Origin of the sequence: Methylobacterium sp. WL64 (genome assembly GCF_008039945.1) — a bacterium.
Classification (GTDB): domain Bacteria; phylum Pseudomonadota; class Alphaproteobacteria; order Rhizobiales; family Beijerinckiaceae; genus Methylobacterium.
The window spans coordinates 1-112,426 of the sequence record NZ_VRVA01000001.1 but is presented as its reverse complement, the minus strand read 5'-3'; the positions used below and the strand labels follow the sequence as shown (position 1 = coordinate 112,426).

At 68.8% G+C, this 112,426-nt stretch carries 107 protein-coding genes (1 of these 107 cut by a window edge); 64 read left to right on the top strand and 43 right to left on the bottom strand.

Features of this window, described 5'->3' with window-relative positions:
* Positions 1-94: the final stretch of a DUF1236 domain-containing protein gene (locus FV242_RS00520; RefSeq protein WP_147937552.1), read on the top strand. Its footprint begins 743 nt before the window's first position; only the last 94 of its 837 coding nucleotides appear in the window; its start codon lies beyond the left edge, outside the window; its stop codon occupies positions 92-94.
* A gap of 347 nt (positions 95-441) precedes the next feature.
* Positions 442-2,442 carry a methyl-accepting chemotaxis protein gene (locus FV242_RS00515; RefSeq protein ID WP_246692548.1) on the top strand — a complete coding sequence of 667 codons (2,001 nt, stop codon included), beginning with the start codon at positions 442-444 and terminating at the stop codon, positions 2,440-2,442.
* A 21-nt stretch (positions 2,443-2,463) separates the two neighbouring features.
* Here the strand turns inward: FV242_RS00515 and hrcA are convergent, their stop codons facing one another.
* Positions 2,464-3,519, bottom strand: a complete 1,056-nt coding sequence (hrcA, locus tag FV242_RS00510; protein ID WP_147906967.1) for a heat-inducible transcriptional repressor HrcA — start codon at positions 3,517-3,519, stop codon at positions 2,464-2,466.
* 166 nt (positions 3,520-3,685) lie between these two features.
* Between hrcA and rph the strand changes: the two genes are divergently transcribed.
* Genes rph through hemW form a run of 3 tightly spaced genes read left to right on the top strand, consistent with a single transcriptional unit; the run spans position 3,686 to position 6,239 of the window.
* The gene (rph, locus tag FV242_RS00505) at positions 3,686-4,399 is read left to right on the top strand and encodes a ribonuclease PH (protein WP_147906955.1); all 714 of its coding nucleotides are present in this window, start codon (positions 3,686-3,688) and stop codon (positions 4,397-4,399) included.
* Positions 4,396-5,025 (top strand): RdgB/HAM1 family non-canonical purine NTP pyrophosphatase, encoded by a 630-nt coding sequence (gene rdgB, locus FV242_RS00500; RefSeq protein WP_147906954.1) that lies wholly within the window; start codon positions 4,396-4,398, stop codon positions 5,023-5,025. The genes rph and rdgB overlap by 4 nt, the downstream gene beginning before the upstream one ends.
* A gap of 38 nt (positions 5,026-5,063) precedes the next feature.
* A complete protein-coding gene (gene hemW / locus FV242_RS00495) occupies positions 5,064-6,239 on the top strand; it encodes a radical SAM family heme chaperone HemW (RefSeq protein ID WP_187278297.1) in 1,176 nt (391 codons plus the stop codon).
* A 12-nt stretch (positions 6,240-6,251) separates the two neighbouring features.
* Here the strand turns inward: hemW and FV242_RS00490 are convergent, their stop codons facing one another.
* Entirely contained in the window at positions 6,252-7,538 is a 1,287-nt protein-coding gene (locus FV242_RS00490) for a penicillin-binding protein activator (protein ID WP_187278296.1), read from the bottom strand.
* 133 nt (positions 7,539-7,671) lie between these two features.
* On the opposite strand from FV242_RS00490, the gene rsmI reads away from it, so the two are divergent.
* Both rsmI and FV242_RS00480 read left to right on the top strand, forming a co-directional pair.
* Positions 7,672-8,658, top strand: coding sequence for a 16S rRNA (cytidine(1402)-2'-O)-methyltransferase (rsmI, locus tag FV242_RS00485; protein WP_147906953.1), 987 nt, complete (start codon positions 7,672-7,674; stop codon positions 8,656-8,658).
* Positions 8,655-9,044 carry a YraN family protein gene (locus FV242_RS00480; RefSeq protein ID WP_147937551.1) on the top strand — a complete coding sequence of 130 codons (390 nt, stop codon included), beginning with the start codon at positions 8,655-8,657 and terminating at the stop codon, positions 9,042-9,044. The genes rsmI and FV242_RS00480 overlap by 4 nt, the downstream gene beginning before the upstream one ends.
* Before the next feature lie 72 nt (positions 9,045-9,116).
* Here FV242_RS00480 and FV242_RS00475 read toward each other — a convergent pair whose 3' ends face one another.
* The 3 genes from FV242_RS00475 to FV242_RS00465 all read right to left on the bottom strand — a co-directional run bounded on the left by FV242_RS00475 (position 9,117) and on the right by FV242_RS00465 (position 11,865).
* Positions 9,117-9,506 (bottom strand): response regulator, encoded by a 390-nt coding sequence (locus FV242_RS00475; RefSeq protein ID WP_147906951.1) that lies wholly within the window; start codon positions 9,504-9,506, stop codon positions 9,117-9,119.
* 269 nt (positions 9,507-9,775) lie between these two features.
* On the bottom strand, positions 9,776-10,879 hold the full coding sequence (locus tag FV242_RS00470) for a L,D-transpeptidase (protein ID WP_187193368.1): 1,104 nt from the start codon (positions 10,877-10,879) through the stop codon (positions 9,776-9,778).
* Between the two features lie 89 nt (positions 10,880-10,968).
* Positions 10,969-11,865: an extensin family protein gene (locus FV242_RS00465; protein WP_147937550.1), complete on the bottom strand. Its 897-nt coding sequence runs from the start codon at positions 11,863-11,865 to the stop codon at positions 10,969-10,971.
* Between the two features lie 184 nt (positions 11,866-12,049).
* Between FV242_RS00465 and FV242_RS00460 the strand changes: the two genes are divergently transcribed.
* Both FV242_RS00460 and FV242_RS00455 read left to right on the top strand, forming a co-directional pair.
* Positions 12,050-14,125 carry a M3 family metallopeptidase gene (locus FV242_RS00460; protein ID WP_147937549.1) on the top strand — a complete coding sequence of 692 codons (2,076 nt, stop codon included), beginning with the start codon at positions 12,050-12,052 and terminating at the stop codon, positions 14,123-14,125.
* An 84-nt stretch (positions 14,126-14,209) separates the two neighbouring features.
* On the top strand, positions 14,210-15,106 hold the full coding sequence (locus tag FV242_RS00455) for a hypothetical protein (protein ID WP_147937548.1): 897 nt from the start codon (positions 14,210-14,212) through the stop codon (positions 15,104-15,106).
* 22 nt (positions 15,107-15,128) lie between these two features.
* On the opposite strand, the gene FV242_RS00450 is transcribed toward FV242_RS00455, so the two are convergent.
* Positions 15,129-15,347, bottom strand: coding sequence for a hypothetical protein (locus FV242_RS00450; protein ID WP_147937547.1), 219 nt, complete (start codon positions 15,345-15,347; stop codon positions 15,129-15,131).
* 219 nt (positions 15,348-15,566) lie between these two features.
* Positions 15,567-15,959, bottom strand: coding sequence for a DUF2267 domain-containing protein (locus FV242_RS00445; RefSeq protein WP_147854372.1), 393 nt, complete (start codon positions 15,957-15,959; stop codon positions 15,567-15,569).
* A gap of 312 nt (positions 15,960-16,271) precedes the next feature.
* On the opposite strand from FV242_RS00445, the gene FV242_RS00440 reads away from it, so the two are divergent.
* The 10 genes from FV242_RS00440 to FV242_RS00395 all read left to right on the top strand — a co-directional run bounded on the left by FV242_RS00440 (position 16,272) and on the right by FV242_RS00395 (position 28,222).
* On the top strand, positions 16,272-16,871 hold the full coding sequence (locus FV242_RS00440) for a cysteine hydrolase family protein (protein ID WP_147937546.1): 600 nt from the start codon (positions 16,272-16,274) through the stop codon (positions 16,869-16,871).
* 186 nt (positions 16,872-17,057) lie between these two features.
* Entirely contained in the window at positions 17,058-18,788 is a 1,731-nt protein-coding gene (gene poxB, locus FV242_RS00435) for a ubiquinone-dependent pyruvate dehydrogenase (RefSeq protein WP_147937545.1), read from the top strand.
* Positions 18,789-18,854: 66 nt separating this feature from the next.
* On the top strand, positions 18,855-19,598 hold the full coding sequence (locus FV242_RS00430; RefSeq protein ID WP_147906944.1) for a (Fe-S)-binding protein: 744 nt from the start codon (positions 18,855-18,857) through the stop codon (positions 19,596-19,598).
* Positions 19,595-21,208: a lactate utilization protein B gene (locus FV242_RS00425; protein WP_147937544.1), complete on the top strand. Its 1,614-nt coding sequence runs from the start codon at positions 19,595-19,597 to the stop codon at positions 21,206-21,208. The genes FV242_RS00430 and FV242_RS00425 overlap by 4 nt, the downstream gene beginning before the upstream one ends.
* On the top strand, positions 21,205-21,813 hold the full coding sequence (locus tag FV242_RS00420; RefSeq protein ID WP_147937543.1) for an LUD domain-containing protein: 609 nt from the start codon (positions 21,205-21,207) through the stop codon (positions 21,811-21,813). The genes FV242_RS00425 and FV242_RS00420 overlap by 4 nt, the downstream gene beginning before the upstream one ends.
* Before the next feature lie 70 nt (positions 21,814-21,883).
* A complete protein-coding gene (locus FV242_RS00415; protein ID WP_147937542.1) occupies positions 21,884-22,744 on the top strand; it encodes a transglutaminase family protein in 861 nt (286 codons plus the stop codon).
* Positions 22,745-22,809: 65 nt separating this feature from the next.
* Complete coding sequence (locus FV242_RS00410; protein WP_147937541.1) at positions 22,810-24,189, top strand: ethanolamine ammonia-lyase subunit EutB; 1,380 nt, start codon at positions 22,810-22,812, stop codon at positions 24,187-24,189.
* Positions 24,186-24,971 carry an ethanolamine ammonia-lyase subunit EutC gene (gene eutC / locus FV242_RS00405; RefSeq protein ID WP_147937540.1) on the top strand — a complete coding sequence of 262 codons (786 nt, stop codon included), beginning with the start codon at positions 24,186-24,188 and terminating at the stop codon, positions 24,969-24,971. Before FV242_RS00410 ends, eutC begins: the two co-directional genes overlap by 4 nt.
* Before the next feature lie 631 nt (positions 24,972-25,602).
* Positions 25,603-27,333, top strand: a complete 1,731-nt coding sequence (gene ilvD, locus FV242_RS00400; protein ID WP_147906938.1) for a dihydroxy-acid dehydratase — start codon at positions 25,603-25,605, stop codon at positions 27,331-27,333.
* Positions 27,320-28,222: a tetratricopeptide repeat protein gene (locus tag FV242_RS00395; protein ID WP_147906937.1), complete on the top strand. Its 903-nt coding sequence runs from the start codon at positions 27,320-27,322 to the stop codon at positions 28,220-28,222. The genes ilvD and FV242_RS00395 overlap by 14 nt, the downstream gene beginning before the upstream one ends.
* Positions 28,223-28,253: 31 nt before the next feature.
* Here FV242_RS00395 and FV242_RS00390 read toward each other — a convergent pair whose 3' ends face one another.
* The 3 genes from FV242_RS00390 to FV242_RS00380 all read right to left on the bottom strand — a co-directional run bounded on the left by FV242_RS00390 (position 28,254) and on the right by FV242_RS00380 (position 30,243).
* On the bottom strand, positions 28,254-28,877 hold the full coding sequence (locus FV242_RS00390) for a glutathione S-transferase family protein (protein WP_147937539.1): 624 nt from the start codon (positions 28,875-28,877) through the stop codon (positions 28,254-28,256).
* Between the two features lie 124 nt (positions 28,878-29,001).
* Complete coding sequence (locus tag FV242_RS00385; protein ID WP_147937538.1) at positions 29,002-29,625, bottom strand: glutathione S-transferase family protein; 624 nt, start codon at positions 29,623-29,625, stop codon at positions 29,002-29,004.
* A 111-nt stretch (positions 29,626-29,736) separates the two neighbouring features.
* On the bottom strand, positions 29,737-30,243 hold the full coding sequence (locus FV242_RS00380; protein ID WP_147937537.1) for a peptide deformylase: 507 nt from the start codon (positions 30,241-30,243) through the stop codon (positions 29,737-29,739).
* 174 nt (positions 30,244-30,417) lie between these two features.
* Here FV242_RS00380 and FV242_RS00375 point away from each other — a divergent pair, with 174 nt between their 5' ends.
* Positions 30,418-31,032 (top strand): NIPSNAP family protein, encoded by a 615-nt coding sequence (locus FV242_RS00375; RefSeq protein ID WP_147937536.1) that lies wholly within the window; start codon positions 30,418-30,420, stop codon positions 31,030-31,032.
* 71 nt (positions 31,033-31,103) lie between these two features.
* On the opposite strand, the gene xth is transcribed toward FV242_RS00375, so the two are convergent.
* On the bottom strand, positions 31,104-31,898 hold the full coding sequence (xth, locus tag FV242_RS00370) for an exodeoxyribonuclease III (protein WP_147906932.1): 795 nt from the start codon (positions 31,896-31,898) through the stop codon (positions 31,104-31,106).
* 140 nt (positions 31,899-32,038) lie between these two features.
* Between xth and FV242_RS00365 the strand changes: the two genes are divergently transcribed.
* The 3 genes from FV242_RS00365 (at position 32,039) to glpX (ending at position 35,263) form a co-directional block, all read left to right on the top strand.
* Entirely contained in the window at positions 32,039-32,719 is a 681-nt protein-coding gene (locus FV242_RS00365; protein WP_187278295.1) for a ceramidase domain-containing protein, read from the top strand.
* Between the two features lie 98 nt (positions 32,720-32,817).
* Positions 32,818-34,134 (top strand): homoserine dehydrogenase, encoded by a 1,317-nt coding sequence (locus FV242_RS00360; RefSeq protein WP_147906930.1) that lies wholly within the window; start codon positions 32,818-32,820, stop codon positions 34,132-34,134.
* A 145-nt stretch (positions 34,135-34,279) separates the two neighbouring features.
* Complete coding sequence (gene glpX / locus FV242_RS00355; RefSeq protein ID WP_147906929.1) at positions 34,280-35,263, top strand: class II fructose-bisphosphatase; 984 nt, start codon at positions 34,280-34,282, stop codon at positions 35,261-35,263.
* Positions 35,264-35,287: 24 nt separating this feature from the next.
* On the opposite strand, the gene FV242_RS00350 is transcribed toward glpX, so the two are convergent.
* Positions 35,288-36,232: a L,D-transpeptidase gene (locus tag FV242_RS00350; protein ID WP_147906928.1), complete on the bottom strand. Its 945-nt coding sequence runs from the start codon at positions 36,230-36,232 to the stop codon at positions 35,288-35,290.
* Positions 36,233-36,591: 359 nt separating this feature from the next.
* Here FV242_RS00350 and FV242_RS00345 point away from each other — a divergent pair, with 359 nt between their 5' ends.
* The 5 genes from FV242_RS00345 (at position 36,592) to FV242_RS00325 (ending at position 42,131) form a co-directional block, all read left to right on the top strand.
* On the top strand, positions 36,592-36,801 hold the full coding sequence (locus tag FV242_RS00345; protein ID WP_246692547.1) for a hypothetical protein: 210 nt from the start codon (positions 36,592-36,594) through the stop codon (positions 36,799-36,801).
* Positions 36,802-37,305: 504 nt separating this feature from the next.
* The gene (locus FV242_RS00340; RefSeq protein ID WP_147906926.1) at positions 37,306-38,550 is read left to right on the top strand and encodes a NarK/NasA family nitrate transporter; all 1,245 of its coding nucleotides are present in this window, start codon (positions 37,306-37,308) and stop codon (positions 38,548-38,550) included.
* Between the two features lie 221 nt (positions 38,551-38,771).
* Positions 38,772-40,064, top strand: a complete 1,293-nt coding sequence (locus FV242_RS00335; protein ID WP_147937533.1) for an MFS transporter — start codon at positions 38,772-38,774, stop codon at positions 40,062-40,064.
* A gap of 7 nt (positions 40,065-40,071) precedes the next feature.
* Positions 40,072-41,292 carry a CaiB/BaiF CoA-transferase family protein gene (locus FV242_RS00330; protein WP_147937532.1) on the top strand — a complete coding sequence of 407 codons (1,221 nt, stop codon included), beginning with the start codon at positions 40,072-40,074 and terminating at the stop codon, positions 41,290-41,292.
* Between the two features lie 26 nt (positions 41,293-41,318).
* Positions 41,319-42,131: an enoyl-CoA hydratase/isomerase family protein gene (locus FV242_RS00325; RefSeq protein ID WP_147937531.1), complete on the top strand. Its 813-nt coding sequence runs from the start codon at positions 41,319-41,321 to the stop codon at positions 42,129-42,131.
* A 9-nt stretch (positions 42,132-42,140) separates the two neighbouring features.
* Here the strand turns inward: FV242_RS00325 and FV242_RS00320 are convergent, their stop codons facing one another.
* Entirely contained in the window at positions 42,141-42,608 is a 468-nt protein-coding gene (locus tag FV242_RS00320; protein ID WP_147937530.1) for a YbaK/EbsC family protein, read from the bottom strand.
* A gap of 281 nt (positions 42,609-42,889) precedes the next feature.
* Between FV242_RS00320 and FV242_RS00315 the strand changes: the two genes are divergently transcribed.
* Entirely contained in the window at positions 42,890-43,102 is a 213-nt protein-coding gene (locus tag FV242_RS00315) for a hypothetical protein (protein WP_147937529.1), read from the top strand.
* A 59-nt stretch (positions 43,103-43,161) separates the two neighbouring features.
* Entirely contained in the window at positions 43,162-43,293 is a 132-nt protein-coding gene (locus tag FV242_RS36015; protein ID WP_281406478.1) for a hypothetical protein, read from the top strand.
* Between the two features lie 449 nt (positions 43,294-43,742).
* Here FV242_RS36015 and FV242_RS00310 read toward each other — a convergent pair whose 3' ends face one another.
* The 4 genes from FV242_RS00310 to dctP form a co-directional block, all read right to left on the bottom strand.
* Entirely contained in the window at positions 43,743-44,006 is a 264-nt protein-coding gene (locus tag FV242_RS00310; protein ID WP_147906920.1) for a hypothetical protein, read from the bottom strand.
* 75 nt (positions 44,007-44,081) lie between these two features.
* On the bottom strand, positions 44,082-45,434 hold the full coding sequence (locus FV242_RS00305; protein ID WP_147906919.1) for a TRAP transporter large permease: 1,353 nt from the start codon (positions 45,432-45,434) through the stop codon (positions 44,082-44,084).
* Entirely contained in the window at positions 45,434-46,123 is a 690-nt protein-coding gene (locus tag FV242_RS00300; protein WP_147937528.1) for a TRAP transporter small permease, read from the bottom strand. Before FV242_RS00300 ends, FV242_RS00305 begins: the two co-directional genes overlap by 1 nt.
* Positions 46,120-47,142 (bottom strand): TRAP transporter substrate-binding protein DctP, encoded by a 1,023-nt coding sequence (dctP, locus tag FV242_RS00295; protein WP_147937527.1) that lies wholly within the window; start codon positions 47,140-47,142, stop codon positions 46,120-46,122. Before dctP ends, FV242_RS00300 begins: the two co-directional genes overlap by 4 nt.
* A gap of 195 nt (positions 47,143-47,337) precedes the next feature.
* On the opposite strand from dctP, the gene FV242_RS00290 reads away from it, so the two are divergent.
* Together FV242_RS00290 and FV242_RS00285 are read left to right on the top strand one after the other, a co-directional pair.
* Positions 47,338-47,991 (top strand): GntR family transcriptional regulator, encoded by a 654-nt coding sequence (locus tag FV242_RS00290; RefSeq protein ID WP_147906916.1) that lies wholly within the window; start codon positions 47,338-47,340, stop codon positions 47,989-47,991.
* A gap of 116 nt (positions 47,992-48,107) precedes the next feature.
* Complete coding sequence (locus FV242_RS00285; RefSeq protein WP_147906915.1) at positions 48,108-49,049, top strand: class I SAM-dependent methyltransferase; 942 nt, start codon at positions 48,108-48,110, stop codon at positions 49,047-49,049.
* Here the strand turns inward: FV242_RS00285 and FV242_RS00280 are convergent.
* Together FV242_RS00280 and FV242_RS00275 are read right to left on the bottom strand one after the other, a co-directional pair.
* On the bottom strand, positions 49,025-49,705 hold the full coding sequence (locus FV242_RS00280) for a GntR family transcriptional regulator (protein ID WP_147896562.1): 681 nt from the start codon (positions 49,703-49,705) through the stop codon (positions 49,025-49,027). The genes FV242_RS00285 and FV242_RS00280 overlap by 25 nt on opposite strands.
* A gap of 59 nt (positions 49,706-49,764) precedes the next feature.
* Complete coding sequence (locus FV242_RS00275) at positions 49,765-52,665, bottom strand: FAD-binding and (Fe-S)-binding domain-containing protein (RefSeq protein WP_246692546.1); 2,901 nt, start codon at positions 52,663-52,665, stop codon at positions 49,765-49,767.
* 330 nt (positions 52,666-52,995) lie between these two features.
* Here FV242_RS00275 and FV242_RS36010 point away from each other — a divergent pair, with 330 nt between their 5' ends.
* Positions 52,996-53,124: a hypothetical protein gene (locus FV242_RS36010; protein ID WP_281407020.1), complete on the top strand. Its 129-nt coding sequence runs from the start codon at positions 52,996-52,998 to the stop codon at positions 53,122-53,124.
* Positions 53,125-53,126: 2 nt separating this feature from the next.
* Here FV242_RS36010 and FV242_RS00270 read toward each other — a convergent pair whose 3' ends face one another.
* From FV242_RS00270 to FV242_RS00255, 4 genes are all read right to left on the bottom strand, one after another.
* Positions 53,127-54,932, bottom strand: coding sequence for an IlvD/Edd family dehydratase (locus tag FV242_RS00270; protein ID WP_147906912.1), 1,806 nt, complete (start codon positions 54,930-54,932; stop codon positions 53,127-53,129).
* Positions 54,933-54,942: 10 nt separating this feature from the next.
* Complete coding sequence (locus FV242_RS00265) at positions 54,943-55,677, bottom strand: SDR family oxidoreductase (protein ID WP_147937525.1); 735 nt, start codon at positions 55,675-55,677, stop codon at positions 54,943-54,945.
* Positions 55,678-55,768: 91 nt separating this feature from the next.
* A complete protein-coding gene (locus FV242_RS00260) occupies positions 55,769-56,536 on the bottom strand; it encodes an SDR family oxidoreductase (protein ID WP_147937524.1) in 768 nt (255 codons plus the stop codon).
* Between the two features lie 73 nt (positions 56,537-56,609).
* Entirely contained in the window at positions 56,610-57,311 is a 702-nt protein-coding gene (locus FV242_RS00255) for a GntR family transcriptional regulator (protein ID WP_147937523.1), read from the bottom strand.
* A 119-nt stretch (positions 57,312-57,430) separates the two neighbouring features.
* Here FV242_RS00255 and FV242_RS00250 point away from each other — a divergent pair, with 119 nt between their 5' ends.
* From FV242_RS00250 to FV242_RS00230, 5 genes are read left to right on the top strand one after another with little or no spacing between them, the layout of a single operon-like run.
* Positions 57,431-58,690 carry an ABC transporter substrate-binding protein gene (locus tag FV242_RS00250; protein ID WP_147937522.1) on the top strand — a complete coding sequence of 420 codons (1,260 nt, stop codon included), beginning with the start codon at positions 57,431-57,433 and terminating at the stop codon, positions 58,688-58,690.
* A 7-nt stretch (positions 58,691-58,697) separates the two neighbouring features.
* A complete protein-coding gene (locus FV242_RS00245) occupies positions 58,698-59,573 on the top strand; it encodes a branched-chain amino acid ABC transporter permease (protein WP_147853605.1) in 876 nt (291 codons plus the stop codon).
* A gap of 14 nt (positions 59,574-59,587) precedes the next feature.
* Positions 59,588-62,146 (top strand): branched-chain amino acid ABC transporter ATP-binding protein/permease, encoded by a 2,559-nt coding sequence (locus FV242_RS00240; RefSeq protein WP_147937521.1) that lies wholly within the window; start codon positions 59,588-59,590, stop codon positions 62,144-62,146.
* Positions 62,143-63,066 carry a 3-hydroxyacyl-CoA dehydrogenase gene (locus FV242_RS00235; RefSeq protein ID WP_147937520.1) on the top strand — a complete coding sequence of 308 codons (924 nt, stop codon included), beginning with the start codon at positions 62,143-62,145 and terminating at the stop codon, positions 63,064-63,066. Before FV242_RS00240 ends, FV242_RS00235 begins: the two co-directional genes overlap by 4 nt.
* 2 nt (positions 63,067-63,068) lie before the next feature.
* Positions 63,069-63,998: a 3-keto-5-aminohexanoate cleavage protein gene (locus tag FV242_RS00230; RefSeq protein WP_147906905.1), complete on the top strand. Its 930-nt coding sequence runs from the start codon at positions 63,069-63,071 to the stop codon at positions 63,996-63,998.
* Positions 63,999-64,037: 39 nt separating this feature from the next.
* On the opposite strand, the gene FV242_RS00225 is transcribed toward FV242_RS00230, so the two are convergent.
* Genes FV242_RS00225 through FV242_RS00215 form a run of 3 tightly spaced genes read right to left on the bottom strand, consistent with a single transcriptional unit; the run spans position 64,038 to position 66,962 of the window.
* Positions 64,038-64,325, bottom strand: coding sequence for a DUF167 family protein (locus FV242_RS00225; protein WP_147906904.1), 288 nt, complete (start codon positions 64,323-64,325; stop codon positions 64,038-64,040).
* Between the two features lie 13 nt (positions 64,326-64,338).
* On the bottom strand, positions 64,339-65,709 hold the full coding sequence (locus FV242_RS00220; protein ID WP_147906903.1) for an FAD-binding oxidoreductase: 1,371 nt from the start codon (positions 65,707-65,709) through the stop codon (positions 64,339-64,341).
* Between the two features lie 59 nt (positions 65,710-65,768).
* Positions 65,769-66,962, bottom strand: coding sequence for a fumarylacetoacetate hydrolase family protein (locus FV242_RS00215; RefSeq protein WP_147937519.1), 1,194 nt, complete (start codon positions 66,960-66,962; stop codon positions 65,769-65,771).
* Between the two features lie 361 nt (positions 66,963-67,323).
* Between FV242_RS00215 and FV242_RS00210 the strand changes: the two genes are divergently transcribed.
* The 7 genes from FV242_RS00210 (at position 67,324) to FV242_RS00180 (ending at position 74,996) form a co-directional block, all read left to right on the top strand.
* A complete protein-coding gene (locus tag FV242_RS00210; protein ID WP_147937518.1) occupies positions 67,324-68,385 on the top strand; it encodes an ABC transporter ATP-binding protein in 1,062 nt (353 codons plus the stop codon).
* Between the two features lie 80 nt (positions 68,386-68,465).
* Positions 68,466-69,776 (top strand): ABC transporter substrate-binding protein, encoded by a 1,311-nt coding sequence (locus tag FV242_RS00205; RefSeq protein ID WP_147906900.1) that lies wholly within the window; start codon positions 68,466-68,468, stop codon positions 69,774-69,776.
* A 52-nt stretch (positions 69,777-69,828) separates the two neighbouring features.
* Positions 69,829-70,785 (top strand): carbohydrate ABC transporter permease, encoded by a 957-nt coding sequence (locus FV242_RS00200; protein WP_147906899.1) that lies wholly within the window; start codon positions 69,829-69,831, stop codon positions 70,783-70,785.
* Between the two features lie 89 nt (positions 70,786-70,874).
* A complete protein-coding gene (locus tag FV242_RS00195; protein ID WP_246692423.1) occupies positions 70,875-71,720 on the top strand; it encodes a carbohydrate ABC transporter permease in 846 nt (281 codons plus the stop codon).
* A 128-nt stretch (positions 71,721-71,848) separates the two neighbouring features.
* Positions 71,849-73,468, top strand: coding sequence for a dihydroxyacetone kinase subunit DhaK (locus tag FV242_RS00190; RefSeq protein ID WP_147937516.1), 1,620 nt, complete (start codon positions 71,849-71,851; stop codon positions 73,466-73,468).
* Positions 73,469-73,506: 38 nt separating this feature from the next.
* Complete coding sequence (locus FV242_RS00185; RefSeq protein ID WP_147937639.1) at positions 73,507-74,055, top strand: NADPH-dependent FMN reductase; 549 nt, start codon at positions 73,507-73,509, stop codon at positions 74,053-74,055.
* On the top strand, positions 74,040-74,996 hold the full coding sequence (locus tag FV242_RS00180; RefSeq protein ID WP_187278294.1) for a D-2-hydroxyacid dehydrogenase family protein: 957 nt from the start codon (positions 74,040-74,042) through the stop codon (positions 74,994-74,996). The genes FV242_RS00185 and FV242_RS00180 overlap by 16 nt, the downstream gene beginning before the upstream one ends.
* Before the next feature lie 2 nt (positions 74,997-74,998).
* Here the strand turns inward: FV242_RS00180 and FV242_RS00175 are convergent, their stop codons facing one another.
* Genes FV242_RS00175 through FV242_RS00160 form a run of 4 tightly spaced genes read right to left on the bottom strand, consistent with a single transcriptional unit; the run spans position 74,999 to position 79,048 of the window.
* Complete coding sequence (locus FV242_RS00175; RefSeq protein WP_187278293.1) at positions 74,999-76,102, bottom strand: ABC transporter permease; 1,104 nt, start codon at positions 76,100-76,102, stop codon at positions 74,999-75,001.
* Positions 76,099-77,022, bottom strand: a complete 924-nt coding sequence (locus FV242_RS00170) for an ABC transporter permease (RefSeq protein ID WP_147937515.1) — start codon at positions 77,020-77,022, stop codon at positions 76,099-76,101. The genes FV242_RS00175 and FV242_RS00170 overlap by 4 nt, the downstream gene beginning before the upstream one ends.
* The gene (locus tag FV242_RS00165) at positions 77,019-78,608 is read right to left on the bottom strand and encodes a peptide ABC transporter substrate-binding protein (RefSeq protein ID WP_147906895.1); all 1,590 of its coding nucleotides are present in this window, start codon (positions 78,606-78,608) and stop codon (positions 77,019-77,021) included. Before FV242_RS00165 ends, FV242_RS00170 begins: the two co-directional genes overlap by 4 nt.
* A 2-nt stretch (positions 78,609-78,610) precedes the next feature.
* Positions 78,611-79,048, bottom strand: a complete 438-nt coding sequence (locus tag FV242_RS00160; protein WP_147906894.1) for a heme-binding protein — start codon at positions 79,046-79,048, stop codon at positions 78,611-78,613.
* A 211-nt stretch (positions 79,049-79,259) separates the two neighbouring features.
* Here FV242_RS00160 and FV242_RS00155 point away from each other — a divergent pair, with 211 nt between their 5' ends.
* Positions 79,260-80,228 (top strand): hypothetical protein, encoded by a 969-nt coding sequence (locus FV242_RS00155; protein ID WP_246692545.1) that lies wholly within the window; start codon positions 79,260-79,262, stop codon positions 80,226-80,228.
* 56 nt (positions 80,229-80,284) lie between these two features.
* Here FV242_RS00155 and FV242_RS00150 read toward each other — a convergent pair whose 3' ends face one another.
* Both FV242_RS00150 and FV242_RS00145 read right to left on the bottom strand, forming a co-directional pair.
* Positions 80,285-81,319: an alpha/beta fold hydrolase gene (locus FV242_RS00150; RefSeq protein ID WP_147937514.1), complete on the bottom strand. Its 1,035-nt coding sequence runs from the start codon at positions 81,317-81,319 to the stop codon at positions 80,285-80,287.
* 74 nt (positions 81,320-81,393) lie between these two features.
* Positions 81,394-82,458 (bottom strand): WcbI family polysaccharide biosynthesis putative acetyltransferase, encoded by a 1,065-nt coding sequence (locus FV242_RS00145; RefSeq protein WP_147937513.1) that lies wholly within the window; start codon positions 82,456-82,458, stop codon positions 81,394-81,396.
* A 194-nt stretch (positions 82,459-82,652) separates the two neighbouring features.
* On the opposite strand from FV242_RS00145, the gene FV242_RS00140 reads away from it, so the two are divergent.
* The 3 genes from FV242_RS00140 (at position 82,653) to FV242_RS36250 (ending at position 85,779) form a co-directional block, all read left to right on the top strand.
* Positions 82,653-83,984, top strand: a complete 1,332-nt coding sequence (locus FV242_RS00140) for an MFS transporter (protein ID WP_147937512.1) — start codon at positions 82,653-82,655, stop codon at positions 83,982-83,984.
* Between the two features lie 740 nt (positions 83,985-84,724).
* Complete coding sequence (locus FV242_RS00135) at positions 84,725-85,345, top strand: hypothetical protein (protein WP_147937511.1); 621 nt, start codon at positions 84,725-84,727, stop codon at positions 85,343-85,345.
* Between the two features lie 254 nt (positions 85,346-85,599).
* Positions 85,600-85,779, top strand: a complete 180-nt coding sequence (locus FV242_RS36250) for a hypothetical protein (protein WP_187278292.1) — start codon at positions 85,600-85,602, stop codon at positions 85,777-85,779.
* 245 nt (positions 85,780-86,024) lie between these two features.
* On the opposite strand, the gene FV242_RS00125 is transcribed toward FV242_RS36250, so the two are convergent.
* Positions 86,025-87,890: an ABC-F family ATP-binding cassette domain-containing protein gene (locus FV242_RS00125; protein WP_147937510.1), complete on the bottom strand. Its 1,866-nt coding sequence runs from the start codon at positions 87,888-87,890 to the stop codon at positions 86,025-86,027.
* A 319-nt stretch (positions 87,891-88,209) separates the two neighbouring features.
* Between FV242_RS00125 and FV242_RS00120 the strand changes: the two genes are divergently transcribed.
* Positions 88,210-89,277, top strand: coding sequence for an HD-GYP domain-containing protein (locus FV242_RS00120; protein WP_147937509.1), 1,068 nt, complete (start codon positions 88,210-88,212; stop codon positions 89,275-89,277).
* Positions 89,278-89,286: 9 nt separating this feature from the next.
* Here the strand turns inward: FV242_RS00120 and lpxC are convergent, their stop codons facing one another.
* Positions 89,287-90,198, bottom strand: coding sequence for a UDP-3-O-acyl-N-acetylglucosamine deacetylase (gene lpxC / locus FV242_RS00115; RefSeq protein ID WP_147937508.1), 912 nt, complete (start codon positions 90,196-90,198; stop codon positions 89,287-89,289).
* Positions 90,199-90,444: 246 nt separating this feature from the next.
* Between lpxC and FV242_RS00110 the strand changes: the two genes are divergently transcribed.
* The 5 genes from FV242_RS00110 (at position 90,445) to FV242_RS00090 (ending at position 94,289) form a co-directional block, all read left to right on the top strand.
* Positions 90,445-91,131 (top strand): Crp/Fnr family transcriptional regulator, encoded by a 687-nt coding sequence (locus tag FV242_RS00110; RefSeq protein ID WP_147857045.1) that lies wholly within the window; start codon positions 90,445-90,447, stop codon positions 91,129-91,131.
* 4 nt (positions 91,132-91,135) lie between these two features.
* On the top strand, positions 91,136-92,191 hold the full coding sequence (locus tag FV242_RS00105; RefSeq protein WP_147937507.1) for an ABC transporter ATP-binding protein: 1,056 nt from the start codon (positions 91,136-91,138) through the stop codon (positions 92,189-92,191).
* Positions 92,192-92,243: 52 nt separating this feature from the next.
* A complete protein-coding gene (locus FV242_RS00100; RefSeq protein ID WP_147937506.1) occupies positions 92,244-93,161 on the top strand; it encodes an ABC transporter permease in 918 nt (305 codons plus the stop codon).
* Positions 93,158-93,931, top strand: coding sequence for an ABC transporter permease (locus FV242_RS00095; RefSeq protein ID WP_147906884.1), 774 nt, complete (start codon positions 93,158-93,160; stop codon positions 93,929-93,931). Before FV242_RS00100 ends, FV242_RS00095 begins: the two co-directional genes overlap by 4 nt.
* Positions 93,932-94,064: 133 nt before the next feature.
* Complete coding sequence (locus tag FV242_RS00090) at positions 94,065-94,289, top strand: hypothetical protein (protein WP_147906883.1); 225 nt, start codon at positions 94,065-94,067, stop codon at positions 94,287-94,289.
* Positions 94,290-94,309: 20 nt separating this feature from the next.
* Here FV242_RS00090 and ureG read toward each other — a convergent pair whose 3' ends face one another.
* From ureG to FV242_RS00055, 7 genes are all read right to left on the bottom strand, one after another.
* Positions 94,310-94,927, bottom strand: coding sequence for an urease accessory protein UreG (gene ureG, locus FV242_RS00085; protein ID WP_147906882.1), 618 nt, complete (start codon positions 94,925-94,927; stop codon positions 94,310-94,312).
* A 9-nt stretch (positions 94,928-94,936) separates the two neighbouring features.
* Positions 94,937-95,626 (bottom strand): urease accessory protein UreF, encoded by a 690-nt coding sequence (locus FV242_RS00080; protein ID WP_147937635.1) that lies wholly within the window; start codon positions 95,624-95,626, stop codon positions 94,937-94,939.
* Entirely contained in the window at positions 95,613-96,149 is a 537-nt protein-coding gene (locus tag FV242_RS00075; RefSeq protein ID WP_147906881.1) for an urease accessory protein UreE, read from the bottom strand. Before FV242_RS00075 ends, FV242_RS00080 begins: the two co-directional genes overlap by 14 nt.
* A gap of 34 nt (positions 96,150-96,183) precedes the next feature.
* A complete protein-coding gene (locus tag FV242_RS00070; RefSeq protein ID WP_147906880.1) occupies positions 96,184-96,663 on the bottom strand; it encodes a DUF29 domain-containing protein in 480 nt (159 codons plus the stop codon).
* Positions 96,664-96,696: 33 nt separating this feature from the next.
* On the bottom strand, positions 96,697-98,424 hold the full coding sequence (gene ureC / locus FV242_RS00065) for an urease subunit alpha (RefSeq protein ID WP_147937505.1): 1,728 nt from the start codon (positions 98,422-98,424) through the stop codon (positions 96,697-96,699).
* A gap of 2 nt (positions 98,425-98,426) precedes the next feature.
* The gene (locus FV242_RS00060) at positions 98,427-99,047 is read right to left on the bottom strand and encodes an urease subunit gamma (RefSeq protein WP_147937504.1); all 621 of its coding nucleotides are present in this window, start codon (positions 99,045-99,047) and stop codon (positions 98,427-98,429) included.
* Positions 99,048-99,117: 70 nt separating this feature from the next.
* Positions 99,118-100,131, bottom strand: a complete 1,014-nt coding sequence (locus FV242_RS00055; RefSeq protein ID WP_147906878.1) for a LysR family transcriptional regulator — start codon at positions 100,129-100,131, stop codon at positions 99,118-99,120.
* A gap of 97 nt (positions 100,132-100,228) precedes the next feature.
* On the opposite strand from FV242_RS00055, the gene FV242_RS36245 reads away from it, so the two are divergent.
* From FV242_RS36245 to FV242_RS00040, 3 genes are read left to right on the top strand one after another with little or no spacing between them, the layout of a single operon-like run.
* A complete protein-coding gene (locus tag FV242_RS36245; protein WP_147937503.1) occupies positions 100,229-101,479 on the top strand; it encodes a GNAT family N-acetyltransferase in 1,251 nt (416 codons plus the stop codon).
* The gene (locus FV242_RS00045; protein ID WP_147937502.1) at positions 101,476-102,087 is read left to right on the top strand and encodes a cysteine hydrolase; all 612 of its coding nucleotides are present in this window, start codon (positions 101,476-101,478) and stop codon (positions 102,085-102,087) included. The genes FV242_RS36245 and FV242_RS00045 overlap by 4 nt, the downstream gene beginning before the upstream one ends.
* Positions 102,084-102,302, top strand: a complete 219-nt coding sequence (locus FV242_RS00040) for a hypothetical protein (protein ID WP_147906875.1) — start codon at positions 102,084-102,086, stop codon at positions 102,300-102,302. The genes FV242_RS00045 and FV242_RS00040 overlap by 4 nt, the downstream gene beginning before the upstream one ends.
* Positions 102,303-102,306: 4 nt before the next feature.
* On the opposite strand, the gene FV242_RS34250 is transcribed toward FV242_RS00040, so the two are convergent.
* Both FV242_RS34250 and FV242_RS00035 read right to left on the bottom strand, forming a co-directional pair.
* Positions 102,307-102,480: a hypothetical protein gene (locus tag FV242_RS34250; RefSeq protein ID WP_187278291.1), complete on the bottom strand. Its 174-nt coding sequence runs from the start codon at positions 102,478-102,480 to the stop codon at positions 102,307-102,309.
* 446 nt (positions 102,481-102,926) lie between these two features.
* The gene (locus FV242_RS00035) at positions 102,927-103,226 is read right to left on the bottom strand and encodes an HOOK family protein (RefSeq protein WP_246692544.1); all 300 of its coding nucleotides are present in this window, start codon (positions 103,224-103,226) and stop codon (positions 102,927-102,929) included.
* Positions 103,227-103,499: 273 nt separating this feature from the next.
* Here FV242_RS00035 and FV242_RS00030 point away from each other — a divergent pair, with 273 nt between their 5' ends.
* The 6 genes from FV242_RS00030 to FV242_RS00005 all read left to right on the top strand — a co-directional run bounded on the left by FV242_RS00030 (position 103,500) and on the right by FV242_RS00005 (position 112,250).
* The gene (locus tag FV242_RS00030; protein ID WP_147906874.1) at positions 103,500-104,699 is read left to right on the top strand and encodes an efflux RND transporter periplasmic adaptor subunit; all 1,200 of its coding nucleotides are present in this window, start codon (positions 103,500-103,502) and stop codon (positions 104,697-104,699) included.
* A 49-nt stretch (positions 104,700-104,748) separates the two neighbouring features.
* Positions 104,749-107,907, top strand: coding sequence for an efflux RND transporter permease subunit (locus FV242_RS00025; protein WP_147937501.1), 3,159 nt, complete (start codon positions 104,749-104,751; stop codon positions 107,905-107,907).
* 141 nt (positions 107,908-108,048) lie between these two features.
* Complete coding sequence (locus FV242_RS00020) at positions 108,049-109,185, top strand: CaiB/BaiF CoA-transferase family protein (protein ID WP_147937500.1); 1,137 nt, start codon at positions 108,049-108,051, stop codon at positions 109,183-109,185.
* 326 nt (positions 109,186-109,511) lie between these two features.
* On the top strand, positions 109,512-110,261 hold the full coding sequence (locus FV242_RS00015; protein ID WP_147937499.1) for an SDR family oxidoreductase: 750 nt from the start codon (positions 109,512-109,514) through the stop codon (positions 110,259-110,261).
* 8 nt (positions 110,262-110,269) lie between these two features.
* The gene (locus tag FV242_RS00010) at positions 110,270-111,418 is read left to right on the top strand and encodes an acyl-CoA dehydrogenase family protein (protein ID WP_147937498.1); all 1,149 of its coding nucleotides are present in this window, start codon (positions 110,270-110,272) and stop codon (positions 111,416-111,418) included.
* Position 111,419: 1 nt separating this feature from the next.
* Positions 111,420-112,250, top strand: a complete 831-nt coding sequence (locus tag FV242_RS00005) for a MaoC family dehydratase N-terminal domain-containing protein (RefSeq protein WP_147937497.1) — start codon at positions 111,420-111,422, stop codon at positions 112,248-112,250.
* Positions 112,251-112,426 lie beyond the last annotated feature (176 nt).

Here is a 112,426-nt window from a genome sequence, read left to right as displayed (position 1 = left end):
GGAATACGAGGGCTATGACTTCATCCTGGTGCGCGACGACATCGTGATCATCGATCCCGATACTTATGAGATCGTCGACGTGATCCCTGCATGATGTGCGGGATGGTCGCTTCGCCCCGCGCGCAAGCATGACCGACAAACACCTGCTCCGCCGGGGGCACGGATCCCGGCGGGCAGCATTTTGATGAGAGATTCAAGAAAGCCCTGACACTCACTTCGATGCGCAGCAAGAGATTGCAAGATGATCGAAAGCTGTGAAGAATAGCGAAGCGGTCGGCACGGTTGATGCTTCTGAACCAGCAGCTGAGACGCTTCGATGAAGATCGATCGTTCAGTGTCCGCGGACAGCATTCCAGTGATCGACAACAATTATCGGTGTCGATTTACGGGTGCAGGTCCTGCGGGGGTGATCGATCGATTAGCGGCTGACGAGGGCAGGGCATGTCGGGACAGGAATTCAACGCGGTCGGACCTGCGCGCGGCTGGCGACCGCGCCTTGGAGTCTCCGGCCGCGCCATGCTCCTGATCCTGAGCGTGGTCTGTGCCGCCTTCGGCGCAAGTTCTGCCTATCTCTACGCCACGCAATCCTCCGCCCTACGGGCTAACCTCAACGCAAACATGGCGAGCCTGAGCGTCGCATCGGCGCGGAGTGTCGGAAACTGGTTGCGCGGCAAGCTCGACGTGACACAGCTCATGGCGCAGCAGATCGCGCTTGCCGGAATCGGGCCGGAGGCGAACGACGTCCTCGGTCTGCCGATGGCGCGCAACCTCTTCTTCAGTGCGTATATCGGCCGTCCGGACGGCTTTTACACAATGGTGCCCAAGTCCGAGCTGCCCTCCGGCTACGACCCGCGTGAGCGTCCCTGGTACAAGGATGCCTTGGCGGCGGGGCAAGCTGTCTTGACCGAGCCCTATATCGACGCCGGAACCAACGCCGTCACGATCACTGCGGCGGGGCCAGTCTTCGGCAAGAACCGGGCGGTCCTCGGCGTGATCGGAGGCGACTTCGACAGCGCCGCCCTGACCCGGATGATCGCCGAGGTCGGCGCGGGCGGCAAAAGCTACGCATATTTGGTGTCGCGCGGTGGAACGGTGCTGGCCCATCCGCGCGCGGAGCTGATCGGCAAACCGCTGTCGGACTTGATCGCGGGGCCGCCGCCGAAGATCGGCGGCGACCTTGCCGAGACCCAGGAGGGCGGCCGGGCGACCTTCACCGCCTTCGCCCGCGTCCCGAACCTGCCGCCATCGCTCGACTGGTACATCGCGCTCTCGGTCGACAGCGCCGAGGCGCTGGCTTCGACCACGCTGTTGGCGAAGGAGCTGGCGGTGGCCACCCTTCTGGTCCTGCTCGTGGTCGGCCTCGTCGTTGGCCGGCTGATGACGCTCACCGTCTCGCGTCCGCTCAATCGCTTGGTTGGCGTCCTGCAGCGCATGAGCCAGGGCGCGCTCGATACCGAGATCGCCGAGGCTCGGCGCGGCGACGAGATCGGCCTGGTCGGCCAAGCGGTCGAGGGCATCAAGGCTTTGGTGGCGCAGCGGGCGCGCGACCAGGCCGAGGTGAAGCGCGGGGCGGACGAGGCCGCCGAATCCGAGCGCAGGCGCGCGATGAATGCGCTGGCCGATGGCTTCGAGCAGGCCGTCGGGGCGATCGTCGGCATGGTCTCGTCCTCGGCCACCGAGCTTGAGGCCACGGCCCAGACCCTGACGGCGAGCGCGACCCAGGCTGCGGCGCAATCGACCAGCGTCGCGGCCGCCGCCGAGGAGGCGGCCACCAACGTCCGCACGGTCGCGGCCGCAGCGGAGCAACTCGGCACCAGCGTCCGGGAGATTGCCGGGCAGGTGGAGGGCTCGACCACCCTGGCGCAAGCGGCGGTCGGCGAGGCGGACCAGACCGGCCATCTGGTGCAGGACCTGGCCCAGGCGGTCTCGAAGATCGGCGACGCGGTCGGGCTGATCTCCAGCATCGCGGCCCAGACCAATCTCCTCGCCCTGAACGCGACGATCGAGGCCGCGCGCGCGGGCGAGGCCGGACGGGGCTTCGCCGTCGTTGCGTCCGAGGTGAAGGAACTGGCTGCCCAGACCGGACGCGTCACCGAAGAGATCACCGGCCTGATCGGTCGGATCCAAGGATCGACCGACCACGCCACGCAGGCGATCGGCGGGATCATGACGCGCATCCGCGACATCAACCGCGTCACAGGCGCGGTAGCGGCCGCGGTGGAGCAGCAGGGCACGGCGACCCAGGAGATCGTGCGCAACGTCAGCCAGGCGGCGAGCGGGACAGACGAGGTCACCACGAACATCACCGGCGTCGCCGCGGCCTCGGAGCAGACCGGCACGGCCGCCCATCAGGTGCTCGACGCGGCCTCCGCGCTCTCGCGGCAATCGGCGCAGCTGTCTCGCGAGGTTGCAGACTTCCTGCACACCGTCCGGGCCGCTTGAGCGCGGCCCGACGGGCGGCTGTCAGCGGCTGCCGTCGAGCAGCTTCGAGACCACCCGGGCGGTGTAATCGACCATCGGGACGATACGGGCGTAGTTCAGCCGCGTGGGCCCGATCACGCCGACGACGCCGACGATCTTCTGCGACCCGTCGCGGAACGGCGCGGCGATCAGCGACGAGCCCGAGAGCGAGAACAGCTTGTTCTCCGAGCCGATGAAGATCCGCACGCCCTCGCCGCCCTCGGCACGGGCCAGGAGGTCGATGACGTCCTTCTGGGTCTCGAGATCGTTGAACAGCAGGCGGATGCGCTCGAGGTCCTCGACGGCGCGCAGGTCGTCGAGCAGGTTCGCTTGACCGCGCACGATCAGTTGCCGGGCTTCGCTCGGGCCCACCGGCGTCGCGAGGCCTGCATCGACCAAGCGCTCGGTCAGCGCGTCCAACTCGCGCTTCATTGCCTTGCGGCCAGCCTCGATCTCGGCGCGCAGCGTGCCGAGGGTGCGGCCCTGCAGCCGGGCATTGAGGAAGTTCGTGGCCTCCTGGAGCGCGCCGGCTGGCAGACCCGGCGGCAGGTCGACCAGCCGGTTCTCCACCGAGCCGTCGTCGGAGACCAGCACCACGAGGGCGCGGGCCGGATCGAGGCGGACGAACTCGATGTGCTTGAGGTGGACGTTCGCCTTCGTGGTCAGAACCACGCCGGCGCCGCGCGAGATGCCCGACAGCATGGTCGAGGCTGCGGCCAGCGCCGAATCGAAGGTGTGGCCAGAGGCGGCGGCGCGCATCTCCGCCTCGATCCGGGTCTGCTCCTCCTGGCCGACATCGCCGAGTTCGAGCATGGCATCCACGAAGAACCGCAGCCCGAGCTCGGTCGGCAGCCGGCCGGCCGAGGTGTGCGGCGCGAAGATCAGGCCGGAATGCTCCAGGTCCGCCATGACGTTGCGGATCGAGGCCGGCGACAGCGCCATCGGGAGGATGCGCGCCAGGTTGCGCGACCCCACCGGCTCGCCGGTCGTGAGATAGCTCTCGACGATCTGCCGGAAGATCTCGCGGGCGCGCTCGTTGAGGGCGGCGAGCGCCTGCATCGAGGGGTCTTGCGGAAAGAGGCTGTTGGAATCGGTCACGCGGTCATCCTGTCGTGCGATCATGTCCGCCCGGTGTCCAGGGATCAATCCGTACGGCGATGCTTGCCCGCGCAGGCTCCGCGGCCTAAGAGCCCGGCCCTCACACTCTCATCAGAAAGGGCCCGCGATGAGGCCTTCGAAGCGCGCCGCCGACGAGCTGCGGCCGGTCACCCTGGAGCGCGCGGTCTCGCGCTACGCCGAGGGCTCCTGCCTGGTCAGCTTCGGCAACACCCGCGTGCTCTGCACCGCCTCCCTCGAAGAGCGCGGTCCCCCGTGGCTGCGCGGCTCCGGCAAGGGCTGGGTCACCGCCGAGTATGCGATGCTGCCGCGCGCGACGCATGACCGGACCCGGCGCGAGATCAATTCGGGCAAGCCCTCGGGCCGCACGCAGGAGATCCAGCGGCTTATCGGCCGGTCGCTCCGCGCGGTCACCAACCTGCCCGCAATGGGAGAGCGCCAGATCACCGTCGATTGCGACGTGATCCAGGCCGATGGCGGCACCCGTACCGCGGCGATCACCGGTGCCTGGGTGGCGCTCTACGATTGCTTCGCCTGGATGCGCACCCGCTCGATCATCTCGGTGGACCCGCTGCGCGACCACGTCGCGGCCGTGTCTTGCGGCCTGTACAAGGGCACACCGGTGCTCGACCTCGACTACGCCGAGGATTCGGCGGCCGAGACCGACGCGAACTTCGTGCTGACCGGCAAGGGCGGCATCGTCGAGGTGCAGGGCACCGCCGAGATGGAGCCGTTCTCCGAGGCCCAGCTCCTCGAATTGCTGCGGCTGGCCCGCGCCGGCACCGACCGGCTGGTGGCGCTCCAGAAGGAGACGATCGCGTGAGCCGCAGGCTGACCGGCAAGGTGGTGATCGCCACCCACAACGCGGGCAAGCTCACCGAGATGCGCGAGCTGCTGGCACCGTTCGGGATCGAGGCGGTCTCGGCCGGCGAGCTGGGGCTGCCCGAGCCTGACGAGACCGGCACGATGTTCTCCGAGAACGCCGCCATCAAGGCGCATGCCGCCGCCAAGGCGACCGGACTGCCCGCCTTCGCGGACGATTCCGGCCTCTGCGTCGATGCGCTGGACGGCGCGCCGGGCATCTTCTCCGCGCGCTGGGCCGGTCCGACCAAGGACTTTTCCGGCGCGATGGCACGCATCGTCTCGGAGCTGGAACAGCGCGACGCGAGCGACCGGACGGCGCATTTCGTCTCCGCGCTCGTGCTCGCCTGGCCGGACGGCCATACCGAGCTTTTCGAGGGCCGTGTGTTCGGCACGCTCGTTCCGCCGCGGGGCGATGCCGGCTTCGGCTACGATCCGATCTTCCAGCCGGACGGCCATGCCCGGACCTTCGGCGAGATGAGCGCCGAGGAGAAGCACGGTGTCGATTGGCAGAAGGGGGAGGGGCTGTCGCACCGCGCCCGGGCCTTCGTGTTGTTGAGCCGCGCCTGCCTGGCGCCGGCGGCCTGATTGCCAAACCGCGCTGGCACGCGCACATCCCGGCGATCATGACTTCGACCGGCCCGGACCATCCGACCCGCGACGCGGGCTTCGGCATCTACCTGCACTGGCCCTTCTGCGCCGCGAAGTGCCCATATTGCGACTTCAACAGCCACGTCCGGCATGCGGGCGTGGATCAGGCGCGCTACCTCGACGCCTTCCGGGCGGAGATCGCCCACAGCGCCGCCCGTACCCCGGGCCGCACCGTCACCAGCATCTTCCTCGGCGGCGGTACGCCGTCGCTGATGGATCCCGGGACGGTGGCAGGCCTTCTCGACGCGGTGGCGGCGCACTGGGCGATGGCCTCGGATATCGAAATCACCCTGGAGGCCAACCCGTCGAGCGTCGAGGCCAGCCGCTTCCGCGGCTACCGGACCGCCGGGGTGAACCGGGTGTCGCTCGGCGTGCAGGCGCTGGACGACGCGTCGTTGAAGAAGCTCGGGCGGCTGCACAACGCCGAGGACGCCTTCGCGGCGATCGGCATCGCGCAGGCGGTGTTCGACCGGACCTCGTTCGACCTGATCTACGCACGCCCCGACCAGACCCCCGCCCTGTGGCGGGCCGAGCTGAACGAGGCGCTCACCCGCGCCGCCGAACACCTGTCGCTCTACCAGCTCACCATCGAGCCGGGCACGCCGTTCCACGGCCTCGCCGCCGCCGGCAAGCTGGTGACGCCCGACGACGAGGTGGGCCGGATCCTCTACGACGTGACCCAGGAGGTCTGCGGGCAGGCGGGCCTGCCGTCCTACGAGATCTCCAACCATGCCCGGCCGGGCGCGGAATCCCGCCACAACCTGCTCTACTGGCGCTACGGCGAATATGCCGGCATCGGGCCGGGGGCCCATGGGCGCCTTGTCACGCCGGCCGGGCGGATCGGCACCGTCACCGAACGCAACCCGGAAGCGTGGCTCGCCCGCGTCGAGCGCGACGCCCACGGGATCGTCGAGACCGAGACCCTGGCGGCGGCAGACCAGGCCGACGAGTTCCTCGTGATGGGCCTGCGGCTGACTGAGGGGATCGATCCCGAGCGCTACGCCGCCCTGAAGGGCCGGCCGCTCAACAGCAACCGGATCGGCATGCTGGTCGGCGACGGCCTGCTCCATCGCCTGCCGGGCGGCCGAATCGCTGCCACGCCCCGCGGTGCGCCGGTGCTCAACGCCCTGGTGGCCGAACTCGCGGCCTGACGGGCTCGATCATCAAGTCCCGGGCTTGGCTAGGACGCGCGGTGCCGGGCTGACCACGGTCGCGGCGTTGTTGCGGATCTCGTAGACCGCCAGCGCCCGATCGCTGAGCCCCTCTGGCCGAAACCGGAAGGTGCCGTCCGTTCCAGAGAAGCCGGAGGCGTTGGTCAGCGTCGTCTCGGCGAATCGTTGCGATCCGTATTGCCGGTTCAGCGCCGCCGACAGCATCACGGCGTCGTACGCGAGGGAGGCGACCCGCGGCGGCACGGCACCGAACCGGGCCTGGTAGCGACCGCTGAAACTAGAGAAGCCGCTTCGGTCGGGCGAGGCGAACCGCCCGCCCTGGAGCGCGGGCAGCGCGTAGAGCGACGGCTCGTTCCAAAGTGCCGTGCCGACCGGCCTGACCCGGGCCGGGTTGTAGCCGGCCTTAGTCAGCGCCGCCGCCACCGCCGGCATCGCCTCTGCGGTATCCGGGATGAACAGCGTATCGGCCGTCGCGCCGGCCCCCGTGATGACGCGCGCCAGCCGCTCCACCGCCGGCCCGGGGGCCCCCGACGGATAGCGTTCGACCGCCGCGACCCGCGCCCCCTTGCGGGCGACCGCCTCACGGAACTCGGCCTCGACGGCGTTGCCGTAGGCGGTCTCCGGGATCAAAGCCGCGAAGGAGCGCCGGCCGTCGGCGACCGACTCGTCGACGATCCGGTCGACCTCGGGCTGCGGCAGGAAGCTGAGAAGATAGATCCCCCGGGCGGCCACGGAGGCATCCGTCGAGAACCCGATCACCGGTTTGCCGGCGGCCCGGGCGGGTACGGCGGCGGCCTGGACGTTGGCGGCGAAAACGGGACCGAGCACGATGTCGGCGCCCTCCTTCAGGGCCTCCTGAGTCGCCTCCCTGGCGCCGTCCGAACTGCCGCGGTCGTCCTCGATCAGGATCGTCAGGTCCGGTTGCTGGGCCTCGTCGAAGGCGAGCTGCGCGGCGTTGCGCATGGCCGTCCCGACGGCCACTCCAGTGCCGGTCAAAGGCAGGACCAGCGCGACCTTCACGGTTCCCGAGCCGATACGGTTGCCGCCAGCCGCCGCCGGGGTGAGGGGGGCAGCGTTCTGGTCCGCCGCGACCGATGGGGCACCGCCCTGCGGCACGTCGGCCGGCGGCGACAGTTCGGCCCGGGGCTGCCCGCCGCGCCGGGCCGCGCGTCCGTCCCCGAATCCGCCGACGCAGCCACCCAGCGCCAAGGCACTGAGTGCAACGGTCAGGGCGGTGACCCGCACGAGACGGTTCCGCCCACACTTCGGACGCGCCATGGCGGTCTCCTTCGGGCAGGTTCGAACAACCTGACCGGGCATTTTTCAAATGTAAACGCGCCGAGACCGACTTGCCCCCGGACTCGACGTGCAGCCGCGACGCGGGGCCGGCACTGTGGCAAGATCACCCGCGATGAACCGTCGATTCGATGCCCCGGGGCCAGCGATCTCAACCAAACCCACTTCCACACCCCCGTCCCAGAGGCCCGGTGCGGACCGCCCGCGGAACACCACGTTCACGGCCTTCGGCCTCGCCAGCGAGACGGAGCCGTTGGCGCCGGGTCTGCACATTGTGGCGACGCCGATCGGCAACCTGCGCGACATCACCATCCGGGCGCTCGCGACCCTGGCGGCGGCCGACGCCGTGCTGGCCGAGGATACGAGGGTGACCCGGACGCTCTTGGCGCATTACGGGATCACGACCCCGTTGCTCGCCTATCACGAGCACTCGAACGAGGCCGTGCGCGACCGGATGGTGGCCCGGCTCCGGGCCGGCGAGGCCCTGGCCCTGGTCTCGGATGCCGGGACGCCGCTCGTGTCGGATCCCGGATACAAGCTCGTACAGGCGGCGATCGAGGCCGAGGTCGCGATCACGCCCGTGCCCGGGCCCTCCGCGGTCATGACTGCGCTGGTGGCCGCGGGCCTGCCCACCGACCGGTTCTTCTTCGAAGGGTTCCTGCCCCAGAAGGCCGGGGCCCGGCGCAACCGCCTCGAAGCCCTGATCCAGGTCCCGGGCACGCTGGTCCTGTTCGAGTCGCCGCATCGCCTGCCGGAGATGCTGGCCGACGCCGCATCCGTGCTCGGCGCCGACCGTCCTGCCGCGGTGACCCGGGAACTGACCAAGTTCTACGAGACGATCCGCCGGGACACGCTGGGCTCGTTGAGCGAGCGGTTCGGCCAGGAGGGCGCGCCGAAGGGCGAGATCGTCGTGATCATCGGCGCGGCGACGGCGCCGGAGCGCACGGCCGAGGGTGACGCCGCCCTGGACGAGCTGATCCGCACCGCCCTTGAGCGGCACTCGATCAAGGACGCAGCGAGCCTCGTCGCGGACGAGACCGGGCAACCACGCCGCGCCATCTATACCCGGGCGCTGGCGCTGGCCCGGGACAGCCAGGACTGAGACGAGCTGTGCCGGATCGCATCCTGCAGCGCCGCGCCGCCTATCTGCGCGGGCACCGGGCCGAGTGGCTGGCGATGGCGGCGTTGCTGGCCAAAGGCTACTGGCCGATCGGCCGACGGGTCAGCTTCGCCGGGGGCGAGATCGACCTGATCGTCCGGCGTCCAAGCACCATCGTGTTCGTGGAGGTCAAAGCTCGGTCCCGGCTGGACGATGCCCGAACGGCGATCGACGCCGCGAAGCGTCGGCGCTTCTCCCGCGCGGTGCGGGCGTGGGTCGGCCGCAATCCCTGGTGCGCTGGGATGACGCTTCGGGCCGACGCCGTGTTCGTCGGCGACGGCGCGTGGCCAGTGCACGTGCCGAGCGTCTTCACCATCGAAGGGTTGTGAGGCAGTCGGCTTTTCGGGTCCAATCATCGGGCGCCGAAACGCGGCAGGCCAATGACCGGACGATTCGACCGGTCAGCCGCGGGCGGCCCGGATCGCGCTGATCAGCGTCCGCTTGAGGTCGGCCTGACTGAAGGGCTTCTGCACCACGGGCCTGTCGCGGAATGGCTCGCGGATGCCGGCACCACCGTAGCCCGTGGAGAACACCAGGGGCAGGTCGCGCTGCACGATCGCTTCGGCCACCGGGTAAATCGGTTCGCCGGCCACGTTCACGTCGAGAATCGCGATCTCGAACGTTTCCTGAGCGGCCATTTCGAGGGCGGTCGACAGGCGTGCGGCAGGGCCGACCACGGCGCAGCCGAAGTCGAGCAGCATGTCCTCGAGCAGCATCGAGATCGCAGCCTCGTCTTCGACGACGAGGACGCGGACGCCGTTCAGGACGTCATCGTTGGGGTCAGCAGTCACGCCGGGCCGTCTTCCCTTCGATCGCCCCCGTCGCCGGGGATCTTGCCGTGCGGTTGGTATCGCCTCGCGAGCCGCAGGAGCAGCGCTTGGAAGCGCCGAGGCAGCGCGCCGGACGGTCCGCGAGACCACCCGTGGCGTCGCCTGGAATACCGGACGTGTCAAGCGTTCGCGGGTCGTTCCGGCATCAATGGTGGCCGCGATGTTAACTCACGATACATTTTTGTCGCCCTCCGGCACGGCCGGCCTTGGAGGGCAATTCGCAAGTCGCATCAATCGTCCTTGAACACGACCTTCGCGCCCCGGGAGACGTGCGCCGCGAGGTCGCGGGCGTTCCAGTTGGTGAGTCGGATGCACCCGTGGGACTCGGTCTTCCCGACCTTCTCGGGCTCGGGCGTCCCGTGGATGCCGTAGCTCGGGATCGCGAGGTCAATCCAGACGAGGCCGACCGGATTGTTCGGTCCCGGCTTGATCGAGAACTTACGGTTCGTCTTGACGCCCTTGAACGCGTATTTCGGATTGTAAGTGTAGTCCGGGTCGAACGCGACGCCCTTGACCTTGGTCTCGCCGCTGGGCGCAGGCTTCTCGGAACTCCCGATGGAAGCCGGGTAGAAGGCCAAAAGCTTGCCGTCCGCCCCGAAGGCGCGCACGTCGCGGCTCGTCTTGTCCACCTCGATCCGGTCGACCTTCGGCTCGTGCGGCAAGTCTTTCGCCTTCGGCTTGTCGGTACCCATCGGCTCGACAGCCGCCACCGTGAGCGATGTGCCGGCCTTGTCGAGCGGCTTGTCCGGATTGAGCGCGCTGACGAGGTCGCGGCTCATATGGAAGCGCTCGGCCAGCATCTCCCGCGGATTGGTGTAGCCCAGTTCCTCGAGGTCAGCCTGCGCCTCCATCTTCGGCGGGATTTTCTCGACGTAGGGCCCCGAGGCATCCGCATCGGTGACCGCGTAGTCGGACACCACCGGCTTGTCGCTCGTGGCCTGAAGCTTGTCCCAGAGTTCCCGCGTCATGTCCTGGGTCGCGGGTAGGCCCTGCGCCGCCGCGAAGGCCGAAAGGGCATGCTGGTAGTTCTCGCCCTTCAAGCCGTCGATGGCGCCTGGATAGAACCGGGCCCGATCCAGAAGCACTTGCGCCTTGACGATCAGCGGGTCGGGCTTGGCATCGGATGTCTTTCCGGCGCGCGCCTTCTTGTTGGCCGTCCTGGATTTGTCCGACTTCTCGTCCGGCTTGTCGGCATTGGGCGACTTGAAGGTGGCGCCGTTGATCGCCTCCGCTGTCAGCGCGGGCGCCTTGTCGGACGGGGCAGCGTGACCCGGCGCGGCGACGCCGATTGCCAGCAGAGCCGCGCAAACCGGCAGCGAAGGTCTCCGCATCATCGACGTCATATTCCCCGGGAGCGGACACGCTCCGGTCGCACAAGCTTCGAGGGTGCGGGAACGTTCCGCGCCGAACCGAAACCACTCCATTACTCGCACAGCCGGTGGCCGGCATTGCGCTCGCGCTCGTCGAAGTGGAAGTGGTTGGCGTGGGCCGCGTTGGTGCCGGGGCCCAGAACGGTGCGGAAGAACCCGCAGGCTTTCCCGCGGACGGAGGCCAGGAAGTCCGCCTCCTCGGACCCCGCCGGCATCGCCTTGACCGGGATGCTCGCGCGACCCGCGAAGGCGAAGCCCATCACGTCCACGGCGGCCGAGAAGGCGTGATCGCTGAGTTTGGCGTCGACATCGTGGTTCTGTCCCCGGCAGACATAGGTGCCGCCGAGTTCGAGCCCGGTGAGCGGATGCTTGAGCGTGCGGTCGGCCGCGACCTGAACTTCCGTCGCCCAGCGCGCGAAGGATTCCGCGACCTGGCATGTCAGCGTCGCCCCCCCCGGCAGCGCGATGCCATCGGCGAGCTTGGTCACCTTCAAGGGTAGCGGTGCGGTGCACTGGCCCTCGGCGATGGGCGGCAGCGGTTCGAACTCCACGCCGAGGCGCTTGAGCCGCACCCGGCAGGCGGTGTCGTCCGGCGGCGCGACCTTGAGGGCCAGCGCCGCCTCGCCGGACAGTTCCGGCGGTCGCTCCGGCGGTGTCGGCGGCGGTGTCGGGATCTCGGGCTTCTGAGGCTCCGCGGCGGCGTCCTTCGGCGGCGTCAGCTCGGCAGGACGGGCCGGTGGCGTCGGCTTTGCGGCCTCGGGTGTCGACGCGGATTTCTGCTCCGCCGGCTGTGCGGGCTTCAGCGCGTCCGGCCGTTCCGGCGGGAGCGGCGGCGGAACCGGGAGTGTGGCGGGCGCCTCGGCCGCCGCACCGGGGAGGGCAGCGGGCGCCCACAAGCCCAGCGCGAGGACGCCGCGCGCCAGAAGAGTCGTCGGTCGGAGGAGCGGCATGGGACCTCGAAGCGTGGGCGTGGGACGGGAGGAAACGAACGGAACCGCATTCGGATCGATCCGACCCTGTTGACGGGGCCGCCTATCGGGCCTCTGTCTTCCGGGACGCGGCCGCGAACCCCATCTTGCGGCCTGACGGGGCGGACCGAAGGCATGGTCCGTCCGACGCACCACCGAGGACCGAATGGCGGACGTAGCTGATGCCGGGCTTCCGAGCCTGCCGCAGGACAATCCCTTCCGCGACGCGCAGTGGAGCACGCCCTATGGGTTGCCGCCGTTCGAGCGCATCCAGGCTGCGCATTACATGCCGGCCTTCGATGCCGCGCTCGCCGCCCACGATGCCGAGATCCAGGGCATCGCGGCCGACACGGCGCCCGCCACCTTCGCCAACACCGTCGCGGCGATGGAGCGGGCCGGCCAGGCCCTCGAGCGGGTCGCCGGCGTCTTCTACAACCTGACCGGCAGCCACACGAACACGGACCTGCAGGCGATCGAGCGGGCGATCGGCCCGAAGCTCGCCCGGCACGGCAGCGCCATCTATCTCAACCCGCAGCTCTGGGCCCGCATCTCGGCGGTCGACGCCGAGGCGGAGGGGCTCGGGCCGGAGGAGCGCCGGGTGCTCGAGCGCTACCGTATCCGCTTCCGTCGCGCCGGCGCCGAACTCGGACCGGACGATAAGGCACGCATCGCCGAGATCGCCGCCCGGATGTCGGAACTCGGCACCCAGTTCAGCCAGAACCTGCTCGCCGACGAGAGCAGCTTCACCCTGCCGCTCTCCAGCGAGGACGACCTGGCCGGCCTGCCGCCGTTCCTGCGCGCCGCCGCCGAAAGCGCGGCCCGGGAGCGCGGGCTGGATGGTCACGTCATCACCCTCTCGCGCTCGCTGATAGAGCCGTTCCTGGTGTTCTCCACCCGTCGCGACCTACGCGAAAAGGCCTACGCGGCCTGGACCCGGCGCGGCGAGAATGGCGGCGCCACCGACAACCGCGCCATCATCGTGGAGATGGTGGGCTTGCGCGCCGAGCACGCCCGACTGCTCGGCTTCGACAGCTTCGCGCATTTCAAGCTCGACGACACGATGGCGGCGAGCCCCGACGCCGCCATGGAGCTGCTGCGCGATGTCTGGGCGCCGGCCCGGGCGCGGGCGGGCGACGAGCGCGAGCGGCTTCAGGCGATCGTCCGGCAGGAGGGCCACAATTTCGCGCTCCAGGCGCACGATTGGCGCCACTACACCGAGAAGCTGAGGCGGGCCGAGCACGACCTCGATGAGAGCGAGGTGAAGGCCTACCTGCCCCTCGACCGGATGATCCAGGCAGCCTTCGATACGGCGTCGCGGTTGTTCGGGTTGACCTTCGAGGCGTTGTCCGACGTGCCGCGCTATCATCCGGATGTGCGGGTGTGGCGGGTCGGCAACCCGGACGGGTCCGAGGTCGGGTTGTTCTTGGGCGATTACTTCGCCCGGTCCTCCAAGCGCTCCGGCGCCTGGATGAGCGCGTTCCGCTCTCAGGAGCGCCTGAACGGCACCGTCACGCCGGTGATCGTCAACGTAATGAACTTCGCCAAGGCGCCCGCCGGCGAGAGCGCGCTCCTGTCCTTCGACGACGCCCGCACGCTGTTCCACGAGTTCGGCCACGCCCTGCACGGGCTCCTGTCGGATGTGACCTACCCGCTGCTCTCCGGGACGTCTGTGTCGCGCGACTTCGTTGAATTGCCGTCGCAGCTCTACGAGCATTGGCTGGAGCAGCCCGAGGTGCTCAAGGCCCATGCCCGGCACCACCGCACCGGCGAGCCGATGCCCGACGCACTGTTGCGCAAGCTCCTGGCGGCACGCACCTTCAACCAGGGTTTCGCGACCATCGAGTATACCGCCTCGGCGATCGTCGACATGACGCTCCACCTCTCGGCGGGGGGCGAATCCGGCCTCGACGTGCCGGCCTTCGAAGCGGATGCCCTGCAGCGGATCGGCATGCCGGCCGAGATCAGCATGCGGCATCGGACGCCGCACTTCGCTCACATCTTCTCGGGGGATGGCTACGCGGCCGGATACTACAGCTATCTCTGGTCCGAGGTGCTGGATGCCGACGCCTTCGATGCCTTCAAGGAGGCCGGCGACATCTTCGACCCGGAGACGGCAAAGCGGCTGCGGACTTTCGTGTACGGCGCCGGCAACCTGCGCGACCCGCGAGACGCCTACACAGCCTTCCGTGGCCGGATGCCGAGCATCGCGCCGCTCCTGAAAAAGCGCGGGCTCGCGGCCTGACGCGGAGGCGGCCGGTAAGGGTTTCGTAAACAAACGTCCTTAACGAACGCTTGCAGGCGGACCTTGCAGACGGAGTTGGGGGCAATGACGAAGATCGAAGCCAAGCCGGCCCTCTCTCCCGACGAACTGCTGAAGGCCGTCGTGGCGGGTAAAACGAATCCGAAGCCGGAGCCCGTCTCCGCACCTGCGGCGGTGCGATTCGCGATGCCGGCCCTGGCTGGTCCAGAGGTCCGGCGCTACGCGATCGCGGGCACTGCCCTGGCGCTCGGGCTGATCCTCGGCTTCGCCGCGCGCCCCGGCGCCAGCGGCGCGCCGAGCGACGCCGTCCTGGCGCTGAGCACGACCGTCGATGCCGGTCGGACCGAAACCGCCCGACTCGGCGCCGACATCGCCCAGCTCCATCAGGTGCTCGCCGACCTGCGCGCCGCCACCGACATGGCCCGCAAGGAAGCCGGCAGCCGCAGCAGCGCCCTGGGCGAGCGCCTGGCGCAGCTCGATAAGAATTTGAACACCAAGTCCGCAGCGCTGAGCGAGCGTATCGAGCAGGGGGAGCGCGACCAGAGCGGACGGATGACCAATCTCGCCGCGCAACTGGAGCGCCGCGCGTCCTTCGCAGCGTCGGCCGTCAAGTCCGAGCCGACACAGACCGGGAGCCTCGCTGAGACCCGCGCGGCCGACGCGAAGGTCGCCGAGGCGAAGGCTATCGATGCCAAGAACGCGGAGGCCAAAGGCTCGGAGACCAAGGGTTCGGAGGCCAAGCCGAAATCCGTCGCGGCCGAAAAACCCGCGGTGATCGACGGCTGGGCTGTGCGCGACGTCTACGACGGGGCGGCGATCCTGGAAAACAAGCGCCGCCGCATCGTCGAAGTCGGGCCTGGAGACATGCTGCCGGGGATCGGCCGGGTCGAGGGTGTCGAGCGCCGTGGTCGGGAGTGGGTCGTGGTGACCCGTCAGGGTCTCGTTACGCCCCAGCCCTGGTAATCCCTCTGCAAACCAAGATTCGTCAGCGCCCCTGGAAGGTCGCCGAGGCGAGTTCGTCGCTGGTGCCGGGGAAGCGTGGCTCGATCGTCAACGGATCGGCGAGGGCGGAGGCACGCTCGACCCGGCGGCGTCCATGGCGTAGGGCGCGGGTCTGAGCGGCGCGGGTCGGATGCAGGATCGCCGCGAGCAGCGCATGGCCCTCGAAGGCGGCATCCAGATTCTTGGCGTCGAAGACGGGCATGGCCGGCCTACCTGAGTGCGATCCGGTCACGCGCCGAAGGCGATGGTCCGAATTGCATCCCGAATAACGGGGATCGCGTGAACGGGTTCCGCCAAGCTCTGACGGCGAAACCACTTTTTTACGATCGTTCAGGACTGGCGCGAAAACGGTGCGGCGGCGCACGTGCCGCGGCCGAAAAACGGGTCCCGGAGGGTTTGGGCCGCCCCGGGACCGAGGACGTCAGACGAACTGGTTGAGGCCCGGGATCGAACCGATGATCGGTCCCATGGCGTCCTCGCCGACCTTCTCACGGCCGAAAGCGAACAGCTCCTGGCCGAGCGGCTGCATCTGGCCCATGGGCACACCGGCGCCCATCAACTTCTGGCCGAGCGCCATGACGCCGCCGCCACCCATCATGCCGCCGAGCATGCCCATCAGGCCGCCACCGCCGCTCTCGCCGGCATTCGACTCGGCCACGAGAGCTTCGGAACCGGGGAGCGCGGCCATGAGCTGGCCCACCTCGGATTCCGGCCCTTCCTTCTGCAGGAAGGCCAGGATGTGCCCGATGGCCGTCTGCGCGGTCGCGGCGTCGAGCCCGGTGCGGGCGGTAACGCGGGCGAGCAATTCTTCCATGACGCTGATCTCTTCGACGCTGATCTCTTAGGAACGTTTCCAGACGTCCTTCGACTCTGAAGCGGCGGAAATCAAGCGCGGCTCCCGACTTCGCTGGGAAACACCGGCCCGGACGACGCCTGGAACATCCGGACGCCCCGAAGAGTCAGCGCAGGCGCCGACGCGGCCTTGCGACTCAGGGCGAGGCGTGGCCTCGTCGACGGCGAAACAAGTGGGATCAGCGTTGATCCACGGAAGGTCCGCCGCCGCACCAGCCGTTGCCCGATTGGGTTCACACCGGCGGATCGATCACGGGCGCATCGGGAGACACGGGTGAGCGATCTCAAGACCCTACGCGGCCTCTCCGGCCTGAGCCCCGAGCCGGCCAGCCTGAAGAGGGCCGCACTCGTCCTCATCGACATCCAGAATACGTACCGCGAGGGCGTGATGCGCCTGTCCGGCGTCGAGCCGGCGGTCGCGGAGGCCGCGATCCTTCTCAAACGAGCCCGGGAATCCGGCGTGCCGGTCTTCCACATCCAGCACAATGCCGGCCCCGGCTCGCCTTACGACATCGCCGCGGAGATCGGGCAGATCTCGCAGGAGGTCGCGCCGCAGGACGGGGAGGCCGTGATCACCAAGGCCTTTCCGAGTTCGTTCGTAGGCACGGATCTCGAGGATCGGCTCAAGCGGGCAGGCGTCACCGACCTCATCCTGGCCGGCTTCATGACCCACATGTGCGTGAACTCGACGGCGCGCTCGGCCTTCAACCTCGGCTTCCATCCCACCGTAGTCGCCTCGGCGACCGCGACGCGCGATTTGCCGGCGCCCGACGGCTCGGTGGTGCCGGCGGCCCAGCTACAGGCCGCGAGCCTCGCGGGCCTCGGCGACCTGTTCGCCGTGATCGCCCGCGACGTGGACGCAGTCCGCCCCTGATCGTTCGACGGGGACAGTAATTTCTGCGAAACCCGGGCGCGAACATTCGGGGTTAGACTCCGAAATCTCCGGTTCTGCCGTCTTGACTGCTGCATCGGACATGTGTGCGATGCAGCACGGGGCCGAGAGCGGCGGAACATCACCGCTGGCCGCACAGTTCGGCTCCGAAAATGCGGAGCTTGAACCATGCGCATCGAGAACGTCGCCGATCTGATCGCCGAGACCCTTCAGGAGGCCGGAGTCGCGCGTATCTACGGCGTTGTGGGCGACAGCCTGAACGGGATCACGGAGGCGCTGCGCGCGCGCGGAAAGATCGACTGGATCCACACCCGCCACGAGGAGGCGGCGGCCTTTGCGGCAAGCGCGGAGGCGCAGGTCACCGGCAAGCTCGCCGTATGCGCGGGTTCGTGCGGCCCCGGCAACCTGCACCTGATCAACGGGCTCTACGACGCGCACCGGAGCCGGACTCCGGTCCTGGCGATCGCCGCGCAGATCCCGTCCGCTGAGATCGGCTCGGGGTACTTTCAGGAGACCCGCCCGACCGCGCTGTTCCGCGAATGCAGCCATTACTGCGAGTTGGTGTCCGCCCCGTCGCAGATGCCGTTCGTGCTCGAGAACGCGATCCGCGCCGCCGTGGGAGAGGGGGGCGTCGCCGTCATCGTCATCCCGGGCGACGTCGCGCTGCGCGATGCGCCCAAGCGCGCGTTGGCCACTCGGGCCGGGCTGATCCCGGCAAAGCCTGTTGTCCGTCCGGCCGATGCCGAACTCGATACGCTGGCGGCCATGCTCAACGCCGGCAAGCGCGTGACGCTGCTGTGCGGACGCGGCTGCGCCGGCGCCCATTCCGATCTGCTTCAGCTTGCCGAGGCGCTCAAGAGTCCAATCGTGCACGCGCTCGGCGGCAAGGAGTTCGTCGCGTTCGACAACCCCTACGATGTCGGCATGACCGGATTGATCGGGTTCTCGTCCGGCTACGCCGCCATGATGGCGTGCGACACCCTGCTGATGCTGGGCACGGGGTTCCCCTACAAGCAATTCTACCCGCAGGACGCGAAGGTCGCCCAGGTCGATCTGCGCCCCGCCGAACTCGGCCGCCGCTGCCGCATCGAGCACGGCCTCGTCGGCGATGTCGGCGCGACGATCCGGGCGCTGCTGCCGCGCCTGAAGCCGAAGGCCGACCGGTCGTTCCTGGATTCCAGCCTGACGCACTACGCCAAGGCCCGCGCGGGCCTCGACGATCTCGCCACCGGGAAGCCGGGCGGCCCGCTCCATCCGCAATATCTCGCGAAGACGATCAGCGAGGCGGCCGCGGACGACGCGATCTTCACCGCCGATGTCGGCACCCCGACGATCTGGGCGGCACGCTACCTGGAGATGAACGGCAAACGGCGCCTGCTCGGCTCCTGGGTTCACGGCTCGATGGCCAACGCCCTGTCCCAGGGGATCGGCGCACAAGCCGCGGAGCCGAACCGGCAGGTGATCGCGCTTTGCGGCGACGGCGGTTTCGCCATGCTGATGGGCGACTTCCTAACCCTGCGTCAGCACCGCCTGCCCCTGAAGGTCGTGGTGTTCAACAACGGCACCCTCGGCTTCGTGGAGCTGGAGATGAAGGCGGCGGGCTATCTCGAGACCGGCGTCGCGCTCGACAATCCGGACTTCGCCGCGATGTCGCGGGCCGCCGGCATCTTCGCCCTGCGGGTCGAGGACCCAGCCGAGCTGCCCGGCGCCATGCGCGAGTTCCTGGCCTTCGACGGCCCCTCGTTGCTCGATGTGCGCACCGCCCGCAACGAGCTCTCGATGCCGCCCAAGATCGACGGGCAGCAGATGAAGGGCTTCAGCCTCTACGTGCTGCGGGCCGTGATGGATGGGCGCGGTGACGCAGTTCTCGACCTCGCCAAAACCAACCTCATCCGATAGACCTCTCTCTGAATTCTAGACCCGTTCCAGTCCAGTGGAGCGGGCGATCCAGGGAGAATCCGGACCATGCGGGTCGGCCTGTTCGTGCCGTGCTACGTCGACGCTTTCGAGCCGGAAGTCGGGATCGCCACGCTGGAATTGCTGGAGCGGGTCGGTTGCACGGTGGAATACCCGTTCGACCAGACCTGTTGCGGCCAGCCGATGGCCAACACCGGCTGCCACGCGGAGGCCGCCGCCACCGAGGCCCTGTTCGTCAAGAACTTCTCGGATTTCGACTACGTGGTGGCGCCCTCGGGCTCCTGCGTGCACCAGGTCCGCGAGCACCTGACCGCGATCCCGCAGACGGACGAGGTCAAGAAGGTCCGGGCCAGCACCTACGAGCTCGTCGAGTTTCTGCACGACGTGCTGAAGATCGAGGCTCTGCCCTGGGCGGAGTTCCCGCACAAGGTCGCCTATCACGGCAATTGCAATGCGCTACGCGGCATCCACCATGCCCGACCGTCCGAGATCGTGAAACCGTACTTCTCGAAGCCCCTCGACCTGCTTCGCCTCGTCAAGGGCGTCGAGCTGGTCGATCTCGCCCGGCCGGACGAGTGCTGCGGCTTCGGCGGCACCTTCTCGGTGTTCGAGCCGGCTGTCTCGGCCAAGATGGGCTACGACAAGGTCGCCGACCAGAATCGGGCCGGGGCCGCATATGTTGTCTCGGCCGATTCCTCGTGCCTGATGCATCAGAAGGGCTGTGCCGAACGCCTCGGCCTGCCGCTCCGCTACATCCACATCGCGCAAGTGCTGAACGGAGCCGCCGCATGAGCGTCGAGGATCTGAACCCGCGCGCCCACGATGGTCTCATCCACCCGGAAGTCCGCGCTGCCGACGACGAGAGCGAGCGCGGCCAGGATGGCGGCCGCCTCCAGCACGCCGAGGCCGCGACGAAGCCGATCCGCGCGCCGCAGACCCGCGAGCCGCAGCCCCGCGGCGCGAAAATCCGCGGCGACCGCCCGATCGATCAGGGCGAGGCCGCCGAGCGCTTCCTCGCCGCGCCGCTCCACCAGGCCGCCCACGACGAGCGCCTGTGGGACCTGCGCAAGAAACGCGATACCTCGGCGCACGGCATCCCGGAATGGGAGGAGCTGCGGGAGCTCGCCTCCGCCCTCAAGGCGCACACGCTCACCCATCTCGACCAGTATCTCGAGCAGTTCGAGGCCGCCGCGAAGGCCAACGGCGTGCAGGTCCACTGGGCCGCGGACGGCGCCGACCACAACCGCATCGTCTTGGAGATCCTGCGCAGCCGCGGCGCCAAGACCCTCGTGAAGTCCAAGTCGATGCTCACCGAGGAATGCGGCTTCCGCCACCACATGGCCGCCAACGGCATCGAAATCATCGAGACCGATCTCGGCGAGCGCATCCAGCAGCTCGACAACGAGGAGCCGAGCCACATCGTGGCGCCCGCGGTCCACAAGACCCGGATGGACGTGGCCGAAGTCTTCGCCAAGACGCTGGGCACGGATCCGGACAACGACGACGCCCATTACCTCGCCGAAAGCCAGCGCGAGACGACCCGGCCCTACATTCTGAAGGCCGATGCCGGCATGACCGGCTGCAACTTCGCCATCGCGGAGACCGGCACCGTCGTCACCTGCACCAACGAGGGCAATGCCGACTTGTCCGGCAACGTCCCGCCGCTGCAGATCCACTCGATCGGCATCGAGAAGATCATCCCCAAGGTCGAGCATCTCGGGGTGTTCATCCGGCTGCTGTCGCGCTCGGCGCTCGGCTCGCCGATCACCCAGTACACTTCGCATTTCCGCGGACCCCGCAAGGGCACCGAGATGCACATGGTGCTGGTCGATAACGGCCGCTCGGCCCGGCTCGGGCTGGAGGAGTTCTGGACCTCGCTGAAGTGCATCCGCTGCGGTGCCTGCATGAACACCTGTCCGGTCTACCGGCGTTCGGGCGGCCTCTCCTACGGGGCGACCTATTCGGGCCCGATCGGGTTGATCATCGACCCGACCTTCAACAAGCGGAAATACTCGACCCTGCCGTTCTCCTCGACGATGAACGGCTCCTGCACCAACGTCTGCCCGGTCAAGATCAACATCCACGAGCAGATCTTCGCTTGGCGCAAGGTCATGGTCGAGGAGCATCACATCCCGGCGCTCAAGCAGGGAATGATGAAGGCCGCGGGTGCGGTCCTGTCTCGGCCCGCCGCCTATCGGGCGGCGATCGGCGCCGCGGATTCGGCGCTGAAGGTGCTGCCGCGCTTCGCCGTCTACAACCCGCTCAACACCTGGGGGAAGAAGCGCGAGATGCCGGATGCGCCGCGCCAGACCTTCCACGCCTGGTACAAGCAGAACCGGATGCAGAAGGCGGTCAAAAACACCGCTGCCAAGGAGACCGCTGCGAAGGACACGGCCCGATGAGCGCGCGCGCGGACATCTTGGCGGCACTTAAGGCGAACCGTCCGGCGGGCGATTATCCGCTGCCGAACGTGCCGACCTTCGCGCCGCTGGTCGGGGACGACCTGATCGAGGAGTTCGGCGAGCGGCTGAAGCGCATGGGCGGCCGGATCGAGGACGGCCGCACCGGCGACCCACTGATGGGCGTGCGCGAGCGGTTGGCGGATTCGAAGGTGATCGCCTCCGCGGTCCCGGAGATCGACGGCAACCGCGACCTACGGGCGGTACGCTACCCACAGGAGGTCGAGGACGTCGATGTGGCGGTGGTGCGCGCCGTGTTCGGCATCGCCGAGACTGGGTCGGTGCTGTTCACGGAGGGCGAGCTGATCGTGAACGCCGTCGCCTACCTGGCCCAGCACCTGATCGTGCTGCTCGATCCCGCCGACATCCTCCCCAACGTTCAGGCGGCCTACAAGCGACCGGAATTCGGCCGCTCCGCCTACGCGGTGCTGCATACGGGACCTTCGGCCACCGCCGACATCGAGGGCGTGCTGATCCACGGCGCGCAGGGCGTGCGCTCGCTCACCGTCCTGTTGCTGCCGCGCGCCGCAGAAAGATCGATCTCCTGAGCCGGAACCGCCGATAAGGCGCGCACCTTGCTTGGACAGCGATCATCTCGTCGCCCGGCAAGGAGATCCGATGCGCTATACCCTCGGCTGCAGCCTGTCCTATAATATTCTCTCGGACACGACTTTCATCTTCAATTTGGAGGTGGCCAAGCTGAGGAGCGTCGAGATCCTCAGCGAGAGCCTCGTGCTGACGCCGAACCTGAAGCGCGACCTCTACACCACCCCCGACCTGCTGAACCGCTATCTCGGCGTCAACGTGCCCATGGGTCAGTTCGCGCTGGAGTATAATGCGGAGGTGGACCTGACTGTCCATCGAGCCGACCCGGCGACCATCAACGAGACCCCGGTCGGCGAACTGCCGCTCGACATCCTACCGTTCCTACTGCCGAGCCGGTTCGTCTCCTCCGATCGGCTGACGCCCTACGCGCAGGCCGAGTTCGGCGCGCTGCCCAAGGGCCACAGCCGGGTCAACGAGATCTGCAACTGGATCCACGACCACATCACCTACCAGCCCGGCACGAGCGACGGCGAGACCACGGCGGACGAGTCGCTCCTGAAGCGGGCCGGCGTCTGCCGCGACTTCGCGCATATCGGAACGGCGTTCTGCCGGGCACTCGGGATCCCGGCCCGGTTCGTGAGCTGCTACGCGCACGGTCTCGTGCCGAGCGACTTCCACGCGGTGTTCGAAGCCTATCTCGACGGGCGCTGGTGGCTGTTCGACGCGACCCGTCAGGCGGATCTCGATGGGCTGGTGCGCATCGGCGTCGGGCGTGACGCCGCCGAGATCGCCTTCTCGACGCCGTTCGGCAACATGCAGCCGGTCAACCAACAGGTCCGGATCCAGCGCACGGACGGGCAGGGCAGCCCGATGCCGCGCACGGTCGATGCCATCTCCACCGAGGTCCCCGCACCGAATGCCGGTGCGGCCTGACCGGACAGCCGTATCGGATCACGCTATCCTGTGATCCTCGGAAAGCAAGGACGGGGGAAAACCGCATGGCCTACCGCCACGTCGTCGGCCCGCGCACCCACGTCTTCGCCGACCTCGCCACACTGATGGCCAAGGCGACGCCGATCCGCTCCGGCGACCGGCTCGCCGGGGTCGCGGCCGAATCGGCCGAGGAGAACGCGGCGGCGCGCTGGTGCCTCGCGGAGGTGCCGCTGGCCGAGATCCTGGCCCGCCCGCTGATCCCGTACGAGAAGGACGACGTCACCCGGCTGATCCTGGATACGCACGATGCCGCCGCCTTCCGGGAGATAGCCCACCTCACGGTCGGCGATTTCCGCGAGTTCCTGCTGACCGCCACCCCGGAGGTGCTGACCCGGATCGCACCGGGCGCAACGCCCGAGATCGCCGCTGCAGTCTCGAAGATCATGCGCAACCAGGACCTGATCTCGGTGGCGCGCAAGGCCCGGGTGGTCACCCGGTTCCGCAACACGATCGGGCTGCCGGGCACGCTGGCGGTGCGGCTGCAGCCCAATCATCCCACAGACGATCCGAAGGGGATCACCGCGGCGATCCTCGACGGGCTCACCCTCGGCTGCGGCGACGCCGTGATCGGCATCAACCCGGCCTCGGATTCGGTCCAGGCGCTCGGTGACCTGCTCCACCTCCTTGACGGGGTGATCCAGAAGCACGCCATCCCGACCCAGGCCTGCGTGCTCACCCACGTCACCACGACGCTCGCCGCCATGGAGCGCGGCTTGCCGGTCGACCTCGTGTTCCAGTCGATCGCCGGGACCGAGAAGGCCAATGCCGGCTTCGGAGTGACGCTCGCCCTGCTGAAGGAGGCTCATGAGGCCGCGCTCGCGCTCAAGCGCGGCCCGCTCGGCGACAACTGCATGTATTTCGAGACCGGGCAGGGCTCCGCGCTCTCGGCCGATGCCCATCACGGCATCGACCAGCAGACCCTGGAGGCCCGGGCCTACGCGGTCGCCCGGCCGTTCCGGCCGCTCCTGGTGAACACCGTCGTGGGCTTCATCGGGCCGGAATACCTCTACGACGGAAAGGAGATCATCCGGGCGGGGCTGGAGGATCATTTCTGCGGCAAGCTGATGGGCGTGCCGCTGGGCGTGGACGTCTGCTACACCAATCACGCCGAGGCCGATCAGGACGATATGGACACGCTGCTGACGCTGCTCGGCGCGGCCGGCTGCACCTACATCATGGGCGTCCCGGGGGCCGACGACGTGATGCTCAACTACCAATCCACGTCGTTCCACGATTCCCTCTACTTGCGCGAGGTGCTGGGATTGAAGCGCGCCCCCGAATTCGAGGCCTGGCTGCACGGCATCGGGCTGACCGACGGGGCCGGCGCCCTGCTGCCGGGATCGGGCGCGCCCCTCCTCACCGCCGCGCCGGACCTCGCCGCGTGAGCGACCTGCGGGAGATCTGGTCCAGACTCGCCGGCCTGACGCCGGCCCGGATCGGGCTCGGACGCGCAGGCAGCGGCCTGCCGACCCGGGAGGTGCTGCGCTTCGGCCTCGATCATGCCCAGGCCCGGGATGCCGTCCACGCGCCGATGGATGCTGAGGCCCTGGCCGCATCCATCACGGAACTCGGCTTCTCGATCATCCCGGTCGCGTCCCAGGCCCCTGACCGGGCGACCTACCTGCGCCGCCCGGATCTCGGGCGGCGGCTAGACCCGAACGACTTGCCGAAGCTCGAGGCCGTGGCCGATGCCGCCGATCTCGCCGTGGTGGTGGCCGATGGGCTCTCGGCCCGGGCCGTGCACGAGAATGCGGCGCCGTTGCTGATGGCGTTCACGCCCCTTGCGAAGAATGCCGCGTGGCGCCTCGCGCCCGTGGTGATCGCCCGGCAAGCGCGCGTGGCGCTCGGCGACGCTGTCGGCCAAGCCCTGAAGGCTCGGGCGGTGGTGATGCTGATCGGCGAGCGGCCAGGCCTGTCCTCCCCCGACAGTCTCGGCATCTACCTGACGCTCGATCCCAAAATCGGCCGCTCGGACGCGGAGCGCAACTGCATTTCGAATGTGCGGGCCGCCGGCCTGACCCATGAGCGCGCCGCGTTCAAGCTGCACTGGCTGCTCGCGCGTGCGCTGACCCTCGGCCTCAGCGGTGTGAACCTGAAGGACGAGAGCGACCACGCTTTGGAATCCGCTCCCTCGGCCGCCGCCCTGCCGGAGCCTGGCCGAAGCTGAACGGAAGCGCGTGTTTCGTGCCCGGCGCCGAACGAGTGTCGGATCAGTCACGCGGAGAGCAGTTCATAGCCCACGCCTGCGGTCTGTAGATTGTCATCGACATCCGATCCATCACCCACCGTCATCCCGGGGCCGCGAAGCGGAGCCCGGGATCCAGAAACGCAATCAGTTCAGTGCCTTGTGCGATCGGCGCCTCTGAATCCCGGGCTCGCCTGCGGCGCCCCGGAATGACGGCGGCGTGTTCTGAGCGGCAAGGCTCCGACGATACCGCTCGTCTATGAGCTTCAGAACCCGTGTCGATTGAGCCTAATCTGCCGGGTCGGGTGGCCGAGGGATTATCCTTAACCTTATCTCGTGCCGGCAATCGACCCCAAGCGTGGCTGTGGCGGGGTCGCAACACCGTAAAACGAACCCGGGTCCGCCCCGAGACCTGCCCGCAAACGCCGCGATCCCGCCATAGTCCGGGCCCACCTCACCCTCCGCGGTAAACGGCAAGTTCGACAACGATTTACCGTTTCGAAACGAGGTTTTCCCGAGCACGCGGACGGCCCATCCGGCGCATCGCGAACGGCGACGCGCCGCGGCTTCCTGCACCCTCGGGACTGGCGGCGCGAAGGCTTGGTTCGGGTTGATGGACACGCGGTTGAACGACAAGTCGAAGCTGCCCAGCCGTCACGTTACGGAAGGGCCGGATCGGGCCCCGCATCGCTCCTATCTCTATGCGATGGGACTGACCCGGGAGCAGATCCACCAGCCGCTGGTGGGTGTCGCCTCCTGCTGGAACGAGGCAGCCCCCTGTAACATCTCGCTGATGCGCCAGGCGCAGGCAGTGAAGAAGGGCGTCGCGGCGGCTCACGGCACCCCGCGTGAATTCTGCACCATCACGGTCACGGACGGCATCGCCATGGGCCATGGCGGCATGCGCGCCTCGCTGCCGTCCCGCGAGGTCATCGCCGACTCGGTCGAGCTGACCATGCGCGGCCACGCCTACGATGCCCTGGTCGGCCTCGCCGGCTGCGACAAGTCGCTGCCCGGCATGATGATGGCGATGGTCCGCCTCAACGTGCCGTCGATCTTCATCTACGGCGGGTCGATCCTGCCCGGCTCGTTCCGTGGCAAGCCCGTCACCGTGCAGGACCTGTTCGAGGCTGTGGGCAAGGTCGCGGTCGGCGACATGAGCCTGGAGGACCTCGACGAGTTGGAGCAGGTCGCCTGCCCGTCGGCCGGCGCCTGCGGCGCGCAGTTCACCGCCAACACCATGGCGACCGTCTCCGAGGCAATCGGCCTGGCGCTGCCCTATTCGGCCGGCGCCCCGGCGCCCTACGAGATCCGGGACAAGTTCTGCGCCACCGCCGGCGAGAAGGTGATGGAGCTGCTGGCCAAGCAGATCCGCCCGCGCGACATCGTTACCCGCAAGGCGCTTGAGAACGCCGCCACCGTGGTCGCCGCCTCCGGTGGATCGACCAACGCGGCCCTGCACCTGCCGGCGATCGCGCATGAATGCGGCATCGAATTCACGCTGTTCGACGTCGCCGAGATCTTCCGGCGCACGCCCTACATCGCCGACCTCAAGCCCGGCGGGCGCTACGTCGCCAAGGATATGTTCGAGGTCGGCGGCATCCCGCTGCTGATGAAGACCCTGCTCGACCACGGCTTCATGCACGGCGACTGCCTGACGGTCACCGGCCGCACCATCGCGGAGAACATGGACCGGGTGACCTGGAACCCCGACCAGGACGTGGTCTATCCGGCCAACCGCCCGATCACCCCGACCGGCGGCGTCGTCGGCCTCAAGGGCAACCTCGCCCCCGAGGGCGCGATCGTGAAGGTCGCTGGCATGCCGGCCGAGAAACAGGTCTTCACCGGCCCGGCACGGGTGTTCGACGGCGAGGAGGCCTGTTTCGAGGCGGTGCAGTCGCGCACCTACAAGGAAGGCGATGTCCTCGTCATCCGCTACGAGGGTCCGCGTGGCGGCCCCGGCATGCGCGAGATGCTGTCCACCACGGCGGCCCTCTACGGCCAGGGCATGGGCGACAAGGTCGCGCTGATCACGGACGGGCGCTTCTCCGGCGCGACCCGCGGCTTCTGCGTCGGCCATGTCGGCCCCGAGGCGGCGGTCGGTGGGCCGATCGGCCTGATCCGCGACGGCGACATCATCACCCTCGACGCGATCCAGGGCACGCTCAACGTCGCGTTGTCGGACGCGGAGTTCGCCGAGCGCCGCAAGGCCTGGGCGCCGCGGACCAACTCGGCGACCTCCGGGTATCTGTGGAAATACGCGCAGGGCGTCGGCCCGGCGCTGTACGGCGCCGTCACCCATCCGGGCGGCGCCAAGGAGCTGGAGAGCTATGCGGACGTCTAGGACTGACCTCAGCCGGCGCAGGGCGCCGGCCGGGGCCGATCCCGGTCGGTCCCGCCTGATCGCCAGGATCGCGGCGTCGGCCGGCGTCCTGATCCTGCTCGCCCTGCCCACGGATGCGCCGCGCGCGCTCGATGCCAGCGTCCGCGCGCCGGTCCAGGTGCCCGTGGCGGACAAGAGCTACCGGTCGGCCAAGGACGCGCTGCGGGCCGGGGTGCGCGAGTACAATGCCGGCGACAAGCAGGGCGCCGCCCGCGCCCTCGAATACGCCGCCGGGCAGGGCCATGCACTGGCCCTTTGGAAGCTCGGCCGGATGTACGCCGAGGGCGACGGCGTGCCCCATGACGACCTGAAGGCGTTCGAGTTCTTCTCCCGGATCGCCGACGCCAGCACCGACGACGGTCCCGATCCGCAGAACTCGGCGGTCACCGGCAGTGCGTTCACGGCGCTCGGCACCTACTTTCTCGAGGGGATCAAGGGCACTTACGTGCGTCCGAACCCCGAGCGCGCCTACGACATGTTCAACTACGCGGCGTCGTATTACGGCGAGCCGAACGCGCAGTACAACCTGGCCCGGCTCTACCTCGACGGCACCGGGGTCGAGGCCGATCCCCGGCAGGCCGCTCGCTGGTTCAATCTCGCGGCCGAGAAGGGGCACCACCCGGCGCAGGCTCTGCTCGGCGACATGCTGATGAACGGGTTGGGCGGCGTGCCGGTCCAGCGCGTGAAAGGCCTGATGTGGCTATCGCTCGCCCGCGAGGGCGCGGAGGGCCGCAAGGACGCTTGGATTGTCGCGCTTTACGACAAGAACTGGGCGGCCGCCAACGAGGACGACCGAGCCGAGGCGCAGAGCCAGCTCCAGACCGTCGGCTCGATCCGACGGCGGCATTAGAGCCCTGCTCTGACGCCGCCGCCGACTTGCCTCAGCCCTTCTTGGCGTCCTGCGCGGTCTTGAACGACGGACGTGCCAGGGTCTCGGCGATATAGGCCGCAAGCTTGGGCCAGCGGCCGGCGTCGATCTGCGCCTCGGCCACGTGGAAATTGTAGAAACCCGTGGCGATCGAGATGTCGGCGATGCTGAAGGCGTCACCCACGAGGTAGGGGCCCGAGATCTGCCGCTCCAGATAATCGAACAGCGGCGGCAGATCCGCGTCGAGCGCCTTCGTGACGGCGGCGCCGTCGGTGGGCTTGCCCATCATGTTGGGCTTCAGGATCCGCTCGACGAACGGCACGATCAGCTTTCCGAACAGCTCGGTATCGCCGAACTTGTCGAACCAGACCGCGCGGCCGAGGGCCTGTGGGTCGGAGGGCACCAGGGCCGGGGTCGGGTGCTTGCGCTCGAGATACCAGAGGATCGCCGAGGAATCCGCGAGCTTGAACCCGCCATCCTCGATCGCCGGGATCTTCCCCAGCGGGCTCGCCGCCCGGAAATCCGAATCGGGCGCGTGGAACATCACCGGCCTGTGCTCGTAGGGCACGTTCTTCTCGGTGAGCGAGACCAGGACCTTGCGGACGTAGGGCGAGTAGCCGGTACCGTAGACGATCATTACAACTCCATCGGGGACGCGACGGCCGGATATCGATCCGCCTGCCCCTGCATGGCAGATAGGGCCGATCGCCGGTGCGCCGACCGCGTCACGGTCACCGCTCCGTGATCGCGGCCCTGTCGCCTCACCAAGCCGGCGCGGTAATCGCCGTCACGAAGGACGGCCGGTCGAGCGTCAGCGCGACCCAGCCGGCGAGCTTCGGCCAGCGACTGGAATCCACCTGAACCTTGGCGAGCCGGAGATTGTGGAACGGCGCCGCGACCGCGATGTCGGCAATCCCGAAGCTGCCGCCCACCAGGAACGGCCCAATGATCTGCGATTCGAGGTAGTCGAACAGGGGCGGCAGATCCGTGTCGAGCGCCTGCTGCGCCAGCGCGTCGCCACCTGGGATTTTGAGCACCCGGGGCTTCAGGAAGCGCTCCGTGAACACGACAGAGAGTTTCCGATCCAGCTCGACTTCGCCGAACTTGTCGAACCAGCGGGCGCGGGCAGCCCCTTGCGCATCGGCCGGGATCAGCGCGGGCTGCGGGGTGAGGCGCTCGAGATAATCGAGGATCGCGCTCGAATCGGCCAGCCGAAAGCCGTCATGCTCGATCGCCGGGATCTTGCCGATCGGGCTCGCCGCCCGGAATGCGGCATCGTCCGATTGTGGCGCCACCGGCCGGTGCTGATAGCGGATACCCTTCTCGACCAATGCCACCAGGACTTTTCGCACGAAGGGCGAGAGGCTGCTGCCGTAGACGATCATGGTTGAATCCCCCGATGAACCGGCATCGCTCTTGAGCCGTTGCCGGCAGCGATGCAATCGGTGGCGATGTCATCGTTTCACGTCGACCAATTCGTCGTGTTCCACTCACGATCATCTTGATCTCGAGGCGTTCGAATTCTCAAACCGTTTGATGAGACGATCCCGTTTCAAACGAGATAGGCGGTCGATCCAGAATATACCGTCGAGTTGATCGATCTCATGCTGGATCACGGCGGCCGAAAAGCCGTCCGTCTCCTCCTCGTGGGCGGCGCCGTCGAGGTCGCGGTAGCTGAAGCGGATCCGGCTCGGCCTTGTGATGCGCTCGCGCACGCCGGGCATGCTGACGCTGCCCTCTTCATGCGGCGCGGTCTCCGGGGAGGCCCAGAGGATCACCGGGTTGACGTAGATGCGCAGATCCTCGTCCGGCGACGTACGGACCACCACGATCCGCGCGAGGATGCCGATATGCGGTGCCGTCAGGCCCATGGCGCTCACGGCGGAAAGCGTGTCCGCCACGTCGTCGGCCACGGCTTTCGTTTCGGGTCCGAACGCATCGATCGGTTGTGCCGGCAGTGAGAGTTTCGGGTCGGGGAACAGGACGAGAGGGCGGGCCGGCATGGTCGGTTGGTTCACCTGAAGCGATGCGAAATGCGTGCGGCTTGCATGGAAGGCGGGCGGCGCGGGTGGTCGTCGAGGGGCGATTAGGACCCGATCAGCCACGGATGCAAATGCGCTGGCGTGAAACCGAACCGCTCGCGCGCGCTTTGGACCTACCGATCCGTCGAGGCCGCCATGCTGTACGAACTTGCGACGCTCTCCTGCCCGTTGCTGGCGCTCGGCGAGGCTGGCGACGGCGTCCGGGCCTGGGTTGAGGACGGTGACGCGAAGGGACAGGTGATCGGCTGCTGGCGCACGGAGTTCGGCACGCTGGGGCGGATCATCGTGTTGCGCGGGTTCGAGGCGCCGGAAGACATGACGGCCGAGCGTCGGCGCGCCCTTCTCAGTGTCAACCCGTTTCATGCGGGACGCGTGGTGACCGCGCTGGAGATGGACAGCTACGCGCCGTTCCCCTTCCTACCGCCGATCCGCACCGGATATCGGGGTGGGGTCTATGAAGTCCGGACCTACCGCCTCAAGCCCGGCGGCCTGCCGGCAACGCTCGCGGGCTGGGAGGCGGCGATCGAGCCGGCCCGTCCGTATACCGAGCATCTCGTCGTGAACCTCTACGCCCTCGATGGCGCTCCGCGCATCACGCATATCTGGGCCTTCGCCAGCCTGGAGGAGCGGGCCGCATTGCGCGCCAACGCCTACGGCGCGGGTGTCTGGCCGCCGAAGGGCGGTCCCGGTCAGATCGCCGAAGCGACCTCGACGATCGCGCTGCCGCAGGGAGTCTCGCCGTTGAGCTGAGCCCGCAGTCTCGCAGGTTCGCGGCGCCATCGCGACCGGATGGCACGAAGGCCCGTCCCTGCGGGGGGCTTTCAGCCAGCCGTCAGCTCCACCGTCACCGGTACGTGATCGGACGGCTTGTCCAGGCCGCGCAGGTGCTTCTGCACGGCGGCCGAGACCAGACGGTCGGCGGCCTGCGGCGACAGCAGGAGGTGGTCGATGCGGATGCCGGCGTTCCGCTGCCAGCAGCCCGCCTGGTAGTCCCAGAAGGTGAAGAGCCCGTCGCGCGGATCGCAGGCGCGCAGGCCGTCGGTGTAGCCCTCGGCCAGGACGGCGCGGAACGCCGCCCGCGTTGCGGGGAGGAACAGCGCGTCGGAGCGCCACGCTTCCGGGTCGGCCGCGTCGGCGGGTTCCGGGATGACGTTGTAGTCGCCCGCGAGCACCACGGCGGTCTCGTCCTCCATGAGGGCGCGCGCGTGGATCCGCAGCCGTTCCATGAAGCCGAGCTTGTAGGGGTATTTCGGGCTGTCGACCGGATTGCCGTTCGGCAGGTAGATCGAGGCGACCCGCACCGGTCTGGTCTCGGCGCCGGAGATCAGCGCCTCGATGTAGCGCGATTGCTCATCGGATTCGTCGCCCGGAAGTCCGCGCCGGATCTCGCTTATCTCGAGCGGCGCCCGAACCAGCAGCGCCACGCCGTTATAGGCCTTCTGGCCCAGCGTCTCGACCGCGTACCCGGCACCCTCGACTTCGGCACGCGGGAACGCCTCGTCCTGACATTTCAGCTCCTGCAGGCAGACCACGTCGGGCTTCGCCTCGTCGAGGAAGCCGAGCAGATGCGGCAGCCTCTGCTTGATCGAGTTGACGTTCCAGGTCGTGATCCGCATCGCCTCGCTTCCCGGTCGCCGTCTGGAGCGCTCGCCGCCAAAGTTGGTCCCGGAGCGGCTGAAGCGTCATCCGCGCTTCGCGCCGCGCTGACAAGGCCATGGCGGCGCAAGATCGGGGCGATATAGACGCCAGGATGACGATGGGGTGGTTCGAGCCGGTCATGGCTTACTGCGAGCGGACCGGGCCGGAGGTCTGGGCCGAGCCGGTCAACGCGGCGTCGAACGCCGCCTTCCTGCTGGCCGCCGCGGCCGCGGCGCGCCGGGCCCGCGCCGCGCGGCCGCCGGACCGCGCGTGCCTGGGACTGGCTGGGCTGATCGCCGTCATCGGATGCGGATCGTTCCTGTTCCACACCCTGGCGGTGACCTGGGCGATGTATGCCGACATCATCCCGATCACGCTGTTCATCGTCGCCTACCTGGCGCTGGCGCTCCATCGCATCCTGCGGCTGCCGCGCATCCGGGTGGAGGCGGCGACTGCGGGCTTCGTCCTGTTCAGCTTCACCCTTGTCCCCACCCTCGACGGGCTGAGCGGGTCCGACATCTCCGCCCTGACCAACGGATCGATCGACTATGTTGCCGCGGCGCTCGCCCTGTTCACCGTGGCGGCGCTCGATCGGCCGGAGCACCGCTTCGTCGGCACCGGCCGGCGGCTCACGGAGATCGGCGTGCTGTTCCTGGTCTCGCTGACCGCCCGCACCCTCGACCGATCCGTCTGCGCGGCGCTGCCGACCGGCACGCACGCCCTCTGGAACGTACTCAATGCCGTCGTCCTCTACGCCCTGGTCGTCACGGCGGTCCGGCACCGCGACGCGGTCGAATGAGGGCGCGGGCGGTTTTGTTGCGGGCCGGACGGAATTCTTGCACAGATGCGCCGCATCGGTGACCCGGCTCATCGCGAGTCCCGTGCACGGAAGGAATCATGACAGTGAGCTACCGCATCGGCGTCGCCGGGCTCGGCACCGTCGGCGCGTCCGTCGTCCGGATGATCGCCCGCCGCCATGACACCTTGACCGCCTCCGGCCTCGACATCCGCGTCGCCGCTGTGTCGTCCCGTGACCGGACCCGCGACCGTGGCCTCGACCTGGCCGGCGTGACCTGGTTCGACGATCCGGTGGCGCTCGCCCGCTCCGGCGAGATCGACTGCGTGGTCGAGCTGATCGGTGGCGCCGAGGGGCCTGCCAAGGCCGTGGTCGAGGCGGCGCTGCAGGCCGGCAAGACCGTGGTGACCGCCAACAAGGCTCTGCTCGCCCGACACGGCGCGGCGCTGGCGGCGCTCGCCGAGACGAACGGCGTCGCGCTCGCCTACGAAGCCGCGGTAGCCGGCGGTATCCCGGTGATCAAGACCCTCCGCGAGGGCCTGCCCGGCAACGCCGTGGCGCGCGTCTACGGGATCCTCAACGGCACCTGCAACTACATCCTCAGCCGCATGGAGCGCGAGGGCCTGACTTTCGAGGCCTGTCTCAAGGACGCGCAGGCGCTGGGCTACGCCGAGGCGGACCCGACCTTCGACGTCGAGGGCTTCGATACCGCCCACAAGCTCGCGATCCTGACGAGCCTCGCCTACGGCACCGTCATCGACGCGGACGGCGTGTCGGTGGAGGGCATCTCTCGGGTGCAGCCCCTCGACCTGCGCATGGCCGACGAGCTCGGCTACCGGATCAAGTTGCTCGGCGTCGCCCAGGCTTCCGAGGCCGGGATCGAGCAGCGCGTCCACCCAACCATGGTCCCCAAATCTTCCGCGATCGCCCAGGTGATGGGCGTGACCAACGCGGTCACGATCGACGCCGACGCGGTCGGTGAGCTGACGCTGATCGGCCCGGGCGCCGGCGGCGAGGCGACGGCCTCCGCAGTGGTCGCCGACATCGCCGACGTGGCGCGCGGCATCGTCCGCCCGACCTTCGGGGTGCCGGCGGCGTCGATGCGCGCCAGCGAGCGGGTCGAGATGCAGCGGCACGAGGGCGGCTATTACATCCGGCTGACCGTACACGATCGCCCCGGCGTCGCCGCCGGCGTGGCCCAGCGGATGGCCGAGCGGGAGATCTCCCTGGAGAGCATCCTGCAGCGCCGCACCGAGAGCGCCGGGACGGATCCCCGCGGGCGTTCGGGCCGGCCGGTGCCGCTGGTGCTGATCACCTACGCGGCCACCGAGGGCAACATCCGCGATGCACTCGACGCGATCGGCGCCGACGGCCTGCTGGCCGAGCCGCCGCAGGTTATCCGCATCGAGCGTGAATAAGAGTGCACAAAGACTCGGCATATGCCGCAATGTTGATGCAAGATAGGTGATACTTTCGCGGCGCGCGTAGGCTGACAGGCGTTGGTCGACGACGATCAAACCGGGATCCGACTTCAAGATCGGACCCGGACAGAGGCAGGAAGCGATGGCCGTGGCCCCCAAGTCCGAACCGCGTGGCGTTCCGCGCACGCTCGCCCTCGAACTCGCCCGCGTCACGGAGCGTGCCGCCATCGCGGCGGCCCGGCTGCGGGGCAAGGGCGACGAGAAGGCCGCCGATCAAGCCGCTGTCGACGCGATGCGGGCGGAGCTCAACAGCCTGCCGATCCGCGGGACGGTGGTGATCGGTGAAGGCGAGCGTGACCAGGCTCCGATGCTGTTCATCGGCGAGCAGCTCGGCCAGGGGGAGGGACCCGAGGTCGACATCGCGGTCGATCCCCTCGAGGGCACGACCCTCTGCGCCAAGGACATGCCGGGTGCGATCGCCGTGATGGCCATGGCCGAGCGCGGCTCGCTGCTGGCCGCCCCCGACGTCTACATGCAGAAGATCGCCATCGGCCCCGGATACCGGCCCGGTCTGGTCGATCTCGACGCCAGCCCCGCCGACAACATCGCGGCGCTGGCCCGGGCCAAGGGCGTCGATCCCGATCAGATCACCGCGCTGATCCTCGACCGCCCCCGGCATGCGGGCTTGATCGCGGAAGTCCGCGCCGCGGGCGCCGCGGTGCGGCTGATCTCGGACGGCGACATCGCCGGCATCATCTTCACGGCGAGCCCGGGCGAGACCGGCATCGACATCTATCTCGGCACCGGTGCCGCCCCCGAGGGGGTGCTGGCGGCTGCAGCCATGCGGTGCATCGGCGGCCAGATGCAGGGACGGCTGATCCTGGACACGGCCGAGCGCCGCCGCCGCGCTGCCGAGATGGGCATCGACGACCTCAACCGAAAATACGATCTGGTGGATCTCGCCAGCGGCGACGTGATCGTGGCCGCCACAGGCGTGACCGACGGCGCGCTGCTCCGCGGCGTCCGCTTCCGGCCCGACCGGATCCAGACCGAGACGGTGGTCTACCGCTCGGAGGCCGGCACGGTCCGGCGGATCCTGGGGGAGCACCGCCGCACCCTGGCCTGACGCTGCCCCCCAAATCCGAAAAAATCAGTTCAGGACGACGACCTTCGAGCCGACGTTGACCCGGCTGAACAGGTCGATCGCGTCCTGGTTGATCATCCGGATGCAGCCCGAGGACACGCTCTTGCCGATCGAGAACGGCTCGAGGGTGCCGTGGATGCGGAACAGCGTGTCTTTGTTGCCCTGCCAGAGATACATGGCGCGCGCGCCCAGCGGGTTGCGCAGGCCGCCCGCGACGCCGAGGCCGCTCTGCAGCTTGTCGACCTCGCTGGCGAGCTTCGGGCTGCGGGCGATCATCTCCTTGGGCGGGTACCAATCCGGCCAGGCCTGCTTGGAATTGACCGTGGCGGTGCCGGACCACGAGAAGCCCTGCTTGCCGACGCCGACGCCGTAGCGGCGGGCGCGTCCGCCCTGCTCGACCAGGGTAAGTTGGTGGGCCCGCGGGTCCACGATGATCGTGCCCGGCTCGTAGGGGCCGTTATAGGCGATCTCCTGCCGGAGGTAGGCCGGGTTCATCTTCTTGTAGTTGAAGGCCTGGACCGGGAATACGTCGTCCGGGATCGGCCCATACGCCTTGGCGTAGTCGATCGGACCGTCGTCGGGCGCGCGCAGCACGGCCTTCGCCTTCGCCGCCTCGATCGGGGAGAGACCCTCGGCCGGTGGCGTTCCGGCGGCGCGCCGGGGCGGCGCGGTCGGATCGTCGAAATCCGGAGCGTAGACCGGGGCCGCCTGCGGCGCCGGGGCGGCCTGAGGAGCCGGGCGGACCACCGGCGGGCGGCCGGTATAGGGCAGGTAGCGGTCGCCGCGGCGGACGTAGAACGCGCCGTTCTGGTCCTGATAGAGCTGTCCGTCGTCGCCGAACCCATCGATCCCGGATTCGGCGACCGGGCCGCGACCTTGGGCTTGGGCAGTCGAGGCGAGCGCGAGGACGGTGAAGCCGGCCAGGAACAGGCGGCGGAACGGGGCGGACATGGCGCGGTTTTCCCTGGATGGCGCGGCGTCACCGGGAGCGTGCGGCGGCGCGCGATCGAGCAGGCCAGCACGAATACAAAGCCAAGCTCATTCCAGGCCTTAGCAAAGATCCTGCGGCATCGCCAAGTTGCATGCGTCCTCACCGGGTGAAGTCTGCTGTCGCCGCGTGTACTTCTCCGCACTTGTGTTGCGTTCCTGCCTCAACCGCCTGCCCCTCCGTTCACCCTGATGCAGGAACGGGCGGGACGAATCCGGTTCCGAGCGGCACCGGCCTTGCGCCGGTCAGCAACCTCCGGTTGATGCCAGCCACCGGCATTTTCGTCGGGCGAAGGGTCTTGGTCGTGCACGCGCGTGTTTTGGTGAGCGCTACAATTCTGATTGCGGCCCTGGTTGTCGGACCGAGCGCGCAGGCCCGCCGGGCCGCGACGGCGGAGCCGACCAAGGTCGCCGAGCCGGCCGGGACCTGGACGTCGGGGACCCAGCCCGAGCGCGAGTGCGGCCGCGCCCGTCGCAAGTTTTGGGTGCCCCAGGAGGGCTGGATCGTCCGTACCGTCGTTTCGTGCCGTTGAGGGGGCACCGCTGAGGCGCGCAGTTTCGCGGATCGCCCGATTCCGGGGCAGGGTTGCCCGGATCGACGCCAATGCTGCCGCCGGCCGAGATCGGGTTTTTTTAGGTCGGATGCGTTGCCGGACGGTCGTGACAGCACGCAAAGTCTCGTTCGCGCATAGCGCCCCACGCCACCTCATCCCGGGTGACGTGGGGCCAGCTGCGTCTCGCCTGTCAGTGCAAGCGCGGCGAAGCAACCGAGGAAAACACCCCGGTCCGGGATCGCGCTGGTGAGCTTCGCTGCGGTTTGAACGACGGCGTGGGCCGATTGAAGGCCGTACTGGCCAGAGCGATCTCAAGAACCCTATGGCGCCCCCTAAAAATTTGGCACGCATGCTGCATTGCCGAAGCGCCGCGCCCTGCTGCGGCGGCGGAGCAACGACGCTCCAAACAGCGGACGGTGCGAGTCCGGATCCCCGGCATGAGCGACCGCGTAGCGGTTCGCCTCACTTAGACGAGCACCAGCTATGGCCAGCTTCAAGACGGCGATGAAGTCGGGTCACCCCCCGACACTGTTTGCGGCGTTCCTCTACTTCGATTTCTGCTTCGCCATCTGGGTCCTGAACGGCGCCATGGGCCCGTTCATCACCGAGACCTACAAGCTGACGCCGGCCCAGACCGGGTTCATGATCTCGCTCCCGATCTTGGCCGGCGCGCTGATGCGCTTCCCACTCGGAATCCTCGCCCAGTATATCGGCCGGAAGAACGCTGCGATCACGGAGATGACCGTGATCATGATGGCGATGGCCTACGGCTTCTTCGCAGTCTCCTCGTACAACGATGTGCTCGCCATGGGCGTGCTGCTCGGCATCGCGGGCGCCTCCTTCGGCGTGGCTCTGTCCCTCGGCTCGGGCTGGTTCCCGCCTGAGCACAAGGGCTTGGCGATGGGCATCGCGGGGGCCGGCAATTCCGGAACCGTGCTGGCCGTGCTGTTCGCCCCGCCGCTGGCGCAGGCCTACGGCTGGCAGACCACTTACGCCTTCGCGGGCGTGGTGATGCTGATCCCGCTCGCGGTCATGATCGTGTTCGCCAAGGAGCCGCCGGATACCGCGCACCAGTCGTTCAAGGAGCACGTCTCCTGCTTGTTCACCAAGGACGGCTGGGCGTTCTCGCTGATCTACGTGATCACCTTCGGGGGCTTCGTCGGCCTGTCGAACTTCCTGCCGACCTTCTTCTACGAGCAGTTCTCGGTGACTAAGGTGGAGGCCGGCCGCCTGACCATGCTGGCGGCCTTCATGGGCTCGGGCATCCGGATCGTCGGCGGGTATTACGCCGACCGGATGGGCGGGATCGCGGTCCTGTCGGTGGTGCTGCTCGCGGCGATCGCGACCTTCCTGTCGCTGATGGCGACGCCCTCGCTCGCCGTGACCACGCTGCTGTTCATGCTCTGCTTCGCGGCGCTCGGTGCCGGCAACGGCGCCCTGTTCCAGCTCGTGCCCCTGCGCTGGCCGGCCAACACCGCCGTCGCAGGCTCGATGATTGGCGAGGTCGGGGCGCTCGGCGGCGCGATCCTGCCGAACGTCATGGGCCTCTCGAAGCAGTACACCGGCTCATTCTCGCTCGGCTTCGTCGGCTACGCGGTGTTCACGACCGCGGTGCTCGGATGCCTGATGCTGTGGCAGCGCAAGTGGGTCGGTAGCTGGGTCGGTCCGCGCGGCAAGGCGCTGGGCGGCGAGGCGGAGACCGGTCAGCTCCAGCCAGCGACGGTTTGACGGAACCGACACGATCCAGACCCGCAAACGTCCAACGGGAGCCGCAAGGCTCCCGTTTTTCGTTCGAGGCGCTCAAATTGAATTCGTGCTGGGTCCCCTCGACGCATGGTTGCCTTCCGGTGCAAGAGGCGTTTGAATAACGAATACCAAAATGCGCACGTCCCTCCGGACGGGGCGCGAGGCGACCGCGAAACGCGGCGTTTCCGAGGGAGGAATGGTCGATGTTGAAGCGCGTCAGCGCCACCAACGCCGTGCTCGGCCTGCTCTGCGTGATGTATTTCATCACGTATCTGGACCGCGTGAACATCGCGACCGCCGGCGCCGAGATCATCCGCGAATTCGGCATGTCGAAGACCGACTTCGGTCTGATCCTGTCGGCCTTCGCCTACCCGTACGCGATCTTCCAGGTGATCGGCGGCTCCGTCGGCGATAAGTTCGGGGCGCGGCGCACGCTGCTGGTCTGCGGTCTGGTCTGGGCCTCGGCCACGATCCTGACCGGTTTGGTCGGCGGCATCGTCAGCCTATTCCTGGCCCGCGTACTGCTCGGCTTCGGTGAGGGCGCGACCTTCCCGACCGCAACCCGGGCCATGCAGAACTGGACCGCGCCGGGCCGGCGCGGCTTCGCGCAGGGCATCACCCACGCCTTCGCTCGGCTCGGCAACGCCGTGGCGCCGCCGATCGTGGCGTTCCTGATGTACCATTTCGGATGGCGCACCAGCTTCGTGATCCTGGGCGGGGTCAGCTTCGTATGGGTGGTAATCTGGTACCTGTATTTCCGAGACGATCCGTCCGATCACCCGAAGATCACCGCCGATGAACTCGACGCGCTGCCGCCGCCGCGCAAGGTCGGCGCGAAGCAATCGGTGCCGTGGGGACCGCTTGCCCGGCGCATGCTGCCGGTGACGATCACGTATTTCTGCTACGGCTGGACCCTGTGGTTGTTCCTCGGCTGGCTTCCGAGCTTCTTCAAAGAGAATTACGGCCTTGACCTGAAGAACTCGGCCCTGTTCGCGTCGGGGGTCTTCTTCGCCGGCGTCGTCGGCGATACGGTCGGCGGCATGCTGAGCGACTCGATCCTCCATCGCACCGGCAACGTGAAGCTCGCGCGCCTGTCGGTGATCGTGGTCGGCTTCCTCGGCGCGGCCGCGAGCCTGGCGGGCGTGTTCCTCACCCGCGACCTGACCCTGGTGGCGCTGCTGCTGTCCTCCGGCTTCTTCTTCGCCGAGCTGGTGATCGGCCCGATCTGGTCGGTGCCGATGGACATCGCGCCGAAATATGCCGGCACCGCCAGCGGGCTGATGAACACCGGGTCGGCCATTGCGGCGATCGTCTCACCGATCGTGTTCGGGCTCATCGTCGACCTGACCGGGAGCTGGACATTACCGTTCGTCGGCTCGGTCGGTCTCTGCCTGCTTGGAGCGGCCCTCGCCTTCACGATGCATCCCGAGCGCGAGTTCGTGGACCCCGTCACCGGGCCGGTGGGTCCCGTGGCGCCCGCGCCGGCCGGGGAGTAGCGCCGCGATGGTGGAGACGACCGGACGGTCCGGGCCGCTCGCCGGCATGCGGGTGATCGAGCTGGCTCACATCATGGCCGGCCCGGTCTGCGGCCTGATGCTCGCCGACATGGGCGCGGAGGTCATCAAGGTCGAGAAGATGGACGGCGACGACACCCGCCGCACCGTCCCCCCGGCGCTCGAGGGCGAGAGCGCCGCCTACATGATGATGAACCGCGGCAAGCGCGGGCTGAGCCTCGATCTCAAGAACCCGGACGGATTGGACGTGCTGCGCCGGCTGCTCGGGACGGCCGACGCGCTGATCGAGAATTACCGCGGCGGCACCATGGAGCGCCTCGGCATTGGCTACGACACCCTGCGGCAGGAGTTTCCCGCACTGGTCTACTGCTCGCTCTCGGGCTTCGGCCGCACTGGACCCTATGCCGACCGCGCCGGGTTCGACTTGGTCGCGCAAGGGATGAGCGGTCTGATGTCGGTGACCGGGGAGGGCCCCGGCCGGCCGCCGATGAAATGCGGACCGCCGGTGACCGACATCACCGCCGGGATCCTGGCCGCCATGGGCGTGCTCGCGGCCTATGTGCACCGGCTGAAGACCGGACGGGGCCAAGCGGTCGACACCTCGCTGTTCGAGGCCGGGATCACCCACACTTACTGGCAGTCGGCCATCGCCATGGCCACCGGGATCGCCCCGGGGCCGATGGGCTCGGCCCATCCGCTGAACGCCCCCTACGAGGCGTTCGCGACCGCCGACGGATGGATCACCATCGGGGCGGCCAACCAGACCAACTGGCTGCGGATGCTCAAGGCGATCGACGCCGAGGCCCTGGCCGAGGATCCGCGCTTCGCCCTCAACCGCGACCGCATGGCCAACCGCCACGAACTCGCCGCCACCCTGGCGCCGATCTTTTCCGCGGAGACGTCGGAGGTCTGGCTCGGACGCCTCGAAGCCGGGGGCGTCCCGGCGGGGCCGGTGCTCGACGTCAACGCCATGCACCGGGACCCGCAGACGCTCGCCCGCGAGATGGTGGTGGAGGTCGAGCACAGCCGGGTCGGCCGCATGAAGACGCTCGGTCTGCCGGTGAAGTTTTCCGACACGCCCGGTCGGGTCCACGGACCTGCGCCGTTGCTCGGCGAGCATTCCCGAGCGATCCTGGGCGAGGCGGGCTACACCGCCGCCGAGATCGACGGCCTGATCGACAGGGGCGTGGTCCGCGAGACCGCGGCCTGAATCCTCCCCGACCCGGAGACGCAGCGATGAGTGCCACGCCCGCCACCGACGAGCTGCTGTTCACCACCGACGCGGCCGGGATCGCCCGGATCGTCCTCAATCGGCCGCAGGCGCGAAACGCGCTGACCTTCGCGATGTACCAGGGGCTGATCACCTGTTGCGATGCGATCGCCGCCGATCCGGCCGTGAAGGCGCTGATCATCACCGGTGCCGGCGACAAGGCCTTCGCGGCCGGCACCGACATCGCCCAGTTCCGCAGCTTCGAGACCGCCGAGGACGCGCTGGGCTACGAGCGCTTCATGGACCGGGTGCTCGGCGCCCTGGAACGGCTGCGGGTGCCGACCATCGCGGCGATCGCCGGCGCCTGCACGGGCGGCGGCGCCGCCATAGCGGCGGCCTGTGACCTGCGGATCGCCACACGCGACGCCCGATTCGGCTTCCCCATCGCCCGGACCCTCGGCAACTGCCTCAGCCAGGGTAATCTCAAGCGGCTCTCGGGGCTGATCGGTCCGGCGCGGGTGAAGGACATCATCTTCACCGCACGCCTCGTGGGCGCCGAGGAGGCGCTGTCCATCGGCCTCGTCGGCGAGGTGGTGGACGACCGCGCGGCGCTGACCGACCGCGTCGACGCCCTGGCACAGCTGCTCGCCGGCCACGCGCCGCTCACCATGCAGGCCACCAAGGAAGGCCTGCGCCGCCTCGCCGAGGAGGAGCCGACCGCCGATGGCGCGCCGCATCCCGGCGATGACCTGATCCTGCTGTGCTACATGAGCCAGGATTTTCGGGAGGGCATGGAGGCGTTCCTGGGCAAGCGCACGCCGGAATGGAGTGGCCGTTGAGCCCTTCGCTCACCCGGGCTCCTGGCAGACATCGACCCAGACGGCCCCGGTCAATTCGCCCATGCGGCCGGGGGTGATGCGCACGGCGCTGTTCGTGCTGCCGGCCGCCGGGACGACCTCGTCGAAGGCCCGGAGCGAGACGTCGCAATAGACCGGCAGCGGCGCGGCCAGCCCGAACGGGCAGACCCCGCCGACCGGGTGGCCCGTGAGCGCTTCGACCTCGCCGAGATCGAGCATCCGGACCTTGCCACCGAACACGGCCTTCGCCTTCCTGTTGTCGAGGCGCGCGTCGCCGCGGGTCACCACCAAGGCGACCTGATCGCCGATGCGGATCGAGAGCGTCTTGGCGATCTGAGCCGGGGCGACCCCGTGGCCGGCGGCGGCTTCCGCCACGGTCGCAGTGCGGGTGGACAGCTCGATGACCGCGATGTCGGGCGCCTTGTTGGCGAAGAACGCGCGGACCGTCTCAAGACTCATGAAGGTGTCCTTCGGGTAACGCAGGCCGTGGCGAGGACGGCCGATAGATCAGCGAAGCATCCGGAACACCCGCGTCGCCGTTCATAGAGGATGCGGGCGTGGCGGGGAAAGCGCTGCAGTTTGACCTGCAGCCAACTCCGCGCTGAATCGGGATGCGCCGCCGCGAAGCGACTATCTTTTGCGGCGGTTTGGGCGCAGGCTCATTGCATTACCGGAAGAGCGGCAACAGGCTCCGGTGACTGAGGACGGCATGTCCCCGCCTGTGATCGGCGGACGAAGACATGGCAAACCTCCTCGTATTCCCGGCCACCCCGTCCGGCGCGCCGACGACCTACCAGGCCTACCGGTTCTCCCCGAATGGCAGCGTCCGTTCGACCGTCCCGGTGGACGCCCTGGATGACGACGCGGCCGAGCGCCACGCCACCACCCTGCTAGACGGTCACCGCATCGAGCTCTGGGCCCGCGGGCGCTTCATCGCGCATGTCAAACCGTAGGCCATCGCTGCCGCGACCGCGCCGTCACGTCACCCGCCTCGAACCGAAGGATCGACAGCATGGCCTCCGAGAAGCAGCGTAGCAATCGTGAGACGAAGAAGCCCAAGAAGGCGGTGCCGAAGATGAATGCGGCGGCCCCGTCGCAGAAGAACCCCGTCTCGGCGGCCGTTAAGAAGTCCGAGGGACGCTGAATTCAGGCGGATCGGTTCGCGCGTGTCGGCATTGTACAACGCGCGATGCCGGCAGCGTTGCCAGACTTCAAAACCACGTCTGGCGAGATCGGATTTCGAGAGTTTTTAACCGACCGTGCACCGCGTTTCGGTGCGGTCGCCCACGGGCTTGCGCACCGGAAACCAGTGCGGGATCCCTCATCCCGAACAACGCTACGTCCTAAAACTCGGCCTCTTTGGGCCGCCACGCGCGGCCTTCTCCGTGCGGGCGAGGGGACCCGCGTTCCATCCCGCCCCCGTATTGCCCGGCCCGAGCGGCGGATCCGCCTGCGCGCACGGGAGAAGAGCCCCACCACGCTCTTTGGCTCATCCCCCCGAATCTTACGCGCTCTTAGCGGGAAGTCCTTCAGGATGACCTGAGCGGGCCGGCACAGCCTCCTCGAACACGCTCGGGACCCGCCGCCCCGCCTTCACCCCTTCAACGGTCGTGCCTGCAGGATCGCCGCCCGCACGAAGGGCCGCTTCAACTGCGTGCCGACATTGGCGCGCCCGACGAATTCCTGGGCACCGGGATGGCTGCGCACCGCCTTGACGAGGTTCAGCCGGTGGCCGCTGCGGAACCGGTAGGGCTCGCCCACCGCCCCGGCGAGGAACGCCTCGACGCTGGCGTCGATCTCGTCCTCGGCGATCACGTTCGCCGTGTGCAGCATCTGGATGGTCTGAAGGTCGGTCATCTCGAATAGATAGGGCAGCGGCGCCGGTCACACAGCGAAGGTTACCGGCACCGCCGTTTGTTGGGAAGTCCGGCGCTACCGCGTCGTCGCGAGGAGCAGGTCCGGCAGCCACATGGCGATCCCCGGCACCAGGCACAGGATCAGGATCGCCACCGCCATCAGGATCACGAAGGGCAGGGTGCCCCAGATGATGTCCGAGAGCGGGATGTCGGGGGCGATGTTCTTGATGACGAAGATGTTGAGGCCCACCGGCGGGTGGATCAGCCCCATCTCCATGGTGATGGTCATCACCACTCCGAACCACACCAGGTCGAAGCCCGCGGCCTTGAGGGGCGGCAGGATGATCGGGGCGGTCATCAGGATGATCGAGACCGGCGGCAGGAAGAAGCCGAGCACGATCACTAGGCCGAGGATCGTCACCAGCAGCACCCAGGGCGAGAGCTGCATCGCCACGATCGCGGCCGCGGCCGATTGCGACAGGTGCAGGTAGCTCATCACGTAGGCGTAGAGCAGCGACATGCCGATGATCAGCATCAGCATGGTCGATTCCCGCAACGTCGCGATCAGGATCGGGCTGACGTCCCGGAACCGCCACACGCCGTAGATCGCGGCGATCAGTCCGAGCGCCAGCAGGCCGCCGAGACCGGCCGTCTCCGAGGGCGTGGCGTAGCCGCCGTAGAGCGCCACCATCACGCCGGTGAGCAGGACCACGAACGGCAGCACCCGCGGCAACGTCGAGAAGCGCTGGGCCATGCTGTATTGTTCGTCGGCCAGGATCGGCGAGGCCGGTCCGCCGCGCTCCAGCACCGCCTTGGCGGCGGTGAATTCCGACCGGAACCGGTACATCGCCCAAGTGGCGAACAGGGCGACCAGCAACAGCCCCGGTCCGATCCCGGCCAGGAACAGGCGCCCAAGGGATTGCTCCGAGGCGACCGCGTACAGGATCATGGTGATCGAGGGCGGCAGCAGGATCCCGAGGGTCCCGCCGGCCGCGATGATCCCGGCGGCGAAGCCCGGCGAGTACCCGCGCTTGCGCATCTCCGGAATGCCGGCGGAGCCGATCGCCGAGCAGGTCGCCGGGCTCGAGCCCGCCATGGCGGCGAACAACGCGCAGGCGAAGACGTTGGCGATGCCGAGGCCGCCGGGGATGCGATGCATCCAGGCATGCATCGCCGAATAGAGGTCCTGGCCCGCCCGGGACCGCCCGATCGCCGCGCCCTTCAGGATGAACAGCGGGATCGACAGCAGGGTGATCGAGGCCATCTCCTCGTAGACGTTCTGCGCGACCGTATCGAGGGAGGCGCTCGGCATGAACGCGACCATGAAGGCCAGCGCCACAGCGCCGAGCGCGAACGCGATGGGGATGCCCGACAGCATCGCCCCGAGGGTGGCTCCCGCATACAGGAAGCCGATCGCCGCCGTGCTCATCACTTGACCCTCGCGTCGACCGTCCGGCCCATCGGATCGGGCCCCTGCGGGGTGACCGCGGGCGCGTCGCGCATATCCTTGTTGACGTCGGCGCCGATGCCGATCTTCGGCTTGGCCCAGCCCGCCGCCCGCGGCCCGTAGAGCAGAGCCTCGGCGATCTGCAGGACGAATTGCAGGCACAGCAGGCTCATGCCGGCGGCCATCAGCGTGTAGGGGATCCAGAGCGGGGGCCCCCAGGTCGATTGCGAGGTCTGGCCGTCGATCCAGGCCTCGTGGTCGAGGGACCAGCTCTTCCAGGCGAAGAACAGGCAGAACATCAGGCTGATCACGTCTACCAGCAGCAGCCGGACCCGGTTGACCGCCGGCGGCAGCAGCCCGGTCAGCGCCTCGATCGCGACGTGACCGCGCTTGGCCTGGACCCCGGCGGCGGAGAAGAAGGTCGCCCCGACGATCAGGAAGACCGCCATCTCGTCCTGCCAGTCGGTGGGCTCCTTCAGGAGGTAGCGGACAACGACGCTGTGGCTCAGCACTAGGCAGGCGCCAACGAGGCAGAGGCCGCCGAGGCCGAGGATCACGCGGTTGATGCCGCGCAGCGCCCGGTCGAACAGGCCGAGCAGGCCGGGAAGGCGCGGCTCCTCTGCGCCCTTGCCGTCCGGGATCGCGGTGGCGGCGTCGAAGCCGTGGCTCACGCGACCTGCTCCGCCAGCTTCAGCAACTCCGCGCAGCTCGCGTTGCGGCCGGCATAGTCCTTCCAGGCGGTCTCCCGGGCGAGTTCGCGCCACTGGCTCAGCGACTGCTCGTCGAGCTGCGAGACCTTGGCGCCGGCCTTGGAGAAGATCGCCTCCACCCGGGTGTCATCCTCCTTCGCGCCGGCCTGCCCGAAGGATTCGAGCTCGGCACCGACAGCCATGATCAGGTCCTGCTGGTCCTTCGGCAGGCCGGAGAACACCGTCTTGGACATCATGATCGGCTCGAGCATGAACCAGTAGGAGCGCTCACGGCCCGAGGTCAGCGCCTTCGCGAGCTCCTCCAGGCGGAACGAGATCAGGCTGGTGGACGAGGTGATCACCGCGTCACAGGCCCCGGTCTGCATCGCAGCGTAGGATTCGTTCGACGGGATCGACAGGGTGGCGGCACCGGCCTGCTTCATCATCAGGTCCATCTCGCGGGAGCCGCCGCGGACCTTCATGCCCTTGGCGTCGGCCGGCGCGATCAGCCCCCGCTCGCGGCTGGCGACACCGCCGGCCTGCCAGACCCAGGAGACCAGCACGATCCCCTTGGACTCCAGCAGCTCTGTGAGCTTGCGGCCCACCGGCGCCGACTTCCATGCCAGAGCCTGCGCGTAGGAGGTCACGAGCGCCGGCATCAGGCCGATGTTCAGCTCCGCGATCTCGCCGCCCGCGTAGGGGCTCGGGTAGAGCGACATGTCGAGCGCGCCCTTGCGCATGGCGCCGAACTGGGCGTTCGTCTTCATCAGCGAGGAGCCCGGATAGACCTGAACCTCCAGCGCGCCCTTCGAGCGCTCGCCGACCGCCTGGGCGAATTTCCGGCACATCCGGTCCCGGAAATCGCCCTCGTCGATGGTCCCGCCCGGGAACTGGTGGGACAGCTTCAGGACGGTCGCGGCTTGCGCGGCGCCGAGGCCGAATCTCAGGATGGCGGGCGCCGCGAGGGCGGCTGCAACCAGCGAACGACGTGTTGGCGTCATGGCGTTCTCCCGCACCGCACACTTGGCGGCATCAATTTTGTGCGTCGCAATACTAATATGCTGCGCTTGTATGCACGAAAGACGCTCTTGTATATTTTGTCAACACTGAAGCATATGTGACTGGCGGAACGTCGGCCGGTGTTTCAGGAAGCCGAGGCAGGCAGCGTCCATGGTCGGCGCAGAGGGACCGGAGGGATGAGTCACGCCCAGCGCCTGAGGCAGCGGATCGAGGACGAGATCGTCTCGGGCGATCTCGCGCTCGGGTCGCGCCTCGATGAGAACCAGCTGGCTTTGCGCTTCGGCGTCTCGCGCACGCCGATCCGGGAGGCGTTGCTGCAACTGGCGGCGACCGGCCTGGTCCAGGCCAAGCCGCGGCGGGGCGCCATCGTGAGCGCGCCGGAGCCATATCTCCTGCTTGCGATGTTCGAGGCCATGGCGGAGATCGAGGCGGCCTGCGGCCGTCTCGCCGCCCGGCGCCTGGTCCCCGAGGATTCGGAGGCCCTGCAGGCGGCGCTCGCCGGCTGCAAGGCAGCGATGGCCCAGGAAGATACCGAGAGCTACTACGCCGAGAATTACGTGTTCCATACGGTGGTCTACCGGGCGAGCCGCAACGCCTTCCTGGCCGAGCAGGCCCTATCGCTGCACCGTCGGCTTGCGCCCTACCGCAGGTTGCAACTACGGGTCCGGCAGCGGCTTCCGCAATCGTTGGCCGAGCATGAGGGGATCGTGGCCGCGATCATGGCCGGCGACGAAGTCGCGGCGGCCGAAGCCCTGCGCAGCCACGTCATCGTCCAGGGCGACCGCTTCACAGATCTGTTGGCCGGACTCCGGACGCCGAGCGCCGCCTGAGCGTGCCGGGTGGACAGCTTAACCGTAAACCCCGGCGAGGATTGCTTAGCTTGCCGATCCGACTCGACTAGAAGTTGAGCTATCGGCATGTTCGTCCCGAGAAATCGGGGAAGGTCATGCTGAAGGACATCGTGAGAAGCGCCGGGCGCCGGGCCGGACTCGACATCTTCCGGGCAAGCACCGAGCCGTTCCGCTGGAGCCATACGGTCCACGATTACCACCCGGTGGTGCCGTCCTCCCGCTGGACGCCCGGAAGCGCGCCACACGGCCAGCTCCGATCGGTCCTGGCCCGGGAGAGCGCAGCCTACGACGCGTTCCTGACGGCATTGGAAGCGCAGGCCGACCTGCTCCACAGCGTCCCCCACGATCCCGCCATCGGCGATCCGGCGACGCCGCACTGGAACAACACCTGGTTCACGGCCCTCGACGCGGCCGCCCTGATGACGATGCTCGCCTGGAAGCGACCGGCCCGCTACCTCGAGATCGGGTCCGGCTGCTCCACGTGCTTTGCCCGCTACACGATCGATGCGCTGACATTGCCGACCGCGATCACCTCGATCGACCCGATGCCCCGCCGCGAGATCGATGCGCTCTGCGACACGACGCTTCGCACGCCCCTCGAAGGCTGCGACCTCCGGATCTTCGAAGAGTTGCGCGCCGGGGACATCGTTTTCTTCGACGGATCACACAGATCCTTCGCCAATTCCGACGTGACGGTGTTCTTCTTCGAAGTCATGCCCCGGCTCGCCCCGGGCGTGATCGTGCAGATCCACGACATCTTCATCCCGGACGACTACCCGGCCGCGTGGAACTGCCGACTGTACAACGAGCAGTACCTGCTCGCCGCCATGCTGATGTGCGGGGCGCCGCCGTTCCGGGTGACCGCCCCGGTGATGTATCTCTGCCAGGATCCGGCGACGAGCGCCCGGGTGGAGGCGGTCTTCGCCGCCCGCGGGCCGGGGCCCGGCATCCCGTTCCTCTATCCCAACGATTCCCGCACCCCGGGCGCCTCGTTCTGGTTCGAGATGACGGCTCAGTCGACCTCGACCACCCCGTAATTGGCTGCGATCACGGACTTTTTCCCGCGGATGTGCTCGCGCATCAGGGTCGCGAGGGCGGTGCCGTCCCGGGCGCGCAGCAACGCGATCATGCGCTCGTGCTCCGACACCGCCCGGGCCCACTGGTCCGGGGTCTGCCGGGCGGAGTAGCGCGATCGCTGGATCCGGCCGGACAGGCTCTCGTAGATGTTGGCGAGGACGGTGTTGCGGCTCGCCGCCATGATGCCTTCGTGGATCTGCCGATTGCGGCTGAAATATCCAGCCTCGTCACCCGCCTTCCAGGCCGCCACCATCGCTTCGTGGTCGGCCTCGATCGCGTCGATCTCGGAATCCGAGATCGTCCGGCAGGCGAGATCGCCCGCAGTGGCTTCGAGCCCGGCGATCACCTCCATCATCTCCTCGAGTTCGGTCTCTGAGATGCTGGCGACGCGCGCCCCGCGGTTGGGGAGGAGTTCGAGCAAGCCCTCGGTCGCGAGGATCTTGATCGCCTCCCGCAGGGGCGTGCGCGAGATCCCGAAACGCTCCGTCAGTTCGCCTTCGTTGATCCGCGCCTTCGGCTCCATCTCTCCGGAGCGGATCAGTTCGCGCATCCGGTCCGCCACCTCGTCGTGAAGATAGCGGCGGCTGATCCCGATGCCGGGGTCGATCTTGTTCATGGGCCCACGGTGCACGCACGGTCAAAGCAACCTATGTGCATGTGTAGGTGCCCGGCAATTCAGTGTCGAGGCGGCGGGGCATGCACGAGCGCGTCATCGAGGAGGCGGGCCACGTGTTCCGCGCGCAGGCCGAGGCCGTCGTGGATCTGGTGACGGCAGCTCGTTCCATCGGCCACCACGATGTCGCCGGGCCCGGCCGCGCGCAGGGCGGGGAAGAGGGACAGCTCGGCCATCGCGAAGGAGGTCTCGATCGTCTCGGCACCGTAGCCGAACGCCCCGGCCATCCCGCAGCAGCTCGATTCGATGACCCGGACATCGAGGCCGGGCACGCTTCGCAGCACCGTTTCCACCGAGCCCATCACGCCGAAAGATTTCTGGTGACAATGCCCGTGCAGGTGCGCGATGCGGCCCCCCTGGTCGGCAAGCGGCAGCGTGATCCGCCCGGCCGCCAAGTCTCCGGCCAACAGCTCCTCGAAGAGGAACGATTGCCGGGCCAACAGAGCGGCCTGGTCTCCCGGCAGCAACGCGGAAAACTCGTCCCGGAAGGTCAGCAGGCAGGACGGCTCCAGGCCGACCACGCGGGCGCCGGCCTGGATAAACGGCAGGAGCGTGTCCAGGGTCCGGCGTGCCTCGGCGCGGGCGCGGTCGGTCTGGCCGGAGGCGAGCCAGGTCCGACCGCAGCAGAGCGGGCGCCGCCCCCGGGTCGGATAGACCCGGTGGAGCCGGTATCCCGCCACCCGGAGCACCCGCTCGGCCGCCTCCAGGTTCTCCCGCTCGAAGGCGCGGTTGAAGGTGTCGCCGAACAGGATGATGTCGCGGAAATCGCCCGTCACGTCGCCGGGATGCGCCGCCTCGCCCTGCTCGCTCCAGGGGCGCCGCCAGCGCGGCAGCGACCGCTTGGCCGAGAGACCGACCATCCGCTCCGAGAGGGCCGCCAGCGCCGGGTGCCGATCGCGCAGGTTGAGAAGCGGTGCGAGCTTGGCGGCGATCCCGGCATAATGCGGCATCAGGCCGATCAGCCGGTCGCGCAGGGGCAGCCCGTGTCGGGCGTGGTAGTGGTGCAGGAACTCCACTTTCATCTTGGCCATGTCGACCCCGGTCGGGCATTCCCGCCGGCAGGCCTTGCAGGAGACGCACAGGTCGAGGGTGCGCTTCATCGCCTTGCTGGTGAAGGCGTCGGGCCCGAGCTGACCCGAGATGGCGAGGCGCAGGGAATTGGCCCGGCCGCGGGTGAGGTGCTCCTCCTCGCGGGTCGCCCGGTAGGACGGGCACATCGCCCCACCGGCAAGCTTCCGGCAGGTGCCGTTGTTGTTGCACATCTCGACCGCCGAGCCGAAGCCGCCCCAGTCCGACCAGTCGAGGGCGGGCTTCACGGGCTCGGTCACAGCGTAGTCGGGCTTGAACCGGAACAGGCTCCGGTCGTCCATGCTCAGCGGCCGGACGATCTTGCCGGGATTGAGCCGGTTCTCGGGGTCGAACGCGTCCTTCACCGTCTCGAACGCGCCGGTCAGGACCGGTCCGAACAGCGGCGCGATGTATTCCGAGCGTGAGATGCCGTCGCCGTGCTCGCCGGAATAGGAACCCTTGTACCGGCGCACCAGGTCGGAGGTCTCCTCCGCGATGGCGCGCATGCGCGTCACGTCGCCCCCGTCCTTCATGTCCAGGATCGGTCGGACATGGAGGCAGCCTACGGAGGCGTGGGCATACCAGGTGCCGCGGGTACCGTGCTTGGTGAACACCGCGGTGACCGCATCGGTGTAGTCGGCGAGGTGCTCCAGCGGCACCGCGCAATCCTCGATGAACGAGACCGGCTTCGCGTCGCCCTTCATCGACATAATGATGTTGAGGCAGGCCTCGCGCACCTCCCACACGGAGCGCTGGCGCGCCGGCTCCAGGATCTCCACGACGGCATCGGCATGGCCATGGTCGGCCATGCAGGCGTCCAGGCGCTTCAGGTCGCGCTTCAGGGCAGCGAGGTCGTCCCCGGCGAACTCCGCGAGCAGCAGGCAGTTCGGCTTGCCGCGGGTGATGTCAGCCAGCGTCGCGCGGAACAGCGGGATGTCGGCGCCGAGCACCAGCACGTTGTTGTCGACCAACTCGACCGCCACCGGATCGAGCGCCACGATGTGCTGGGTCGTCTCCATGGCGGCCCGGAACGACGGAAAGTGGCAGACGCCCATCACCCGGTGCGCGGGCAGGCGCGACAGCTTGAGGGTGACCGAGGTCGTCGCGGCGAGCGTCCCTTCCGAGCCGACCAGCAGATGCGCGAGGTTCGGGCGCGGCTCGATCAGCGCGTCGAGGTTGTATCCGCCCACACGCCGCTGGACCTTCGGATAGCGGGCTTCAATCTCGTCGCGATGGCTCTCGGCCAGCGCGCGCATGCGCCCCGCCAAGGCTTCCGCGTGGCTGGCGCCCGTGACACCGGTGGCCGCGTTGCCGGTGAGGCCGAAGCCGAACGCCTCGCCGCCGAGAAGCAGGGCGTCGATCGCCAGGACGTTGTCGCTCATCTTGCCGTAGCGCAGCGAGCGGGCGCCGCAGGAGTTGTTGCCGGCCATGCCGCCGATGGTGCAGCGGGTCGCCGTCGAGGGCTCCACCGGGAAGAACCAGCCGTCCGCCTTCACGCGGGTGTTGAGCCGCTCCAGCACCATGCCGGGTTCGACGGTGATCGTGCCGGCCTCGGGGTCGTAGGCGCGGACGCCGTTGAAGTGGCGCGAGCAATCGACGACGAGGCCGGAGCCGATCGGCTGCCCGTTCTGAGAGGTGCCGCCGCCCCGCAGGATCACCGGGGCGCCGTGATCGGCGGCGATCCGCAGCGTCGCAGCGATATCCGCGGCCGAGCGCGGCAGCACCACGCCGGCGGGCATGATCTGGTAGATCGACGCGTCGGTGCTGTAGCGGCCGCGGGTGAACGCATCGAACCGCGCTTCGCCCTGAAGTTGCTCGGCGAGTTTGCGCGCCATTCCGCCATCCAGGCGTGCCGCCGCCCGCGGCGATGCCGCAGTTCGAGCCTTGGCTTGCGTCACGGCCGATCCCTCCCGAAGGCGCGTCCCCGCCCATGGAGCGATCGTATTCAAAATTCACGAGAGAGGGAACGGCTGGTTGAGGGAGAGGCCTTTAGGCACACCCTGCCGATATCGCTGTCTACGGATCGATTGGATGCCCCGGCATCCACCGCGTCACCTCGGGGCCGCTTGGCGGAGCCCTGGGTCCATAACCACCAACGGCGCAGCAACTTGCACGGTTGGTGTTTCTGGATTCCGGGCTCGCCTGCGGCGCCCCGGAATGACATTGTGAATATTCGTTTCGACGGAGCGGAAAAGATCTACGAGAACACAGTTTTAATTAAACGCCTCGTCCCGCGTACCGCCGCCCCTTTTTTGCGTATCAAGCCGTCATCGCTCGATCTTGGCGGCAAGTGACGTCAATGGTTATCCCGCGGGACGCCCGACGCCTGCGCCACCTTCTGGAACTTCACGGCACCCTTCAGCACCATGCCTTCGTCGAGCTGCGCCACCTGGTCGCGGTAGATCTCTTGCCAGGGCGTTTGCGTCGCCGGGAACGGGAAACCGCCCCGGGACGCCAGGTCGGCGCGGCGGCGGGCGAGTTCCTCGGCCGGGAGCAGGATGTCGGCCCGGCGCGTGTTGAGGTCGATGCGGACCCGGTCGCCGGATTGCAGCAGCGCCAGGCCGCCGCCCACCGCCGCCTCGGGCGAGGCGTTGAGGATCGCGGGCGTTCCCGAGGTTCCGGATTGGCGGCCGTCGCCGATACAGGGGAGGGAGGTCACGCCGCGGCGGATCAGTTCCCCCGGCGGCTGCATGTTCACCACCTCGGCGGCGCCGGGATATCCCACCGGACCGGCGCCGCGCATGATCAGGACGGTGTTCTCGTCGATCCCGAGCGACGGGTCGTCGATGCGGTGGTGATAATCCTCCGGCCCGTCGAACACGACGACGGGGCCCTCGAACGCCATCGGGTCCTCGGGGTTGCGCAGGTAGCGGGCGGCGAATTCCTCCGAGATCACGCAGGTCTTCATGATCGCGGAATCGAACAGGCTGCCCTTGAGGTTGAGGAAGCCCGCCCGCTCCATCAGCGGTGTCGCGTAGGCCCGGATCACGTCGCGGTTCCAGCTGTGCCGCCCGCGATAATTCTCGCCGACGGTGAAGCCGTTGCAGGTCGGGGCCTCGGTGTGGACCTTCCCGGCGTCGATCAGCTCGGCGAACACGGCGGGCAGGCCGCCCGCCCGGAAATACTCCTCGCCGAGCCAGCGGCCGGCGGGCTGCATGTCGACCAGCAGCGGGATCTCGAAGCCGACCCGCTCCCAGTCGTCGCAGGAGAGCGGCACGCCGATATGCTTGGCGATGGCGTTGATGTGGATCGGCGCATTGGTCGAGCCGCCGATGGCGGCGTTGGCCACGATGGCGTTCTCGAACGCCTCCCGGGTCAGGATGTCGGACGGCTTGAGGTCCTCCCAGACCATGTCGACGATGCGCAACCCGGTGGCGTAGGCGGCCTGCCCGCGCTCGCGATAGGGGGCGGGGATCGCCGACGAGCCGGGCAGGGCGAGGCCCAGTGCCTCGGCCAGCGCGTTCATGGTCGAGGCGGTGCCCATGGTGTTGCAATGGCCCGTGGACGGGGCCGACGAGCCGACGATGTCCATGAACTGCTGGAAGTCGATATCGCCGGCGGCATGCCGCTCGCGGGTCTTCCAGACGATCGTGCCCGAGCCGGTCAGCTCCTTCTGGAAGTAGCCGTTGAGCATCGGCCCGACATTGAGTGAGATCGCCGGGATGTTCACGGTGGCGGCGGCCATCAGGCAGGCCGGCATGGTTTTGTCGCAACCGGTCAGCAGCACGACGCCGTCCAGCGGATAGCCGTACAGGACTTCGACCAGCGACAGGTAGGCGAGATTCCGGTCGAGGGAGGCGGTCGGCCGCTTGCCGGTTTCTTGGATCGGGTGACACGGAAATTCGAAGGCGACGCCCCCGGCCGCCGTGATGCCGTCGCGCACGCGCTTGGCCAGTTCCAGATGGTGCCGGTTGCATGGAGACAGGTCGGAGCCCGTCTGGGCGATCCCGATCAGCGGCTTGCCCGAGCGCAGCTCCGCGGGCGTGAGCCCGAAATTCAGGTAGCGCTCCAGGTACAGCGCGGTCATGCCCGGATTGTGCGGATTGTCGAACCACGCCTTCGAGCGCAGGTCGGCGGGAGATACGCGGCGCTTCTCGCTCATGGTCGAATCCTCAGATCGTCATGCCACCGTCGATGGAATAGCTCTGGCCGGTCACGAAGGCGGCCTCGTCGCTCGCCAAGAACACCACCAGCGGGGCGATCTCCTCGGCCGTCGCCAGCCGACCCATGGGCTGGCGGGCGATGAAGGCCTTGCGGGCCTCCACGGGATCGTCGAACGCGTTGATCCGGTCCGCAAGCGAGGGCGTGTCGACGGTGCCGGGGCAGATGCAGTTGCAGCGGATGCCGCGGCCCACGTAATCCGCCGCCACCGACTTGGTCAGGCCGATCACCGCGGCCTTGGTCAGCCCGTAGACGAAGCGGTTCGGTAGCCCACGCAGGGAGCCGGCGACGCTCGCCATGTTGACGATACTTCCGGCGCCAGCCTGGAGCATCCGTGGCAGGACCGCGCGGATCGTCCAGAACTGCGACCGGACGTTGAGATTCACCGCGAAGTCGAAATCCGCGTCGCTGGCATCGAGCACCGTGCCGGCATGGACGTAGCCCGCGCAGTTGAACAGCACGTCGATCCGGTCCAGCCCGCCGGCCACGGCCTCGATCTGCGCCCGGTCGAGCACGTCGAGGGGCGCGGTGGTGACGTTGGGTACGCCCTCGAAGGTTCCGAGTGCGTCGGCCCGGACGTCGGTGGCCAGCACCTGCGCGCCCTCGCGCGCCAGCGCCAGGACGCTCGCCCGGCCGATGCCCTGACCTCCGGCCGTCACCAATGCTGTCTTGCCCGCGAGACGCATGCGCCCGTTCCTCCCGTTCGCGCGGTCATGGTGCCGCCTGTTCGCCAATCTGCCGTGATCCGATCCGCGGCGTAAACCGTGCCGCAGGGGTTCAGGACAACATCCGCGTGTCGCCGTCGATGGCGATCGCCTGCCCGGAGATCGTCCGGCCCCGCGGCGAGCACAGCAGCAGGATCTGGTCGGCGAGCTGCCGGGCCGTGACGTAGTCCTTCACCGACACGAACGAGAAGGCGCGCGCCTCCATCTCGGCAAAGCTCGTGCCCTGCTGCTGCGCCTTGGCCTCGAGGACCCGGCGCTGCCGGTCGCCGGCCACCAGCCCGGGTAGGATCGCGTTCACCCGGATGCCCGCCTCGCCCAGCTCGATCGCGAGGGACTTGGTGAAGCCGATCACGCCCCATTTCGCCGCCGCGTAGGGGCTGCGCAGGCCGAAGCCGAACTTTCCGGCCGCCGATGACAGGTTGACGATCGAGCCGTTGCTGCTCGCGCGCAGGTGGAGCACCGCAAGGCGCGCGCAGTTGAACTGGCTGGTCAGGCAGACCGTCAGGCAGCGGTCCCATTCCTCCGGGGCGATCTCCTCGACACGCCCGGTCGGCCCGGCGATGCCGGCGTTGTTGACGAGCACGTCGAGGCCGCCGAGATGCTCAACCGCTGCCGCCATCATGGTGCCGACCGCGTCCCGGTCGGCGACGTCGGTCCGGCAGCGCCCGACCGCCCCGGGAAGGGCGGCCAGGGCCTCCTGGTCGATGTCGCAGGCGAAGACCCGCGCGCCTTCCTCGAGGAAGGCGTCGACGATGCCGCGTCCGATTCCAGCGGCGCCCGCGGTCACGAGCACGCGCAGGCCGGCGATTCCGAGATCCATGGTCGTTCCTCCCGTCCAGGCATCGCTTCAGAGGCGTTCGTCGCCTTTTGGATGAAGCCGATGCGCACCAAAACTATGCGTCCCGCAGCCCTCCGCGGGATAGGATGAAGTCGGCCGCCTCGCGAATGTCCGCGGCCAGGGCGGCGGCGGCAGCGGCACCGTCCCGCGCCTCGATCGCCGCCAGCGCCTCGGCATGCCGGCGCAGGGCGAACCCCTGGAGCAGTCGTTCCGGATGTGCGCGCAGGTCCAGGTTGATGACCGGGCCGGCCTTCAGCCACAGCCGGGCGATGATCGCGTGCAGAGGCTCCAGTCCGCAGGCCGCGTAGATCGCGAAGTGCAGGTCGCGGTTGAGCCGGACGGCCAGGGTGCTGTCCGGCTGCGCGGATGCGGCCTCCCGGCGGAACGCGGCCTCGGCCCGTCGGATCGCGCCGAGTTCCGGTTCGCTCCGGCGCTCCGCGGCGCGCGCCGCGGCCATGCCCTCGACGGCCATGCGGGTCTCGGCCAGCGCCTGGAAATCCTGCGCCGTCATGATCGGCACCCGGATCGCCCGGGTCGGGGCCACCTCCAGGACGCCGTCGGCGACGAGGCGGCTCACCGCCTCGCGCACCGGCATCACGGAGACGCCGAGCGCCGCCGCGCTCTGGCGCAGGGACAACCGGTCGCCGGGAGCGAGTCGGCCGGACGCAAGCAGTTCCGATAGGGCCTCGTACGCGGTGTCGGCGAGGGTGCGCCGCTCGAGCTGGGGTAATTCGGCCAGGGCCGACATGGAACTCATGTGCCGACACTAGACGGATCTGGCACTATCGCGCTAGTGATCTGTGATCACAGTTTGGGTGAGGGCCGTCAGAGCCCATCAAGAATGCCCGGCTGGAGGAAACGCACGGGAGCGGAACGATGACGGATCGGTTCGGGGATTCTCTCTCTCGCCGCGGCCTGCTGCGAGCCGGCGGCGCGGCTCTCATCGCACCGGCGCTCGCCAGCCCGGCCTTGTCCCAGGGGCAGGCGGACGTGGTCCGGATCGGCCACCTGACCCCCCGTACCGGCTTCCTCGGGCCCCTGGGCGAGTTCGCCGTTCAGGCCGCGCAGCTCGCCGTCGAGGAGATCAACGCCGCCGGCGGCATCGCCGGCCGGAAGGTCGAGCTGCTGGCCGAAGACAGCGTCAATCCGCAGACCGCGTCGGCCAAGGCCGAGCGCATGGTCCAGCGCGACCGCGTCGCCTGCCTGGTCGGCGAGATCAACTCCGCCTCGGCTCTGGCGATCAGCCAGGTGGCGCAGCGCGAGAAGGTGCTGTTCATCAACACCGGCGCGAACTCGGACGCGCTGCGCGGTTCCGACTGCAAGCGCTACCTGTTCCACGTGGAGGCGCAGAACACCATGATGGTCCGCGCGGCGGGCCGGGCGCTGGTGGAGAAGGGCCTGATCAAGGGCAAGAAGGTCTACGCGCTGACCGCCGACTACGCGTTCGGTCACGACCTCCTCAAGCAGGCCAAGAAGTTCTTCACCGCGAACGAGGCGACGCTTGCGGGCGAGGATCTGATCCCCACCGAACTCACCGACTTCTCGCCGTTCCTGCTCAAGCTGCGCCAGAGCCGGCCGGACCTCGTGATTTGCAACCTCGCGGGCGCGCAGATCACCAATTTCCTCAAGCAGTACAGCGAGTTCGGATTGCCGTTTCCGGTCGCCGGCTTCGGCTTCGATACGGCGTTGGCCTGGGGCGCGGGCCCCGGCAACTTCCTCGGCACATGGCCGGTGGTGTGGCATCATCAGATCGATTCGCCCTCTGCCAAAGCATTCGTGACGGCCTTCCGGGCCAAGTACAAGAAGCCGCCGGAGAACCAGGGCTGGGGCGACTACACGGCGATGAAGATCGTCGCCCAATCCATGAACGCGCTGAAGTCGACCGATTCCACCAAGATCGTGGAATACCTGGAGAAGGGCGCGACCTTCGACATCGCCAAGACCCGGGAGGGCTATTTCCGTCCCTGGGACCACGAGCTGATGCAGGAGATGTACGCGATCACCGCGCTCCCGGCGGACCAGGTGAAGAACCCCTACGACATCTTCACGGCGACCGGGCCGCTGCCCGGTTCCGGCGAAAGCCTGGAGGTGCTCGCCACCACCCGCGACGAGAACGCCTGCACCTTCCCGGCGTGAGGCGGCCATGCAGCTCGTCTTCATCCTCGAGCAGGTGCTCAACGGCCTGCTGATAGGCGTCCAGTACCTGCTGATCGCGCTGGGCCTGTCGCTGATCTTCAGCCTCGGCGGGATCGTCAACCTCGCACACGGCGCATTCTACGCCATCGGCGCCTACCTGACCGTGGTGCTTACCCCGACGATCGGCTTCGGCGGCGCGCTCGTCGCCTCGCCGCTGCTGGTGGCCGTTCTCGGCCTCGTGATCGAGCGGTTCCTGCTCCGGCGCTTCTACAGGGGCGACCCGACCCTCGGCCTGCTCTTGACCTTCGGCCTCGCCATGGTGGCCGAGCAAGCCCTGCGCATGGCCTTCGGGGCGGCCCCGCTGCCCTACGGAATCCCGGGTTGGCTGCGGGGCCAGGTGTTCATCGGCGACCTGATCTACTCGCGCTACCGGCTCTCCATCCTGGTGGTGGCGCTCGCCTGCGTCGGCGGCCTGTGGCTGCTCCTGACCCGCACCAGCTTCGGCCGCGTGGTCCGGGCCGGCGTCCAGAACCCCGACATGGTCGCGGCACTCGGCATCTCGCTTCGGCCGTACATGAGCGCGGTGGTGACGATCGCCGTCGGGCTGGCGGCGCTCGCCGGGACCATGATGGCGCCGGTGACCGGGGTTCACCCCGCGATGGGCGCCGAGATCCTCACCTTCGCGTTCGTGGTGGTGGTAATCGGCGGGCTCGGCTCGTTCTGGGGTGTGGTGCTGGCCGCCCTGATCGTCGGCGTGGTCCGGGGGCTCACCGCCTATGCCTACCCGCCCGCGACCGAGGCAGCCGTCTACGGTCTCATGGTGCTCGTCCTGCTGCTGCGCCCGCGCGGCCTGTTCGGCGAGCAGATCGCCCGATTCGAGTGAGCGGGAACAGCCCCATGTCCGGAACCGCCGAACCGCTGCCGCTCGCCATCCCTCAGCGCGGCCTGATCCTGCGCGAGAGCCGCCAGCTCTGGGCGGCGCTCGCCGCCCAGATCGTCCTGCCGTTTGCCCTCGACGCGATCGGCCTGACACTGATCACCGCCACCGACGTGGTGATCTTTGCCCTCGCCGTGCTCGGCCTCAACATCTTGGTCGGCTGGACCGGCCTCGTCTCCTTCGGCCACGGGGCGTGGTTCGGGATCGGCGCCTATGCGGTGGCGATCCTGCAGACCCGCCTGGCGCCGGGCGACATGGCCCTGCCGCTGTTCGGAGCGCTGGCGATCACCGGTGTCGCGGCGCTCGCCGGCGGCGCCCTGATCCTGCGGCGGCGCGGCGTCTACTTCTCCCTGCTGACGCTCGCGTTCACCGCGATGCTGTACGCCATCGCGTTCCGCTGGACGGACCTCACCGGCGGCGAGAACGGTATCGGCAACCTGCACCGCTGGGCGGTGCTGCAGCAGCCCGGCGCTTACTACGCCGCGGTCTCCGGCATCGCCTTCCTGGTTCTCGTCGCGCTCTGGCGCTTCCGGCGCTCGCCGATGGGAACGGTGCTGGTGGCGATCCGCGAGAACGAGCAGCGCGCCGGCTTCCTCGGCTACGCCACCAACCGTTACAAGCTCGCGGCCTTCGTGATCTCGGCGTCGATCACCGGGCTGGCGGGCGCGCTGTCCGCCTACAGCCACCGCTTCACCTCGGCCGACCCGATCTCCATCGCGTTCTCGGGCGAACTGCTGGCCATGGTGGTGATCGGCGGGATGCGCTCGTTCCTGGGACCTGCCCTCGGGGCCCTGTTCTACATCCTGTTCCGGGAGTTCCTGTCGATCTACACCAGCGACTGGCTGCTGTATTTCGGGCTGCTGTTCGTCGCCTTCATCGTGTTTTCGCCGGATGGGCTCGTGGGTATCGCGGCCCGGCTGATGCGCCCGTTCCGTCGCGTGCCGGGGGAGGGCGCCGCGATGTCGGCCCGCCGCGCCGGTGCCTCGGGGCGCGTCCCGGCCCGATTCATCGCGGAGGGGCGCTCCGACGGGGCGGTCCTGGTCGCGGAGGATATCCGCAAGAGCTTCGGACCGGTCGCCGCCGTGCGCGGCGTGTCCTTTGCGGTGGCCGACCGGACGCTGCACGCCCTGATCGGCCCGAACGGCGCCGGCAAGACCACGGCGTTCAACCTGCTCTCCGGGATGTTCCGGCCGAATTCCGGGCGGATCCTCCTCGACGGCCGGGAGATCGCCGGGCTCGAACCCCACGCGATCACCCGGGCCGGCCTCGGCCGTTCGTTCCAGATCACCAACCTGTTCCCCGGCCTGTCGGTTGAGGAGAACATCCGGCTCGCCGTCCAGGCCCGCCACCCGGCTCACATGAACCCGTGGCGCGACGCGCTCCGCCTGCGGGAGATCGCCGACGACACGGCCGAGCTGCTGCGCTGGACCGGGCTCGCCGGGATCGAGCAGGCGGAGGCCGGCAGCCTCTCCTACGGAGGGCAGCGGCTCCTCGACATGGGCCTGGCGCTCGCCACGCGTCCGCGGGTCCTGCTGCTGGACGAGCCGCTCGCCGGGCTGGCCGCGGCCGAGCGCGAGCGCGTCGGCGACCTGATCAAGGCGCTCTCCGCCGACATCCCGGTGCTGCTCGTCGAACACGACATCGACCGGGTGTTCCGCCTCGCCGACCGGGTCACCGTGATGGCGGACGGCGCGGTGCTGGTCGACGGCTCCGTGGCCGACGCCCGGGACGACTCCCGGGTGCAGGCGGTCTATCTCGGCTCCGGAACGGAAGCGATCGCGGCGAAGCCGCGTGCCAGCGCCGCCGCGTCCGAGACGCTGCTGACGATGGCGGGTGTCGACACCTTTTACGGCAAGTCGCACATCCTCAACGGGGTGGACCTGACGGTGCACAAGGGCGAGGTGGTGGCCCTGCTTGGCCGCAACGGCGCCGGCAAGTCGACCCTGCTGAAGACGCTGATTGGCACGGCACCCCCGGCCGCCGGCCGGATCGTCCTCGGCGTGAAGGACATCGCCGGGCTCACGCCGGACCGGATCGCCCGGCTCGGCATCGGCTACGTGCCGCAGGGCCGCGCGCTGTTCGCCGGAATGAGCGTCGCCGAGAATCTGGGTCTGGGCCGGCTGCGGCGCCTCACCGGCGCGGGTATCCATTGGGACGAGGACAAGGTCCTGGAGTTCTTCCCCCGGCTCAAGCAACGCTGGACCGTCGACGCCGCACGCCTGTCCGGCGGCGAGCAGCAGATGGTGGCGGTGGCGCGGGCGCTCTCCGGCGACACGCGCCTCCTCCTGCTCGACGAGCCCTTCGAGGGCCTGTCGCCGACGGTGACCGAGGAACTGTTCGAGGCGTTCGACCGGCTGCGCCGGGAGATCGCGATCATCCTGGTGGACCACCACCTCGACCTCGCGCTGGCCCTCTCGGACCGGACCGTCGCGCTGGAGCGCGGCAGCGTGCAGTGGACCGGCGAGTCGCGCCTGTTGCGCGAGGACCAGGATCTGAGACGGAAGGTGCTGTGGCTATGACCGAGAGCGTCGCGATTGTCGGCGCCGGCCTGATCGGCCGGGCCTGGGCGATGATCTTCGCCCGCGCCGGTTGGAACGTGCGCCTGTTCGATGCCGCGGACGGAGTCGCCGAGGCCGCGATCCCGCTCTGCGCCGCAGGCCTGCGGACGCTCTCCGAGAACGGGCTATGCCCCGATCCAGAGGCGGCGTCCTCCCGTATCCGAGCCCCGAACGGCCTGGCCGCCTGCCTCGACGGCGTCGGTTTCGTTCAGGAGAATGGGCCGGAACGGCTCGAAGTGAAGCAGGCCCTGTTCGCGGAACTCGACACCCTGGCGCCGCCGGACGCGATCATCGCCTCCTCATCCTCGGCGATCCGCTGCTCGCTGTTCACCGAGGGGCTTCCCGGAAGGGGGCGGTGCCTGATCGGCCATCCCGTGAACCCGCCGCACCTGATTCCGCTGGTGGAGATCTCCGGCGCTCCGTGGACGGATGCCGCGGTGCTGGAGCGCGCCCGGGCGACTTACGAGAGGATCGGACAGGTGCCGATCACCGTCCTGAAGGAGATCGAGGGCTTCATCCTCAACCGGCTCCAGGGCGCATTGCTGGCGGAGGCGTTCCGCCTGGCTTCGGAGGGCTACGTGACCCCGCAGGATCTCGACAAGACCGTTGCGGACGGGCTCGGCCTGCGCTGGAGCTTCATGGGGCCCTTCGAGACGATCGAACTCAACGCCCCTGGCGGCATCGCCGATTACTGCGCGCGCTACACCGGATTCTACAAGAGTCTCGCAGCCGACCCGGCGCCCTCGAGCGTTTACGAGGCACCGGCCACCCAGGCGATCCTGGCGAACTGGCGAGAGCCCGCGGATCTGCCCGCCCGCATGAATCGCCGCGACGCGCGGCTGGCCGCCCTGCGGGCCCACAAGCTTTCACAAAAGGACTGAGCATGGCCTCACAGCGGAAAGTTATCATCACCTGCGCCGTCACCGGCGCGATCCACACGCCCAGCATGTCGCCGCACCTGCCGGTGACGCCGGAGGAGATCGCCGACGCTGCGATCGGCGCTGCCGAAGCCGGGGCGGCGATCATCCACCTGCACGCCCGCAACCCCGAGACCGGTCAGCCCGACCAGTCGCCGGAGGCCTTCGCCAAGTTCCTGCCGGTCATCAAGCAGCGCTCGGGCTGCGTCGTGAACATCACCACCGGCGGCGCGCCGACCATGTCGATCGAGGAGCGGGTCCGCCCAGCCGCGACCTTCCAGCCGGAGGTCGCCTCGCTCAACCTCGGCTCGATGAATTTCGGCCTGTTCGGCATGCTCGACCGCTTCAAGGACTTGAAGCACCAGTGGGAGCGGGATTACCTCGGCAACAAGGACATCATCTTCCGCAACACGTTCGGCCAGATCGAGCACATCCTCACCACCTGCGGCCCGAACGGCACGCGGTTCGAGTTCGAGTGCTACGACACGGCCCATCTCTACAATCTCAAATACTTCTTCGATCGCGGGCTGGTGAAGGCGCCGCTGTTCATCCAGACCGTGTTCGGCCTGCAGGGCGGCATTGGCGCGCATCCCGACGACGTGATGCACATGAAGCGCACCGCCGACCGGCTGTTCGGCGATCAGTACCGCTGGTCGGTGCTGGGCGCCGGCCGCAACCAGATGAACATCGCCGCCATGGCGGCCGCGATGGGCGGCAACGTCCGCGTCGGCCTGGAAGACAGCCTCTGGGACGGCCCCGGCAAGCTCGCGGAAACCAACGCCGCCCAGGTCCGCCGCGTCCGCTCGATCATCGAGGGGCTGGGGCTGGAGATCGCCTCGCCCGACGAGGCCCGCGAGATGCTGTCGCTGAAGGGCGGGGACAAGGTCGCGTTCTGAGGCAGGTCGGGCCGAGGCAGAACGGTCTCGGCCCGGCGCCTACTCGGGCACCCCGAAGATACGATCGAGATCGGCCTGGGCTATGCCTTCGATCTCCAGGATCTTGAGCCGGCTTTGATCGCCGGCAGCGATCCGGACCGAACTGCGGCCGATTTTCAGCGCCTTGGCGATCATCTTTTCCAGCGCCGCGTTGGCCGCGCCATCGACCGGCGGCGCGGACACCCGCGCCTTCAGGTAAGGCTGGCCTTTCTCATCCCGCGCCCAGCCATCCGCCGCATCGCGCCCGCCGCGCGGCGTGAGGCGGACCACGAGCCGAACGGACCCCATCGATCGCCGACCGCTAGAAAATCTTGCCGGGGTTCAGCCGGTTGTCCGGGTCCAGCGCCCGCTTGACCAGCCGCATGGCGGCGATCTCCTCGGGCGAGCGCGAGAGCGGCAGCTTGCTCCGCTTTTCCAGGCCGATGCCGTGCTCGGCCGAGACCGAGCCGTTGAGTTCGGCGAGCGGCGTGTAGAGCGCGGCGTCGATGGCTGCGTTGCCGGCGGCGTCGAGGCGGGTCGTGTTCCAGTGCAGGTTGTTGTCGCCGATATGCCCGTAGACGACGGCGCGGCAATCGGGGATCGCCGCCAGGCGTTCCAGCGCGCCCCGGACATAGCCGTCCATCTTGGAGAGCGGCACGCTCACGTCGAAGGCGCGCTCGATCCCATCGGCGTTCAGGTGCTCGACGCGGTCGCGGATGCGCCACATGCCGCGGCGCTGCTCCTCCGAGGAGGCCACGGCCGCGTCGAGGATCGTGCCGTCCCCCATCAGGCCTTCCAGCAAGCCAAGGAAACGGTCGGACTCCTCCGGGACGCACTCGACCTCGATGATCGCGTAGAACGGATAATCGTAGCTCAGCGGCGGCGTCGCCCGGCCGGGGGCGGTCATCAGCCGGTAGAAATCCGGCCACAAGCCCTCGAAGGACGACACGCGCCCCTGGAACGCGCTCTGGGCGGCGCGCAGGACCCGGGCGCCATCGTCGACGCCCGGGCAGGCGATCAGCGCGGTGGCGTATCCGGCGGGCTCCGGGCGGAGGCGCAGGACCGCGCGGGTGACGATGCCGAGCGTGCCCTCGGTGCCGACGAACAACTGCTTAAGGTCCAGCCCGGTGTTGTTCTTGATCAGCGGGCGCATGGACGAGACCACCGTGCCGTCGGCCAGCACCGCCTCCAGGCCCAGCACCATCTCACGCATCATGCCGTAGCGCAGCACCCGCAGGCCGCCGGCATTGGTGGAGATCGCGCCGCCGATCGTGGCCGAACCGCGGGCACCGAGATCCAGCGGGAAGAACAGGCCGTTCTCCGTGGCGGCGTTCTGCACGCTCTCGATGGTGGCGCCGGTGCCGACCACCACGGTCATGCCGAGCGGGTCGATCGGCTCGATCCCGGTCATCCGCTCGGTGGAGAGAGTGATCTCATCGGGCGCGCAGAGCGTCCCGTCCACGAGGCCGGTGGCGCCGCCCCGCGGCACGATCGCGACCCCGGCCGCGTGGCAGGCGGCCATCACGGCGCTGGTCTCGGCGGTGCTGCGCGGGCGAACGAGGGCGAGCGCCGCGCAGGGCTCCGTCGGCCGGGTCCAGTTCGCGGACCGGCCGCGCAACTCCGCGCCGGTGACGAGTCCGGAGGGCCCGACGATGTCGGAGAGACGCGCGAGGATCGATTCGGCGGCTGTCATCGGATGGGTCTCTGCGGCTAGGGCCGTGTGGTCCGGAAAGCTGCGGGCGTCAGGCTCTGTCACAGAAGCCCGCGCGCGGCGAGATTGCGCATCAGCGCGCGGGCGCCGAACGTCCAGGGCTCGCAGGCGTCGCACGGGCGCATGCGGTTGACGAGGCTGCCGAGTTCCGGGCTCGCCACGATGACGCGGTCACCCTCGACATGGGTGAAGCCGAGGCCCGGGCCGTGCCGGTCCTGGATCGGCGCGAACATCGTGCCGAGCAGCAGGATGGCACCGTCCGGGTAATCGTGGGTGCGGCCCATCAGGGCCCCAACCAGCTCCTCCGGGTCGCGGCTGATCTCGGCGAGCGGCGAGGTGCCCTCCATCCGGAACCCGTCGGTCCCGGTCACCTCGAGCGTCACGGTGGTGCGCCGCACGTCGTCGAGGCCGAAGGTCTCGTCGAACAGCCTGAGGAACGGCCCCAGGGCGCAGGAGGCATTGTTGTCCTTGGCCTTGCCGAGCAGCAGCGCCGAGCGGCCCTCAAAATCGCGCAGGTTCACGTCGTTGGCGAGTGTCGCGCCGACGATGTTCTGCTGGGATGAGACGGCCAGCGCGACTTCCGGCTCGGGATTGTTCCAGTGCGAATCCGGATGCAGCCCAGCGTCCGCGCCGCAACCGACCGCGGAGAGCGGCTGCGCCTTGGTGAAGATCTCCGCGTCCGGCCCGATCCCGACTTCGAGATACTGGCTCCAGGCCCCCTGGGCGACCAGGACCTCCTTCAACGCCATCGCGGCGGGCGAGCCGGGCTTCAGCCGGCGCAGGTCGTGTCCGACCAGGCGCTCGACCTCCGTGCGGATCGCCGCGGCCGCTGCCAGGTCGCCCCGCGCCCGCTCCTCGATGACCCGTTCCAGCATCGACGTCGCGAAGGTGACGCCGGCGGCCTTCAGCGCCTGGAGGTCCACCGGGGCGAGCAACCACGGCTGCCCCGGGTCGCGGCCGTCCGGCGGGGTGTTGGCCAGGATCGCGTCGAGGCTGCCGAGATCCGCGCCCTCGGCGGCGCGCAGGGCCGCGGCGGCGTCCGGCGTCTCGCACAGGTCGCTGACCGTCGCGAAGCGCGCCGTGACGTCGACGACGCGCGCCTCGCCGCCCGACCCCGCCCGGATCGCCACGACGCTCGGTCCGCCGACATCCGGGCGCCACACCCGTCCGACCAGCGCGCCCCGGACGCCGTCGTTGGGCAGGATCTCGCCTGCGGTCAGACCGGATTGTGCCATACCGTCCTCTTCCTTCGGGATCCTGCCCGCCGTCTCCGATTATGCCCGGACGTCGCACCGGCAGCGGGGCCGATGCCATCGCCTTAGCATCCGGTGCCGGCTCAGGCTCTGGTGGGATGTTTCATGCCGGCGGCCTCGTCACCGATCCCGGCCCGTCGGGCAAGTCCGGTCGAACTCAACCGTATGGCCACCGGCGCCGAAATCCGATCCGGTCGTCCGGATGCAGGATTTCACAGGAAGGTCCTGACAGAAACGGGATATGATTCAAAATTCAGGGTCGGCCGGCTTGCTTTCCGCCGGATGCTCTATTGTACTGCTCAGACAGGAGTCGCCGTCAGAGCGTCCCTGATTGGGAGGAAGCATGGCCTCGGTGGGAATCCGCGAGGTTCGCAAGGCTTTCGGATCGACGAACGTCCTGCACGGTGTGTCCGTGGACATCCGGGACGGTGAGTTCGTGATCCTGGTCGGGCCTTCGGGCTGCGGAAAATCGACGTTGCTCCGGATGATTGCCGGCTTGGAGAATATCTCCGGCGGCGAGATCCGTATCGGCGAGCGTGTCGTCAATGATGTTCCGCCCAAGGAGCGGGACATCGCGATGGTGTTCCAGAATTACGCGCTCTACCCGCACCTCACGGTTCGCGAGAACATGGCGTTCTCGATGCGGATCCGGAAGGCGCGGGCGGCCGAGATCGACGAGCGCGTCAGCAAGGCCGCGCAGATCCTCGGGCTGACCCATCTCCTCGACCGCTACCCGCGCCAGCTCTCTGGCGGCCAGCGGCAGCGCGTCGCCATGGGCCGGGCGATCGTGCGCGATCCGCAGGTGTTCCTGTTCGACGAGCCGCTGTCGAACCTCGACGCCAAGCTGCGCGTCGCGATGCGGACCGAGATCAAGGAGTTGCATCAGCGCCTGAAGACCACGACCATCTACGTCACGCACGATCAGATCGAGGCCATGACCATGGCCGACCGGATCGTGGTGATGCACGACGGCGTGGTCGAGCAGATCGGGCCGCCGCTGGAACTCTACGACCGGCCCGACAACCTGTTCGTGGCGGGCTTCATCGGATCCCCGGCGATGAACTTCGTGAACGGGACTGTTCGGAGGAACGGGAATCTCGTCTTCGCGGCGGATTCGGGCTTGACGATCCCCCTGAACGAGGCGCCGGCGGGCATCGAGGGCCGGAAGCTGGTCCTCGGGATGCGGCCTGAGCATTTCGATCTGGCGCGCGACGGGATCGCCGCCGAGGTCGTCGTGGTCGAGCCGACCGGGTCCGAGACCATGCTGGCGGTGCGCGCCCAGGGTCAGGACTTCACCTGCGTGCTGCGCGAGCGCGTCAGCGAGGGGCCCGGCGAGACCGTCTACCTGCGCCCGAACCGCGTGCACTTCTTCGATGCCGAGTCCGGACGACGCCTGCCGACCTGACCCGTTTTCGGTTGCCGAGCCCGGCCGCCCGGACGAACCGCGTCCGGGGCGCGCCGATCCATTCAGGGAGTGACGCCACGATGACCAGACTCGACCGCCGTTCCCTCCTGGCGGGTGCCGCCGCGACCGGGCTCGCCGCGGGCAGCGACCTGCTGGGCTTCGCCCGGGCCTGGGCGCAGACCGCCGAATGGAAGCCTGAGCCCGGCGCCAGCCTGTCGCTCCTGCGCTGGAAGCGCTTCGTGCCGAGCGAGGACGAGGCGTTCCTGCGGATGGTGGACGCCTTCACCAAGGCGACCGGCGTCAAGGTGTCGGTCACCAACGAATCCTTCGACGACATCCAGCCCAAGGCGTCCGTGGCGGCCAATACCGGGCAGGGGCCCGACATGGTCTGGGGCCTGTTCTCGTTCCCGGCCCTGTTCCCGGACAAGTGCCTGCCGCTGGAGGACGTCGCCGATTCGCTGGCCAAGAAGTACGGCCCGTGGTTCCCGTCGGCGGAGGCCTACGGCAAGGTCAAGGGCAAGTGGATCGCGATCCCGGTCGGCTTCAACGGCGGCTACCCGAACTACCGGATCTCGGCAATGCAGAAGGCCGGGTTCAGCAAGTTCCCCGAGGACACCGCGGGGTTCCTGGAACTCTGCCGGGCGATGAAGAAGAACAACACCCCGGCCGGCTTCGCCCTCGGGCATGCCACCGGCGACGGCAACACCTGGTGCCACTGGGCACTCTGGTCCCACGGCGCCAACCTGGTGGACGCCAACGAGAAGATCGTGATCAACTCGCCCGAGACCGCCAAGGCGCTCGAATACGTCAAGTCCCTCTACGAGACCTTCGTGCCCGGCACCGTCTCGTGGAACGACTCGTCCAACAACAAGGCGTTCCTGGCGGGCGACCTGTACCTGACCAACAACGGCATCTCGATCTACGCTGCGGCCAAGAAGGACAACCCGAAGCTCGCCGAGGACATGGACCACGCGGTCTGGCCGATCGGGCCCGCCGGCAAGCCCACCGAGTTCCAGCTCGCCTTCCCGATCCTGGCGTTCAAATACTCGAAGGCGCCCAATGCCTGTAAGGCCTTCATCAGCTTCATGATGGAGGCGTCGAACTACAATCCCTGGCTGGAGGCCGCGCAGGGTTATCTGTGCGAGCCACTGTCGAACTATCCCAAGAACCCGATCTGGACGAGCGATCCGAAGAACGCGGTCTTCGCCGAGGCGGGGCGGCGGTCGCTGGCGGCCGGCGGCCTCGCGCCGGTGAGCGAGCGGATCGCCGCGGTGCTGGCCGACTTCGTGGTGGTGGACATGTTCGCCAGCCACTGCACCGGCCGGGAGGACGTGAAGACCGCGATCCGCAACGCCGAACGCGCCGCTCAGCGCATCTTCCGTAACACCTGAACGAGGCCGGCCGCGGGCCCTTCGTCCGCGGCCTCGATTTCGAGGCGTACCCATGGCGCACACGGCCCTGACACAGCCGGCTCCGAATGCGGTCCTGACCCGCTCGGCCTGGCAGCGCCTGCGCGCCAGCCGCGGTTGGGCGGGCTTCTGGTTCATGCTGCCTACGGCGCTGATCCTGGGCCTGTTCCTGGCCTATCCGCTGCTGAAGGGCATCTGGCTGTCCTTCACCAACACCCGGATCGGCCGGGAGGGCACGTTTATCGGCCTGGAGAACTACGCCTGGCTCTGGGACGACGACGTTTTCTGGCTCTCGGTGTTCAACACCTGCCTTTACACGGCGGTGGCCTCGGTGGTGAAGTTCGGCGTCGGGCTCTACCTCGCACTGCTGCTCAACAAGAACATGCCGTTCAAGTCGATCGTCCGGTCGATCGTGCTGATCCCGTTCGTGGTGCCCACGGTCCTGTCGGCGATCGCGTTCTGGTGGATCTTCGACAGTCAGTTCTCGATCATATCGTGGTCGCTGCGCCACATGGGGATCATCGACGGCAACATCGATTTCCTGGGTCAGCCGAGCATGGCCCGCGCCTGCGTGATCTTTGCCAACATCTGGCGCGGGGTACCGTTCATCGCGATCACGCTCCTCGCCGGGCTGCAGACGGTCTCGCCGTCGCTCTATGAGGCTGCGACCCTCGACGGGGCCTCGAACTGGCAGATCTTCTCGCGCATCACCCTGCCGCTGCTGACGCCGATCATCGCCGTGGTGATGACCTTCTCGGTGCTGTTCACCTTCACCGACTTCCAGCTGATCTGGGCGATGACCCGGGGTGGCCCGGTCAACGCCACGCATCTGATGGCGACCCTGTCGTACCAGCGCGGCATCCTCTCCGGGACGCTCGGCGAGGGGGCAGCGATCGCCACCGCGATGGTGCCGTTCCTTCTCGCCGCGATCGGCATCTCGTGGTTCGGCCTTCAGCGCCGGGCCTGGCAAGCCGGGGGAACCGACCGATGATCGCACCCGCTCCGCCCGCCCATGCCGACCCGCGCCTCGCCTCCGTCGTGGCGGCCCGCCCCGCCGGCCTCACCGACGACAGCGAGGGGATGGCCTACCTGGAGCGCCTGCCGCGGCGGCTCGTGACCACCTACCTGCCGCTGCTCATCATCCTGGCGGTGCTGCTGTTCCCGTTCTACTGGATGGCGCTCACGGCGATCAAACCGGACGAGCAGCTGATCGACATGGAGCGGTTCAACCCGTTCTGGGTCGTGGACCCGACGCTCAAGCACATCAACAAGCTCCTGTTCGAGACGCAGTATCCACGCTGGCTCTGGAACACGATGTACGTGTCGGTGGCGGCCACCATCCTGTCGCTGTTCGCGAGCGTGCTGGCCGCCTATGCCTGCGTGCGGATCCGCTACCGGGGCGCCGGCTGGGTCGGCGCGGCGATCTTCCTCGCCTATCTCGTGCCGCCCTCGATCCTGTTCATCCCGCTCGCCACGATCATCCAGGCCTACGGCCTGTTCGATTCGCCGATCGCCCTGATCCTGGCCTATCCGACCATCCTGATCCCGTTCTCGACCTGGCTCCTGATGGGCTACTTCAAGACCATTCCCTACGAGCTGGAGGAATGCGCCCTCATGGATGGCGCGAGCCGGTGGCAGATCCTGACCAAGATCATCCTGCCGCTCGCCTTCCCGGGCCTGATCTCGGCCGGGATCTTCTCGCTGACCCTGTGCTGGAACGAATTCATCTACGCGCTGACGTTCCTGTCCTCGACCCAGAACAAGACCGTGCCGATCGCGGTGGTCAGCGAGTTCGTGGACGGCGACGTCTACAAGTGGGGTTCGCTGATGGCCGGCGCGCTGCTCGGCTCACTACCTCTGGTGATCCTCTACTCGTTCTTCGTGGAATACTACGTCTCCGCGCTCACCGGCGCCGTGAAGGAGTAGCGGCTGCGGGCCCGAACATCGCGTAAAATGCGCCGACAGCCATTGTGCCGGGGCCTGCGATTGCTCAGACACTCCGCCCCGCCGCCGCACTGTGAGAGCTGCGGACCGAGATCGCGGAAGGTCACGCCATGGCCCACTTCATCGAGGCTCGCGCCACCCTGGTCGGCGACGCCATAGCGGGGCTCCTAGCGGCCAGCGGCGGCCGCCTGGCGCGGCTGGACGGCGACCCCGACATCCGCGTCGTGCTGCGCGCCGACCTGGATGCGGACAAGGTCGCGGTGATCTCGGGCGGCGGCTCCGGGCACGAGCCGGCCCATGCCGGGTTCGTCGGAGCCGGCATGCTGAGTGCCGCCGTGTGCGGCGACGTCTTCGCCTCGCCGAGCGTCGATGCGGTCCTCGCCGGGATCCTGGCGGTGACCGGGCCGGCCGGGTGCCTGCTGATCATCAAGAACTACGCGGGCGACCGGCTGAATTTCGGCCTCGCGGCCGAACGGGCCCGGGCCCTCGGCCGCAAGGTCGAGACCGTCGTCGTGTCCGACGACATTGCGCTCCCGGCGGCCAAGCAGCCGCGCGGCGTGGCCGGCACCCTGTTCGTGCACAAGGTCGCGGGACACGCGGCGCAGGCGGGCGCCCCGCTGGAGGCCGTCGCGGCGCTCGCCCGCCGGGTGGCGGATTCGGCGCAATCCCTGGGGATCGCGGTCTCGACCGCGACCATTCCCGGTTCGCCCCGGAGCGAGCGCTTCGTGGAGGGGCAGGCGGAACTCGGGCTCGGCATCCATGGCGAGCCGGGGGTGGAGCGCATCGCGCTGCCCGGCGCCGGCGATCTGGCCCGTCTGATGACCGAGCGCTTCTCCGCGACCGGGCCGCTGGCGCTCCTCATGAACAATCTCGGCTCGGCCACGGCCCTGGAGATGCAGGTCCTGACCCAGGCGGTGCTGGCCACCGATCTCGGCCGGCGGGTGCGCCTGCTGCTCGGGCCGGCGCCGCTGATGACTGCGCTCGACATGCACGGGGCATCGGTGTCGATCCTGCCACTCGACGACGCGATCGAGGCGGCGTTGCTGGCGCCGGTCCCCGTGCCGGCCTGGCCCGGTGCGGTGCGGATCGCGCCGCCGGTCCTGCGCCCGCTTCCCGCAGAGCTCGCGGGCGAAGCCTTCGCGCCGTCGCGCGATCCCGCCGTGGCCGCGCGGCTCGCCGCCGTCACGCGGGCGCTCATCGCCTCGGAGGGCGCGCTCAACGCCCTGGACGCGAAGGTCGGCGACGGGGACACCGGCACCACCTTCGCCGGCGCGGCGCGGGCGGTGGAAGCGGACATCGACCGGCTGCCGCAGGCCGACCCGGCAGCCCTGTGCCGCGCGCTGGCGGAGCGGATCGGCCGCGCGGTCGGCGGTTCGAGCGGCGTGCTGGCCTCGATCTTCTTCGCCGCCGCCGCGTCTGCGCTCACCGACGGTGCGTCCTGGCCCGACGCGTTGGAAGACGGCGTGGCCCGGGTCAGGGGCTACGGCGGTGCCGGCCCGGGCGATCGGACCCTGCTGGACGCCCTGATCCCCGCGCTCGAAGCCCTGAAATCGGACGGCCTCGACGCCGCCGCCGCTGCCGCCCGCGCGGGCGCCGCCGCCACGGCCCGGATGGACCGCGCCGCCACCGGTCGGTCAAGCTACCTCGCGGCGGCGGATCTCGCTGGTGTCGAGGATCCGGGAGCGGCCGGGGTTGCGATGGCGTTTGAGGCGTTGGCGGCGGCGCGTTGATGTCCAAAGCATCGTCTGCGTCGGGCCGTCAGTTGGATGTGAGGCTTCTCGCGCTGTCTGGAAGCACGCGCCATACTTCGACGAACACCGCGCTGTTGAGGGCACTGCAAGCCATCGCACCGGAGCGTATTCGCATCTCCGTCTACGACCGTGTCGGCAGCCTCCCCATTTTCTCGCCGCATTTAGAAGGTTCGCTCACTCCACTCGCGGCACAGGAATTCCTGCGAAGCGTGCGCGACTGCCAGGGCGTGATCATCGCGAGTCCGGAATATGTCCGGTCTATTCCCGGTGGACTGAAGAATGCCATCGATTGGCTGATATCAACATCGTTTGTGATCGATAAGCCCATCGCGCTCGTGCATGCGTCTCACCGGGGCGACGACATGCTGCAGGCTCTGCGCACCGTGCTCGCGACGGTCAGCACGCAGTTCAACACCGATCTTTTCTTGCGTCTGCCGCTGCTCAACGAGACTCCGGAGCGCATCGCGCATATCGTCGGCGTGCCAGCCAACCGGTTGTCGGCAGAGAACTTTCTCGAGACGTTTGCGACCTTCTGCCGAGAGTGTGCTGCGTGCGAACCTGCCTGATCCTCGACGACTATCAGGACGCGGCGCTCGGCCTCGCCGATTGGGCGCGCCTGTCCGACCGGGTCGCGGTCGCGCCGGTCACCGAGCACATCGCGGATCGGGACGCCCTCGTGGCCAGGATCGACCAGGCCGAGATCCTGGTGATCATGCGCGAGCGCACGCCGTTTCCGGCGGATCTGCTGGAGCGTCTGCCCCGCCTGAAGCTGCTGGTGACCAGCGGCATGCGCAACCTCGCGATCGATGTCGCGGCGGCGCGGTCGCGGGGCATCACGGTCTGCGGCACAGAATCGAGCCCCACGCCGCCGACCGAGCTGACCTGGGCGCTGATCCTGGGCCTCGCCCGCCACCTTGCGGTCGAGAGCCGGAATCTTCGGGACGGTGGTCCTTGGCAGAGCACGATCGGGACCGATCTGGCCGGGGCGACGCTCGGTATCCTGGGGCTAGGCAAGATCGGTGCGCGCGTCGCCGAGATCGGCCGCGCCTTCGGCATGCGGGTGATCGCCTGGAGCCCGAACCTCGACGATGCCCGGGCCGCAGCCGCCGGGGTGGAGCGTGCGCAGTCCAAGGACGCCCTGCTCGAGGCAAGCGACGTCGTCAGCATCCATCTGGTGCTCGGCGAGCGCACACGCGGCCTTCTGGGCGAGGAAGAGCTGCGCCGGATGCGACCGGGCGCCCTGCTGGTGAACACGTCGCGCGCGCCGATCGTCGATCAGGCCGCCCTGGTCCGGGCCTTGGAGGAGAGGTGGATCGCGGGAGCTGGACTCGACGTCTTCGAGACCGAGCCGCTGTCGGCCGACAGTCCGTTCCGGCACCTGCCGAACGTCCTGGCGCTGCCCCATGTCGGCTACGTCACGCGCAGCAACTACCGGACGTTCTTCACCCAGGCCGTGGAGGATATCGAGGCGTGGCTCGCCGGTTCGCCGATCCGGCTGCTGGGCTGACGTCAATCGCTGCGCGGGTCGACGGCGTCGGCCAGGCCGTCGCCCAGGAGCGTCAAGGCGACCAGGGTGGCGATCAGGAAGGCGGCCGGACCGGCCAGCATGTGGGGGGCCGACTCGATCGCCCGGGCGCCCTCGGCGATCAGCACGCCCCAGCTCGTCTGCGGCTCCTGAACGCCCAGCCCGAGGAACGACAGGAAGCTCTCAAGCAGGATCACCTGCGGCACCAGCAGGGTCGCCGCCACGGCTACCGGGCCGAACGTGTTCGGCACGATGTGGCGCAGGATGATCCGGGGCGTGCCGAGGCCGAGGGCGCGGGCGGCGCGGACGAAGTCGCGCTCGCGCAGCGACAGGGTCTGCGCCCGGACGATCCGGGCCATGTCGAGCCATTCCACCGCGCCGATGGCCACCAGCATCAGCGTCAGGCTCGCCCGGAAGAACACCAGCAGGAGGATGACGAAGAACACGAACGGCAAGGCGTAGAGCACGTCCACCAGTCGCATCATCACGGCGTCGACGGCGCCGCCGACGAAGCCGGCGGTCGCGCCGTAGCCGACGCCGATGAGCAGCGCGACCAGGGTGGCGGTGAGCCCGATCAGGAGGGAGACCCGGCCGGCGACGAGGCAGCGGGTGAGCAGGTCGCGGCCATGCACATCGGTGCCGAGGGGGAAGTACAGGCGCCGCACCGGCACGCGCACGATCAGACGCGTCCCATCCTGCGAACCGTCGACGACCCGCGGCTCTCCGAACAGGTCGGAGCGCGGCAGGTAGACGAGGCTGCGCCGGTCGAATGCGGTCTCCGAACCCAGCGTCAGGCGTACTGTGTCACCGTCGCGGGCCACGTCGTCGAGGCGGGCCCGCATCCGGAAGGCGAGGCGTTCGAGGGCCGGGCGCAGATGCTCGGCATCCGGCTGCGCCCTCAGGCCGGCCGGAAGCTGGCGCAGGTCTGGATAGGCCCGTACCGGATCGTGCCCGGTCAGCGCCGGGCCGAACAGGCAGGCCAGCGCGGTCAGGACGAGCACGGCCAGGGAGGCCATCGCCACCCGTTCGCGGCCGAGCCGGAGCAGCATGCGCGCCGCAGGCCCGGTGGTGATGCCCCCGGTGCTCATGCCAACCGCCGCAGGCGCGGATCGAGCCAGGCACAGGCGAGGTCGGCGATCAGGTTCAGGGCGATGACCAGCACCGCGACCACCAGGACAGTGCCCATCACCAGCGTGTAATCGCGGTTGAGTGCCCCCTCCACGAAGTAGCGGCCGATGCCGGGCAGGCCGAAGATGGTCTCGACCACCACGGATCCGGTGAGCAGGGCCGCCGCCAGCGGGGCCAGGTAGGCGACCACCGGCAGGAGCGCCCCGCGCAGCGCATGCCGGGTGATGCGAACGGGCGGCAGGCCGAGGCTCTGCATGGTCCGCACCGGTTGGGTGCGCAGCACCTCGCCGAGCGAGGCGCGGGTCAGGCGTGCCAGCGCGCCCACCTGCGGCAGCGCGAGGGTCACCACCGGCAGGATCAGGTGGCTCGGCGCGCCGCCCTCCCAGCCGCTCAGCGGCAGCCAGCGCAAGGTCAGCCCGAACACGATCTGCAGGAGCGGCGCCACCACGAAGCTCGGCAGCGACAGCGACAGCGCCGCGCCGAGGCCGAGCAGCCGGTCCAGCGCGCCGCCGCGCCGGAGCGCCGCCACGGTTCCGAGCCCGATCCCCAGGCAGGCCGCAAGCGACAGGGCCAGGGCTCCGAGGGTCGCCGAGATCGGCAGCCCCCGGGCGATCAGGTCGCGCACGCTTTGGTCGCGGAACGAGAAGGACGGGCCGAGATCGCCCCGCGCCAGGGCCGCCAGGTACCCGCCGAACTGCACGATCAGCGGCCGGTCCAGGCCGTAGACCCGCCGCAGGTTGTCCATGGCGGCCGGCGCCAGCGGACGCTCGAGGTCGAACGGCCCTCCGGGCGCCAGCCGCATCAGGAAGAAGCTCACGGCCACCACCGCGAACAGCGTCGGCACCGACTGCGCGAGGCGGCGCAGGATGAAGCGGATCACGCGTCGAGCCTCATGAAGCGGGTCGGTGCGGCGTTGCGCAGGTTCGGGACGTACCCGTGCAGCCGCGGTGCGATCAGCGCCTTCGAGCGATAATGCATCAGCGGGATCCAGGGGAGCTCGCGCAGCGCGATGGACTCGGCATCGCAGAGCAGCTCGGCCCGGCGGGCGAGGTCGCGTTCGGCGGCCGCGCTGGTCAGGAGCGCGTCGTAGGCCGCGTCCGACCAGCGGCCGGCGTTCAACCCATCGTTGCCGCTCTGGAGCAGAAACAGGAAATTCTGCGGATCGGAATAGTCGGCAATCCAAGAATAGCGGGCGACGTCGAAGCTGCCGCCGTCGCGCAGATACGCGAAATGCGTCTTGGCGTCGGTGTAGACAAACCGTGTCTCGATCCCGAGGTCGCGCCACATCTCGGCCACCGCCACCGCGGTGTTGCGGTTGTTGTCGCTGACGTTGAACCGGTACTCCACGGTGAGCGGCCGCCCCGGCCCGAAACCGGCCTCGTCGAGCAGGCGGCGCGCCTGCGCCTCGTGGTCGATCGGCAGGCCCAGGCGCCCCGCGGTCTCGGGCGGCGTCCGGTAATTGTCGATGCCCGGCGGGCACAGGGAATAGGCGGGGCTCATGGTGCCGCCGTAGAGCCCGTCGGCGAGATATTCCCGGTCGATGAGCAGCGACAGCGCCTGGCGGACCCGCCGGTCCGAGAACGGCGCCTTGTGGGTGTTGACCACCAGGGCTTCGAGCCCGAGCGACGGACCGAGGACCACCTGGGCGCCGAAGCGGCGGCGCAGGTCGGCGATCTGGTCGGCCGGGAGCTGGGACAGCGAGTCGAGTTCCCCCGCCGTGTAGCGGCGCACCGCGCTCGACAAGTCCGGCGTCGGCAGGAAGGCGACGCGCCGGATCGCGATCGCGCGGGCTTCGGGATGGTGCGGATTGACCTCGAGGGTGATCGCCCCGCCCGGCACCCGGTCGACCAGCCGGTAGGGGCCGTTGGTCACGAAGTTGCCCGGGCGGGTGAACGCATCGCCGTAGCGCTCGATCGACGCGCGGTGCACCGGCAGGGCGGTCTGATGGGTCAGGAGCTCGAGGACATACGGCGTCGGCTGTTCGAGGGCGATCCTGAGCCGGAGAGGCCCTTCCGCCGCGACCCCGAGGGTGTCGCCGGCTGCATCGCCGCGGTTCACCGCCGCCGCCCCGCGGATCGGAAACAGGATCTCGGCGTATTTCGCCCCCGTGGGCGGCGCCAGGATGCGGCGGAACGCATAGACGAAATCGTCCGCGGTGACGGGGTCGCCGTTCGACCATCGTCCGTCCGGACGCAGCTCGAAGTGTAAGATGAGTCCGTCATCGGAGACGGTCCAGGATCGGGCGGCGCCCGGGATGATGGCCCCGTGATTGTCGTAGGTCAGGAGGCCGTCGAACAGGTCGCGCAGGATATGCGCCTCCGCCACCGTGGACGACCGGTGCGGATCGAGGGTCTCGGGATCGGCGTCGTTGCCGCGGCGATAGAGGCCGGGTTCGCCGGCGTGGGCGACCCGCGCCACCGCGAGGGCCGCGACGCCGGCCAGCCACGCGCGCCGGCGGATCGCCATCCTCAGGCGCCGGTCTCGGGCACCAGGCCGGCGGCTTCGATCGCCGCCACCGCGCAGATTTCGTCGTTGTCGGACGTGTCGCCCGAGATGCCCACCGCGCCGAGCAGCCGCCCCTCGCGGGAGCGGATCAGCACGCCGCCCGGCACCGGGACGAGCGCGGCCGGGCCGGCGACGTGGCTCACGGCGGCGACGAAATAGGGCTGCGCCTCGGCCCGCGCATGGATCGCCCGGGATCCGAGCCCCAGCGCCAGGGCGCCGTTGGCCTTCCCACAGGCGATCTCGGCCCGGCGCAGCGACGTGCCGTCCTCGACAGACACCGATTTGAGCGCGCCCCGGTCATCGTACACCACCACCGCCATCGGTTTTAGCCCACGGGTCCGGGCTTCGCGCAGGGCGGTATCCACGATGCTGCGGGCGGCCTCGAGCGTCAGGTCGATCATCGGAATCCAAGGGCTGTCGCCGCTCCGGGCGGCGGTCCGATCCTTACCGGATCGATCGGGGACCGGTCCACCACAACGCCAGCCTGGTCGTCTCAGCCGGCGCGCTCGACGGCTTGTCTCCTGAACGGCCCGGGTGTTTCCGCTTGTTTCCGGCGCCGTCGGGCGGCATGTGTCGGCGTGCCGGCAGGCGCTCTTGGAGGATGGCCTAACTTTGTCTCAGGCAGGCGCGCGCGGTATCGCGGTTGGGCGGGACGGCTGGCTGTTCTGGGTCGGCCGCTCGGACGAACTGGTGGAACTGTACACCGATTCCGCTGTGACACGGCGCCTGCTGCGCCGGTGGGTGCAGCTGGTCGTCGGCCGCGTCCACCGGGCGGAATCCCTGGGCGCAACCTACGTCCAAGCGATCGTGCCCGAGAAGATCGCTATCCATGCCGACACGCTCGACCGGCCGTTCCCGGGCCTGGCCGATCCGCCCGGCGCGCGGCTCGGCCGGCTCCTGGCGACGCAGACGCGGGCGGACCTGGTCGATCTCTACGAGCCCCTGCGGGCGGCGCGCGCCGAGGAACCGGTCTATCTCCGCACCGATACGCACTGGAACCATCGCGGCTACATCGCGGCCTACCGGGCGCTGTGCGAAGCGCTCGCGGTCGCGCCGGCGCCGCACGTGCTCGACGCCACCGGCCAACCCGCGCGCTTCGTGTTCGATCTCGGCGGCAAGCTCAAGCCGTCGGTGGACGAGGCCTATTTCGCCCACGAATTCCCCCGGCGGGCCCAGCGCAGCGAGGCCAACGCCCTGGTGCATCTGCGCGAGACCGGACGGGTCGCAGGCCGGGGCGGCTTCTTCGTCGGATCGCGCGCGGTGATGCGTAATCTCGAGGCCGCCGATCCGCGGCGGATCGTGCTGTTCGGCGATTCCTACGTGTTCGATCAGGGGCCGCGCCTCACCGCGATGCTGGCCGAGAGCTTTCGCGAGGTTCACGCGATCTGGTCCGCCGAGATCGACTGGGCCTACGTCGCCGCCGTGAAGCCCGACCTCGTGGTCTACGAGATCGCCGAGCGCTTCCTCCGGCGCGTGCCGACCGACCGCTTTTCAGTCGACGCGTTCGCGGAGCGGCGGGTCCGGCGCGAGTTGAATCCCACCGTGCTCGACCGGCTGCGCACCCTTCTGCGCCTGCGCTGACGCGCAGAACGCCGCCCGACGCGTATCCCGCCAGCCCCGCAGGTGACGCGATCGCATCACGCCGGGGGCGATGCCGGCGCCCAGGTAAGGTTCTCCAGGAAAGTGTCGAAGTCGGCGATCATGTCGTCCGGCCGCTCGAAATGCGGGAAGGCGCCGGTCGGCAGGGTGAGGACGCGCCAGTTCGGCCGGCCCGCGACCCGCGGCGCCAGCCGGTAATCGACGAAGTCGCCGCGCCGCCCGTGGGCCATCCAGACCGGATGGCGCAACGTCTCGTAGAGACGCGTCGTGTCGGTCGGGAACAGGTGGCCTGCGATGAAGCAATACGGGGCGTGCTCGGCACCCGGCTGGTGGGCCGAGGCGTAATCATACGCGAACAGACCCTCGTCGATGTCCTTCGAGCCGAACGTCTTCTGCAGGAAGAAGCGCATGCTCGGCCGGGAGGCCAGCGCGTCGAACAGGGGCCGGCCGAGGGGCGGCCGATCCAGCAGGTCGCGCAGTCGGTCGCGTCCCCGATGGCCGTCCGGAGGTCCGTCGCCGGAGAGTCGCGCATCGAACCCGGTGGGGCTGATCAGGCCGAGGCTGCGGTAATCCTCCGGCCGCTCGACAGCCGCGCGGGCGAGGTAGGAGCAGGACAACGACAGCGCCATCGCGTCGATGGCGCCAACGGAATGCCGTTGCCGGATCTCGGCGACGGCCGCACGGATCGCTTCCACCATCAGGCGGGGCGTGTAGAGGCGGCGCGATCGCTCGGAGAATCCGAAGCCCGGCAGATCCAGGGCGTAGACCGGGCGGGTCTGGCGGTAATGCAGGTAGAGCGGACGGACCTCGTAGGCGTTCGCGGCCGCGTTGATGGAGTGGATCAGCAGGAGCGGCACGCCGTCCCGGTCGGTCGTCCCATACAGCGAGAGCGCGCCGGCGCGATCCGTCGCGAGCATCTCGTGCCGGCCGGGCAGGGCCGGCGGCAGGTCCATGTGGCGGTCGACGGCGAACCGGCTCCAGCCGACGAGCCCGGCGGCCGAGCCGAGACCGGTCAGGATGGCCGCGATCCCGAAGCGACCGGCGCGTGTCTTCTTACGAGGCTGCCGGCTCATCGGGGCTCCAGAACCTCGGTCGGCCCCGACCCGGACGGTGCCAGTGCCGGGAAAGGGGAGACAGTGCCGTCGTATCAGGATGCGTGGCCGGCGAGGCTGTTCGACGCCAACGCCGGGGAACGTCCGGAGGGGCGGATCGGGCTGATGTCCCGGCCCGAGGCCTCGCGGAAGAAGTCCACCGTCGCCGGATCGTTGCGCCAGTCCTGGACGCGCCGCGAGATCAGGGCCTCGCGCGGGCGCTTGTCGTAGTTCGCGTAGGCCGCCGCCACAAATTCCGGCCGCGTCATCGTGCGGGCGGGGCCCGAGCGGCGCGTCTCGGCCTTGAAGAAGAGCGCGCTGCCGGGAATGCCGTAATGCGCGCCAATCTCGGGATAGACGGGCCAGCTGCCCTGGCCCCCGAGGTCGTCGGGCACGAAGGCGTCCAGGTCGCATTCGGGGTAGGCGACGCCGGATTTGGTCAGCAGCCCGCGGGCGAGGTCGGCGACCACGTAGAGCTTGGTGTGGTTGATCGAGTGCATGAAGCAGCCGCGGCGCGCCCACCGCGTCAGGTGCGTATCGAGATCGTACTGCGCCTGGGCGCCGAGGCCACGCAGGTAGGCGACCGACTCGTTCCAGAGATCGAAATAGCCCAGCCGCTCGAAGACCGGCTCGGCAAATAGGCGCAACGCCTGCGCCTGCGAGAAGCCGGCCAGATAGGCGTAGAGCGTGATCGCCGAATGCGAATGCCCCATCGGCCCGGAGATCAGGCCGTTGAGCGAGACGGCATCCTGCACGCCGACATGGATCAGATCCGGATGGTAGGCGCCGAACACGATGGTGGGGATCAGCCGGACCTTCGGGTGTGTCCGAAACCGGTCGATCGTGCCGCCGTCCTTGAACCGGGGCAGGTAGATGCTGGAATAGACGTGATCGTAGCCGTCGGCATGCGCCATCAGGTCCACGAGCTTCGGGAAGCGCCGGGTGACCGTGAAGGCCGAGACGAAATCGACCTGGGCGTCGGGCAGCAGGAAACGCAGCACCTTGGCCATGGAGCCGGCCTGGCAGACTCCGACCACAAGGATGCGAGGCGAGCCCGTCCGCTTCTTCCCGATCTGCGCAAGCCGGTGCCGCGCGCGCCAAAGGCTATCCACCGTCAACATGCCGCTTCTCTCGCATGTCCGCAGGCCGTGGGCAAACCGCACCGACGGCCCGGAGGCGGCTATTGGCGCGTATCGCAACCGGCAAGCAACACCGGAGGGCAGACTATGACAGTGGCGCGAAGTTGTCGTGCCTCAGGACTGGTGGCGGGGCCGTGCCTGATCCAAGCCGAGCCGACAGAGCCGGGAGGATTAAGATGGCGCCGACAAACGTGCCGGAACCCGTTTCGGATATCGAGCGGGCGACCCTGCGCAAGATCACCTGGCGGATCCTGCCGTTCCTGATGCTCGCCTACTTCATCGCGTTCGTGGACCGGGTGAATGCCGGCTTCGCGGCGCTGCAGATGAACCACGATATCGGCTTGTCCGCGGCGCAGTTCGGATTGGGCGGCGGCCTGTTCTACGTGTCCTACGTGCTGTGCGAAGTGCCGAGCAACCTTGCCATGGAGCGGTTCGGCGCTCGGATCTGGATCGCCCGGATCATGATCACCTGGGGGCTGGTTTCGGCGGCCATGGCGTTCGTCGTCGGGCCCACTTCGTTCTACGCGGTCCGCCTGCTGCTGGGCGCCGCCGAGGCCGGCTTCTTTCCCGGGGTGATCCTGTACCTCACCTACTGGTTTCCCCGCGCCTATCGGGGGCGGATCGTGGCCGTGTTCATGGTGGCGATCCCGATCTCGAGCTTCCTCGGCTCACCCATCTCGGCCTCGATCCTCAACACCGACGGGATGCTGGGCTATCGCGGCTGGCAGTGGCTGTTCATCCTCGAGGCGATCCCGGCGGTGCTGCTGGGGATCATCGCATTCGCGGTCCTGCCCGACGGACCCGGCACGGCGCGGTGGCTCACGCCGCAGCAGAGCGCATGGCTGCAGGATCGGCTGGCAGCCGAGCGCGCCTCCGTGGTCGCGGGCGAGGCGGCGCCGGCCCGGCATCTCTCGGTCTGGCAGGTGATGCGCAACCGCTACGTGCTTGCCGCCTCGCTAATTTATGCGGGCGCCTCCGGGGCCAGCCAGTGCCTGTCGCTCTGGCAGCCACAGATCATCAAGTCGTTCGGGCTGACGAACCTGGAGACGGGCCTGCTGAATTCGATCCCGTTCGGCATCGCCTCGGTGCTGATGATCCTGTGGGGCCGGTCCTCCGACAGGCGGCGGGAGCGGGTCTGGCACACGGCAATCCCGCTGGGCCTGCTGGCGCTGAGCCTCGCCGCCTCGATCGCGACCACGCAGCTGCTGCCGACGATCCTGATCCTGTGCCTCGCGGTGACGGCGACCTACATGGTGAAGGGGCCGTTCTGGGCGCTCTCCACCGAATGGCTGTCGGCCGGAGCGGCGGCGGCCGGCATCGCGCAGATCAACGCGATCGGCAATATCGGCGGGTTCATCGGCACATACCTGCTCGGTGTGATCAAGGATGCGACCGGCAGCTACCCGCTCGGCCTGTTGCCCCTCGTGGTGCTGTCGGGATCAGGCTGCCTGCTTGTCGTGGGCCTCGGCCGAGGCCGGCAGCGGGGCGTTGCGCCGGCGCGGGCGTGATCGGGCGTACCGGCCGGCATCGATTCGCTATCGGATGCACTTCGGCGGGCGGATGACACCGTTTCGCGGTCGATTCGCCCGCCTGCGTAGCCGTATCGATGGCACAGTTGTGAAATTCGTGTGTCGGCCCGCGGTCTCGTCACGAGGCCGGGACGCGCCCTGAATTTTGCAAGACGATCAATATCGCGCGACCCGCCGATCTATAGCGCGTCTGAGGTGCATGATCGTATGACGGGAAAGAATATCGGTGCGGCGTAGCTGCAAATACCTGCCCGTGCCGCACAGCGGACTCGCCTGTTGACACGGCAATGCTCGCCCGTTCTTATTCTTGTGCCTGAGGCATGACGCTTCAGCGGTACCCTTCCACGGCGATGATCGCTTTCGGAAGGTTTACGCGAGTTGCTCGCGCACCAGGATATTCAAAGTCGATAGCGCTCAATCGATTGAAATTTTGATCGCGCTTAACAGTCTATATGACCCAAAAGGTCAGGTCTGATTGGTGTCCGAGATTATTCTTGAAGCCAAGAAACGACGCTGCCAGCCCACAAGCTGGCAGCGTCGCCAGCTAGGCGACAACGACGATCGAACTCTTGGGGCGGAATCGAGCCCTTCGAAGTCAAGTAAACCGCCGTCTGAGCAGCGCGCCGAAGTGATAAGCGCTCAGACTTCAGAAACCGGATGGAGTTTTTGAGAACATCCTTTGTCAGCCGGTGTCCAGCTTAACACACGGAGTTCGTAAGATGTTCGCTGTCAGCCCCGTTGCGTCTGCCTCTGGCGCCGCGCTGAGGCCGCAGCTGGTCGATGAGCCGGAGCGGATCGCGTCCGTGATGGCAAACCAACTTGCGAAGCCGGTGGCGTTCGATCCGAGGACGACTTACGCGCTCACGGCCGACGCGGTCCTGTCGCTGGTCCGGGCGCGCCAACCCGCTTCGGACGCCACCGTACCAACAACCCAGCTTGCGCAATCTCCGAAGACGGATGGGCCGGAGAACGCGCCTCAGCCGCAGCGCACGGGCGATACGCGCGCGGCGGCGACGGTGCGCAGCGACGTCGATACCGGATCACAGCGTTCGGGTGATGCTGTCCCGACGGCGACCGCGCTGGATCGGTCAATCGCCGAGAGCAAGGCAGTCCGGCAAGCCGAAGATGCCGCGAAGTGGGATGCTTACATCTACAGTATCACGCATATCGATAGCAGCATCACGGCTGCAATCAGTTTTTACCTCATGTGCAACGACGTTCATTACCAGAGTTTCAAAGCCGAGCATCCCAGTACGGATGTCCGTTGGATCAATGTCGACAACAAAAAGATCGTTTCGCTCTGGCCGAAGGTGACGGATCAGTGGTTTTCGCCACGCTGAAGCCGCTGTCCTGGGCGTGTGGCTGCGTAGTCGAACAGCTGCCGACGTTGCGTTCCGCCAACGATCCGGTTTCGGCCGTCTGACCTGAATCAGACCGCAGCGGTCCTCCATGGAACCGCCACGATCATCGCAGCGACAGGTTGGTCCGTAGATGCGCCGCGAACGGCTGGGTCAGCGCCGTCGTGTGGCGTTCGTCGAGGCGGATCACTCGAGCATTTCCCGATCACGCTGCGATCGGGAACAGCTCTAAGTCCTTGATCGAACGCGTTCGCTTACGCCGACCCGACCTGTACTCCGGCGGCAAGCGCTTCAGGCCGATCGTCGGCATGGGCGGCAATCCGGTCACGGTACAGCAGCTTTTCGCCTGTATCGGCGACCCACGCGGGCGCGGCCTGCTTCAGGAGGCGGCGTGCTCCGCATCGCGCCAGCGTTGACAGTGTCGGAGGCAAGGATTGATCGCGGCGTGAATATTTTGGAGCGTGCCCTCGAAGCCGCGGTCTGAAGCGCTCAGGAACGGGATCCCGAAGGGCAAGCCCTTTGGCAGGGTTCGGGGGCGGAGCCCCTGAGGCATCGGGCCAAGCCCACCGCCAGGGCTCCGTACTGAACCCGCAAAAGATCGAAGCCCTTTTGAAACCGGAACTTTCGTGGTCGGCCTGGAAGACGTTGGGGAGCGAGGGGCTCACGCCGCCTCGATCTCCTCGCTGACCATCAGCCACTCCTCCTCGGCGGCGGCGAGGGCGTCCGCCGCGTCCGAGCGCATCTTGGCGATCTCTCCCGCCTTGGCCGCGTTCTCCCGGAAGGCCGTGCCGTCCTCGAGAGCGGCGTCGATCTTCTGGATCGCTGCCGTGAGCTTGGCCATCCGCGCCTCGATCCCTTCGAGCCGCTTGCGCAGCGGCGCGAGGGCCGCGCGGCGCTCCACCCCGGCGCGGCGCGCCTCGGCCTTCTGACCGCCCGCGGGCTCGACCTCGCGTGTGTCCTCACGCTCCGGGCCGGACAGGACGAACCGGCGGTAATCGTCCATGTCACCGTCGAAGGTCTTCACGGTGCCGTCGGCCACCAGCCAGAGGCGATCCGCGCAGGCCTCGACCAGGAAGCGGTCGTGGCTCACCAGAATGACCGCGCCCTCGTAGTCGTTGATCGCCTCGACTAGGGCCTGGCGACTCTCGATGTCGAGGTGGTTGGTCGGCTCGTCAAGGATCAGCAGGTGCGGACCGTGGAAGGCCGCGAGCCCCATCAACAGCCGCGCCTTCTCGCCGCCGGAGAGTTTTTCCACCGGCGTGTCGGCCTTGTTGGCGCCGAAGCCGAGCCGGGCGGTGGCCGAGCGCACCTTCGCCTCCGGCACATCCGGCATCAATGTCCGCACATGCGCGTAGGCGCTTTCGGCCGGGCGCAACTCGTCGAGCTGGTGCTGCGCGAAATACGCCACCTCCATCTTGGACGACCGCCGCATCTCCCCGGCGATGGCCCCGAGCCGGCCGCCGATCAGCTTGCAGAAGGTCGACTTGCCGTTGCCGTTGGCCCCGAGCAGCGCCACGCGGTCGTCGGGCGCGAGGTTGAGGTCGAGGCCGCTGAGCACGACGCGGTCGCCGTAGCCGGCCTTGACCCGCTCCATGGAGACGATCGGGGGTGAGAGTGGCTTTTCCGGGCTCGGCAGGTGGATCACCGGCACGTCGTCCTCGATCAGGGCGGCGATCGGCTCCATTTTGGCCAGCCGCTTCACCCGGGATTGTGCCTGCCGGGCCTTGGTCGCCTTCGCCTTGAACCGGTCGATGAAGCTCTGCAGATGCGCGCGCTCGGCATCCTGCTTCACCTTGGCCTTGGCGAGCAGCATGCGCTTCTCGGAGAGCTGCTTGGCGAAGCTGGTGTATCCGCCGCGGTAGATCGTCAGCTTGCCGCGGTCGAGATGCAGGATGTGGTCGACGCTGGTGTCCAGCAGGTCGCGGTCGTGGCTGATGATGATCGCGGTGCGCGGATAGCGCTCCAGGTAGTCGTAGAGCCAAAGCGTTCCCTCGATGTCCAGGTAGTTGGTCGGCTCGTCGAGGAGCAGCAGGTCGGGTTCCGAGAACAGGACGGCGGCGAGCGCCACGCGCATCCGCCAGCCGCCTGAGAAGTCCGCGCAGGGCCGCGCCTGGGCGGCCGCGTCGAAGCCGAGCCCGTGCAGGATCGCGGCGGCACGTGCCGGCGCCGAATGCGCGCCGATATCGACCAAGCGGGTTTCGATCTCGGCCCGGCGCAGGCCGTCGGCATGCTCGGCTTCCGCCATCAATTGGGCCCGCTCGGTGTCGGCGGCCAGCACCACCGCGTGCAGCGTCTCCGGGCCGGCCGGCGCCTCCTGGGCGACCGCGCCGATGCGCATGCCCCTGGGCAGGGAAACCGATTTCGCGTCCACCGGCAGGTCGCCGAGGATCGCCTTGAACAGCGTGGTCTTGCCGGCGCCGTTGCGCCCGACGAGACCCACGCGCGCGCCCTCGGGAATCGAGAAGTTCGCGGAATCGAGGATCAGGCGATCGCCGATGCGGTAGGTGAGGTCATGGACGCGCAGCATGGCGGCGTTCTGGCGGTCTAGACGCGGGAGGGCAAGCGCCCTGACGGTGCCGCCGCGCCCCGGCGGCGAAGGCGAGCCGACGCAGGGCACCAGCGTCGATCGCCGTGAGCGATCGCGAAATCCGTAGAAGCCGCTTTAACGGAATCGCATGACTCTCCGATGATTGTGCGAAATCTCTTCGGTGACTGTGCAGCATCCGTCGTTCGAACCGATCAACGTATGTTTTTAGGCGGTAATACCGTCGCGGGCCCGGGGCCTGGCGTCGGATGCTGGTCGACCGGGGTGTGCGCCAGTTGGGCGCCGTGATGGGAGAGGTGTTTTGGGTCGCACCGTGATCCTGACTGATGATCTCGGCCGCGGCGAGCGCCTGGCGCGCAATCTGGGCGGCGGTCCGAGCCTTGTTCTCCACGATCTGTACGGCGATGCGGAGCCGCCCCGGGGGGCGGACCTGGTGATCAGCGATGTCAGCGCGCTGACCTCCGACGCCGTGCTTCGCCTGCGCCGGACGCTGGCCGTCGCGCGTGATAAGGCCACGCCGTTCCTCGCGCTGATCCACGGCAATCTCGGGCGCGGCGAGATCCAGGCGACCGCCCTCGGGGCCACGCGGATCCTCCCGGCCTCCGCGGCCAACGCCTTGCTGGCCACCGCCGTCGCGGCTTTGAGCTCGGCCGGACGCGGCCCCGATGACGGCGTCGCGCTGCGTCGCTGCGCCGACGAGGCGCGGTCCGCCTTCCGGGCGATCTTCCGGGCTGACACGACGCCTGCGGCTGCCATCGTCGATGCCGGCACCACCGTCATCGTCCGGGCGATCCGTGAGGCGAAGGTCCGCGACTGGCTGAACGTGGTGGCCGGTTTCGACGACGTGACCCATCGGCACTGCCTGACGGTCGCCGGCCTGGCCGCGGCCTTCGCGCAGAGCCTGGGCCTCAACGAAACGGATACACATCACCTGACCAAGGGCGCGCTGCTGCACGATATCGGCAAGGCGCGGATCCCCCTCTCGATCCTGAACAAGCCCGCCCCGCTCAATGCGGCGGAACGGCTGGAGATGGATCGGCATCCGGCCATTGGCTACGACATGCTGGCGGATGGCGGCTACGATGCCGGGACGCTGGCCGTGGTCCGCTCGCATCACGAATATCTCGACGGCTCCGGCTACCCGGACGGGCTTCGGGCGCAGGAGATCCCCGATCTCGTCCGCCTGATCACGATCTGCGATATCTTCGCGGCGTTGATCGAGGCCCGCCCCTACAAGGCGCCGAAGCCGATCCGGGAGGCCTACGCGATCCTGGGGACGTTGGGCCCCAAGCTCGATGCGGACCTGCTGCGCGCGTTCCGCCAGGTGGTGGTCGCGTGCGACCAGACGACCTTGCGCGCCTCGGCCTGAGGCGCGCCGTCAGACCAGCTCCCAGGCCGTGCGCTCGCGCATCAGTGCCCGGACCAGCGCGTGGTTCAACTCGTGGCCGGTGTGGAACGCCGAGACATGGCCCTCCACCGGGTGCCCCGCCAACATCAGGTCCCCGATCAGGTCCAGGATCCGGTGGCGCACCGGCTCCTCCGGAACGCGCATCCCGCCGATGACGCGCCCCCGCCAGAGGAGTGCCGCCGAGCGGGCCGAGACGCCCTGCAGGAAATCCTCGCCGACGGCGTAGCCGTAGGCGCGCCCTGCCATGGCGCGAACGTACCGGCCGAAGCTGCGCGCGGGCGCGATCTCCTGCACGAAGCGTTCCGGCGTGATGGCGCCGGACCAGTCGAGCGAGCCGAAATGGGCGAGCGAGACGTGGCCGGTGACGTGCAATCCCGGGCCCGACCCGATCTGGATCAGGCGCCGTCCGTCTTCGACCGTGACCGTCCGGCGCATCCGCAGCACCCGGCAGGGGGCGGGCTGCTCGGTCCGGCCCACGTCCCGGATCGCCGCGCACCAGGGCGTCGCGCTCCCGTCGAAGATCGGCAGTTCGTCGGCGTCGATCTCGACCAGCACGTTGTCGATCCTGAGGGCGTGCAGGGAAGCCATCAGGTGCTCGATCGTACGCACGAGCACCCCGTCCCGCCGGATCGCCGAAGAGAGCGGCTGCGATTCCCGGAACTGCCACAGGGCCGGCACATCGACGGCCTCCCCCGTGTTCAGGTGGCGGCGGAAGACGATGCCATGTCCTGCAGGCGCCGGGCAGACGCGAACCGTCGCATGGCGGCCGGAATGCAAGCTGTGCCCGGAGCGCTCGAACGCATCGGTCAATGTCGCCTGCAGCCGGACGATCGGGCTGACCGGTCCGGCGAAGGAATGGGCGATGTCGAACGTCTGGTGCATTGCGAATCGTCTGGCGCCGAGGCGCGGGAAATTATCCCTCTCCACCGATTCCCGCTAATAAACTCCTGTTCAGCCAAGCGCGGCTTGACCGGCCCGCGCGTGACCGTCACCATCGATTTCGCCTCATCGCTGGCGCGCGGCCGGGTCGGCGCGCCGCTCCAAGATGCGGGCTGCTTCCGTCCCCACAGTTGCTGGTCGGCACCCGTCAGGACAGGGACGGAGGCTGGGGCCGAAGGGACAGGATCGATGGCGCGGTTGGGGACGATACCCTTCTTCAAGGATCCGGGCATCGAGCTCGGTCCGTTCGAGACCCGCTGCCACTGGCGCCGCTTCGACGAGAACGAGGTTCTGGTCGATTTCGACGACATATCCACCGACGTCTACTTCATCGCCACGGGCGAGGTCCGCATCCTGAACCGGACCCAATCCGGCAAGGAGGTGATCCTCGGCGAGATGCGCGGCGGGGCCTTCTTCGGCGAACTCGCCGCCATCGACGGGATCGGCCGCTCGGCCAACGTGACGGCGCTGACCCGCGGCGAGGTCTGCGTGGTGCCGGCCGCGGTGTTCCGCCAGATGGTGTTCGCCTCCGAGGCGATCGCCGACCGGCTGTTCCGGCTGCTGGCCAAGCGCGTGCGCGAACTCAACACCCGGCTCATGGAGCACGCGCTCCTGGACCTGAAGCACCGGCTCTACGCCGAGCTGCTGCGCCTCTCGGTCCCGCGGTCGGGCACCTCCGGCGAGCGGGTCGTGTCGCCGCCGCCCTACCACCACGTGCTGGCCGCCCGGATCGGCTGCCGCCGCGAGCAGGTCACACGAGAGTTCACCGCGATGGCGGCCGAGGGCCTCGTCGACCGCACCCGCGGCGCCCTTGTGCTGCGACGGCCCGATCTCCTCGAAGCGCGCGTGGCCGAGGCGCTGCGCGAGGATTCCTGACGCTTTGGCCGACGCACCGGCGCTGCGCCTGCGGCTGGAGGATCTCACCAAGCGCTTCGGCAGCCACCTCGCCGTCGATGCGGTGAACCTGGCGCTTGAGCCCGGGGAGTTCTTCTGCCTGCTCGGGCCGTCCGGATGCGGGAAGAGCACCCTCCTGCGCATGATCGCGGGCTTCGAGATCCCGAGTTCCGGCCATGTCCGGCTCGGCGAGCAGGACCTCACGGCGCTGCCTCCGCACCGGCGGCCGGTGAACATGATGTTCCAGTCCTACGCGCTGTTCCCGCACATGAGCGTGGCCGGCAATGTGGGCTACGGACTGAAGGGACTGGGCCGGGCCGCCGCTACGGCTCGCGTCACGGAGCTGCTGCGTCTCGTGCGCCTCGACGGCTTCGGGGATCGCCGCCCGGATACGCTGTCGGGCGGGCAGCGCCAGCGGGTCGCGCTCGCCCGGGCGCTCGCCCGCGAGCCCAAGCTGCTTCTCCTCGACGAGCCCCTCGGTGCCCTCGACCGCGGCCTGCGCGAGGAGACCCAGGCCGAGTTGCGCGCCGTGCAGCGCCGGCTCGGTACGGCGTTCATGGTGGTGACCCACGACCCCGAGGAGGCAATGATGCTCTCCGATCGCGTCGGCGTGATGGAGAATGGACGGCTCGCTCAGGTTGGGACGCCCGCCGAGCTGTACCGCCGCCCGGCCAGCCGCTTCGTGGCGGGCCTGCTCGGCGACGTGAATCTCATCCCCGGCCGGCTGGGACCGGCCGAGCCCGGCGACACGCGTGCGGTGGACACCGCCTACGGGCCGGTCCGCGCCGCTGCGACTTTGCTGCCCGAGGGCGCCTCGGTCGTCATCGCGGTGCGCCCGGAAGACCTCATCCTCGGCGCCGAGGGCCTACCGGTGACGATCGCCGACGCGCTCTTTCTCGGCGACCGCCTGCGGCGCACCCTGCGCCTCCCCGATGGCACCCTGCTTCGGTCGAGCGGCAGGCCGGGTGGGCACACCGAACCCCTGGGCGCCGACACCCGCGCGGGGTTCGCCCCCCGCGACGCGGTGATCCTGCCGGCATGATCCGCGCTGCGACGAACCGGGCCCGCACGGCTGCGACCCGGGAGCGGCGGCCTTGAGGGTGAAGGGGTCCGGAAAGCGTCTGTTCGACCGGCTCGTGCGCCTGCCGCCGCTGCTGTGGCTGTCGGCGTTCTTCCTGCTGCCCGTCGCCATCACCCTCAAGATCAGCCTGTCGGAGCCGGCCACCGCGATCCCGCCCTACCTGCCGGTCTTCGATTGGCAGGGCGGTATCGAAGGCTGGTCGTCCTTCCTCGAAGCCCTGAACCTCGACAATTACGCCACGCTCGCCGCCGACACGCTCTACCGCGATGCCGCCCTCGGCTCGCTCGCCTACGCCGCGGCGTCCAGCCTGATCCTCGTCGCCCTCGGCACGCCGCTCGCCTACGCGCTGGCCCGGGCACCCGCGCGCTGGCAGCCCCTCCTCGTCGCCCTGGTGGTGGTGCCGTTCTGGACGAGTTTTTTGATCCGGATCTACGCCTGGATCGCGATCCTCAAGCCCGAGGGGCTGCTGAACCTGATCCTGCTTCGCCTCGGCCTGATCTCCGAGCCGCTGATCATCCTGAACACCGATGCCGCCATTCTGATCGGTCTCGTCTACGCCTACCTGCCGTTCATGGTGCTGCCGCTCTACGCGGTGATGAATCGGCTCGATCCCGCGCTGCGCGAGGCGGCGGCGGACCTCGGCGCGTCGCCGGCCCGGGTGTTCTGGTCGGTGACGCTGCCGCTCAGCCTGCCGGGGATCGCGGCCGGGGCCGGGCTCTGCTTCATCCCGATGGTCGGCGAGTTCGTAATTCCGGATCTCCTGGGCGGCTCGGAGACCCTGATGCTCGGTCGGGTGCTGTGGAGCGAGTTCTTCTCGAACCGCGACTGGCCGCTCGCGTCGGCCGTGGCGGTGCTGATCCTCGCCATCGTCATCGTTCCCGTGGTGCTGTTCCGCGACAGCCTGCGCACCGGCGGGGAGGGCCGTCCGTGACCTGGGTGACCCGCACGGCGCTGACGATCGGGCTTATGTTCCTGTACGCGCCGATCCTGGTGCTGATCGCCTACTCGTTCAACGCCTCGAATCTGGTGACGGTCTGGGGTGGATTCTCGATGCGATGGTACGGCGCGCTCCTGGCGGATGCGCCGCTGATGGCGGCGGCGTGGGTCTCCCTTCGGGTCGCGCTGCTCACGAGCGTGATCGCGACCATCTTGGGGACCCTCGCGGCCTTGGCCCTCGAACGCCACGGCCGCTTCCGCGGGCGGGCGCTGTTCACCGGTCTGATCTTCGGGCCGATGGTGATGCCGGAGGTAATGATCGGCCTGTCGCTCCTGCTGATGTTCATCGGCATCGGCGTCGACCGGGGCATCGCCACCATCGTGATCGCGCACGCGACCTTCTGCACCGGCTTCGTCGCCGTCGTGGTGGCGGCGCGGTTGCGCGGCCTCGACCGTGGGCTCGAAGAGGCGGCTGCCGATCTCGGCGCGAGTCCGTCGCGGGTGTTCCTCACGATCACGCTGCCGCTGCTCGCGCCCGCCGTGCTGGCCGGCGCGTTGCTCGCCTTCACGCTCTCGCTCGACGACCTCGTGATCGCGAGCTTCGTGTCGGGCCCGGGCTCGACCACGCTGCCGATGCGGCTGTACGGCCAGGTCCGGCTGGGGGTGAATCCCGAGATCAACGCCGCCTCGACGCTCCTCGTCGTACTGGTCAGCACGTTCGTCCTGCTGGCCTCCTGGCTGACCGTGAGACGTACGCGTGCCTGAGCGCCGGTTCATCCCGCGCCGGACCGACCCGGCCACGCGCGACGTGCGCCCGCGCACGCAGGCGCGCGACCGTGAACCGTACGATCCCAGGGAGTGGGCTGCTGATGCGGCCGTTCCCCAAGGGACTACCGTCATGATCCGTGCGCTGACAACGATCTCCCTGGCCGCTGTCCTCCTGGCACCGGCGGCGCAGGCCCGACCGATCCGCGCGCAGGTGCAGCCGTCGGCCAGCCCCGCCGTCAAGGCGCGCCAAGCTGCGCTGAAGGATTTCGACGCCCGGATGAGCCGCCTCGATTCCCTGATGGGCCTGTCGCCCCGGGCGGCCCCACGCTCGCGCTCGGCGGAGGCCGGGCGCTAGTACGCGCAACGTCGGAAGGGCTAACGGCCGAGGCCGCCGGCCTCCTCGATGAAGCGCGCGACGGCATCCGCCCCATCGCCACCGCGCAGGGATGCGAACACGTAGGGGCGGGCGCCGCGCATCCGCTTCGTGTCGGCCTCCATCACCGACAGGTCCGCGCCGACCAGTGGCGCGAGATCGGTCTTGTTGACGATCAGCAGGTCCGACCGGGTGATGCCGGGACCGCCCTTGCGGGGAATCTTCTCCCCGCCGGCCACGTCGATCACATAGAGCGTGATGTCGGCGAGTTCCGGTGAGAACGTCGCCGCGAGGTTGTCGCCGCCGGACTCGATCAGCACCAGGTCGAGCTTCGGGAAACGCCGACTCATCTCGGCGACCGCGGCGAGGTTGATCGAGGCATCCTCGCGGATCGCCGTATGCGGGCAGCCGCCGGTCTCGACGCCCAGGATCCGCTCCTCCGGCAGCGCCCCGGCCACGGTCAGGATCCGGGCATCCTCCTTTGTGTAGATGTCGTTGGTGATCGCGCAGATCTCGTAGCGGTCGCGGAAGCGCTTGCAGAGCTGCTCCATCAGCGCGGTCTTGCCCGAGCCCACGGGGCCGCCGATGCCGACGCGGAGTGGGCCGTTCGAGGAGGTCATGCTGCGTTCTCAGGATCGGAAGATGCGGGAATACTGGGTCTCGTGCCGGAACGAGCCGAGATCGAGCCGGATGGTGGCAGACCCGATCGCGTCGAGATCCGCGTCGTGCGCCGCCTCCGCGAGCCGGACCAGGAGGGGCGCGAGCGCCGCGACCACCCGCGTGCCGGCGGCCTGACCGACCGGGGCCGCACGCAAGGCCGCCGACACGAGGTTCTGGACGAAGGCGAGGGCGTAGGCCGCGAGCATCGGCGGCAGCGCCATGCCGTGCGCCCCCGCGGCCGCGCCGACCGCGACGGGATAGGCGACCGGTCCCGGAAGACGTCCGGCCAACGCCGAGAGCCGTTCGCAGGACCAGGCGCCCAAAGTCGCGTCGAGGAAGCTGCGACCCTGCTGGCTCGTCTCCAGGTGCAACTCGCGCGACGGTGCCAGGGCCAGAGCGAGATCGTTGATCGCGGCGATCCCGTCCGGCCCGGCCGCGACTGCCGCCCGTTGGGCGTGGGCCGCGAGGATCAGGTCGTTGCGCAGGGCGCCGTACGCGCACACGTCCGCGAGCCACGCGGCGAGGCTCGGCTCGTCATGCACGTCGCCGGTCTCGGCGGCCCATTCCAGGCCGTGCGAATACGCGTAGGCCCCGACCGGATAGCCGGGCGACAGCCACGCCATCAGCCGGAGCGCCTCCAGCGTCTCAGCCATCGGCATGGTGGTGATGGTGCGGGCCGTGCCCATCGCCGTGCGCACCCCCATGGTCGTGCGCTTGCCCATGACCGTGCGCATGGCTGTGCGCTTGCCCACCGGAGTAGGCTCCTCCCTCCGGCCGGAACGGGCGCTCCACGGGTTCGGCGGTCCCGCCGAGCCCCCGGATCATGTCGGCGAGCACATGATCGTCGGCGATCCACACGGCGTCGGCCCCGATCTCGGCCGGGATATGCCGGTTGCCGATGTGCCAGATCAGCCGCCTCAGGGCGTGCTCGCTGGCGGCGCGGATCTCCAGCAGGCACTCGGGCGCGGCCTCGACCCAGATCAGGCGGCCATCCTCGAGCACGAGGGCATCGCCGTCGTCCAGCACGACCGCCTCCGGCAGGTCGAGCAGAAACCGCATGCCCCCCTCTCCCCGCATGCCGACGCGGCGGCGATGGCGCGCGCCGGAATCGAGGACCACCCGGTCGACGATCTCGCCCCCGGACAGGTGCTCGCGGCGGAGGATTCGGGTGGCGCGGATCATTCTTGGGACGGTCTCTCGTTTGATCTCGGCGCCGTCATACGACATCGTCTTCAGGGATGCCCGGATAGAAGGAGAGATCGAGTATCTGCTCGACCGAGTACGGGCAGATCTTCGGAAACGTCTTCTCCGGCAGGCGCGTTTCGCTGGACGCGCCAAGCGTGGCGATGCGATAAGCGCTCTGCATCACACGCTCGGGCCAGGATCGCAGGCTCGGACTCGTATCCACCAGACCGTCGATCCGGATCCTTTGCCCCACGATGGTGGTGCGCCAACCGTATTTCCGCTTTTCCGGCTGAAACTCCCATTTCAGCAGGTGGAGAAGAAGCACGGCGAGACGGCTGCGGATCTCGGATTTCTGCGACCCGCCCAAGCTCTCGATCTCCTCGGCAAGGTTCAGCCTATCGATCTCCGACACTCGACCGGCCCGAAGGAGCGCCGACTGCTGCTCGGTCCAGAGACAGAGATCGGTTTCATAGAGATCCGATTCGGGCGTCTTCAGCGCGGCCTTCGCCATGTCCGGCCTCCTGTTCGTTCGCGCCACGATAGCTCAGAACAGGAAGTAGCGCTGCGCCATCGGCAGCACCTCGGCGGGCTCGCAGACCAGGAGTTCGCCGTCGGCCCGCACGTCGTAGGTCTCGGGATCGACCTCGATCATTGGCGTGGCATCGTTGAGCACCATGCTCTTCTTGGAGATGCCGCCGCGGACGTTCTCCACGGCGACCAGCTGCTTCTGCACCCCGAGCCGCTCCCGCAAGCCATCCTCCACCGCCGCCCGGGACACGAAGGTCAGCGCGGTCGCGTAGGGCACCCGGCCGTAGGCCCCGAACATCGGGCGGTAATGCACCGGCTGGGGCGTCGGGATCGAGGCGTTCGGGTCGCCCATCGGGGCGGCCGCGATGCTGCCGCCCTTCAGCACGAGATCGGGTTTCACGCCGAAGAAGGCGGGTGTCCAGAGCACGAGGTCGGCGAGCTTGCCGGGCTCCACCGAGCCGATATGCTTCGAAACGCCGTGCGCGATCGCCGGGTTGATCGTATATTTCGCGACGTAGCGCCGGGCGCGTAAGTTATCGGTGCCGGAGGCGTCCCCCGCGAGTGCGCCGCGCTGGCGCTTCATCTTGTCGGCGGTCTGCCAGGTGCGGATCACGACCTCGCCGACCCGGCCCATGGCCTGGCTGTCCGACGACATCATCGAGAGCGCGCCGATATCGTGCAGGATGTCCTCGGCCGCGATCGTCTCGCGCCGGATCCGGCTCTCGGCGAAGGCGAGGTCCTCCGGGATCGACGGGTCGAGGTGGTGGCAGACCATGAGCATGTCGAGATGCTCGTCGATGGTGTTGCGGGTGTAGGGCCGCGTCGGGTTGGTCGAGGACGGCAGCACGTTGGGCAGCCCCGCGACCTTGATGATGTCGGGCGCGTGTCCCCCGCCCGCCCCCTCGGTGTGGAACGCGTGGATCGTGCGGCCCTTGAACGCCGCGATCGTGTCCTCCACGAAGCCCGACTCGTTGAGCGTGTCGGTGTGGATCATGACCTGGATGTCGTGGGCGTCCGCCACCGATAGGCAGGTGTCGATCGCCGCCGGGGTCGTGCCCCAATCCTCATGGAGCTTCAGCGCGCAGGCCCCCGCCCGGACCATCTCGACGAGGCTCTCCGGCCGCGAGGCGTTGCCCTTGCCCGCGAACGCCAGGTTCATCGGGAAGCTGTCGGCCGCCTCGATCATCCGGGCGATGTGCCAGGGCCCCGGCGTGCAGGTGGTGGCGAAGGTCCCGTGCGCCGGCCCGGTACCCCCGCCCAGCATCGTGGTCACCCCCGAGCACAGGGCCTCTTCGATCTGCTGCGGGCAGATGAAGTGGATGTGGCTGTCGAACCCGCCGGCCGTGAGGATCTTGCCCTCGCCGGCGATCACCTCCGTGCCGGGCCCGACGATGATGTCGATGCCGGGCTGCACGTCGGGGTTGCCGGCCTTGCCGAGCTTGAAGATACGGCCGCGCACGATGCCGACATCGCATTTCACGATGCCCCAATGGTCCAGCACCACCGCGTTGGTGATCACCGTATCGACGGCGCCCGCCGCGTTGGTGACCTGGCTCTGGCCCATCCCGTCGCGGATCACCTTACCGCCGCCGAACTTCACCTCCTCGCCGTAGGTGGTGAAATCGCGCTCGACCGTAATCTCGAGGGACGTATCGGCCAGCCGGATGCGGTCGCCCGTGGTCGGGCCGAACATGTCGGCGTAGGCGGCCCGGGGGAGGGCGGCGGGTTTGGGCATGTTGGCCATGGTCACAGCTTGCCCATCACGTCCCCCCGGAAGCCGTACACGGTGCGACCGCCCGAGAGCGGCACCAGCACGACCTCCCGGGTGGAGCCCGGCTCGAACCGCACCGCCGTGCCGGGCGCGATGTCGAGGCGCCGGCCGCGGGCTTTCTCGCGCTCGAAAACGAGGCCGGGGTTCACCTCGAAGAAATGGTAGTGCGAGCCGACCTGGATCGGCCGGTCGCCGGTGTTGGCCACCGCGATCACCGCGCGGTCGGCCTCTGCGTTGAAGACGATCTCGCCGGGCAACGTGGTGACCTGGCCGGGCACGTCGGCCGAGAGCGCCCCGCGGATCGGGTGATGCACCGTCACGAGCTTCGTCCCATCCGGGAAGGTCGCCTCGACCTGGATGTCGGGGATCATCTCCGCGATGCCGGGCATCACTTGGTCCACCGTCAGAACGTTCGCCCCCGCCTGCATCAGCTCGGCCACCGTGCGCCCGTCGCGCGCGCCCTCGACCACGAAGTCGGTGATCAGCGCCACGGCCTCCGGGTGGTTCAGCTTGACGCCGCGCGCCTGGCGGTTGCGCGCCACCTGCGCCGCCATGGCGATCAGCAGCTTGTCCTTTTCGCGGGGCGTCAGCAGCACGTGAGAACCTCGTCGTTGCGGCCATGCGAGCAAGAAACATGCGCGCCGCGGGGTCAAGGCTCGGCGCGTCTCACTCCGTCATCGCGGTGAAACCCGCGAACAGGTCGGGCAGCGGCTCGCCCCGGATCCGGCTCGGAAGGTCGCGCGGATGGATGAACTCGTCCCGGAACCACGGGTAGCGGCCCGGATCGAAGGAGTTGCGCAACCAGTCGATGACGCGGCGGACGCGACCGATCCGCTCCGCATCGGGGTGGTAGGTCAACCATATGTCGAGACCGTAGCGGCCGAGATTGTCCACCGGGACGACCTGGGCCCCGATGGCGGTGGCGTAGGTCGGCAACAGGCCGATCCCCGCGCCTTTCGCGATCGCCCAGTAATAGGCGCTGCTGACGTTGATCTTCAGCGTCACGGGAATCTCGGCGGGAAATCCCTCCAGGCCTTTCGCATAGTCTTCGAGGCCTATCGTCTGGCTCGCGGCCTGGACCACGATCCGGTGCCGCGCGAGATCCGCCGGCTTCTCCGGCAATCCGTAGATCTGCTCGTAGCTGCGCGCGGCGTAGGGCATGATGTGCATGCGCCCGAGCTTGACCATGCGCAGGTCGGGGCTCGTCGGCCGCGTGAGCTGGATCGAGACGTCCGCCTCCAGCCGCAGCACGTCGGCGGATTCCATGGCGCAGCGCAAATCGACGGTCAGGCGCGGATTGGCGCGCTGAAACTCCACTAGCCGTGGTGCCAGCCAGAACGCGCCGAGGCCTTCCGTGACCGCGATGCGCACCTCGCCGGTCTCGGCGAACGGGGCCGCGTCGCCCGCGAGCATCAGCCCGAACGCCGCCGTCTCCATGCGGCTCGCGGCCTCCAGGATCGCTCGCCCCTCGGCGGTCAACCGTACCCCGTCGATGTGCCGGGTGATCAGCGGTGCGCCGATCCGCGCTTCGAGGTCACTGACCCGCCGCCGGATCGAATTGATCGAGAGCCCGAGGCTGGCCGCCGCCGAACGGAAGCTGCCGCACCGATGCAGGGTGAGGAACACCCGGACACTCTGCCAATCGGGCATCGAGCCGTGGTCGACCTCGACCCGTTCCATCCGCGGAACACCCCTGTTTCAAATCATGCACATACAGCGACTGCGCTAGATGCGAAGTGCTGCAGCGTCAATCCGTTCCCGAATGACAGGTCATCCGATGACGGTGCACGTCGCTCACCCCCGTTTCGCGGCACAGAACCCGCCGCCACTGAGCATTCCGCCGCTGCTCCCGGAGCCGCGCCATGACCTCGGCGCGATGCGGGTCGAGCGGGTCGCCCGGCACCTCGTCGCCTTCCTGCCGACGCCGGACGACCTCGGACGGCTCATCGAGGCGGCGCGGGTGGACCTGCCCGACCTGGCACCGCTCGCCACGGTGCAGCGGGTGCTGTCGATCAATCCCGACAGCGTCGTCGCGATCGCCCAGCGACACCGGTTCGACGCCGCCGATCCACGCGGCGAGGGCTTCGTGGCCTGCCTGATGCTGAACGGCGCCGGTCTCGCGGCCTTGAAGGCGGGAACGTTCGATGCAGCCGAACCGCCCTCCGCCATGCTGGTCGGGCAGCATGAGCGTCCGGCCGCGATCTACGTCTGGGGCGTGTATGCGCGTCGTCGGCTCGCCGGCGGCGTCGGCCTCGTGTTCGACCGCCTGTCGAGCCCCCTGTACCAGGGCGTCGATTTCTACGCCCGCGCGGCGACGCCCGAGGGCGCCGACCTGCTCACCACCCTGGGCTTCGCCAGGGGCGGGGGAGCGAGCGGACACCTCTATCATTTCGCGCGCACGCCGGTCCCAGAGATCTCGCCGCCCTACGACAGCCACAGGCCCGGCCTCAGCGGCGTCAGCGTCGCCGTAGCGCGCAGCTTCGAGGATCTCGCCCGGGTCGTCGCCCTGCGGGCCGCCGTCTACATGGCCGAGCAGGCCTGCCCGTACGAGGAGGAGTTCGACGGCAACGACCTCTCGGCCACCCACCTGATCGGCTATGTCGGCGACGAGCCGGCCGGCTGCCTGCGGATCCGCTTCTTCGCCGACTTCGCCAAGATCGAGCGGCTGGCCGTCCGGGCGGAATACCGCAACACCCGCATGGCCTTCGCGCTGGTCCGGGCCGGGATCGAGCTGGCCCGGGTCAAGGGGTATCGCCGGCTCTACGGCCACGCACAGAAGCGCCTCGTCGGATTCTGGAGCCGGTTCGGCTTCCGGGTCTTCGAGGGCGCGCAGGAACTCGTGTTCTCGGATTTCGACTATGTCGAGATGCTGCTGGAGGCGGAGCCGCACCCGGAGGCGATCGGGATCGGCGTCGATCCCTACGTGATCATCCGCCCCGAGGGCCGGTGGCACAAGGCGGGCGCGCTGGACCGGTCGCGCGCCAGGGCGGTGACGCGGCCCTCCGTCGACGGGCCCCTGTCGCAATGACCCGCCACTTGAACCCGGCGCTGTACCGGCGGCCGAGCAGCGTGCCTGTGCTGGTCCTGGTCGACATGCAGCAGGAATACGAGGTCGCCGGCCGCCCGCTGGCCCTTCCGGGCATCGCCCCGGCGCTGGAGAAGTGCCGGCTGGCCCTCGATCATGCCCGGGACAGCGGCATCCCGATCGCCTACGTGCGCTGGATCGGGGCTCCCCTCTTCCAGGCCGGCTCGCGGTTCGCCCGCTGGATCGAGGGGTTCGAGCCTCACGGGTGCGACATGGTCTTCGACCGGGACCGGCCGTCCTGCTACGCCAGCCCGGCCTTCGCCGACGCGATGGAGCGCGGCGGCGTGCAATTGGTGATCGCGGGTTTCGCCGGCGAGGCCGCCTGTCTCGCCACGGCGATCGATGGCTTCCATCGCGGGCAGGAGGTGACGTTCCTGTCCGACGCCTCGGCCAGCCACGATCTCGAAGGCATCGCGGCCCACGATGTGCACCGCTCGATCAGCGCGGTGATGCGCGCCTTCGCGGATGTCATGGACACGCAAGCCTGGGTCGCGGCGTCCGCGCCGTTCAGGCCCGTATCAACCCCGCTGAATCCCTCGGCACGCCAATGACCGGTTCCGATCCCCACGAACGCGCCGCACCGCAGAGCCCCAAGAACTACGACGCCATCGATCGCCGGCTCGGGCAACATGCGGTGGGTCTGGTTCAGGCCGCCCGCGAAAGCGGAGACGCGGCATTGATCGCGCAGGCCGAGGCCATGGCCATGGCGGTGGGGTTCGCCCTCGCGTCCCGCCTGCCGGCTCACCCGGAGGCCGGTGAGGCCTGACGGGTCAGACGACCGTGTCGTCGCCGTCGATGAGGCGCATGGCGCGCAGCCGTGCGGTGCGCTCGTCGCGCGATCGCAGGTCGGCCCGGATGGCAGCCCAGAGCGCCGCCGCCTCGGCCATGCGCTCAGGCTCGACCGCCGCGTCGGTCTCGGTCTCGCGCTGATCGAACGCGTCCATGTCGTGGCATCCCGCGCCTTGAGGTGCGGTCCGGTAACAGCACAAACCTTCCGCGGTCCAGCCTCAAATACAGGCATCGCGTGTACAACCGGCGCAAATCGTCACGACCGACAGGTTTCACGGATGGCTGAGCTGTCGCCGGGCACATTGCGAGGCCGGCGGAACTGAGACTTCCACGCCCGCACGGCGGATTGCATGGGTTGGACGACACGTCGAACCGCCGAATGCTTTGTCGGCTCCAGGCAGGGGGTCGGTTCGACGGACGCCGCCGAACCTCAGCGCGTCCCGGCGGATCGGGCCACCGCCGCTATGAGCGGGTCGCGACCGACCGGTTGCCGGCCGGGACGCCAGCTTCGCCACATCCCGGAAACACAACGGACACGCAAAGGTGCCACCTGTCCGGCCAGCGCGGCCTCGTGCCTTCGGCATGACGGACCGGACCTTGCTCAGACCTTCGTCAGCGTGGCGATGATGGAATCGACGACGTCGATCTGGTGCTGCACGTCCACAAGCCGCGGACCTGCGGCCGCGCCGTCGCCGAGCACGAAGGTGCCCTTCTGCCGGCGCGCGTCGCGCAGCTTGCGTACGGATGCGGCGATGGTCTGCCGCTCCTCGATCAGCGCCGCCCGCAACTCGGTCAGGCCATCCAATTCCAGCGTCTCGGCCATGCGGCGTCCCGGTCTCCTGGCTTCGCGATCCGGCCGGCGGGCATTCCAGCGCGTCGTCGAACCGGCTTTCTGGCTCATCTGCGGGGCTGTTGTCACGGGCGCAATCGGTCCGGGACGGACACGACGAGCGCCGCCTCGCCCTAATGTCGCCGTGACGATTGTATGCTAGGGAATGCAATATTCTTTCGAGGCGCATCGCGGAGTTTCGCGGCGGCGTCGCGGGATCGCCGCGAGCTTCGCGGCCCGATCACGCAAGGCCCAATCCGGCATGTCGCGCGATGATGACAGCCATCGCGGCACGACCCGATCGGACGAGGCTGTCGCGTTACACGGCGGAGGGGGCTGCGGCCGATGACAGGTGAGCGGAAGCCGCGGCGGTCCCGCGGTTTGGTGACGACGATCGTGGCCGTGGCGGTGCTGGGCGGCGGGGCCTACGGGTACGTGCGCACGACCCAGCGGCCCGTCGCCAAGGCGAAGGCGGCCGCCCCGATCGCCGTTCCGGTGACGGCCGGGATGGTCGAGCAGGGTCCGTTCGCGCTGGTGCTGAACGGCCTGGGCACGGTCCAGGCCTACAACACCGTTCAGGTGCGCACCCGGGTCGACGGCGAGATCAATCAGGTCGCGTTCCGCGAGGGCCAGAATGTCCACAAGGGCGACATCCTGGTCCAGATCGACCCGCGCCCCTACCAGGCGACCCTGGACCAGGCGAAGGCCAAGAAGGACCAGGACACCGCCAACCTCAACAACGCCAAGGCGGACCTCGTCCGCTACACGGGACTGGGCGCCTACGCGTCGCGCCAGCAGACCGAGACGCAGACCGCCCTGGTCGCCCAGTTGACCGCGCAGGTCGCCTCCGATCAGGCCTCCATCGACAACGCCACCACGCAGCTCGGCTACGCGACGATCCGGGCGCCAATCGACGGCGTGACCGGCTTCCGGCAGGTCGACATCGGCAACATCGTCAACGCCGCGGGACAGTCGGCGATCGTCACCATCACCCAGGTCGAGCCGATCTTCGTGGTGTTCACGGCGCCCGAGGACCAGTTGCCCGCGATCGTGGCAGCCCTGCGCGCCGGCGAGGTGCCGGTGGAGGCGCGGACCACGGACGGGCTGACCAAGCTGGCGGACGGCAAGCTAGCCTTGTTCAACAACCAGGTCGACACCGCGACCGGCACGATCCGCCTGAAGGCCGTGTTCCAGAACCAGAACCACGCCCTCTGGCCCGGCCTGTCGGTCTCGACCCGGATGCGGGTCGGCACGGTGGCGGCCGCTACGACGGTACCGGACGATGCCGTCCAGCACGGCCCGGACGGCCTGTTCGCCTTCGTGATCGACGAATCCAACCACGCGCATCAGCGCACGCTGAAGGCGGGGCGCTCCGATTCCGGCCGGACGCAGGTTCTGGGCGGTGACATCAAGCCGGGCGAGCGGGTGATCACCGCCGGGCAGTACAAGGTGCAGGACGGCAGCCTCGTGGCCGATCCCCACGCGGCCCACACCGCGCAGGCGGAGACGGGCGCCGCAATCCGGTCGGCCGAGGCCAAGCCGTGATCGGGTCCGGGTCGGACGGGGCGACGGCCATGCCGCAAGAGGGTCTGCGATGAAAGCTGGCATCTCGGCGCCGTTCATCCGCTTCCCGGTGGCGACCACGCTGATCATGGTCGGCATCCTGTTCCTCGGGATGGTGGCCTACCCGCTGCTCGGCGTCGCGCCCCTGCCGCAGGTGGATTTCCCGACGATCCAGGTCACCGCGCAATTGCCCGGCGCCAGCCCGGAGACCATGGCCTCCTCGGTGGCGCAGCCGCTGGAGCGGCAATTCTCGCAGATCCCGGGCGTCGCCCAGATGACCTCGACCAGCTCGCTGGGCATCTCGACGGTCACGGTCCAGTTCGACCTCAACCGCAACATCGACGGTGCCGCCAGCGATATCCAGGCGGCGATCAACGCGGCGAGCGGGCAGCTGCCGAAGAGCCTGCCGAGCCCACCGACCTACCGCAAGGTGAACCCGGCCGATTCGCCGATCCTGCTGCTCTCGGCCACCTCCGACAGCATGCCGCTGATCGACGTGGACGACGCGGTGGACGTGCAGCTCGCCCAGCGCATCAGCCAGATCTCGGGCGTCGCGCAGGTGTTCATCGGCGGCCAGCAGAAGCCCGCAGTGCGGATCCAGGTCGATCCGGCCAAGCTCGTCGCCAAGGGCCTGTCGCTGGAAGATATCCGCGCGCCCCTCTCGCTCACCACGGTGAACAACCCGAAGGGCAGCATCGACGGAACGAGTCACAGCTACACGATCTACGCCAACGACCAGCTCACCACGGCGCAGAACTGGAACGACGTGATCGTCGCCTACCGGGACGGCGCCCCGTTGCGGGTGCGGGACATCGGCACCGCGGTCGCCGGCCCCGAGGATACCAAGCAGGCCGGCTGGACCAACGGCCAGCGCGGCGTGTTCCTGGTAGTCTTCAAGCAGCCGGGCGCCAACGTCATCGACACGGTGGACAGCATCAAGGCGCAGTTGCCGCGCCTGACCGCGACCCTGCCGGCCGGCATCAAGATCGGCATCCTCAGCGACCGCACGCAAACCATCCGGGCCTCCGTGGAGGACGTACAGTTCACGCTGCTGATCACCATCGTGTTGGTGGTCGGGGTGATCTTCGTGTTCCTGCGCAGCTTCTGGGCGACCGTGATCCCGAGCGTGACCGTGCCGCTCGCCCTGCTCGGCGCCTGCGCGCTGATGTGGCTCGCCGGCTATACCCTCGACAACCTGTCCCTGATGGCGCTGACCATCTCGGTCGGCTTCGTGGTCGACGACGCCATCGTGGTGCTGGAGAACATCAGCCGCTACGTCGAGGAGGGGATGCGGCCCATGGAGGCCGCGTTCAAGGGCGCGGGCGAGATCGGCTTCACCATCGTCTCCATCTCGGTCTCGCTGATCGCGGTGCTGATCCCGCTGCTGCTGATGGGCGGCATCATCGGCCGCCTGTTCCGGGAATTCGCCGTCGTCCTGTCGATGACCATCGCGGTCTCGGCCTTCGTGTCCCTGACGCTGACGCCCATGATGGCGGCGCGGCTCCTGAAGCCCCACGGCACCGGGCACCACGGCCGCCTCTACCGGGCGAGCGAGGCGGTGTTCGACGGGCTGTTGTCGTCCTACGCGAAGGGCCTCGACCTCGCCCTGCGCTTCCGGTTCGTCACGCTGCTGACCTTCTTCGCGACGCTGGCTCTGACGATCCACCTGTTCATCGTCATTCCGAAGGGCTTCTTCCCGCAGCAGGACACCGGCTTCATGATCGGCGTCACCGAGGCCGGGCAGGACATCTCGTTCTCGGCGATGAAGACGCTGCAGGAGAAGGTCGGCGCCATCGTCCAGGCCGATCCGGACGTGGCGACGGTGGGCATGTCGCTCGGCGGCAACGGCCAGGCGCTGAATTCGGGGCGGATGTACATCACGCTCAAGCCCCGCGAGGAGCGCGAGGCCAACGCGTTCCAGATCATCGGCCGCCTGCGGCCGAAGCTGGAGCGGGTCGAGGGGATCCGCACCTATATCCAGGCCACCCAGGACGTGCGCACCGGCGGCCGGACCTCCCGGACGCAGTTCGAGTACACCCTGCAGGACCCGGATCTCGCCGAGTTGAACACGTGGGCGCCGCGCATCCTGGACAGGATGAAGACGCTGCCGGAGCTGCGCGACGTCGCCACTGACCAGCAGAACCGCGGCACCACCCTGACCCTGGCAATCGACCGCGACGCCGCCTCCCGCTACGGCATCACGCCCCAGCTCATCGACGACACGCTGTACGACGCGTTCGGCCAACGGCAGATCGCGCAGTACTTCACGCAGCTCAACAGCTACCATGTGATCCTGGAGGTGCTGCCGGCCCTCCAGGGCAGCGTCGAGAGCCTCGACAAGATCTACATCAAGGCGCCGATCGGAGGGGGGCAGGTGCCGCTCGCGGCCTTCGCCCACTGGACGACCGAGCCCGTGGCGCCGCTCGCGGTCAACCACCAGGGCCAGTTCCCTGCGGTGACGATCAGCTTCAACCTCGCCCCCGACGTCGCGCTCGGGCAGGCGACCGAGGCGATCGGGCAGGCGATGCGCGAGCTTCAGGTGCCACCCACCGTGGTCACCGGTTTCCAGGGCACCGCGCAGGCGTTCCAGCAATCGCTGTCGACGGTGCCGCTGCTGATCCTGGCGGCCCTGTTCGTGGTCTACCTGATCCTCGGCATCCTGTACGAGAGCTTCATCCACCCGCTCACGATCCTCTCGACCCTGCCGTCCGCCGGCGTCGGCGCCCTGGCGGTGCTGATGTGGGCCGGGTACGACTTCAGCCTGATCGCGCTGATCGGCATCATCCTCCTCATCGGCATCGTGAAGAAGAACGGCATCATGCTGATCGACTTCGCCATCGTGGCCGAGCGCGAGGAGGGCCTGAGTGCCGAGGCGGCGATCCGGAAGGCGGCCCTGCTGCGTTTCCGCCCGATCCTGATGACCACCATGGCGGCGCTGCTGGGCGGCATCCCGCTGATGCTCGCCACCGGCACCGGCTCCGAGATCCGGCAGCCGCTGGGCTACGCCATGGTCGGCGGGCTGGCCGTGAGCCAGATCCTGACCCTGTTCACCACGCCGGTCATCTATGTCTACCTCGACCGGCTGGCGCACCGGTTCTCGTTCCGCGACAGGCCCGAGGCAGTCGACGCGATGCTCGCCGAGCCCGGCCGGGACGGCCACGAGGCGCAGACCCTGCGGGCCGCGGAGTGAGCTGAGCGATTTTGCGCAGGGCGCACATCGCCGGTCACGTCACCGCGTCGGTGTCACCCCGTCCCGCTTGGCGCACGCGGGCGCCGACCCAGATCCCCCGGCGGCGGCCCCGCGGGGCCTGATGGAACGCGAAGGCTGCGGATGAACCCGAACCGGCCGCTGAAAGGGCTGACAATCCTCGCCCTGGAACAGGCTGTCGCGGCACCGTACTGCACGTCGCGGCTGGCCGATGCCGGCGCCCGGGTGATCAAGATCGAGCGGCCCGAGGGGGATTTCGCCCGCGGCTACGATTCCGCCGTCAACGGGCTGGCGAGCTATTTCGTCTGGCTGAATCGCGGCAAGGAGAGCCTGGTCGCCGATATCAAGGATCCGGACGATGTCCGGCTGTTGCACGCCATCCTGGAAGACGCCGACGTGTTCGTGCAGAACCTCGCCCCAGGGGCCGCGGCCCGGGCGGGGTTCGGCGCGGCGGAGTTGCGGGCACGCTATCCGCGCCTGATCACGGTCGACATCAGCGGCTACGGCGCCGGCCACGCCTACAGCGACATGAAGGCCTACGATCTGCTGGTGCAGGCCGAGAGTGGCATGGCCGGCATCACCGGGCATCCGGCCGGTCCGGGCCGCGTCGGCGTCTCGGTCTGCGACATCGCCTGCGGGATGGACGCCCATGCCGCGGTGCTGGAGGCGCTGATCGCCCGCTCCATCTCCGACGCGGGCTGCGCCCTGGAGGTCAGCCTGTTCAGCGGCGCGGCCGACTGGATGAACGTGCCGCTGCTCTACTTCGAGGGCACCGGCCGGGAGCCGCAGCGCGTCGGCCTCGCCCATCCCACGATCTCGCCCTACGGCGCCTACCCGACGGCCGACGGCAGCCTGGTGCTCATCTCGATCCAGAACGAGCGGGAATGGGCGCGCTTCTGCGAAGGCGTATTGGGTGAGCCGGACCTCGCCCGAGCCGAGGGCTATGCCTCAAACAACGCCCGCGTGGCGAACCGCGCCGCCGTGGATCTGCGCATCGCCGCAATCCTGGTCCGGTTGAGCCGCGACGCGGCCGCCACCCGGCTCAAGGCTGCCGGCACCGCCTACGGCTTCGTCAACACCCTGGCCGACCTCGCCACCCACCCGGCCCTGGTCCGCGCCGAGGTCGAGACCCCGGCGGGCCCAGCCCACCTCGTCGCGCCCCCCGTGCTGATCGACGGCGAAGTCCGCGCGCTCGGGCGGGTGCCGGATATCGGCGAGCACAGCGAACGGATCCGGCGTGAGTTCGGGGTTGAGCGGTGAGTGGCGCGCAGTTGCGTTCGAGGACGATCCACGCTCGTCGGCCAAGGTGATGCGATGACGTCCGAACATCCGCCTCGTCATCCCGGAGCCGCGCAACGGAGCCCGGGATCCAGAAACACAGGTCGGGCGAGGTTCTGCGCCGGCGGAGAATCTAGATTCCGGGCTCGCCTGCGGCGCCCCGGAATGACGGAGAGCTTCATTCGGCTGCCCAAGTCGTACGGATTGCGCAGCTGATCGCGAAGTGGATGGAAGTACGAAAGCAGGTTTGTCGCTCAGTAAAAAAAACAGTCATCAGCCAAAGATAGACTACAGTTCGGGAGGAAACAATGAGGCTCGACGGCAAGATCGCGATCGTGACGGGGGCCGGGAGTGGGTTCGGCGCGGGCATCGCCGAGCGCTTCGCCGCCGAGGGCGCGCGCGTCGCCTGCGTGGATATCGACCGGGCGGCGGCGAAGCGGGTCGCGGCCGGGATCGGGGCGAACGCCATCGCGATCGCCGCCGATGTCGGGGCGGCGGCCGATGTCGAGGCCAGCGTCGCCGAGACCCGCGAACGGTTCGGCATCCCCCACATCCTGGTCAACAACGCCGGCACCACCCACCGCAACAAGCCGCTGCTGGAGGTCACCGAGGACGAGTTCGACCGCGTGTTCCGGGTGAACGTGAAGTCGATCTTCCACTACGTCCGGACAATCGCCCCGCTGATGCGCGACCGGGGCGGCGGCGTGATCCTCAACGTCAGCTCGACGGCGGCGCTCCGGCTGCGTCCCGGCCTGACCTGGTACAACGCCTCCAAGGGGGCGGCGAGCCTCGCCTCAAAATCGCTGGCGCTGGAATTGGCCCCCTGGAAGATCCGGGTGAACGCCCTGTGTCCGGTGATGGGCGCGACCGCGCTGCTCGAGCATTTCATGGGGGTGCCCGACACCCCGGAGAACCGCGAGAGGTTCATTGCGACGATCCCCCTCGGGCGGATGTCGCGGGCCGAAGACATCGCCGCCGCGGCCCTGTTCCTGGCCTCCGACGAGGCCGCGTTCATCACCGGGATCGACATGCCGGTCGATGGCGGCCGGACAGCCTGAGGCGCACGATGGAAGCCTATACCGAGATCCGCGAGGCGGTCGCCAAGCTCTGCGCCGGGTTTCCCGGGCCGTATTGGCGGGCGCTCGACCGGGAGATGGCCTACCCGACCGCGTTCGTGACCGCCCTCACCGAGAGCGGCTACCTGTCGGTGTTGATCCCGGAGGAATACGGCGGCTCCGGCCTGCCGCTCTCCGCCGCCGCCGCGATCCTGGAGGAGGTCCAGCGGGCCGGCTGCAACGGCGGCGCCTGCCATGCGCAGATGTACACGATGGGCACGCTGCTCCGGCACGGCTCGGAGGCGCAGAAGGCCGCCTACCTGCCGGCCATCGCGGAGGGCCGCCTGCGCCTTCAGGCCTTCGGGGTCACCGAGCCGACATCGGGCACCGATACCGGCAGCCTGAAGACGACCGCCCGGCGCGAGGGCGACCATTACATCGTCAACGGCCAGAAGATCTGGACCAGCCGGGCCGAGCACTCGGACCTGATGCTGCTCCTGGTGCGGACCACCCCGCGCACCGAGGGCATGAAGCGCACCGACGGCCTGTCGGTGCTGCTCGTCGACATGCGGGAGGCGGTCGGCCACGGCCTGACCATCCGGCCGATCCGCACCATGATGAACCACGCCACCACGGAGGTCTTCTTCGACAACCTCCGCGTCCCGGCCGTCAACCTGATCGGCGAAGAAGGAAAAGGCTTCCGGTACATCCTGTCCGGCATGAATGCCGAGCGCATCCTGATCGCCGCCGAATGCGTCGGCGACGCCAAGTGGTTCATCGACCGGGCCAAGACCTACGCGGTGGACCGCTCGGTGTTCGGCCGGCCGATCGGCGCCAACCAGGGCGTGCAGTTCCCGATCGCGAAAGCCTACGCCAACATGCGGGCGGCGGAGCTGATGGTCCGCGAGGCGCTGAGCCTCTACGAATCCGGGACCAGTCCGGGCGCGGAGGCCAACATGGCCAAGATGCTCGCCGCCGACGCCGCGTTCGAGGCCGCCAACGCCTGCATCCAGACCCATGGCGGGTTCGGATTCGCGGAGGAATACGATATCGAGCGCAAGTTCCGCGAGACGCGTCTCTACCAGGTCGCGCCGATCTCCACGAACCTGATCCTCGCCTACCTGTCCGAGCACGTGCTCGGCCTGCCGCGCGCGTACTGACATGACCGACGTCGAAGCCTGGATCGGCCGCACCCGCGAGACCTCGGATCTCGTCACGCCGCGGCTGCGCGCCGAATTCCGCGCGACCTTCACGCCGCATCTCGCCCCGGTCCCGGACGGGGCGGCGCCGCCGGCCCTGCACTGGTGCCTCGCCCCCGAGACACCGCCCGCCGACGCCCTCGGCCCGGACGGTCACGCCGCCAAGGGCGGGTTCCTGCCGCCGGTGCCTCTGCCGCGGCGGATGTGGGCCGGCGGGCAAGTCGAGACGCTGGCCGAGCTGCGCGAGGGCGATCTGGTCACCCGGACCGAGACTGTGCGCGACGTGGCGTTCAAGGAGGGGCGCAGCGGGCAGCTGTGCTTCGTGACGGTCGAGCACGCGCTCGCCACAGCAAGCGGCGTGGCGATCCGCGAGCGGCAGGACATCGTCTACCGGGAGGCGGCCGGCGCGCAGACCGGCACCGGGGCCACGGCCGAACGCGACGACGCGGCCGCCTACGAGCAGGTCTGGGCCGTGCCGGCGACGCCGACGCTGCTGTTCCGCTACTCGGCCATGACCTTCAACGGCCATCGCTTCCACTACGACCAGCCCTACGCCACGCGCGTCGAGGGCTATGCCGACCTGGTGGTCCACGGCCCGATCCAGGCGACGCTGCTGATGAACCTCGCCGCGATGCTGCTCGGCGGGGTGCCGCGCACCTTCACGCATCGCGGCGTCTCGCCGTTGACGGCCAACCAGATCGTTCGCGTGTGCGGACGGCGGAACGGAGAGACGTTCGAGGGCGTCACGTTGGACGAGGCGGACCGCGTCTGCATGCGTGCGCAGGCGGCCTGAGAGCCGGCTCGACCATTCCGGTTCCGGAGATCAAACTTCGCCGGCCTCGTGAGCGCAGCGAGGCGGCCCAGGGTCACGCGCGACGTGAAACGAGGGCGCGTCCCAAAAGCTTCGCCGTGCTCGCCATACCGGTGGGGGCACGACCAACTCGATAGAGACCCCACCCACGACCCCAC

What these genes read in the sequence shown, in the direction of transcription:
- FV242_RS00515 (WP_246692548.1), top strand. Translation starts at nt 442, where the DNA reads ATGTCGGGACAGGAATTCAACGCGGTCGGACCTGCGCGCGGCTGGCGA.
- hrcA (WP_147906967.1), bottom strand. Translation starts at nt 3,519, where the DNA reads ATGCAGGCGCTCGCCGCCCTCAACGAGCGCGCCCGCGAGATCTTCCGG.
- rph (WP_147906955.1), top strand. Translation starts at nt 3,686, where the DNA reads ATGAGGCCTTCGAAGCGCGCCGCCGACGAGCTGCGGCCGGTCACCCTG.
- hemW (WP_187278297.1), top strand. Translation starts at nt 5,064, where the DNA reads ATGACTTCGACCGGCCCGGACCATCCGACCCGCGACGCGGGCTTCGGC.
- FV242_RS00490 (WP_187278296.1), bottom strand. Translation starts at nt 7,538, where the DNA reads ATGGCGCGTCCGAAGTGTGGGCGGAACCGTCTCGTGCGGGTCACCGCC.
- rsmI (WP_147906953.1), top strand. Translation starts at nt 7,672, where the DNA reads ATGAACCGTCGATTCGATGCCCCGGGGCCAGCGATCTCAACCAAACCC.
- FV242_RS00470 (WP_187193368.1), bottom strand. Translation starts at nt 10,879, where the DNA reads ATGATGCGGAGACCTTCGCTGCCGGTTTGCGCGGCTCTGCTGGCAATC.
- FV242_RS00465 (WP_147937550.1), bottom strand. Translation starts at nt 11,865, where the DNA reads ATGCCGCTCCTCCGACCGACGACTCTTCTGGCGCGCGGCGTCCTCGCG.
- FV242_RS00460 (WP_147937549.1), top strand. Translation starts at nt 12,050, where the DNA reads ATGGCGGACGTAGCTGATGCCGGGCTTCCGAGCCTGCCGCAGGACAAT.
- FV242_RS00455 (WP_147937548.1), top strand. Translation starts at nt 14,210, where the DNA reads ATGACGAAGATCGAAGCCAAGCCGGCCCTCTCTCCCGACGAACTGCTG.
- FV242_RS00450 (WP_147937547.1), bottom strand. Translation starts at nt 15,347, where the DNA reads ATGCCCGTCTTCGACGCCAAGAATCTGGATGCCGCCTTCGAGGGCCAT.
- FV242_RS00445 (WP_147854372.1), bottom strand. Translation starts at nt 15,959, where the DNA reads ATGGAAGAATTGCTCGCCCGCGTTACCGCCCGCACCGGGCTCGACGCC.
- poxB (WP_147937545.1), top strand. Translation starts at nt 17,058, where the DNA reads ATGCGCATCGAGAACGTCGCCGATCTGATCGCCGAGACCCTTCAGGAG.
- FV242_RS00430 (WP_147906944.1), top strand. Translation starts at nt 18,855, where the DNA reads ATGCGGGTCGGCCTGTTCGTGCCGTGCTACGTCGACGCTTTCGAGCCG.
- FV242_RS00425 (WP_147937544.1), top strand. Translation starts at nt 19,595, where the DNA reads ATGAGCGTCGAGGATCTGAACCCGCGCGCCCACGATGGTCTCATCCAC.
- FV242_RS00420 (WP_147937543.1), top strand. Translation starts at nt 21,205, where the DNA reads ATGAGCGCGCGCGCGGACATCTTGGCGGCACTTAAGGCGAACCGTCCG.
- FV242_RS00415 (WP_147937542.1), top strand. Translation starts at nt 21,884, where the DNA reads ATGCGCTATACCCTCGGCTGCAGCCTGTCCTATAATATTCTCTCGGAC.
- FV242_RS00410 (WP_147937541.1), top strand. Translation starts at nt 22,810, where the DNA reads ATGGCCTACCGCCACGTCGTCGGCCCGCGCACCCACGTCTTCGCCGAC.
- ilvD (WP_147906938.1), top strand. Translation starts at nt 25,603, where the DNA reads ATGGACACGCGGTTGAACGACAAGTCGAAGCTGCCCAGCCGTCACGTT.
- FV242_RS00395 (WP_147906937.1), top strand. Translation starts at nt 27,320, where the DNA reads ATGCGGACGTCTAGGACTGACCTCAGCCGGCGCAGGGCGCCGGCCGGG.
- FV242_RS00390 (WP_147937539.1), bottom strand. Translation starts at nt 28,877, where the DNA reads ATGATCGTCTACGGTACCGGCTACTCGCCCTACGTCCGCAAGGTCCTG.
- FV242_RS00385 (WP_147937538.1), bottom strand. Translation starts at nt 29,625, where the DNA reads ATGATCGTCTACGGCAGCAGCCTCTCGCCCTTCGTGCGAAAAGTCCTG.
- FV242_RS00380 (WP_147937537.1), bottom strand. Translation starts at nt 30,243, where the DNA reads ATGCCGGCCCGCCCTCTCGTCCTGTTCCCCGACCCGAAACTCTCACTG.
- FV242_RS00375 (WP_147937536.1), top strand. Translation starts at nt 30,418, where the DNA reads ATGCTGTACGAACTTGCGACGCTCTCCTGCCCGTTGCTGGCGCTCGGC.
- xth (WP_147906932.1), bottom strand. Translation starts at nt 31,898, where the DNA reads ATGCGGATCACGACCTGGAACGTCAACTCGATCAAGCAGAGGCTGCCG.
- FV242_RS00365 (WP_187278295.1), top strand. Translation starts at nt 32,039, where the DNA reads ATGGGGTGGTTCGAGCCGGTCATGGCTTACTGCGAGCGGACCGGGCCG.
- FV242_RS00360 (WP_147906930.1), top strand. Translation starts at nt 32,818, where the DNA reads ATGACAGTGAGCTACCGCATCGGCGTCGCCGGGCTCGGCACCGTCGGC.
- glpX (WP_147906929.1), top strand. Translation starts at nt 34,280, where the DNA reads ATGGCCGTGGCCCCCAAGTCCGAACCGCGTGGCGTTCCGCGCACGCTC.
- FV242_RS00350 (WP_147906928.1), bottom strand. Translation starts at nt 36,232, where the DNA reads ATGTCCGCCCCGTTCCGCCGCCTGTTCCTGGCCGGCTTCACCGTCCTC.
- FV242_RS00340 (WP_147906926.1), top strand. Translation starts at nt 37,306, where the DNA reads ATGGCCAGCTTCAAGACGGCGATGAAGTCGGGTCACCCCCCGACACTG.
- FV242_RS00335 (WP_147937533.1), top strand. Translation starts at nt 38,772, where the DNA reads ATGTTGAAGCGCGTCAGCGCCACCAACGCCGTGCTCGGCCTGCTCTGC.
- FV242_RS00330 (WP_147937532.1), top strand. Translation starts at nt 40,072, where the DNA reads ATGGTGGAGACGACCGGACGGTCCGGGCCGCTCGCCGGCATGCGGGTG.
- FV242_RS00325 (WP_147937531.1), top strand. Translation starts at nt 41,319, where the DNA reads ATGAGTGCCACGCCCGCCACCGACGAGCTGCTGTTCACCACCGACGCG.
- FV242_RS00320 (WP_147937530.1), bottom strand. Translation starts at nt 42,608, where the DNA reads ATGAGTCTTGAGACGGTCCGCGCGTTCTTCGCCAACAAGGCGCCCGAC.
- FV242_RS00315 (WP_147937529.1), top strand. Translation starts at nt 42,890, where the DNA reads ATGGCAAACCTCCTCGTATTCCCGGCCACCCCGTCCGGCGCGCCGACG.
- FV242_RS36015 (WP_281406478.1), top strand. Translation starts at nt 43,162, where the DNA reads ATGGCCTCCGAGAAGCAGCGTAGCAATCGTGAGACGAAGAAGCCCAAG.
- FV242_RS00310 (WP_147906920.1), bottom strand. Translation starts at nt 44,006, where the DNA reads ATGACCGACCTTCAGACCATCCAGATGCTGCACACGGCGAACGTGATC.
- FV242_RS00305 (WP_147906919.1), bottom strand. Translation starts at nt 45,434, where the DNA reads ATGAGCACGGCGGCGATCGGCTTCCTGTATGCGGGAGCCACCCTCGGG.
- dctP (WP_147937527.1), bottom strand. Translation starts at nt 47,142, where the DNA reads ATGACGCCAACACGTCGTTCGCTGGTTGCAGCCGCCCTCGCGGCGCCC.
- FV242_RS00290 (WP_147906916.1), top strand. Translation starts at nt 47,338, where the DNA reads ATGAGTCACGCCCAGCGCCTGAGGCAGCGGATCGAGGACGAGATCGTC.
- FV242_RS00285 (WP_147906915.1), top strand. Translation starts at nt 48,108, where the DNA reads ATGCTGAAGGACATCGTGAGAAGCGCCGGGCGCCGGGCCGGACTCGAC.
- FV242_RS00280 (WP_147896562.1), bottom strand. Translation starts at nt 49,705, where the DNA reads ATGAACAAGATCGACCCCGGCATCGGGATCAGCCGCCGCTATCTTCAC.
- FV242_RS00275 (WP_246692546.1), bottom strand. Translation starts at nt 52,665, where the DNA reads ATGGCGCGCAAACTCGCCGAGCAACTTCAGGGCGAAGCGCGGTTCGAT.
- FV242_RS00270 (WP_147906912.1), bottom strand. Translation starts at nt 54,932, where the DNA reads ATGAGCGAGAAGCGCCGCGTATCTCCCGCCGACCTGCGCTCGAAGGCG.
- FV242_RS00265 (WP_147937525.1), bottom strand. Translation starts at nt 55,677, where the DNA reads ATGCGTCTCGCGGGCAAGACAGCATTGGTGACGGCCGGAGGTCAGGGC.
- FV242_RS00260 (WP_147937524.1), bottom strand. Translation starts at nt 56,536, where the DNA reads ATGGATCTCGGAATCGCCGGCCTGCGCGTGCTCGTGACCGCGGGCGCC.
- FV242_RS00255 (WP_147937523.1), bottom strand. Translation starts at nt 57,311, where the DNA reads ATGAGTTCCATGTCGGCCCTGGCCGAATTACCCCAGCTCGAGCGGCGC.
- FV242_RS00250 (WP_147937522.1), top strand. Translation starts at nt 57,431, where the DNA reads ATGACGGATCGGTTCGGGGATTCTCTCTCTCGCCGCGGCCTGCTGCGA.
- FV242_RS00245 (WP_147853605.1), top strand. Translation starts at nt 58,698, where the DNA reads ATGCAGCTCGTCTTCATCCTCGAGCAGGTGCTCAACGGCCTGCTGATA.
- FV242_RS00240 (WP_147937521.1), top strand. Translation starts at nt 59,588, where the DNA reads ATGTCCGGAACCGCCGAACCGCTGCCGCTCGCCATCCCTCAGCGCGGC.
- FV242_RS00235 (WP_147937520.1), top strand. Translation starts at nt 62,143, where the DNA reads ATGACCGAGAGCGTCGCGATTGTCGGCGCCGGCCTGATCGGCCGGGCC.
- FV242_RS00230 (WP_147906905.1), top strand. Translation starts at nt 63,069, where the DNA reads ATGGCCTCACAGCGGAAAGTTATCATCACCTGCGCCGTCACCGGCGCG.
- FV242_RS00225 (WP_147906904.1), bottom strand. Translation starts at nt 64,325, where the DNA reads ATGGGGTCCGTTCGGCTCGTGGTCCGCCTCACGCCGCGCGGCGGGCGC.
- FV242_RS00220 (WP_147906903.1), bottom strand. Translation starts at nt 65,709, where the DNA reads ATGACAGCCGCCGAATCGATCCTCGCGCGTCTCTCCGACATCGTCGGG.
- FV242_RS00215 (WP_147937519.1), bottom strand. Translation starts at nt 66,962, where the DNA reads ATGGCACAATCCGGTCTGACCGCAGGCGAGATCCTGCCCAACGACGGC.
- FV242_RS00210 (WP_147937518.1), top strand. Translation starts at nt 67,324, where the DNA reads ATGGCCTCGGTGGGAATCCGCGAGGTTCGCAAGGCTTTCGGATCGACG.
- FV242_RS00205 (WP_147906900.1), top strand. Translation starts at nt 68,466, where the DNA reads ATGACCAGACTCGACCGCCGTTCCCTCCTGGCGGGTGCCGCCGCGACC.
- FV242_RS00200 (WP_147906899.1), top strand. Translation starts at nt 69,829, where the DNA reads ATGGCGCACACGGCCCTGACACAGCCGGCTCCGAATGCGGTCCTGACC.
- FV242_RS00195 (WP_246692423.1), top strand. Translation starts at nt 70,875, where the DNA reads ATGGCCTACCTGGAGCGCCTGCCGCGGCGGCTCGTGACCACCTACCTG.
- FV242_RS00190 (WP_147937516.1), top strand. Translation starts at nt 71,849, where the DNA reads ATGGCCCACTTCATCGAGGCTCGCGCCACCCTGGTCGGCGACGCCATA.
- FV242_RS00175 (WP_187278293.1), bottom strand. Translation starts at nt 76,102, where the DNA reads ATGAGCACCGGGGGCATCACCACCGGGCCTGCGGCGCGCATGCTGCTC.
- FV242_RS00165 (WP_147906895.1), bottom strand. Translation starts at nt 78,608, where the DNA reads ATGGCGATCCGCCGGCGCGCGTGGCTGGCCGGCGTCGCGGCCCTCGCG.
- FV242_RS00160 (WP_147906894.1), bottom strand. Translation starts at nt 79,048, where the DNA reads ATGATCGACCTGACGCTCGAGGCCGCCCGCAGCATCGTGGATACCGCC.
- FV242_RS00150 (WP_147937514.1), bottom strand. Translation starts at nt 81,319, where the DNA reads ATGAGCCGGCAGCCTCGTAAGAAGACACGCGCCGGTCGCTTCGGGATC.
- FV242_RS00145 (WP_147937513.1), bottom strand. Translation starts at nt 82,458, where the DNA reads ATGTTGACGGTGGATAGCCTTTGGCGCGCGCGGCACCGGCTTGCGCAG.
- FV242_RS00140 (WP_147937512.1), top strand. Translation starts at nt 82,653, where the DNA reads ATGGCGCCGACAAACGTGCCGGAACCCGTTTCGGATATCGAGCGGGCG.
- FV242_RS00135 (WP_147937511.1), top strand. Translation starts at nt 84,725, where the DNA reads ATGTTCGCTGTCAGCCCCGTTGCGTCTGCCTCTGGCGCCGCGCTGAGG.
- FV242_RS00125 (WP_147937510.1), bottom strand. Translation starts at nt 87,890, where the DNA reads ATGCTGCGCGTCCATGACCTCACCTACCGCATCGGCGATCGCCTGATC.
- lpxC (WP_147937508.1), bottom strand. Translation starts at nt 90,198, where the DNA reads ATGCACCAGACGTTCGACATCGCCCATTCCTTCGCCGGACCGGTCAGC.
- FV242_RS00110 (WP_147857045.1), top strand. Translation starts at nt 90,445, where the DNA reads ATGGCGCGGTTGGGGACGATACCCTTCTTCAAGGATCCGGGCATCGAG.
- FV242_RS00090 (WP_147906883.1), top strand. Translation starts at nt 94,065, where the DNA reads ATGATCCGTGCGCTGACAACGATCTCCCTGGCCGCTGTCCTCCTGGCA.
- ureG (WP_147906882.1), bottom strand. Translation starts at nt 94,927, where the DNA reads ATGACCTCCTCGAACGGCCCACTCCGCGTCGGCATCGGCGGCCCCGTG.
- FV242_RS00080 (WP_147937635.1), bottom strand. Translation starts at nt 95,626, where the DNA reads ATGCCGATGGCTGAGACGCTGGAGGCGCTCCGGCTGATGGCGTGGCTG.
- FV242_RS00075 (WP_147906881.1), bottom strand. Translation starts at nt 96,149, where the DNA reads ATGATCCGCGCCACCCGAATCCTCCGCCGCGAGCACCTGTCCGGGGGC.
- FV242_RS00070 (WP_147906880.1), bottom strand. Translation starts at nt 96,663, where the DNA reads ATGGCGAAGGCCGCGCTGAAGACGCCCGAATCGGATCTCTATGAAACC.
- ureC (WP_147937505.1), bottom strand. Translation starts at nt 98,424, where the DNA reads ATGGCCAACATGCCCAAACCCGCCGCCCTCCCCCGGGCCGCCTACGCC.
- FV242_RS00055 (WP_147906878.1), bottom strand. Translation starts at nt 100,131, where the DNA reads ATGGAACGGGTCGAGGTCGACCACGGCTCGATGCCCGATTGGCAGAGT.
- FV242_RS36245 (WP_147937503.1), top strand. Translation starts at nt 100,229, where the DNA reads ATGACGGTGCACGTCGCTCACCCCCGTTTCGCGGCACAGAACCCGCCG.
- FV242_RS00045 (WP_147937502.1), top strand. Translation starts at nt 101,476, where the DNA reads ATGACCCGCCACTTGAACCCGGCGCTGTACCGGCGGCCGAGCAGCGTG.
- FV242_RS00040 (WP_147906875.1), top strand. Translation starts at nt 102,084, where the DNA reads ATGACCGGTTCCGATCCCCACGAACGCGCCGCACCGCAGAGCCCCAAG.
- FV242_RS34250 (WP_187278291.1), bottom strand. Translation starts at nt 102,480, where the DNA reads ATGGACGCGTTCGATCAGCGCGAGACCGAGACCGACGCGGCGGTCGAG.
- FV242_RS00035 (WP_246692544.1), bottom strand. Translation starts at nt 103,226, where the DNA reads ATGAGCCAGAAAGCCGGTTCGACGACGCGCTGGAATGCCCGCCGGCCG.
- FV242_RS00030 (WP_147906874.1), top strand. Translation starts at nt 103,500, where the DNA reads ATGACAGGTGAGCGGAAGCCGCGGCGGTCCCGCGGTTTGGTGACGACG.
- FV242_RS00025 (WP_147937501.1), top strand. Translation starts at nt 104,749, where the DNA reads ATGAAAGCTGGCATCTCGGCGCCGTTCATCCGCTTCCCGGTGGCGACC.
- FV242_RS00020 (WP_147937500.1), top strand. Translation starts at nt 108,049, where the DNA reads ATGAACCCGAACCGGCCGCTGAAAGGGCTGACAATCCTCGCCCTGGAA.
- FV242_RS00015 (WP_147937499.1), top strand. Translation starts at nt 109,512, where the DNA reads ATGAGGCTCGACGGCAAGATCGCGATCGTGACGGGGGCCGGGAGTGGG.
- FV242_RS00010 (WP_147937498.1), top strand. Translation starts at nt 110,270, where the DNA reads ATGGAAGCCTATACCGAGATCCGCGAGGCGGTCGCCAAGCTCTGCGCC.
- FV242_RS00005 (WP_147937497.1), top strand. Translation starts at nt 111,420, where the DNA reads ATGACCGACGTCGAAGCCTGGATCGGCCGCACCCGCGAGACCTCGGAT.